Annotated in this window: 114 protein-coding genes and 2 tRNA genes (1 of these 116 running past the window's edge); 58 read left to right on the top strand and 58 right to left on the bottom strand. The window is 36.0% G+C overall.

Annotation, left to right across the window (positions count from 1 at the left end; genetic code table 11):
* The 9 genes from H560_RS0102970 to H560_RS0102925 form a co-directional block, all read right to left on the bottom strand.
* Positions 1 to 184, bottom strand: the beginning of a protein-coding gene (locus tag H560_RS0102970) for an ADP-ribosylglycohydrolase family protein (RefSeq protein WP_027378664.1). The gene continues 758 nt to the left of window position 1, outside the view; only the first 184 of its 942 coding nucleotides appear in the window; its start codon is at positions 182 to 184; its stop codon lies beyond the left edge, outside the window.
* Positions 184 to 870 carry an SIR2 family NAD-dependent protein deacylase gene (locus H560_RS0102965; protein WP_027378663.1) on the bottom strand — a complete coding sequence of 229 codons (687 nt, stop codon included), beginning with the start codon at positions 868 to 870 and terminating at the stop codon, positions 184 to 186. Before H560_RS0102965 ends, H560_RS0102970 begins: the two co-directional genes overlap by 1 nt.
* 120 nt (positions 871 to 990) lie before the next feature.
* Positions 991 to 1503, bottom strand: coding sequence for an O-acetyl-ADP-ribose deacetylase (locus H560_RS0102960; RefSeq protein WP_027378662.1), 513 nt, complete (start codon positions 1501 to 1503; stop codon positions 991 to 993).
* Positions 1493 to 2404, bottom strand: coding sequence for an ADP-ribosylglycohydrolase family protein (locus tag H560_RS21000; RefSeq protein ID WP_051289123.1), 912 nt, complete (start codon positions 2402 to 2404; stop codon positions 1493 to 1495). The genes H560_RS0102960 and H560_RS21000 overlap by 11 nt, the downstream gene beginning before the upstream one ends.
* Positions 2404 to 3636 carry a TIGR02452 family protein gene (locus H560_RS0102950; protein WP_228372407.1) on the bottom strand — a complete coding sequence of 411 codons (1233 nt, stop codon included), beginning with the start codon at positions 3634 to 3636 and terminating at the stop codon, positions 2404 to 2406. The genes H560_RS21000 and H560_RS0102950 overlap by 1 nt, the downstream gene beginning before the upstream one ends.
* A gap of 216 nt (positions 3637 to 3852) precedes the next feature.
* On the bottom strand, positions 3853 to 4923 hold the full coding sequence (locus H560_RS0102940; RefSeq protein WP_027378661.1) for an adenylosuccinate synthetase: 1071 nt from the start codon (positions 4921 to 4923) through the stop codon (positions 3853 to 3855).
* Positions 4924 to 4925: 2 nt separating this feature from the next.
* Complete coding sequence (locus tag H560_RS0102935) at positions 4926 to 5792, bottom strand: hypothetical protein (RefSeq protein WP_027378660.1); 867 nt, start codon at positions 5790 to 5792, stop codon at positions 4926 to 4928.
* A gap of 3 nt (positions 5793 to 5795) precedes the next feature.
* Positions 5796 to 6131 (bottom strand): hypothetical protein, encoded by a 336-nt coding sequence (locus H560_RS0102930; RefSeq protein WP_027378659.1) that lies wholly within the window; start codon positions 6129 to 6131, stop codon positions 5796 to 5798.
* 343 nt (positions 6132 to 6474) lie between these two features.
* Complete coding sequence (locus H560_RS0102925; protein WP_027378658.1) at positions 6475 to 7170, bottom strand: NUDIX hydrolase; 696 nt, start codon at positions 7168 to 7170, stop codon at positions 6475 to 6477.
* A 122-nt stretch (positions 7171 to 7292) separates the two neighbouring features.
* Here H560_RS0102925 and H560_RS0102920 point away from each other — a divergent pair, with 122 nt between their 5' ends.
* Complete coding sequence (locus H560_RS0102920) at positions 7293 to 7922, top strand: DUF1579 domain-containing protein (RefSeq protein ID WP_027378657.1); 630 nt, start codon at positions 7293 to 7295, stop codon at positions 7920 to 7922.
* A gap of 85 nt (positions 7923 to 8007) precedes the next feature.
* Here the strand turns inward: H560_RS0102920 and lepA are convergent, their stop codons facing one another.
* Complete coding sequence (lepA, locus tag H560_RS0102915) at positions 8008 to 9804, bottom strand: translation elongation factor 4 (protein WP_027378656.1); 1797 nt, start codon at positions 9802 to 9804, stop codon at positions 8008 to 8010.
* A 263-nt stretch (positions 9805 to 10067) separates the two neighbouring features.
* Here lepA and H560_RS0102910 point away from each other — a divergent pair, with 263 nt between their 5' ends.
* Positions 10068 to 12371 carry a GH92 family glycosyl hydrolase gene (locus H560_RS0102910; protein ID WP_027378655.1) on the top strand — a complete coding sequence of 768 codons (2304 nt, stop codon included), beginning with the start codon at positions 10068 to 10070 and terminating at the stop codon, positions 12369 to 12371.
* On the opposite strand, the gene H560_RS0102905 is transcribed toward H560_RS0102910, so the two are convergent.
* The 4 genes from H560_RS0102905 to H560_RS0102890 all read right to left on the bottom strand — a co-directional run bounded on the left by H560_RS0102905 (position 12335) and on the right by H560_RS0102890 (position 15052).
* Complete coding sequence (locus H560_RS0102905; protein WP_027378654.1) at positions 12335 to 13324, bottom strand: hypothetical protein; 990 nt, start codon at positions 13322 to 13324, stop codon at positions 12335 to 12337. The genes H560_RS0102910 and H560_RS0102905 overlap by 37 nt on opposite strands.
* A 103-nt stretch (positions 13325 to 13427) precedes the next feature.
* The gene (locus H560_RS0102900) at positions 13428 to 13937 is read right to left on the bottom strand and encodes a hypothetical protein (protein ID WP_027378653.1); all 510 of its coding nucleotides are present in this window, start codon (positions 13935 to 13937) and stop codon (positions 13428 to 13430) included.
* 9 nt (positions 13938 to 13946) lie between these two features.
* Positions 13947 to 14483, bottom strand: a complete 537-nt coding sequence (locus H560_RS0102895; RefSeq protein ID WP_027378652.1) for a hypothetical protein — start codon at positions 14481 to 14483, stop codon at positions 13947 to 13949.
* A gap of 17 nt (positions 14484 to 14500) precedes the next feature.
* Positions 14501 to 15052, bottom strand: coding sequence for an RNA polymerase sigma factor (locus H560_RS0102890; protein WP_027378651.1), 552 nt, complete (start codon positions 15050 to 15052; stop codon positions 14501 to 14503).
* A 457-nt stretch (positions 15053 to 15509) separates the two neighbouring features.
* On the opposite strand from H560_RS0102890, the gene H560_RS0102885 reads away from it, so the two are divergent.
* From H560_RS0102885 to porW, 4 genes are all read left to right on the top strand, one after another.
* Entirely contained in the window at positions 15510 to 16259 is a 750-nt protein-coding gene (locus H560_RS0102885) for a Rossmann-like and DUF2520 domain-containing protein (RefSeq protein WP_027378650.1), read from the top strand.
* Complete coding sequence (locus H560_RS0102880) at positions 16249 to 16767, top strand: KdsC family phosphatase (RefSeq protein ID WP_027378649.1); 519 nt, start codon at positions 16249 to 16251, stop codon at positions 16765 to 16767. The genes H560_RS0102885 and H560_RS0102880 overlap by 11 nt, the downstream gene beginning before the upstream one ends.
* A 10-nt stretch (positions 16768 to 16777) precedes the next feature.
* Entirely contained in the window at positions 16778 to 17332 is a 555-nt protein-coding gene (locus H560_RS0102875; protein ID WP_027378648.1) for a Maf family nucleotide pyrophosphatase, read from the top strand.
* 87 nt (positions 17333 to 17419) lie between these two features.
* A complete protein-coding gene (gene porW, locus H560_RS0102870; RefSeq protein ID WP_027378647.1) occupies positions 17420 to 20059 on the top strand; it encodes a type IX secretion system periplasmic lipoprotein PorW/SprE in 2640 nt (879 codons plus the stop codon).
* Between the two features lie 19 nt (positions 20060 to 20078).
* Here porW and tsaB read toward each other — a convergent pair whose 3' ends face one another.
* The 7 genes from tsaB to rpiB all read right to left on the bottom strand — a co-directional run bounded on the left by tsaB (position 20079) and on the right by rpiB (position 26640).
* On the bottom strand, positions 20079 to 20762 hold the full coding sequence (gene tsaB / locus H560_RS0102865; RefSeq protein ID WP_027378646.1) for a tRNA (adenosine(37)-N6)-threonylcarbamoyltransferase complex dimerization subunit type 1 TsaB: 684 nt from the start codon (positions 20760 to 20762) through the stop codon (positions 20079 to 20081).
* 72 nt (positions 20763 to 20834) lie between these two features.
* The gene (locus tag H560_RS0102860; protein ID WP_027378645.1) at positions 20835 to 21584 is read right to left on the bottom strand and encodes an SDR family NAD(P)-dependent oxidoreductase; all 750 of its coding nucleotides are present in this window, start codon (positions 21582 to 21584) and stop codon (positions 20835 to 20837) included.
* Positions 21585 to 21638: 54 nt separating this feature from the next.
* On the bottom strand, positions 21639 to 22010 hold the full coding sequence (locus tag H560_RS0102855) for a YraN family protein (protein ID WP_027378644.1): 372 nt from the start codon (positions 22008 to 22010) through the stop codon (positions 21639 to 21641).
* Between the two features lie 43 nt (positions 22011 to 22053).
* Positions 22054 to 22980 (bottom strand): S66 peptidase family protein, encoded by a 927-nt coding sequence (locus tag H560_RS0102850; RefSeq protein ID WP_027378643.1) that lies wholly within the window; start codon positions 22978 to 22980, stop codon positions 22054 to 22056.
* Positions 22977 to 23663 (bottom strand): LysE family translocator, encoded by a 687-nt coding sequence (locus tag H560_RS0102845; RefSeq protein WP_027378642.1) that lies wholly within the window; start codon positions 23661 to 23663, stop codon positions 22977 to 22979. Before H560_RS0102845 ends, H560_RS0102850 begins: the two co-directional genes overlap by 4 nt.
* Positions 23664 to 23728: 65 nt before the next feature.
* Complete coding sequence (rnr, locus tag H560_RS0102840) at positions 23729 to 25882, bottom strand: ribonuclease R (RefSeq protein ID WP_027378641.1); 2154 nt, start codon at positions 25880 to 25882, stop codon at positions 23729 to 23731.
* Positions 25883 to 26205: 323 nt separating this feature from the next.
* On the bottom strand, positions 26206 to 26640 hold the full coding sequence (gene rpiB, locus H560_RS0102835) for a ribose 5-phosphate isomerase B (RefSeq protein ID WP_027378640.1): 435 nt from the start codon (positions 26638 to 26640) through the stop codon (positions 26206 to 26208).
* Positions 26641 to 27282: 642 nt separating this feature from the next.
* On the opposite strand from rpiB, the gene H560_RS0102830 reads away from it, so the two are divergent.
* Positions 27283 to 28473: a phosphoglycerate kinase gene (locus tag H560_RS0102830; protein ID WP_027378639.1), complete on the top strand. Its 1191-nt coding sequence runs from the start codon at positions 27283 to 27285 to the stop codon at positions 28471 to 28473.
* 287 nt (positions 28474 to 28760) lie between these two features.
* Here the strand turns inward: H560_RS0102830 and H560_RS0102825 are convergent, their stop codons facing one another.
* From H560_RS0102825 to H560_RS0102800, 6 genes are all read right to left on the bottom strand, one after another.
* Positions 28761 to 29582, bottom strand: coding sequence for a class I SAM-dependent methyltransferase (locus H560_RS0102825; RefSeq protein WP_027378638.1), 822 nt, complete (start codon positions 29580 to 29582; stop codon positions 28761 to 28763).
* Between the two features lie 112 nt (positions 29583 to 29694).
* Entirely contained in the window at positions 29695 to 31557 is a 1863-nt protein-coding gene (gene mnmG, locus H560_RS0102820; protein ID WP_027378637.1) for a tRNA uridine-5-carboxymethylaminomethyl(34) synthesis enzyme MnmG, read from the bottom strand.
* A gap of 253 nt (positions 31558 to 31810) precedes the next feature.
* Positions 31811 to 32218, bottom strand: a complete 408-nt coding sequence (ybeY, locus tag H560_RS0102815; RefSeq protein ID WP_027378636.1) for an rRNA maturation RNase YbeY — start codon at positions 32216 to 32218, stop codon at positions 31811 to 31813.
* A gap of 4 nt (positions 32219 to 32222) precedes the next feature.
* Entirely contained in the window at positions 32223 to 34382 is a 2160-nt protein-coding gene (locus H560_RS0102810; protein WP_027378635.1) for a patatin-like phospholipase family protein, read from the bottom strand.
* A 4-nt stretch (positions 34383 to 34386) separates the two neighbouring features.
* Complete coding sequence (locus tag H560_RS0102805) at positions 34387 to 36834, bottom strand: bifunctional UDP-N-acetylmuramoyl-tripeptide:D-alanyl-D-alanine ligase/alanine racemase (RefSeq protein ID WP_027378634.1); 2448 nt, start codon at positions 36832 to 36834, stop codon at positions 34387 to 34389.
* 79 nt (positions 36835 to 36913) lie between these two features.
* Entirely contained in the window at positions 36914 to 37504 is a 591-nt protein-coding gene (locus H560_RS0102800) for a thymidine kinase (RefSeq protein ID WP_027378633.1), read from the bottom strand.
* A gap of 61 nt (positions 37505 to 37565) precedes the next feature.
* Here H560_RS0102800 and H560_RS0102795 point away from each other — a divergent pair, with 61 nt between their 5' ends.
* From H560_RS0102795 to H560_RS0102775, 5 genes are all read left to right on the top strand, one after another.
* On the top strand, positions 37566 to 39071 hold the full coding sequence (locus tag H560_RS0102795) for a ring-infected erythrocyte surface antigen domain-containing protein (protein ID WP_027378632.1): 1506 nt from the start codon (positions 37566 to 37568) through the stop codon (positions 39069 to 39071).
* Positions 39072 to 39079: 8 nt separating this feature from the next.
* Positions 39080 to 39754, top strand: coding sequence for a 16S rRNA (cytidine(1402)-2'-O)-methyltransferase (rsmI, locus tag H560_RS0102790; RefSeq protein ID WP_027378631.1), 675 nt, complete (start codon positions 39080 to 39082; stop codon positions 39752 to 39754).
* Positions 39755 to 41230: a WG repeat-containing protein gene (locus H560_RS0102785; protein WP_155844943.1), complete on the top strand. Its 1476-nt coding sequence runs from the start codon at positions 39755 to 39757 to the stop codon at positions 41228 to 41230. It begins immediately after the preceding gene.
* Positions 41231 to 41410: 180 nt separating this feature from the next.
* Entirely contained in the window at positions 41411 to 42154 is a 744-nt protein-coding gene (gene fabG, locus H560_RS0102780) for a 3-oxoacyl-[acyl-carrier-protein] reductase (protein WP_027378629.1), read from the top strand.
* Between the two features lie 5 nt (positions 42155 to 42159).
* The gene (locus tag H560_RS0102775; RefSeq protein ID WP_027378628.1) at positions 42160 to 43479 is read left to right on the top strand and encodes a DUF6056 family protein; all 1320 of its coding nucleotides are present in this window, start codon (positions 42160 to 42162) and stop codon (positions 43477 to 43479) included.
* Positions 43480 to 43495: 16 nt separating this feature from the next.
* On the opposite strand, the gene H560_RS0102770 is transcribed toward H560_RS0102775, so the two are convergent.
* Together H560_RS0102770 and H560_RS0102765 are read right to left on the bottom strand one after the other, a co-directional pair.
* Entirely contained in the window at positions 43496 to 44236 is a 741-nt protein-coding gene (locus H560_RS0102770) for a DUF1835 domain-containing protein (protein WP_228372406.1), read from the bottom strand.
* A gap of 4 nt (positions 44237 to 44240) precedes the next feature.
* Positions 44241 to 45281, bottom strand: a complete 1041-nt coding sequence (locus H560_RS0102765; RefSeq protein WP_027378626.1) for a GMP reductase — start codon at positions 45279 to 45281, stop codon at positions 44241 to 44243.
* 62 nt (positions 45282 to 45343) lie between these two features.
* Between H560_RS0102765 and H560_RS0102760 the strand changes: the two genes are divergently transcribed.
* Genes H560_RS0102760 through H560_RS0102750 form a run of 3 tightly spaced genes read left to right on the top strand, consistent with a single transcriptional unit; the run spans position 45344 to position 47749 of the window.
* Positions 45344 to 46090 carry a prolipoprotein diacylglyceryl transferase gene (locus tag H560_RS0102760; protein ID WP_027378625.1) on the top strand — a complete coding sequence of 249 codons (747 nt, stop codon included), beginning with the start codon at positions 45344 to 45346 and terminating at the stop codon, positions 46088 to 46090.
* Between the two features lie 11 nt (positions 46091 to 46101).
* The gene (locus H560_RS0102755) at positions 46102 to 46335 is read left to right on the top strand and encodes a hypothetical protein (RefSeq protein WP_027378624.1); all 234 of its coding nucleotides are present in this window, start codon (positions 46102 to 46104) and stop codon (positions 46333 to 46335) included.
* Positions 46336 to 46345: 10 nt separating this feature from the next.
* Positions 46346 to 47749, top strand: coding sequence for a radical SAM protein (locus H560_RS0102750; protein ID WP_027378623.1), 1404 nt, complete (start codon positions 46346 to 46348; stop codon positions 47747 to 47749).
* 97 nt (positions 47750 to 47846) lie between these two features.
* Here H560_RS0102750 and surE read toward each other — a convergent pair whose 3' ends face one another.
* Positions 47847 to 48617 (bottom strand): 5'/3'-nucleotidase SurE, encoded by a 771-nt coding sequence (gene surE / locus H560_RS0102745; protein ID WP_027378622.1) that lies wholly within the window; start codon positions 48615 to 48617, stop codon positions 47847 to 47849.
* 332 nt (positions 48618 to 48949) lie between these two features.
* Between surE and H560_RS0102740 the strand changes: the two genes are divergently transcribed.
* The 3 genes from H560_RS0102740 (at position 48950) to H560_RS0102720 (ending at position 54673) form a co-directional block, all read left to right on the top strand.
* Positions 48950 to 51289 (top strand): TonB-dependent receptor, encoded by a 2340-nt coding sequence (locus H560_RS0102740; RefSeq protein ID WP_027378621.1) that lies wholly within the window; start codon positions 48950 to 48952, stop codon positions 51287 to 51289.
* Positions 51290 to 51292: 3 nt separating this feature from the next.
* Positions 51293 to 52099, top strand: a complete 807-nt coding sequence (locus H560_RS0102735) for a DUF4249 domain-containing protein (RefSeq protein WP_027378620.1) — start codon at positions 51293 to 51295, stop codon at positions 52097 to 52099.
* A gap of 444 nt (positions 52100 to 52543) precedes the next feature.
* Positions 52544 to 54673 (top strand): carboxy terminal-processing peptidase, encoded by a 2130-nt coding sequence (locus H560_RS0102720; RefSeq protein ID WP_027378619.1) that lies wholly within the window; start codon positions 52544 to 52546, stop codon positions 54671 to 54673.
* A gap of 76 nt (positions 54674 to 54749) precedes the next feature.
* On the opposite strand, the gene H560_RS0102715 is transcribed toward H560_RS0102720, so the two are convergent.
* Positions 54750 to 55253: a superoxide dismutase family protein gene (locus H560_RS0102715; RefSeq protein ID WP_027378618.1), complete on the bottom strand. Its 504-nt coding sequence runs from the start codon at positions 55251 to 55253 to the stop codon at positions 54750 to 54752.
* Between the two features lie 330 nt (positions 55254 to 55583).
* Here H560_RS0102715 and H560_RS0102710 point away from each other — a divergent pair, with 330 nt between their 5' ends.
* From H560_RS0102710 to H560_RS20985, 11 genes are all read left to right on the top strand, one after another.
* Complete coding sequence (locus tag H560_RS0102710) at positions 55584 to 57824, top strand: TonB-dependent receptor (protein WP_027378617.1); 2241 nt, start codon at positions 55584 to 55586, stop codon at positions 57822 to 57824.
* Positions 57825 to 57917: 93 nt separating this feature from the next.
* Complete coding sequence (locus H560_RS0102705) at positions 57918 to 58568, top strand: hypothetical protein (RefSeq protein ID WP_027378616.1); 651 nt, start codon at positions 57918 to 57920, stop codon at positions 58566 to 58568.
* A 135-nt stretch (positions 58569 to 58703) separates the two neighbouring features.
* Entirely contained in the window at positions 58704 to 60020 is a 1317-nt protein-coding gene (locus tag H560_RS0102700; RefSeq protein ID WP_027378615.1) for a 2TM domain-containing protein, read from the top strand.
* A 12-nt stretch (positions 60021 to 60032) separates the two neighbouring features.
* Positions 60033 to 60353 (top strand): 2TM domain-containing protein, encoded by a 321-nt coding sequence (locus H560_RS0102695; RefSeq protein WP_034752139.1) that lies wholly within the window; start codon positions 60033 to 60035, stop codon positions 60351 to 60353.
* Positions 60354 to 60529: 176 nt separating this feature from the next.
* Positions 60530 to 60826, top strand: a complete 297-nt coding sequence (locus tag H560_RS0102690; protein WP_027378613.1) for a 2TM domain-containing protein — start codon at positions 60530 to 60532, stop codon at positions 60824 to 60826.
* A gap of 31 nt (positions 60827 to 60857) precedes the next feature.
* Positions 60858 to 61133 carry a 2TM domain-containing protein gene (locus tag H560_RS0102685; protein ID WP_027378612.1) on the top strand — a complete coding sequence of 92 codons (276 nt, stop codon included), beginning with the start codon at positions 60858 to 60860 and terminating at the stop codon, positions 61131 to 61133.
* A gap of 55 nt (positions 61134 to 61188) precedes the next feature.
* Entirely contained in the window at positions 61189 to 61932 is a 744-nt protein-coding gene (locus H560_RS0102680) for a LytR/AlgR family response regulator transcription factor (RefSeq protein WP_081413916.1), read from the top strand.
* Between the two features lie 311 nt (positions 61933 to 62243).
* On the top strand, positions 62244 to 64145 hold the full coding sequence (locus H560_RS20990) for a TonB-dependent receptor (RefSeq protein WP_162143845.1): 1902 nt from the start codon (positions 62244 to 62246) through the stop codon (positions 64143 to 64145).
* A 50-nt stretch (positions 64146 to 64195) separates the two neighbouring features.
* Entirely contained in the window at positions 64196 to 64486 is a 291-nt protein-coding gene (locus H560_RS22235) for a TonB-dependent receptor (RefSeq protein WP_051289117.1), read from the top strand.
* 2 nt (positions 64487 to 64488) lie between these two features.
* Positions 64489 to 65301 carry a DUF4249 domain-containing protein gene (locus H560_RS0102670; RefSeq protein ID WP_051289116.1) on the top strand — a complete coding sequence of 271 codons (813 nt, stop codon included), beginning with the start codon at positions 64489 to 64491 and terminating at the stop codon, positions 65299 to 65301.
* Positions 65302 to 65321: 20 nt separating this feature from the next.
* Positions 65322 to 66170 carry a M43 family zinc metalloprotease gene (locus H560_RS20985; RefSeq protein WP_081413914.1) on the top strand — a complete coding sequence of 283 codons (849 nt, stop codon included), beginning with the start codon at positions 65322 to 65324 and terminating at the stop codon, positions 66168 to 66170.
* A 106-nt stretch (positions 66171 to 66276) separates the two neighbouring features.
* Here H560_RS20985 and mnmA read toward each other — a convergent pair whose 3' ends face one another.
* Positions 66277 to 67464 (bottom strand): tRNA 2-thiouridine(34) synthase MnmA, encoded by a 1188-nt coding sequence (gene mnmA / locus H560_RS0102655; RefSeq protein WP_027378609.1) that lies wholly within the window; start codon positions 67462 to 67464, stop codon positions 66277 to 66279.
* Positions 67465 to 67578: 114 nt separating this feature from the next.
* On the opposite strand from mnmA, the gene H560_RS0102650 reads away from it, so the two are divergent.
* On the top strand, positions 67579 to 68106 hold the full coding sequence (locus H560_RS0102650) for a hypothetical protein (protein ID WP_027378608.1): 528 nt from the start codon (positions 67579 to 67581) through the stop codon (positions 68104 to 68106).
* 183 nt (positions 68107 to 68289) lie between these two features.
* Here H560_RS0102650 and H560_RS0102645 read toward each other — a convergent pair whose 3' ends face one another.
* Positions 68290 to 70824, bottom strand: coding sequence for an ATP-dependent Clp protease ATP-binding subunit (locus H560_RS0102645; protein WP_027378607.1), 2535 nt, complete (start codon positions 70822 to 70824; stop codon positions 68290 to 68292).
* A gap of 152 nt (positions 70825 to 70976) precedes the next feature.
* Here H560_RS0102645 and H560_RS0102640 point away from each other — a divergent pair, with 152 nt between their 5' ends.
* From H560_RS0102640 to H560_RS23160, 5 genes are all read left to right on the top strand, one after another.
* Positions 70977 to 71201: a hypothetical protein gene (locus tag H560_RS0102640; protein WP_027378606.1), complete on the top strand. Its 225-nt coding sequence runs from the start codon at positions 70977 to 70979 to the stop codon at positions 71199 to 71201.
* A complete protein-coding gene (locus H560_RS0102635; RefSeq protein ID WP_027378605.1) occupies positions 71201 to 72298 on the top strand; it encodes a glycosyltransferase in 1098 nt (365 codons plus the stop codon). Before H560_RS0102640 ends, H560_RS0102635 begins: the two co-directional genes overlap by 1 nt.
* 282 nt (positions 72299 to 72580) lie before the next feature.
* The gene (locus tag H560_RS0102630) at positions 72581 to 73000 is read left to right on the top strand and encodes a SufE family protein (RefSeq protein WP_027378604.1); all 420 of its coding nucleotides are present in this window, start codon (positions 72581 to 72583) and stop codon (positions 72998 to 73000) included.
* The gene (locus H560_RS0102625; RefSeq protein ID WP_027378603.1) at positions 73000 to 73980 is read left to right on the top strand and encodes a glycosyltransferase family 9 protein; all 981 of its coding nucleotides are present in this window, start codon (positions 73000 to 73002) and stop codon (positions 73978 to 73980) included. Before H560_RS0102630 ends, H560_RS0102625 begins: the two co-directional genes overlap by 1 nt.
* A gap of 47 nt (positions 73981 to 74027) precedes the next feature.
* Complete coding sequence (locus tag H560_RS23160; RefSeq protein ID WP_169725961.1) at positions 74028 to 74186, top strand: hypothetical protein; 159 nt, start codon at positions 74028 to 74030, stop codon at positions 74184 to 74186.
* 82 nt (positions 74187 to 74268) lie between these two features.
* Here the strand turns inward: H560_RS23160 and H560_RS0102615 are convergent.
* The 3 genes from H560_RS0102615 to H560_RS0102605 all read right to left on the bottom strand — a co-directional run bounded on the left by H560_RS0102615 (position 74269) and on the right by H560_RS0102605 (position 75740).
* Positions 74269 to 74343 (bottom strand) — tRNA-Val (locus tag H560_RS0102615).
* 33 nt (positions 74344 to 74376) lie between these two features.
* A tRNA-Val gene (locus tag H560_RS0102610) sits at positions 74377 to 74451 on the bottom strand.
* 44 nt (positions 74452 to 74495) lie between these two features.
* On the bottom strand, positions 74496 to 75740 hold the full coding sequence (locus H560_RS0102605) for a bifunctional folylpolyglutamate synthase/dihydrofolate synthase (protein WP_027378602.1): 1245 nt from the start codon (positions 75738 to 75740) through the stop codon (positions 74496 to 74498).
* A 98-nt stretch (positions 75741 to 75838) separates the two neighbouring features.
* On the opposite strand from H560_RS0102605, the gene H560_RS0102600 reads away from it, so the two are divergent.
* Genes H560_RS0102600 through H560_RS0102580 form a run of 5 tightly spaced genes read left to right on the top strand, consistent with a single transcriptional unit; the run spans position 75839 to position 80054 of the window.
* On the top strand, positions 75839 to 77173 hold the full coding sequence (locus H560_RS0102600) for a TolC family protein (protein WP_027378601.1): 1335 nt from the start codon (positions 75839 to 75841) through the stop codon (positions 77171 to 77173).
* Position 77174: 1 nt separating this feature from the next.
* Complete coding sequence (locus H560_RS0102595; protein WP_027378600.1) at positions 77175 to 77765, top strand: SprT-like domain-containing protein; 591 nt, start codon at positions 77175 to 77177, stop codon at positions 77763 to 77765.
* Positions 77766 to 77767: 2 nt separating this feature from the next.
* The gene (locus tag H560_RS0102590) at positions 77768 to 78850 is read left to right on the top strand and encodes a mannose-1-phosphate guanylyltransferase (protein ID WP_027378599.1); all 1083 of its coding nucleotides are present in this window, start codon (positions 77768 to 77770) and stop codon (positions 78848 to 78850) included.
* 33 nt (positions 78851 to 78883) lie between these two features.
* Positions 78884 to 79552: a hypothetical protein gene (locus H560_RS0102585; RefSeq protein WP_027378598.1), complete on the top strand. Its 669-nt coding sequence runs from the start codon at positions 78884 to 78886 to the stop codon at positions 79550 to 79552.
* Positions 79518 to 80054 carry a GNAT family N-acetyltransferase gene (locus H560_RS0102580; protein WP_051289112.1) on the top strand — a complete coding sequence of 179 codons (537 nt, stop codon included), beginning with the start codon at positions 79518 to 79520 and terminating at the stop codon, positions 80052 to 80054. Before H560_RS0102585 ends, H560_RS0102580 begins: the two co-directional genes overlap by 35 nt.
* An 85-nt stretch (positions 80055 to 80139) precedes the next feature.
* On the opposite strand, the gene bcp is transcribed toward H560_RS0102580, so the two are convergent.
* Positions 80140 to 80589 (bottom strand): thioredoxin-dependent thiol peroxidase, encoded by a 450-nt coding sequence (bcp, locus tag H560_RS0102575; protein ID WP_027378596.1) that lies wholly within the window; start codon positions 80587 to 80589, stop codon positions 80140 to 80142.
* A gap of 33 nt (positions 80590 to 80622) precedes the next feature.
* Here bcp and H560_RS0102570 point away from each other — a divergent pair, with 33 nt between their 5' ends.
* A complete protein-coding gene (locus H560_RS0102570) occupies positions 80623 to 81243 on the top strand; it encodes an endonuclease III domain-containing protein (protein ID WP_027378595.1) in 621 nt (206 codons plus the stop codon).
* A gap of 8 nt (positions 81244 to 81251) precedes the next feature.
* Here H560_RS0102570 and H560_RS0102565 read toward each other — a convergent pair whose 3' ends face one another.
* The 4 genes from H560_RS0102565 to H560_RS0102550 form a co-directional block, all read right to left on the bottom strand.
* On the bottom strand, positions 81252 to 81614 hold the full coding sequence (locus H560_RS0102565; RefSeq protein WP_228372405.1) for a hypothetical protein: 363 nt from the start codon (positions 81612 to 81614) through the stop codon (positions 81252 to 81254).
* 142 nt (positions 81615 to 81756) lie between these two features.
* The gene (locus tag H560_RS0102560; protein WP_027378593.1) at positions 81757 to 82203 is read right to left on the bottom strand and encodes a DinB family protein; all 447 of its coding nucleotides are present in this window, start codon (positions 82201 to 82203) and stop codon (positions 81757 to 81759) included.
* A 74-nt stretch (positions 82204 to 82277) separates the two neighbouring features.
* On the bottom strand, positions 82278 to 82667 hold the full coding sequence (locus H560_RS0102555) for a DUF1398 domain-containing protein (protein WP_027378592.1): 390 nt from the start codon (positions 82665 to 82667) through the stop codon (positions 82278 to 82280).
* 162 nt (positions 82668 to 82829) lie between these two features.
* Positions 82830 to 84626, bottom strand: a complete 1797-nt coding sequence (locus tag H560_RS0102550) for a DUF885 domain-containing protein (RefSeq protein ID WP_027378591.1) — start codon at positions 84624 to 84626, stop codon at positions 82830 to 82832.
* A 475-nt stretch (positions 84627 to 85101) separates the two neighbouring features.
* Between H560_RS0102550 and H560_RS0102545 the strand changes: the two genes are divergently transcribed.
* From H560_RS0102545 to H560_RS0102530, 4 genes are all read left to right on the top strand, one after another.
* Complete coding sequence (locus H560_RS0102545) at positions 85102 to 85563, top strand: hypothetical protein (protein WP_027378590.1); 462 nt, start codon at positions 85102 to 85104, stop codon at positions 85561 to 85563.
* 172 nt (positions 85564 to 85735) lie between these two features.
* Positions 85736 to 86440: a MotA/TolQ/ExbB proton channel family protein gene (locus H560_RS0102540; RefSeq protein ID WP_027378589.1), complete on the top strand. Its 705-nt coding sequence runs from the start codon at positions 85736 to 85738 to the stop codon at positions 86438 to 86440.
* Between the two features lie 12 nt (positions 86441 to 86452).
* Entirely contained in the window at positions 86453 to 86851 is a 399-nt protein-coding gene (locus H560_RS0102535) for an ExbD/TolR family protein (protein WP_027378588.1), read from the top strand.
* A gap of 25 nt (positions 86852 to 86876) precedes the next feature.
* Positions 86877 to 87758, top strand: a complete 882-nt coding sequence (locus H560_RS0102530; RefSeq protein WP_027378587.1) for an energy transducer TonB — start codon at positions 86877 to 86879, stop codon at positions 87756 to 87758.
* A 13-nt stretch (positions 87759 to 87771) separates the two neighbouring features.
* On the opposite strand, the gene H560_RS0102525 is transcribed toward H560_RS0102530, so the two are convergent.
* The 11 genes from H560_RS0102525 to H560_RS0102475 all read right to left on the bottom strand — a co-directional run bounded on the left by H560_RS0102525 (position 87772) and on the right by H560_RS0102475 (position 96853).
* On the bottom strand, positions 87772 to 88164 hold the full coding sequence (locus H560_RS0102525; RefSeq protein ID WP_027378586.1) for a hypothetical protein: 393 nt from the start codon (positions 88162 to 88164) through the stop codon (positions 87772 to 87774).
* Positions 88165 to 88176: 12 nt separating this feature from the next.
* Positions 88177 to 88914: an ATP-grasp domain-containing protein gene (locus H560_RS0102520; protein ID WP_027378585.1), complete on the bottom strand. Its 738-nt coding sequence runs from the start codon at positions 88912 to 88914 to the stop codon at positions 88177 to 88179.
* Positions 88915 to 88923: 9 nt separating this feature from the next.
* Positions 88924 to 90327: a nucleoside recognition domain-containing protein gene (locus H560_RS0102515; RefSeq protein ID WP_027378584.1), complete on the bottom strand. Its 1404-nt coding sequence runs from the start codon at positions 90325 to 90327 to the stop codon at positions 88924 to 88926.
* Positions 90328 to 90440: 113 nt separating this feature from the next.
* Positions 90441 to 90626 carry a hypothetical protein gene (locus tag H560_RS0102510; RefSeq protein WP_027378583.1) on the bottom strand — a complete coding sequence of 62 codons (186 nt, stop codon included), beginning with the start codon at positions 90624 to 90626 and terminating at the stop codon, positions 90441 to 90443.
* Positions 90616 to 91128: a DUF6973 domain-containing protein gene (locus H560_RS0102505; RefSeq protein ID WP_027378582.1), complete on the bottom strand. Its 513-nt coding sequence runs from the start codon at positions 91126 to 91128 to the stop codon at positions 90616 to 90618. Before H560_RS0102505 ends, H560_RS0102510 begins: the two co-directional genes overlap by 11 nt.
* 54 nt (positions 91129 to 91182) lie before the next feature.
* A complete protein-coding gene (accD, locus tag H560_RS0102500) occupies positions 91183 to 92037 on the bottom strand; it encodes an acetyl-CoA carboxylase, carboxyltransferase subunit beta (protein WP_027378581.1) in 855 nt (284 codons plus the stop codon).
* Positions 92038 to 92133: 96 nt separating this feature from the next.
* Positions 92134 to 93204 (bottom strand): class II fructose-bisphosphate aldolase, encoded by a 1071-nt coding sequence (gene fbaA / locus H560_RS0102495; RefSeq protein ID WP_027378580.1) that lies wholly within the window; start codon positions 93202 to 93204, stop codon positions 92134 to 92136.
* 70 nt (positions 93205 to 93274) lie between these two features.
* The gene (locus H560_RS0102490) at positions 93275 to 94141 is read right to left on the bottom strand and encodes an NAD kinase (protein WP_027378579.1); all 867 of its coding nucleotides are present in this window, start codon (positions 94139 to 94141) and stop codon (positions 93275 to 93277) included.
* Between the two features lie 5 nt (positions 94142 to 94146).
* Entirely contained in the window at positions 94147 to 94797 is a 651-nt protein-coding gene (locus H560_RS0102485; RefSeq protein WP_027378578.1) for a CBS domain-containing protein, read from the bottom strand.
* Between the two features lie 185 nt (positions 94798 to 94982).
* A complete protein-coding gene (locus H560_RS0102480; RefSeq protein ID WP_027378577.1) occupies positions 94983 to 95513 on the bottom strand; it encodes an RNA methyltransferase in 531 nt (176 codons plus the stop codon).
* 458 nt (positions 95514 to 95971) lie between these two features.
* The gene (locus H560_RS0102475) at positions 95972 to 96853 is read right to left on the bottom strand and encodes a bestrophin family protein (RefSeq protein WP_027378576.1); all 882 of its coding nucleotides are present in this window, start codon (positions 96851 to 96853) and stop codon (positions 95972 to 95974) included.
* Between the two features lie 110 nt (positions 96854 to 96963).
* On the opposite strand from H560_RS0102475, the gene H560_RS22885 reads away from it, so the two are divergent.
* The 3 genes from H560_RS22885 to mutS all read left to right on the top strand — a co-directional run bounded on the left by H560_RS22885 (position 96964) and on the right by mutS (position 100833).
* Positions 96964 to 97125, top strand: coding sequence for a hypothetical protein (locus H560_RS22885; RefSeq protein WP_155844941.1), 162 nt, complete (start codon positions 96964 to 96966; stop codon positions 97123 to 97125).
* Between the two features lie 100 nt (positions 97126 to 97225).
* Positions 97226 to 98098, top strand: a complete 873-nt coding sequence (locus H560_RS0102465; protein ID WP_027378575.1) for a cupin-like domain-containing protein — start codon at positions 97226 to 97228, stop codon at positions 98096 to 98098.
* A gap of 143 nt (positions 98099 to 98241) precedes the next feature.
* Positions 98242 to 100833, top strand: coding sequence for a DNA mismatch repair protein MutS (gene mutS / locus H560_RS0102460; protein ID WP_027378574.1), 2592 nt, complete (start codon positions 98242 to 98244; stop codon positions 100831 to 100833).
* A 52-nt stretch (positions 100834 to 100885) separates the two neighbouring features.
* Here mutS and H560_RS0102455 read toward each other — a convergent pair whose 3' ends face one another.
* Both H560_RS0102455 and H560_RS0102450 read right to left on the bottom strand, forming a co-directional pair.
* Positions 100886 to 101314: an energy transducer TonB gene (locus H560_RS0102455; RefSeq protein ID WP_027378573.1), complete on the bottom strand. Its 429-nt coding sequence runs from the start codon at positions 101312 to 101314 to the stop codon at positions 100886 to 100888.
* Between the two features lie 61 nt (positions 101315 to 101375).
* Positions 101376 to 101819, bottom strand: a complete 444-nt coding sequence (locus tag H560_RS0102450) for an energy transducer TonB (RefSeq protein ID WP_027378572.1) — start codon at positions 101817 to 101819, stop codon at positions 101376 to 101378.
* An 80-nt stretch (positions 101820 to 101899) separates the two neighbouring features.
* Between H560_RS0102450 and H560_RS20980 the strand changes: the two genes are divergently transcribed.
* The 3 genes from H560_RS20980 to H560_RS0102435 all read left to right on the top strand — a co-directional run bounded on the left by H560_RS20980 (position 101900) and on the right by H560_RS0102435 (position 103519).
* The gene (locus H560_RS20980) at positions 101900 to 102388 is read left to right on the top strand and encodes a TlpA family protein disulfide reductase (protein ID WP_034752134.1); all 489 of its coding nucleotides are present in this window, start codon (positions 101900 to 101902) and stop codon (positions 102386 to 102388) included.
* 12 nt (positions 102389 to 102400) lie between these two features.
* A complete protein-coding gene (locus tag H560_RS0102440; protein WP_027378571.1) occupies positions 102401 to 103057 on the top strand; it encodes a thioredoxin family protein in 657 nt (218 codons plus the stop codon).
* 84 nt (positions 103058 to 103141) lie between these two features.
* On the top strand, positions 103142 to 103519 hold the full coding sequence (locus tag H560_RS0102435; protein WP_027378570.1) for a ribosomal maturation YjgA family protein: 378 nt from the start codon (positions 103142 to 103144) through the stop codon (positions 103517 to 103519).
* A gap of 2 nt (positions 103520 to 103521) precedes the next feature.
* Here the strand turns inward: H560_RS0102435 and H560_RS0102430 are convergent, their stop codons facing one another.
* Genes H560_RS0102430 through H560_RS0102415 form a run of 4 tightly spaced genes read right to left on the bottom strand, consistent with a single transcriptional unit; the run spans position 103522 to position 107611 of the window.
* The gene (locus H560_RS0102430; RefSeq protein WP_027378569.1) at positions 103522 to 104439 is read right to left on the bottom strand and encodes a YARHG domain-containing protein; all 918 of its coding nucleotides are present in this window, start codon (positions 104437 to 104439) and stop codon (positions 103522 to 103524) included.
* Positions 104436 to 105074 (bottom strand): DUF2306 domain-containing protein, encoded by a 639-nt coding sequence (locus tag H560_RS0102425; protein WP_027378568.1) that lies wholly within the window; start codon positions 105072 to 105074, stop codon positions 104436 to 104438. The genes H560_RS0102430 and H560_RS0102425 overlap by 4 nt, the downstream gene beginning before the upstream one ends.
* Positions 105075 to 105081: 7 nt before the next feature.
* Positions 105082 to 106377: an alpha/beta fold hydrolase gene (locus tag H560_RS0102420; RefSeq protein WP_027378567.1), complete on the bottom strand. Its 1296-nt coding sequence runs from the start codon at positions 106375 to 106377 to the stop codon at positions 105082 to 105084.
* Between the two features lie 16 nt (positions 106378 to 106393).
* The gene (locus tag H560_RS0102415; RefSeq protein WP_027378566.1) at positions 106394 to 107611 is read right to left on the bottom strand and encodes a BaiN/RdsA family NAD(P)/FAD-dependent oxidoreductase; all 1218 of its coding nucleotides are present in this window, start codon (positions 107609 to 107611) and stop codon (positions 106394 to 106396) included.
* 289 nt (positions 107612 to 107900) lie between these two features.
* On the opposite strand from H560_RS0102415, the gene H560_RS0102410 reads away from it, so the two are divergent.
* The 7 genes from H560_RS0102410 (at position 107901) to H560_RS23730 (ending at position 115342) form a co-directional block, all read left to right on the top strand.
* Positions 107901 to 108392 (top strand): acyl-CoA thioesterase, encoded by a 492-nt coding sequence (locus tag H560_RS0102410; RefSeq protein ID WP_027378565.1) that lies wholly within the window; start codon positions 107901 to 107903, stop codon positions 108390 to 108392.
* Between the two features lie 80 nt (positions 108393 to 108472).
* Positions 108473 to 109525 carry a thiamine-phosphate kinase gene (thiL, locus tag H560_RS0102405; RefSeq protein ID WP_027378564.1) on the top strand — a complete coding sequence of 351 codons (1053 nt, stop codon included), beginning with the start codon at positions 108473 to 108475 and terminating at the stop codon, positions 109523 to 109525.
* 530 nt (positions 109526 to 110055) lie between these two features.
* Positions 110056 to 112296, top strand: coding sequence for a S8 family serine peptidase (locus H560_RS0102400; RefSeq protein WP_027378563.1), 2241 nt, complete (start codon positions 110056 to 110058; stop codon positions 112294 to 112296).
* 50 nt (positions 112297 to 112346) lie between these two features.
* Complete coding sequence (locus tag H560_RS23220) at positions 112347 to 113384, top strand: hypothetical protein (protein WP_027378562.1); 1038 nt, start codon at positions 112347 to 112349, stop codon at positions 113382 to 113384.
* Positions 113385 to 113437: 53 nt separating this feature from the next.
* Positions 113438 to 114271: a T9SS type A sorting domain-containing protein gene (locus tag H560_RS23215; protein ID WP_027378561.1), complete on the top strand. Its 834-nt coding sequence runs from the start codon at positions 113438 to 113440 to the stop codon at positions 114269 to 114271.
* Between the two features lie 44 nt (positions 114272 to 114315).
* On the top strand, positions 114316 to 115047 hold the full coding sequence (locus H560_RS0102385) for a hypothetical protein (protein WP_027378560.1): 732 nt from the start codon (positions 114316 to 114318) through the stop codon (positions 115045 to 115047).
* A gap of 43 nt (positions 115048 to 115090) precedes the next feature.
* Entirely contained in the window at positions 115091 to 115342 is a 252-nt protein-coding gene (locus tag H560_RS23730; protein WP_081413913.1) for a transposase, read from the top strand.
* Position 115343 lies beyond the last annotated feature (1 nt).

The following is a 115343-nucleotide window of genomic DNA, read 5'->3' as shown; positions in this document are numbered from 1 at the left end:
CAATACAAAGGGTTAACGAACTGTCATCACTCCACGTTCCTTTCGGCTGGTTCCAAGAGCCGAATTCCTGCATGGTTACAACAGGAAAACTTTTCAAAGTTTCTCTGCTTTTAAATTCCACCGGAACACCCAACGCATCACCGACACAAACTCCGAAAATTCCTGCTTTAACAATGTTTTCCATCAGGCAAGATTTACCAGTTTATCAAATAGCAATTTCATTCCATGAGTTGCCGTTTCTTTCATCACAACAGCTCTTTGTCCGTATCCGAAGTTTGTTTCGTTGGGATTGATAACAATTAAAAGACAATCATCTTTGATCTCATGAAGTAATCCTGCCGCCGGATAAACCTGTAAAGACGTTCCGATTACTAAGAAAATGTCTGCTTCTTTTGCTTTTTTTGTTGCTTCTTTCATCAATGGAACATCTTCCCCAAACCAAACAATAAATGGTCTTAGCTGAGCACCGTCTTCAGCCTTATCTCCTATATTGATATCACCTTTTTGATCGTAAATCAAATTTTTATTATTACAGGAGCATGACTTAAACAATTCTCCGTGTAAATGGATGATATGGGTAGAGCCTGCTCTTTCATGCAGGTCATCAATATTTTGGGTGATGATCTGAACTTCGAAATATTTCTCCAACTCTGCCAATAATCTATGTGCATCATTCGGTTCAACCTCATGAAGCTGGCGGCGTCTCTGGTTGTAAAATTCCAATACGAGAGCTCTGTCTTTTTGCCATCCTTCCGGACTTGCCACATCCGTTATATTATGATTTTCCCAAAGACCATCTCCGTCTCTGAAGGTTTTTATTCCGCTCTCGGCGCTGATTCCGGCGCCGGTTAATATGGTTAGTTTTTTCATTTTGTTTTTTTATAGTTTATCTTTAACGCAAAGTTCGCAAAGATTTTTTTCTACTAGCTGCTTTTTAAGTTCGCAAAGGCCTTTCACTCAGCAAAGAACATGAAGGGTTAAATTATCACATTAAAATCTTTCCAGGAGCTTTTTATAAATCTCTTCATTTTCATCATCAAAACAGACAAAAATAATTTTTTCTATAACATCTGATTGGAAATTTTTCGCTTGGTCAACAGCAATTTTCCCTGCCAGTTCTTTTGGAAATCTGTAAACGCCTGTACTTATTTTAGGAAAAGCAATGGTTTTTACCTCCCGACTTTCTGCCAATTTCAAGGAATTTTGATAACAATTTGCTAATAGTTCAGAACATTTTTCTTCATCATCATTCCAAATAGGGCCTACGGTGTGAATAACATATTTTGCGGGAAGATTTCCGGCAGAGGTTATCACCGCTTCACCTGTTTTGCATTTTCCCTGCCGGTTTCTGATTTCGATGCACTCATCTAAAATCTGTTTTCCGCCCGCCCGATGAATAGCTCCATCAACTCCGCCTCCGCCGAGTAAGGATGAATTGGCGGCGTTTACTATTGCATCTGCTTTTATTTTGGTGATGTCTGCTTTTATTAATTCAATTTTCATAAAATCTGCTTTTTTCCCATTTTTCTACATTCTTTGTCCAATCAGGAATTGTATTTTCTTCACATGATAAAATACTTATTCCTCCAGCCATTGCACAAGTTGTATCTCTATCGCCTAAGACAGAAACAGTATTCCAAAGACATTCTTCAAAATTGTTTCTGTATCTTGAAAGCATCCAGATGACGATAGGGACTGTATCCTGAGCGGTCATTTTAATTCCATTTCCTAGGGTTTTGACTAATAATTCAATACTTGGATTACCATCTAAATATAAAACTTTGTTTAGTTTACTTTTCATATCAGAATCATTCAATTCATCCTGAATTTTTTGAATAAAATCTTGTTGACCAAGTTTTATCAGTCCTAACTTTTCCTCAATCGTAAAAGCTGTAGCCAAAGCGACCGCTTTTGTTCCCTCAACAGCTTCTTTATTTGCATGAGTCACTTCACATGACCGCTCTGCATTTAATTTAAGTTTATCCAAGTCATCAAAAAAGTATGCCCCAATCACCGAAGCTCTCATTGCTCCGCCATTTCCCATCGAACCTTGTCCGTCAAATTTTGAATAAGAAACTTCTTTCCATTTTTCCCCATCTTTTATCGCCCTAAAATACTGATGCATAGACGGTCCATATCCTCTATTAACGTCTAAGTAATAATTTTTTGTAAACTCTTCTGCAAGAAAATCCTGATTGATTTCATCATACTTTTCCAAAGATTTGAAAATTGCAATTGCCATAATGGTGTCATCTGTGAAATCTAAAGAACTTTCAGGAATCATTCTCTGATGAATATAACTTTTCATCAAACTTTCTTCTCCGAAGAATCTTTCTCCAAAAGCATCACCGATAGCAACGCCCAAAAGTGATTTTGCAGCCAGTAAGAGTTTATTTATTTCCATTATATCTCTTGAAACGGTTTTATCATTTCCTCTTTTTTCGAAAGAATTGCAAAAACCACTCTTTTAAATTTATTTTTATACTTTCCGTGAAGATGTTTTTTAAATAATTCGGCAATTTCTTTCGGATCATTTTTGAAAACTCCGCATCCCCATGCTCCTAAAATCAATGTCTCATTTCCTTGGTTTAAAGCTAGAGCCAACATTTTATCCGTTCTTACATCCATAGCCCCGAAAATTTCATGTGCCCTTTCCGGTTCCTGACGTTTTACGACTCCTGCATTCACCGCCGGAGAAGTGATGAAATTGCACAAAACTGGTTTCGGTAACAGTTCACCTTTATCCTTTCTGAAAACCGGAACTTTCGGGCTGTAGATCATCATATCTGTGTAAAAACAAGATTCCATTGCACGATGGGTTTCGTAATATTCCCAACCCTGAAGCAAGCTGTCATGAAGTCCTGAAGTTCTTGCCAGACTTTCTTCCTGCGCTTCTGCTCCATTGATGAAACCTCCGCCGGGATTTTTTGCTGATGCAAAATTAAGACACATCAGTTTTTCCTGATTTTCTTCTTCGGCTAATTGTAAAATAGCTTTTAAAGAACTGCATCTCCAGACTTCAAACTGCGTTTCAAAATTGGTTTCGGGAAGTTCGTTTTTAGATATTTCCAAAAGTTCTTCTGGTGAAAACAAAATGGTTCCTTTTGTAGAAATTTCCATTTCGTTTTCTATATTGATTTTTTCGTTATGTTCGTTTATATAATATTTTCTGGCAAGAATATCTAATGTGTCTTTTGCCATTTCTTTATTTGTCATTGTTAGTTTTTTTATGTTTAATATTAAATTTTCTATATCAGCATTTGAAGGAATTTTAAAATCATTTCCTACAAACACTTTTATTACTTCAATATTTCCTATAATTGCCTGATTAAAAGTATCCATATCTTCTGATGGAACCCATAATTCATTATGGTTTTTTGCTCCGACATTTTGAGAAGGATATTTGTTCACTTCCTCTTCCAGAACTTCAAATTTGGTTACAAATCCGAGATAATTCCCTGCTTCATCTCTGGTATTCCATTTTTCTGCAATTTCGGAAGCATAATCTTCATTCAAAACAGCATAGAAAATTGGTTGCCATTCTAATCTTGGAGGAAATTTTTTATAATTACTTTCTATAATTAAAATCATTTCTTTTTCTCCGACGGGTCTGTAGAGTATTTTGGTTTTCATCATTTTACTTTTTATATTTTATTTTTAACGCAAAGTCCACAAAGGCTTTTTGTTAATAATTTATTGATTTTTAAGTTCGCAAAGGCGTTCAACTCAGCAAAGTTTTCAAAGTCATATATTTATATTAATTTGGCCAAAGCCATTGAATTCTTTTATTATAAAATGGGCTAAAGCCCATTCCTATTGATATAAATATTGCGTTTAATTATTAATTTTTCATCAATAAATTTGTTTAAAATCCTTTGAATACGGAGAATAAGATCCAAAAACTGCATCAAATTTCATCTTAAGATTTTCAATTTTAAACGCTTCATCTAATTGATCAAGACAGGTTACCACCAGATTTTTCTTCTGTGCAACAACGTAGGCTTCGTCCAACTTTAAGGCATAATTTAATACATCATAATCCAGATCTCCAAAACGCAAATCCTTTTGATATTCATTAAAAGTACAGGTTTCTTCCTGATTATTTTTCAGTTTTAGTGACTTTTCATTGCTCATCCATCCGCTTCCGTGACGGGTAGAGTAACTTCTGGTCACGTAAAACATTTCTATATCTTCAATTTTTAATAATTTACAGATTTCATACGCATTTTTTGAAGTTGTATTCGCATAGGTCACGTTCGGAAAAACGCCATGATCCATATCCAGTAAAATTCCCTGGCTTCCTTCAAAAATAAGGTGATCAAATGATTTTAAATACTCATACCCTTCTATTTTCCAGTCGATTTTATCAATTGCTTCTAAAAAATCCTGCAAGGCTGTTTCAATTTCTTCTCCTTCTTCAAATCCGTAATAATTTGCAATTCCTTTTAATTTTTCAATCAGCATCGTCCTTGGAGCGATTAAATCAACAGCAAATAATTTAAACGGACTTTCATTTCTTTTCATGGTTGCACCCACTCCTTTTCCGCATGTTCCGTGTTCCAGATTTTTGATATTTCTTCTGTTGTATTGCACATCAAAAGGCGTTGTTACTTTGGCTAACGGATGAATATGTAATTCAATATTTCCACCTTTCTGAACTAATTCTTCCCTTTCATTGAACAAAAACGGCGGATGAATCGTACAGTGTTCTGTAAAATACGAAGGCAAGCCACGCAACGCTCCACTTGCAAAGCTGGAATGAATATGCTTTTTATCATCAATCATCACCGTATGCGCCGCCTGCTGACCACCCGAAAACCGAATAACTACAGACTCAGGATGCTGCTGAGCCAGAAAATCGGTGGTGATGCCCTTTCCTTCGTCACCAAATCCTAAGCCTATAACTATTTGTGCTGTTTTCATTTTTAATACATTTGAATATGATCTAAATCTCCTAAATCTGTCCGTCCATCTGTTGTTTTTGTAAAACGATCTTTAAATCTGCTGCAAACCACATCTTTGATCACCTTCGGAACATCTCTGTAATCTTCGATTGACAAACAGTTTTGTCCCAAAAGATCTTTCCATCCTTTACCGGCATTTACAGCCTGTCCGGAATGCAAAACACTGATGTGAAAAACTTCATATTTCTTTTGTGCTTCTGCCAGTAATTCGGTATGCTTAAAAGTCTGCTGACCTGTTCCCATAATTTCCCTGATCGCGGAAGCCGGAAGTGTTTTCAGACAAGGTTCGTCGCCAACAGTGAATAACAATCCTTTCTGATTCCTTTTCTCAAAGGCATCTGTTCTTGTATGAAAAGCGGCAAAATACCAAGCCAGTAAATAGCTTTCTCCGGCATTTCCTCCGCCTCCGGATTCAATATAAGTTCTTGTTAACCACATATCAAGCTCTTCATCTCCAGATTCGAACTGACCGACCTGCAAAGGATAGCCGTCACATTCATGATCACCTATTCCTAAAAATAGGAGTGCTGCATCGGGAACACCGCCCTGGATAATTCCACCCATCAGTTTTGGTAATCCTTCCTGAATCAAATCATAAGGAATATGTCCCATACTTCCTGTGACATCCAATCCCAAAATAATAGGAACTGAATTAGGATGAACTGAAGAATCCCTTGATTCTCTAAAAGAAATGCCGTGCGGATTCATCGATTCGTGTGCTTTTCTTTTTGCATTCTGCGTGAAAATTTCACTTGCAGATTTTGATGCATATCCTGCTTTTCTTGCTCTGTCAAAACGAGCGTCCATGTCGTATCTTGTACTTCCCATAACTTAAATTTTTTTGCCGAATAAATATTCAAATCTGTTTCTTGTCAATTCCAGCTGAATATTTAAATTTCTGATTGTTAGTGATAATTCTATGTCTCTCTGAACAAATGCTTCCGGCTGAAAATCAGCGAATGTCAAACTGTTTTTGTCTAAGGGACTGATGTCGGTTAAGCCTTCCTGCTCTCTTTCCAGCTTTTTGATTTTCAGTTCGATATCTTCCACTCGCCGCCTGTAAATCAGCGCTGCATCTTCTCCGATAATTCGGGCACGGTCTTCTCTTATCTGGTCATTATTTCTTTGTAACGACTCGATGAATCTGGGTTTTAAGTCTTCTTCCATAATTCATTTTTATTTGTGTTATTTTTACGCTAATTAAAAAGTGCACGGTTAAGCATTAATTTCTATAAGAGCAAGTTTTTATTGCGTTATTATCACACAAATGTAAAAGAATATACTTTTATAAACCAAATTTATTTGCGTTAATTTTACACTAATAAGTCCAAATAATTGATTATCAGAATAAAAAATTCTGTAACTTCTAAAATAATATAGATGTTTTTGAAAATAAAATGATTTAACTATTTTTATTTTTAACGTTTTGGCTAAAGCCAATGGTTGCTTATTGATAAAAAACGGGCTAAAGCCCGTTCCTATTGATTCGTAAAGTTCTGTTTAAGAACAGCTATTTAATTTCAAAATAAAATCCCTGCTCTTCCAGTTCTTTATATTTTTTCTGATTAAAAGTAAAAAGCTTTCCAGGTCTGCCACTGCCTTCTTTTTTTATGTTGTTGGTTTCATTAAGAAGTCCGTAGCTCATTATTTTTTTGCGGAAATTCCGGCGGTCGATTTCCTTTCCGATAATGGTTTTGTATAAATTCTCCAAGTCGGAAAAGGCAAATTCTTCATTCAAAAGATTGAAACCAATCGGCTGATACTGAATTTTGGTACGGAGTCTTTTTAATGCAGTCTCAATAATACTTTGATGGTCAAACGCCAGCTTCGGAAGCTGATTTACGCTGAACCATTGTGCATCATCTGCATCAGAATCTGCAAAAAGTTCGTGATAAGAAGGATTAACAAGCCCCAAATAAGCTATCGAAACAACACGATTTCTCGGATCGCGGCCTACATTCCCAAAAGTGTAAAGCTGTTCCAGAAAATCGGGCTTTATGCCCGCTTCTTCATAAAGTTCTCGTCTCACTGCGTCATCCAGATTTTCATCGTCAAGAACGAGTCCGCCCGGCAGCGCCCAACCTCCTTTAAAAGGTTCAATATTTCTTTTAATCAACAATAGCTGAAGATCTTTTTTATCAAAATATCCGAAAATAACGGCATCTACGGCAACTTTTATATCCTGTAATTTTTTTGGAGACTCCATTGTATTGATTTGCGTTGTGAATACACAAAGTTAAGCTTAGAATAATCATTATCAAACTTAAAATAAAAAAATTTGCTTTATAATTTTCATTAAATTTATAAACAACTTAAAACTAAACGATTATGAAAAATTTATTATGTACTGTTTGTGCTGTTTTCCTATTGGCAGCTTGTGAAAAAGGAAAAGTTCCTGCCAACTCAGATTCTAAAAAAACAGACTCGGCAGAATGGAAACCTGTAGATTCTGCAACGGCTACCAAAGCATGGATGGATTTTGCAACTCCGGGAGATATGCACAAAATGCTTGCGAAATCTGACGGAAACTGGACCGGACAAACCACCATGTGGATGGAAAACGGCGGGCAACCCATGACAAGCACTACAGAAGCCGTGAACAAAATGGTTCTGGGCGGGCGTTACCAAATGAGTGAGCATAAAGGGAATTTTATGGGAATGCCTTTCGAAGGAATCAGTATGCTGGGATATGACAATGCAAAAAAGAAATTTGTAAGCTCCTGGATCGACAATATGGGAACAGGAATCATGCACATGGAGGGTGAATGGAATGCCTCAAAAAAATCTATAGAATTCAAAGGAAAAATGACAGATCCGGCAAGACCTGAAAAAGATTGTGATGTAAGGGAAGTCTTTACCTTTGTGGATGATAATCACCAGACCATGGAAATGTACGGCCCGGATTCCAAGACCGGAAAAGAGTTCAAAACTATGGAAATAAAATATACAAGGAAATAAAGATATACTAAACCCTAATAAAAAATCCGCAGAAATTTCTGCGGATTTTGCTTTTATCTTTCGCCTTTTTTACTTGGCTCTTAACTTAATCATTTAGTTTCAAAACAGCCATGAATGCTGATTGCGGTACTTCCACTCTACCAATCTGCTTCATTTTTTTCTTACCTTCTTTCTGTTTTTCAAGAAGTTTTCTCTTTCTGGAAATATCCCCTCCATAACATTTTGCAGTAACGTCTTTTCTTAATGCTTTAATCGTTTCTCTGGCAATAACTTTTGTTCCCAATGCTGCCTGAACTGCAATATCAAACTGCTGTCTGGGAATCAATTCACGAAGCTTTTCACACATTTTTTTACCAATGTGATAGGCATTAGAATCGTGAATCAATGAAGAAAGTGCATCCACCATGTCCCCGTTGATCAAAATATCCATTTTTACGAGTTTAGAAGCCCTGAATCCTATCGGATGATAATCGAACGAAGCATAACCCTTGGAAATAGATTTCAGCCTGTCATAGAAGTCAAAAACAACCTCAGCCAAAGGCATATTGAAAATTAATTCAACTCTTTCTGATGTTAAATAACTCTGGTTAACAATCTCACCTCTTTTCTCAATACAAAGCGTCATGACAGCACCTACGAAATCAGATTTCGTAATGATCGAAGCCTTGATGAAAGGCTCTTCTACTCTATCCATGGTGGAAGGATCCATCATTTCAGACGGGTTGTTGATCAGGATCGGAACTTCCGGTTCTTTTTTAGTATAACCAAAATAAGAAACGTTCGGAACCGTAGTAATCACGTTCATATTGAACTCTCTGTCCAGTCTTTCCTGAACAATTTCCATGTGAAGCATTCCCAGGAAACCGCAACGGAAACCAAAACCAAGAGCTGCAGAACTTTCCGGCTCGAAAACCAGGGAAGCATCATTTAATCTTAATTTTTCCAGAGAGAATCTTAATTCTTCAAAATCTTCAGAATCAATAGGATAAATACCTGCGAAAACCATTGGCTTTACTTCCTCAAAACCCTCAATGGGAGCGGGTGCCGGATTTTCAAAAGAAGTGATGGTATCCCCTACTTTTACTTCCCTTGCATCTTTAATCCCTGAAATCAAATATCCTACATCTCCACATTGGATCGTTTTCTTTGGAACCTGCTTCAGCTTTAATGTACCTACTTCATCAGCTCCATATTCCTTTCCTGTTGCGAAGAATTTAATTTTTTCGTTTTTAGAAATACTTCCGTTTACGACTTTGAAATAGGCTTCAATCCCTCTAAAAGGATTATAAACAGAATCAAAGATCAAAGCCTGAAGCGGAGCATCCGGATCTCCAACCGGAGCCGGAATTCTTTCCACAATCTGCTCTAATAAGTGATGAACACCTTCACCTGTTTTTCCTGAAACCCTTAAAACATCTTCATATTCGCAACCTATTAAATTCATAATTTCATCTGTTACTTCTTCAGGATTTGCAGAAGGAAGGTCAATTTTATTCAAAATCGGAATGATTGTTAAGTCATTTTCCAACGCTAAGTATAAATTACTAATTGTCTGTGCCTGAATACTTTGCGCTGCATCTACAATAAGAAGCGCACCTTCACAGGCAGCAATAGAACGGGAAACTTCGTAAGAAAAGTCAACGTGTCCCGGTGTATCAATCAGATTTAAAATATATTTTTCTCCTTTATATTCATAATCCATCTGGATGGCGTGAGACTTAATCGTAATCCCGCGTTCTTTCTCCAAATCCATATCATCCAGCGTCTGAGACTGTAGTTCTCTCTGGGTCACCGTATTGGTATACTCCAGAAGACGATCCGCCAAAGTACTTTTACCGTGGTCGATATGGGCGATTATGCAAAAATTTCGTATGTTTTTCATTTAAGAACCTTGTAATTTGCAAAGATAATAAAATGCGGGATAATTCCTGTTCTTAATTTTAAATCTCATTTAAACATAAATAGCACAATTTTTATCCCGTAAAAACATTAATACTTTTGTAAAATGGAATATCATACTGTTAAGAATTTTTATGGGTTTTAAAACCTATAAGCTACCGGAATCTTTTTATGATTCTACATTTAAATAAAATCTTTAACTTTTCCCATTGAAAATCTTTAAAAATTTCAAACGTATTTTTAAAAATGAAAAAAATTCTTTTACTCCTTTTAATTATACCTTTCTCCCATTTAAAATCTCAATGGGTTGAAAACTCGCCTCAAAATCCGGAAGAATTTGTAAATCCGTTAATCGGCTCACTTTCAAAACCTTCCTTTTCCAATGGAAACACCTATCCTGCTGTTGCTGTTCCTCACGGAATGAACCTTTGGACGCCCCAAACCGGAAAAAACGGAAACGGATGGCAATACACTTACGATGCTGATAAAATCCGCGGAATTAAGCAAACGCATCAGCCTTCTCCCTGGATGAATGATTACGGAATGTTTTCCATCATGCCTGTAACCGGTAAAATGCGTTTTAATGAAGACGAAAGAGCGAGTTGGTTTTCCAATAAATCAGAGGTTTCAAAACCTTATTATTACAGTGTCTATCTGGCAGATCATAATGTAACAGCAGAACTTACCCCGACAGAAAGAGCTGCCCAACTGCGTTTAACCTACCCGGATTCTGAAAATTCATGGTTTGTGGTGGATGCCTTTGATAAAGGTTCCAGCATTACGATTATTCCATCTCAAAATAAAATTACAGGGTATTCAACAAGATATTCGAGAGGAAAACTGGTTGGTTTTAAAAATTATTTTGTGATTTATGCTGATAAACCATTCACGAAATATTCAGCCTGGAAGGATAAAGATTTTGTAAAAGATGCGCTGGAAATCACAGGAGATCATTGTGGTGCAATTGTTGGTTTTGCGACCAAAAAAGGCGAAAAAGTGAATTTAAAGGTTGCTTCTTCCTTCATCAGTTTGGAACAGGCAGAATTAAATTTACAAAGGGAATTAAGCAAAGATTCATTCGATGAAACTTTACATAAAGCCAAAACGGCGTGGAACGAAAAACTAAAACGAGTTGAAGTCGCAGGCGGAACTATTGATCAAATGAGAACTTTTTATTCTTCATTATACAGAATGCTCTGCTTTCCTCACAAAATGTATGAAATAAACAAAGCTGGAGAAGTTGTTCATTACAGTCCGTATTCAGGGAAAACGGAAGCTGGATATCGTTTTGCAGGAACCGGCTTCTGGGACACCTTCAGGGCGCTCTACCCTTTTCTGAACTTAGTGTATCCAAGCATCAATATTGAAATGCAGAAAGGGTTAATTAATGATTACAAAGAAGGCGGCTGGCTTCCGGAATGGTCGAGTCCCTCGTATTCTGATATTATGATTGGAAATAATTCTGCTTCGGTGGTTGCAGATGCCTACATGAAAGGGCTGCGAGGCTATGATATTGAAACTTTATATCAGGCTTTGCTTCACGGAGCCAATAATGAAGGTCCACAAGCCACGGGCAGATTGGGAATTGAATATTATAAAAAATTGGGCTATGTCCCTTATGACGTAAAAATCAATGAAAACGCGGCGAGAACTTTGGAATACGCTTATGATGATTTTGCGATTGCTCAATTAGGAAAAGCTTTAGGAAAACCCGAATCTGAATGGAAAGAATATTACAGACGCTCTCAAAATTTCCAGAAAGTCATTGATCCTGAAACAAAATTAGCCCGCGGAAGAAATCAGGACGGAAGTTTTCAGACACCATTCAATCCATTCAAATGGGGCGATGCGTTTACGGAAGGAAATTCATGGCATTATACCTGGTCGGTTTTTCAGGATATTGACGGACTGGCAAAACTGATGGGCGGAAGAAAAGAATTTTCAAAAAAATTAGATCAAATATTTGAATTACCTCCTGTTTTTGATGATTCTTATTATGGTTCAACCATTCATGAAATTCAGGAAATGGTAAATACGAATATGGGACAGTATGCTCACGGAAATCAACCTGCTCAGCATATTATCTACTTGTACAATTACTCCGGAGAGCCGTGGAAGACACAATATTGGGTTCGTGAGACAATGAATCGTCTTTACCAGCCAACTCCGGATGGATATTGCGGTGATGAGGATAACGGCCAGACTTCGGCCTGGTATATTTTCTCGGCGCTTGGTTTTTATCCGGTAACTCCGGCAACGGATCAGTATGTTTTAGGCGCTCCATTGTTTAAAAATGCCAAAATTCATTTAGAAAACGGAAAAACCATTGAAATTAAAGCTGATAACAACAGCAATGAAAACCTTTACGTCAATTCTTTACAATTTAAAGGAAAAAAATATTCTAAAAACTGGCTGAGCCACCAGGAATTATTGAAAGGAGCAACATTGAAATTTGATATGACTTCTAAACCGAATAAAGAAAGAGGAACTAATGAACAGGATTTCCCTTATTCTTATTCTCCTGTAAGTTTATCAATTCCTACTCTGTAATACTTCGCATTTTGCCGGCGTATTTTTGCAGCTGCAATATCTATTATGCCGGCGACTAAGCCTCCAATTGCACCGCCCATTGCCGCACCAGTTGTAATTAACGAATCTGGAGGAAAAAGTTCATCTTCAGATGTCATTATAAAAATTCCTTCATCATCTTTTTCAATCTCAATGAAACTTACAGGCGTTTTTTTATAAGCAATCCCATTATCGATAATTGCGAAAGCATCTTTGTCCAGATTATCATAACCATCTACTCTTTTTATACCTTTAATGACTCCGTCTTTGTTCTTTTTTACCATAAATTCTTTATCAGGTTTTTGTTCTGCAAACGATTTATAGTCTTTATAAACGCCATCTGTAAAAGTCTCTGATTGATAAACCGGCAGTTGCTCGGTAATTACTTTTTCATAATTTTCAAGATCGCCTTCGGAAACAGGAATATTTAAACCTTTTTCAATGTATGAATCTTTAACAATATTGGCTAATTCGGAAGATATTTTTGCCGCTATTACTCTTGTAATATAAGCATGATCTTTCTGTGGGTAATCTTTTGAAACACTAGATTTTTTCAAAAAATAAAATTTTTCATTTCTTTTTAAAAAGGTAGATATTTTCATCTCCAAATGTCCATTAACTGATCTTTCGGTAGGAATATCATTGACTTTCAAATGTTCCAACATAAGAAAATATTCTGTGTTTCCTCTTTCTTTATTATTTTCTAAAAACCAGTCTGAAAATAATTTTTCCAGATCATCTTTTTCAAATTTTAGCTCATAAGGTTCTTTTCTATGAGGAACTATACCTATAGATTTATCATTTCTTCTATCTAGCAAGGTAAGAGATTTTGCAACATGATTTTTATCTTTAATACTCTTTCCGAGCTCTACAAATTGGATTTTTTGTGCAGAAAGAAATGCCGAAAATAAACAGAACAAAATAATTTTCTTCATAATTTATGCTTCATAATTCCCCCCAAAAATATAAATTAATTTAAAATTAAACGCCTCTCACAAGTAAATTGCAAGAGTCGTCCAACATTAAAAAAATAAACTATTATGGGTTTTGTCTCGGTCTTGAGCTTCTCTCGTTCCCGCGAGGTTTTCTTTCATTCATCTTATCTCTCATCATACCCTCAGACTGAAACAGCTTCAAGACTTTCTGGCAAGGAATTACCTGCTGCATTTTATCAGCATATTTTTTTCTATTATCCAGTAATTTTTGTCCCACTTCAAAGCTTTGCTGAAGTTTGGCCTTGGCTTCATCATCCGATAAAATTTCAGGATTAAAATTAGAATTAAACTGGCTTTTGATCTGCTTCTGACTGTCCAGATATTCATTATAAATCTCTGTAAATTCAGTTTTATCGCTTGGATCTATATCCAGATTATCCATCACCATATTGTTTCTGAACTTAGTGAGAAGTGATTTTCTTTCTTCCGGAGAAAGATTGTTTATTACCTCTTTTCTTTGTTTAGGGTCCATCTTTTTCCAGTCGTAATCTGTCCTTTGGGCATTTAAGCCAAAACCATAAATAATAAAAAGTGTAAATAATATCTTTTTCATCTTTCTTTATTAATTATACAAATCCAAATAAACATCCTGTGTAGAATTACTTGCCAATTCTGAAATTTCAGAGTTTGTAAAGGAATCCAGATACTCGTTCATCTGAGTTTCTTCTTGTTTTGAAACAGGTTTTACTGTTTGAGATTTCATATTTGTAGTTTTAGCTCCTGCATCAGATTCAGCATACGTTTTGCTAGTATTCTGAACTTCAACTGTTTGATTTTTATTTTCAACAGAAGTTAAATCCGCCTTTAAAGTTTCATAAGCTATTTCGCTTTCTGTTTTTGCTTCTTTGCCGTTTGAAGCATAAGCCGTCTTTGCTTTCTGTGCATCTTGTGAATTATCCCCTGAGTTATAAACAAAAGTTGCTCCAAAAATCAAAGCTAATGACGCAGCCGCAGCATACCCCCAATTCAATTTGAAAATAGGAGCTTTTTTCTTTGGCATAATGTCATTCATTACCCTTTCCTGAATATTTTCAAACAAGTTATCAGGTACTGTGTAAATATTTTTACGTTCAAGTTTTTCTATATCAAACTCTTTCATTTCTGTTTTCTCAAAAATTATCTCTCGTAATTTTCTTTAATATGTTCTTCTATCTTTTGCTTGGCATAATGATAATTCGTTTTCAAAGTCCCTACCGACATATCTACAATTTTTGATATCTCTTCGTAAGGCAGATCATCATAATACCGCATCATAAATACCAGTTTCTGCTTTTCGGGCAGGCTTTGTATAGCATTCTGTAGCAATATTTGTATTTCTTCTGCGTCTCCTTCCGTATTATCTGCGACAAGGTTCTGCATGTGATATTCCGGGTCTTCATCAGTTTTCTGCATTTTCTTCAGTTTATTTACCTGCTGCAGCGCTTCATTGGTAGCGATTCTGTACAGCCAGGTATACAGCTGGCTATCATTTTTAAACTGGTGAAAATTCTGATAAGCTTTAATAAAAGTCTCCTGCAAAGTGTCCTGAGCAAGATCTCCGTCCACAATAATTCTTCTTATGTGCCAATACAATCTACTTTGATAAGCATCCATCAAGGCACGAACTCCTTTTTCCTGAGTCCGTGGATTTTGCATCAACGAAATAATTTCCGCGTCCTTAATCTTCATAAGATGCTTTCATTGTTTTGGATTACAAAAATAACTGAAAGTTAAATTACTTGTTCAATTTTTAGTCCAATAAATTAATTATTTAAAATTTGCTGTTATTAAAAATATAGAATATTTTGGTATGAACTCCAATTTCCTTTATAATTCGATATTATGTTAAATTTATCTAGTGGTATCAATATAATTTTTATTTGAAACTTTCTTTATTTTTGATTATGACTAAATTTAAAATCCGCGGAATATCCAAAATCTACGTGACATTTTAACGCAATAACCACAAAGATTGTTTTTACTATTTATGTGAATTTTTTCCTTTCGCGAAGGCGTTTAACTCAGCAAGTGATAACAGTTTTTGATTGCAGCGATAAAATAAGCTAAATAATCAATCAAAATCCGAATTGCAAAACTTCCATCTTCCCGCTCCCATCTTCCTGCTTAAAAACACTATCTTTGTTATATGCAAATTATAATTATCGGTTCCGGAAATGTAGCCTATCATCTGGCAAAAGCTTTTGTTTTGAATAACATCCCTTTAGCACAGATTTTTGGCCGAAACAAAACAGAATTAGAGAAAATTTCCGAAGAATTAAATGTTCCCTTTTCAACAGAAAAACTAGACAAAGCAGACCTTTACATTATTTGCGTAAGTGATAATTCTGTAGAAAATATTTCTAAAATTATTCCTAAAAAAGATGCTTTGGTGGCCCATACTTCAGGCTCGCTTCCTAAAGAAATTTTAGCAGGGACGTACAGAAAATCAAGTTTTTATCCTTTACAGACTTTTTCAAAATCTAAAAACCTGGATTATTCAAAAATTCCTTTTTTCATTGAAGCCGAAAATGAAGAGGATCAAAAAATATTATTTGATATTGCGTCCGGAATTTCTAAAAACGTAATGAGAAGTACTTACGAAAAGAGAAAATACATTCATCTGACAGCCGTTTTTGCCTGCAATTTTGTAAATCATCTTTTTTCAAGGGCTAAAGAAATTTCTGATTCTCAGGATATTCCGTTTGATTATTTTTTACCGCTCATTGATGAAACGGTTCACAAAATTCATGAAATTGACCCAAAATCTGCACAAACCGGTCCGGCCGTAAGAAATGACAAACGAATTCTGGAATTACATGAGCAGCTATTAAAAGACGAAAGTCTTGAGATTTATAAAACAATGAATCATTCTATACAGAAAATGTATGAGTTATAAAGAAAAATTAAAAAGCATAAAAGCATTTGTGTTTGATGTGGACGGAGTTTTTACTGATGGAAGCGTTTATCTTCTTCCCGGAGGAAATATGTGTCGTGTAATGAATGTTTTGGATGGTTATGCTGTTGTTAAAGCTTTGAAAAACAATTATTTAATCGGAGTTATCACTGGAGGAAATGACGAAATGGTGAAACACAGGATCAATTATCTGGGAATTGAGGATTATTACCCGAAATCTCCTGATAAAATGATTGATTTTGAAGATTTTAAAGCAAAATATAATCTTAAAAATGAAGAAATTCTCACGATGGGAGATGATATTCCTGATCTTCATATCATGAAGCATTCTGCCATCGCTGCCTGCCCTGAAAATGCCGTTCCGGAAATCAAGGAAATTGCCACTTATATCTCTCCAAAAACCGGTGGAAGCGGGGCAGTACGTGATGTGATAGAGCAGGTAATGAAAGTTCAGGGAAAATGGCATGATGATAATACACAATCTGTTTAATTAATTGAAAATGAAATTATTATTAGCCTCACAATCTCCCAGACGAAAAGAATTGTTATCCAGTTTAGGATTTTATTTTGAAGTAGTGAAAATAGACTGTGAAGAAATTGTTCCCCAGCATATCAAAGTAGGAGAGGCCGCAGCTTATTTATCAGAATTAAAAGCAGATGCCTTCAGAAAATTAGAAAATGATGAAGTTTTATTAACAGCAGATACTGTTGTAGCCATTGATAATCAATTTCTTGGAAAACCGAAAGACAAAGATGATGCAAAAAAAATGCTGGAGATTCTTTCAGGAAAAACGCATCAGGTCTATACCGGGATTACCATTAAAACTTTAGATAGAACCATCACGCAAACCGATGTTGCAGATGTAGAATTTGATGAATTGACAAATGATGAAATAGAATATTATATCCAGAATTACAAACCTTTCGACAAAGCAGGAAGCTACGGCATCCAGGAATGGCTCGGGATGACCAGAATCAAGCGTATAACAGGCAGTTTCTATTCCATCATGGGACTTCCTACTCATTTGGTTTACAAAATTTTGAATGAAATATAAATAATTTCAATATAAAATTTTATTATTTTTACAAAATCATCAAACCTACTTATAATAAAAAGTAGATTAGCGAGTTATATTGAATAAATGAAAAAGAATATTTTATTCCTTTTAACACTTTGCATCGTTGCATCCTGTGCTACAAAAACAAAAAAGCCGGAACAGCGATCCAAGTTTATGAAAGGATTTTCGACATACTATAATACCCTTTTTAATGCAAAAGACGCATTAAACAGCGAATTTGAGGGTAGAGACAAAGCACATAAAGATAATTTTTATGCGCCTTATATTCCTATCCTTACTTATGAAGATCAGCCTTTGGGAAGTGATCTCGGGCAGTCAGCGGCCTTCGCTGAAAACTCCATGAAAATGGGCGAGCTAAACAAGCCATCCACCCAGCAACAAAACAATGCCGGAAGAAACGGCCCTCCGGGAATGCCGCCAGGAATGCCTGGAGGTAACGGAAACAATATGCTTTCCGGGAACTTAGGCGGCGGTAATGGAGTAGGAGCTGATCCCAATCAGCCTGACCAAAAAGGAGCTACTGTATTGGAAATTGCAGAAGCAAAAGCTTTAAAAGCTATTAATAAATATTCCGTCATCAAAAACGGTGAAGAAAAAAATAAGCAGATCTTTGAAGCATATATGATCCTTGCACAGGCAAGAATCTATGGTGGAAAACCTTTGGAAGCTCTGGATGCCCTAAACTACGTTTTCACCCACATGAAGGATGATAAAAGGCTTCCTTTAGCTAAAGTTTATCAGGGTCTTGCTTATGCTCAGATTAAAGATTATCATAAAGCTCAGGATGTTTTTAACAAGGTAAAAAGTGAAAAAATAGACAAAGATTATGACAAGCTTTTAAGCATTTATCAGGCTGAAGCTTACCTGGATGCCGGCAAAAAAGAAGAAGCCGTAAAAGAGCTTGACCGCGCTTTTGAGCTTAACAGCAATAGAAAATTAAAGAGCAGAATCGCCTATCTGAGAGGTCAGGTTTTAACCAACCTTAATCAGAATGACAGAGCCAGAGAAAGCTTCATGGCAGCTTATAAGTATGCCAATGATTTTGAATTTGAAGTGAAATCCCAGATTGAAATTGCAAAAACTTTCAATGGAAAAGGGGATTACAGTGGTGCAAGAAAATACCTTGAAGACATCAGTAAAAAGGGCACATACGGCTCGAGAAAGAATGAATTTTATTATGCTTTAGGGTTAATGGCCAACAAAGCAGGAAAAAAAGAAGAAGCTCAGGAATTTTTCAGAAAATCATTGTTGGAAAAAGTTTCAGATCCACAGATCCGTGGTCTGGCTTACTATGAAATTGGTAAGGGCTATTTAGATAAAAACGACTACATCGGTGCGGGAGCTTATTATGATTCTGCTTTGGCTGTGATGACTTATGAACCGTCAAAAGTTTTATTGACGGATCAATCTGTTTATATTAAAAAAATCTCGAAGAACTATTATTTAATCAAAAAAAATGATAGTATCCTGAGTTTAGCCAGAATGAGCACTGAGCAAAAAACCGACTTTTTCTCAAAATATATTGCAAAATTAAAAGCAAAAGAAGAGAAAGAAGAACTGGAGAGAAGACGTGCGGAAAGAAGCAAAGGCTTTGACAATGGAGATTACAGTTCAACATCAATATTTGCCAACAGCTCTAATTCTTTTGAAGATTTTGGGGTTGCCACAAAAGGCTTTTACTTTTCCAATACAGGAACGGTAAGCAAAGGAGCATCTACTTTTAAGCAAACGTGGGGAGAAAGGGCATTGGTTGATAACTGGCGTTTTTCCAAGAAAATGGCGACCATTGAGGATATGAAAAATGAAGCCTTGGGAACAACGGCAGCACCGAACCCGAGACGTTTTGAGCCTTCATTCTATATCGAGCAGATTCCTACAGATGCAGGAAAGCTTTCTCAGCTGAAAAAGGACAGGGATACGGCCTCATTAGGACTGGGTGTTATGTATCAGAATTACTTTACCAATACTCCTCTGGCTACAAAAACATTATATGATCTTGTAGATGTAAAACCAGAAGAAAAGGTAATGCTGCAGGCTCTTTACGAGATTTTTGCAATGAATTATGAGAAAACTCCACAAGCAGCAGAACGTGCAAAACAGATTCTTCTTACAGACTATCCATACTCATCATACGCAGAATTTGCCAGAAATCCTAAAAGCAATTCCTTTGTAAAATCTTCTCCGGATGTAGAAAGTGATTACAAACGTGCTTTTGCTTTATATGAATCCGAAAAATTCGGGGAAAGTAAAGATATTCTGGATCAGGCCATACAGAAATTTCCTAAGGACGCCCTGGTTCCGAAATTATATCTTTTAAATGCATTTAATGCCGGAAAATCGAGTGGAAAAGAGGTGATGATCCTTCAGCTGGAGCAAATTGCTTTAAATTACGGAAAAACACCGGAAGGAGAGAAGGCCAAAGAAATGCTCAACTATCTGAAAAGTGACCTGAGCTTCCAGGCAACGGATAATAAAGGAAATTCAGTACCGCAAAATCCGGGCAATCTGGGAATTAACAATAATATTGCTCCGCAGCAGCAAATGAACAATGGTGTTCCACAAAATCCTGCGGATGCCCAGATGAAAAATATTCAGCAAACGCAGCCTTCAAGCGGAAACAGCAACCTCCCCTCAAAAAAGCAGGGCAGCAATAATGTTCCAAAGCAGCTGCAGAACGGTTCAATGCCTGCAAAACCACAATAAAATAAAAAAGCGAAGATTATTATTCTTCGCTTTTGTTTTTTTTCTTTACTCCATGAAAATCTTTGAGGTAAAATGGCTCAAAATAGGCGACATCTTCAAAGTCTTTTTTATTTATCTTTTCTAAAGTTTTCTTTATCAGATATTGTGCAGAAGGGTAAACATCTTCATTAAAATCAGCATTGGGAAGCTGTAAAATTTCTTTTGCTTTTTTAGCCCCGTCTCCCACAAATACTATTTTTTTATCCTTAAACTCTTCAAAAGAAGTTTCATCTAAAATCTTAGCTTCCGTCGGAGAAATTTCTTCCCCTGAATTCCCGTCATAAACAGCTGTATAAACCTCCATTCTCCTTGCATCGATCAAAGGTACTACAAAATCATAGTTCTTGCCCAAAAAGGGCTCCATCATACTTTCAAGGGAATTGACAGCGATCAGAGGAATCTTTAAGCCATAGCAAAACCCTTTTGCCGAAGAAGCGCCGATTCTTAACCCCGTATATGATCCGGGGCCTTTTCCCAAAGAAACAGCTTCTATATCCTTCAGGGAAATTCCTGCGCCCTCCAAAGCCCATTCTACAAAGGTATGAAGGCTTTCAGATTGTTTATAGTTTTCAGATACTTCCTCTGTAAGACACAGCAGCTTTTCATTGTCTGAAATAGCTACCGAGCAGTTTTTTGAAGAAGTTTCCAAGTATAAAATTTTCATTATTATTTAAGCTAAAATTACCTACAAGCGAATTGCTTTAATTTAATGCAAATTTAAAGTATTATTTCCAGATTATTTCCTGTAAATCGTTCTTGGTTCTGCCTGTGCAGTAGGATAGATGGTCATATCTGAAACACAGACATGTTTGGGAGCATTGATGCAATAGGCGATAGAATCTGCAATATCTTCAGCTTTCAATGCATCATAGCCGGCATAAACGGTTGCTGCTCTTTCATTATCGCCTTTAAATCTTACCAAAGAAAAATCAGTTTCTACGGCGCCCGGTTGAATATTGGTAACTTTAATTCCGAATTCCGTTAATTCTATTCTCATTCCTTCTGAAATGACATCTACCGCTTTCTTGGTTGCACAATACACAACTCCGTTAGCATACGTCTGTCTTGCCGCCACAGAGCTGATGTTCACAATATGTCCTGAATTTCTTTCTTTCATCCCCGGAATGATCATTTTTGAAACATATAAAAGTCCTTTTACATTCCCATCGATCATAGAATCCCAATCGTCAGTTTTTCCTTCAGAAAGAGGATCCAAACCATGTGCATTGCCAGCGTTATTGATCAGAACATCAATAGTCTTCCAATCATCAGGAAGAGAATTGAACGCTGCTTCCACTTCTTTCAGATTCCTTACATCAAACTTTAAACTAAATATTTCGGTAAAGGCGGAAAGCTCTGCTTTTAATGATTCCAGCACTTCGGATCTTCTGCCACAAATGATGATTCTGTTTCCTTGTTTAGCAAGCATTTCTGCCGTTGCCTTTCCTATTCCGGAAGTAGCTCCGGTTACTACTATTGTTTTCATTTTTTTAAGATTTAGTTTTGGGTTAATAGCAAATAGCCAGAAGCCAGCAACAAATTAATTAGCGTCAAATGCTTCAAAAGCATCAACAATATGTTCAATAATTAAGTTTCCTTTTTCATCAGGAAGTACGGAAATAATATCAAATCTCACCTCTTGGTTTTTATTAAATTCTTCCAAATAATGGTTGGCTGCGGTAATTATTAATTTGATTTTTCGTTTATTCACAGCTTCCTGCGGCAGAAGAAAGGCATCTGTAGATCTCGCTTTAACCTCAATAACAATAATAAAATTATCTTTTTCGGCGATGATATCAATTTCGGCTTTCTGAAAACGGAAATTTCTCGAAAGAATTTTGTAGCCGCTTTTTTGAAGAAATTCTGCTGCTAAGTCTTCTGCCTTTTTTCCGAGATCGTTGTGTTCTGCCATGATTGAGTAGGAGGGTTTGAGAGTGTTTTGGGCTTGTTGGGTTCTAAAACTCAATCTTAACCTTATCCTTAACCTTCATTTTCACGTTTCCTCCGATAATCAACGGCCAGTTATCTTTAATGTGACCGTTCGGAAAACCGAAAACCACCGGGAAATTATATTTTGTAATCCTGTCTGCAATTAATTTATAGGCAAATTCATCGAAGCTTTCTTCGTATTGTTTATTTTCTTTTTCATCACCCATATTGGTCATTCCTCCGATGATTAATCCTTTTATTTTTCTGAAAACTCCTGCTAACTCCAGGCTCATGATCATTCGGTCAAGCGCATAAAAATTTTCGCCGATGTCTTCAATAAAAAGAATTTTATCTTTAAAGTCAAAGGAATATTTAGTTCCCAGAAGGGCATAAATAAGGGCTAAATTGCCTCCAACCAACTCACCTTCAATATTCCCAGTTTTATTAAATTGATGCGAATTTAGACTGTATTTTGGAGCTTTTCCTTTTAAAATATCAAATGTGAGTGCGTAGCTTTCCTCTGTAACACCAAAACTTGAAGTTTTCACGGTCTGCCCATGAATGGAAGCAAAGCCTTTTTTCAGCAAATAACTCTGGATAACCGTGTTATCAGAATAGCCGATATACCATTTCGGGTTTTTTGTGAAATTTTTTAAACTTAAGCTTTCGATAAGATGCTGACAGCCGTAACCGCCTCTTGAAGCCCAGATTGCAGAGATTTCACTATCATTCAGTGCCCAGTTGATATCTTTTATTCTTTCCTGTTCTTTTCCTGCGTAATTGTAACCATTGGAGAATTTTGTATAAAGATGTTCACCTAAAACAGGTTCATAGCCTTTATTTTTAATCATTTCAATACCCTTTTCCAGTTGGGATTGATCTACGGCTCCGGCGGGGGAAATTACAGCTATTTTATCACCTTTTTTCAGTGATTGAGGAAAGATTTTTTTCATTTGCTTTTCTGATATATTACTTCTTTTTTCTCCGCTTCTTCTAATCTTTTATCAAATTGATTAAACTTTTTAAAGCTTTGAAGGAAAATAAAGAAACTAAAAATTATAAGAATACCGCCAACAACTCTTCTGATCTGGTTGGCCAGCTTTTGTGTCAGTTTATCGTGAAATTGTTTTGCAAGGAAGATTTTGGCAAGATCTATACAGAGATAGGTGGCAATTACTACCCCGATGTATAAAATAAAACTGCCGGTATCCGGATATTGATTTCTCACCGAAATCACCGTTACCAGCCAGAAAAGGATGACTCCTACATTTAAAAGATTAAAGAAAAAACCATTAATGAATGTTTTAAAATAATTCTGATTAATGATTCTTTCTTCACCGGGCATGTGCATTTTGGTTTTCGTGACCATCATAACGATGCCGTATACAAAAATAAGTATTGCCGTAATTCTGTAAAAACCGGGATGCTTATCAATAAGCGTTACAATATCTGCACTCGCATAATATGCAGCGAGAATACAGAGCAGATCTGCAGAGATTACTCCGATATCCAATGCCAATGCGTGCTTCGGGCCCCGTGAGAAGCTGGTTTCTATGAGCAGGAAAAAAATGGGTCCTATAAAAACCAGACTCAACATGAATCCTAATACAATGGCAGATAATATAAGTTCAAACATTCAATAGCTTTTTAATGAAACAATTATTTCATCCCTTTTATACAAAGTTAGCCTTTATGTTTTAATTATTCAACAATCTTGAAATCCAATTGCTTTTGAATCAGGTTTGCCTTCACTACTTTTATCTGAACCTGATCGCCCAGCTGATACCTTTTACCGTGTCTCATTCCATAGACAGCATGCGTTTTTGCATCATACATATAAGAATCATCCACCAAATCTCTCAATTTAATAAGGCCTTCTGCACCGTTTTCAGGAATTTCAACCCAGAAGCCAAACTCGGCAACACCGGAAATAACTCCATTGAAAGTTTCTCCCAAATGTTTTTCCATGAATTTTACCTGCATATACTTAATGGAATCCCTTTCTGCATCGGCAGCCAGTCTTTCCATGGAACTGCAGTGTTTTGCTTTTTCTTCAAGCTCAGCTTTATTCGGGGATTTTCCTCCGTCCAGGTAATGCTGCAGCAATCTGTGGGCAATTAAATCCGGGTAACGACGAATAGGAGAGGTGAAGTGGCTGTAATACTCAAAACCCAGACCGTAGTGACCGATTGGCTCCGTAGAATAAACTGCTTTACTCATACTTCGCATTGCCAGGGTCTCAATCATATTTTCTTCGCCTTTTCCTTTTACATCATGTAATAATTTATTTAAGGATTCCGCCACTTTTTTGGTATTGGCAAGATCCATTTTATATCCGAAAGTGGAAACAAAATCTCTTAAAGATTCTAATTTCGCCGGATCCGGATCATCGTGAACCCTGTAAATAAAGGTATTCTGAGTGATATCTCCTTTTTTATTCAATGAAACAAATTCAGATACTTTTTTATTGGCCAGCAACATGAATTCTTCGATCAAATGGTTGGAATCTTTACTTATTTTAAAGTAAACCCCGATTGGTTCATTATTTTCATCTAAATTAAATCGAACCTCACTTCTGTCAAAGGTAATTGCACCTTTTCTGATACGTTCCGCACGCATGATTTTGGCTAATCTGTCCAAAACATTGATTTCTTCCTGCAGATCTCCCTGTTTTGTTTCAATTCTTTCCTGGGCTTCTTCATAAGTAAACCTTCTGTCTGAGTGAATAACCGTTCTGCCAAACCATTGCTTATGGATTTTAGCATTATCATCCAGCTCAAATACGGCGGAGAAGGTAAATTTATCCTCATTTGGACGAAGCGAACAAACATCATTACTCAAAACTTCCGGAAGCATCGGTACCACACGGTCTACCAAATACACCGAAGTTGCTCTCTGGTACGCTTCATCATCGAGCATAGTTCCTGGAACCACATAATGTGAGACATCGGCAATATGAACACCGATTTCCCAGTTTCCGTTTTCCAATTTCCTGATTGATAAGGCATCATCAAAATCTTTTGCATCTTTCGGGTCAATGGTAAAAGTGGTAATTCCACGCATATCCCAACGCTTTGCCACTTCTTCTTCATTGATGCTTCTGTCTATTTTATCGGCATCTCTTTCCACTTCCTCTGGGAATTGGTACGGTAAGCCGTATTCAGCAAGAATGGAGTGGATCTCGGTTTCATGCTCTCCCGGAGCTCCCAAAACCTGGATAATTTCACCTTCCGGATTTTTATCTCCCGGTTTCCATTCTGTCATCTTTACAATTACTTTATCGCCATCCTGAGCACCTCCGAAGTTTCCTTTTGGTATAAAAATATCAGTATTAATGGTCTTTTTATCACAAACCACAAACCCAAAATCTTTATGTGTAACTACCTGTAAAGTTCCTACAAATTCCGTTCTGGTTCTTTCCAATACTTCCAAAACAGAACCTTCCAGTTTTTTTCCTTTATAAGTATACGTTACAATAAGAACTTTATCTCCCTGCAGCGCATCTTTCACATTTTTGGAATGGATGAAAATATCATCTTCCAAACCTTCAACATTTACGTATGCATTTCCGGACTGGTTGAAATCTATAATTCCGGTGAGTGTCCCTTTTATATTAAGGTTAACGATATATTTTCCTTTTTCAGTTTCTTTAATTCTTTCCGAAGCCTGAAGCTTATGCAGAGCCTGGATTACAAGCTCTCTCTGTCTTGGATTTTTATAATCTATTCCATCCGAAATCTGTTTGTAATTATAGATTTTAGTGGAATTTTCGTTCATAAAACGCAGGATAAGTTTTCCGATTTCCTGAAGCTTATGATCATTTTTATGACTTATATATTTTCTTTTTTTTGGCATATTAATTTATTTTATTAACTATGGTTTTAAGGCACCATCCAACCTTTTAAAATTATCTTAAATTAAGAGATAATTTCATTATTACTTTAATTTGATTAATTGAACATCATCAATTTTCCTTCCAAATTTTTTAATGGAAGCTAGTTTGTATAAAAATACTATAAATATGGAGAAGAGAGGGGAAAAACCTTCTATTAAATATCTTTTAAATATTTCTATGGGTTTAAATGGGAATAATAGACTGGTAAATTCTATTGAACGTTGCAAATATACGAATTAAAAAATAAATAAGGCTTGCAATCTGAATTACAAGCCTTTATAGTTTAGCAAAATGCTATTTTATCAACTCTGTTCTGGTGTCTGCCACCTTCAAAATCTGTGGAAAGAAATTTATCTGCAATTTCTATCGCTAATTCCTTAGATATAAATCTTGCAGGAATTGAAATCATATTTGCATCATTATGCTGTCTTGCCAATACCGCAATCTCGGGCATCCAGCAAAGTGCGCAACGAATTTTCTGGTGTTTGTTTGCTGTGATCTGAACTCCGTTTCCGCTTCCGCAAAATAAAATTCCCAACTCATTCTCACCATTCTCAACCGAAGTTGCAGCAGGATGCACAAAGTCCGGATAATCCACACTGTCTGTGGAGAACGTTCCAAAATCCTGAACCTCAAAGTTTTCTGATAAATATTTCTTAACAATCTCCTTATACTCAAACCCTGCATGGTCCGCAGCAATAGCGATTTTTCTTTTCATAACTGTTTTATTATAGTCTTACTTGATTTATTTCATTACAAAGGTAAGAATAATAACAAAGCCTGTTAGTCTTTCGGGAGTAAATTGTGAAAAGCATTGTGAATAACTGTGGATAACTATGGTAAAATAAATGTTTCGTAACAATAGAAAAATTTGTAATGGAAAATGGCACCTAAAATTTTAACACTTTTTTTCAAAAACTTTCAGGGGAGAATTCTGTGTCTTTTCCATAAACCAGTTATTAATAAAGGATCTCGTGGAAAAGTTATCCATAATTGTTAGTAACAGCAAGAAAATTCACATTTTCAGGAAATTATAGTGTGAATTAAATATGAATTAAATTAAAACTTCATGTTATGAAATATTTCTGAAAAACTTATCCCCTAAACTCACATCACTCAACAACAAAGACATATTCTTTTTTTTATAAAGAGAAGAAATTGTTGATTAGTGAATGTTGGGTTTGCGGGAAACTTTTTTGAAAACTTTTGTCGGGTTGCGCCTTTTCGAAAATTTTAAAATCTTACATTTGTGAAAAAGAAAATTCAACGATATGAGTGAAATCTGCCGGTCCGCAGTTTATCCTAAAATCTCGACGGAAAGTAGATTACACAAAACCGAAGAAATAATATAAATGAATATATGAAAACAATCAATGATTTCAATTTTAATGACAAGAAGGCTCTCGTAAGGGTGGATTTTAACGTTCCGCAGGACGACCAGCTGAAAGTTACTGATAATACAAGAATTGTAGCTGTAAAACCTACAGTTGATAAAATTCTTAAGGACGGAGGTTCTGTAATTCTTATGGCTCACCTGGGAAGACCTAAAGGAGAGGTAAAGGATGAATTTTCTCTTAAGCATATTGTAGAAGAAGTTTCTAGTGTATTGGGTCAGGAAGTGAAATTTGTTGAAGAATGTGTAGGGGAGAAGGCTGAAAAAGCTGCTTCTGAGCTTAAGCCCGGAGAAGTACTTTTGCTGGAAAACCTACGTTTTCATAATGAGGAAGAAAAAGGAGATGAAGCATTTGCAGAAAAGCTTTCCAAACTGGCTGATGCTTATGTAAATGATGCTTTCGGTACAGCTCACAGAGCACATGCTTCAACGGCTGTAATCGCGAAGTTCTTTCCTTCAACTAAATTTTTCGGTTTACTAATGGCAAAAGAGCTTCAGGCGATCGATAAAGTTTTAAAATCCGGGGAACGTCCTGTAACTGCGATACTTGGAGGTTCAAAAGTTTCAACTAAAATTACCATTATAGAAAATATTTTACCTGCTGTTGATAATTTAATTATCGGTGGTGGTATGGCTTTTACATTCATTAAAGCATTAGGTGGAAAAATTGGAAACTCATTAGTTGAGGAAGATAAATTACCTCTTGCTATTGAAATTTTAGGTAAAGCTAAGGAACATAATGTAAAAGTATATCTTCCTTCTGATGCTATTATTGCAGAAAGTTTCAGCAATGATGCAGACAGAAAAGAAGTAGATATCTATACAATTCCTGAAGGATGGATGGGACTGGATGCGGGTTCTAAATCAAGAGATCAGTTTAATGATGTTCTTTTAAATTCCAGAACTATTCTTTGGAACGGGCCGATAGGAGTTTTTGAAATGTCAAATTTTGCAGCAGGAACAATTGCTTTGGGTGACAGTATTGCGGAAGCAACAAGACAAGGAGCTTTTTCTCTAGTTGGAGGAGGGGATAGTGTTGCCTTTGTGAAGCAATTCGGGTATGGTGAAAAAGTAAGCTATGTTTCCACCGGAGGAGGAGCGATGCTTGAGAGTCTGGAAGGATTGGAACTTCCCGGAGTTGCAGCCATCAATAACTAAGATATTTTATTTTTAAATAATTTTAAGTCCACTGAGTTTTCGGTGGACTTTATTTTTATATATTATGATTTGCTTTTGAAGATTTAGCGAGATAATTTTATTATTTAATTTGAAATTTTAAGTTGCTGTAAATTTTTTAAGATCGAAACTGGGAAATAAAAAGATGTTGATATTCCAATTTAAATTTCAAGATAAAAATAAAAACTCAAGAAATTTTCTCGAGTTTTTAAAATTTTGAAGAAAAATGCTGAAAATTGACCTTCAGAAATAGAGTAAAAATCGATTTTCTACTTTTTTTCGATAATGTATATCAAACTTGAAAATTCGTTTGAAAAAAGTGCTTTTACGTTAGAAATCGTTCCGTAGATCGTAGCTTTTAGCCAAAAAAGAGGAGATTTCTTATATTTTTCGCTCAACATAGAGATGTAAAAAGCATCCAACACTAAAGGTTTAATTTTTCTCATTTTCCAGTTAGGCTTCTTTGCAATAAGATTTTCCATTCCGTTTTTTGAGAAATGATAGATATGTCTTGGTACGTCATAAGCTGCCCAATATTCTTTGTAATGTTTTGCATCATAAGAAGTAGGGTTGGGAACAGCAATTATCAATAAGCCTTTTTCTTTTAATTTCTTATTAAAAATTTCAAGTATTTCATCCTGATTTTCCACGTGCTCGAAAACATGCCATAAAGTAATAGCATTAAGGCTGTGATCTTCAATAGCATCAATATTATCTAAAATGGTTGCTTTTGAGATTTTACTTTGAGCTGCATTTCTTGCATCCTGATCCGGCTCAAATCCAAAAGTTTCAAAATCATTTTCTATAAATTTCACAAATTCTCCTGCACCACAACCGTAATCTAATATTTTTGAACCTTTGCTAATTCTGTCTAAAAGAATTGTTTTTTTATACTGTAAATTGAAAGACTGTAAAAACTTATACAGCTTTTCTTTTATGCTTCCGGAATCCTGATGATGAGAAATGTAATCTTCACTTTCATAATATTTTGAAATATTTGATGGGATAGGGGAGGTTTTAAAAACTCCTTTTGTTTCCGTTTCTTTAATTTCAAAAATTTCCTGTGAAAGAAAATGATCTTTTATTTTCATTGAATTATTAACTTTTACATTTAAAAATTAAGATATTTAAGAGTTAAGAGGCTCATAAATACCTTAATTTTCGCTTTTATTTTATCTATGTTTCACGTGAAACATTTTATAATTAACGTCCTAAATATACCAATAAAACGTTTATATCGGCGGGAGAAACGCCACTGATTCTACCAGCCTGAGCTATAGTTTTTGGTCTTACATTAGACATTTTCTGCTTAGCTTCTGCAGAAAGACTTGATATTTTCAAGTAATCAAAATCTTCCGGGATTTTAATATTTTCCAGGCGGTTAAGTTTTGCTACATTTTCCTTTTCTTTTTCAATATAGCCTTTATACTTAATGTTTATTTCAGCTTGTTCTCTTATTTCATTGTCATATTGTGAAGCTGCTTCTTTAATAGCATCAATATTTTCAAGTTTTTCAAGCGTCATATTGGGTCTTGTAAGGATTTGAGCCGCTCTGTAAGCCTGATCTACCGGGCTGCTTTCAATACTTTCAAGGATAGGGTTTATCATTCCCGGTTTTAAAGAAGTTTCTCGAAGAAAGTTCTCAAGTTCCTCACTTTTAGCTACTTTCTCTTCAACTCTTTTTAATCTGTCTTCTTTTGCCAAACCTAATTCAAATGCTTTTTGTGTAAGCCTGATATCAGCATTATCCTGTCTTAATAATAGTCTGTATTCTGCTCTGGAAGTGAACATTCTGTAAGGTTCTTCAGTTCCTTTTGTAATTAAGTCATCTACCAAAACACCAATATAAGCTTCATCCCTGTTAAGGATAAATTCATCTTTTTCATGTACTTTATTGTGAGCATTAATACCTGCAATTAAGCCCTGTCCAGCTGCTTCCTCATAACCTGTTGTACCGTTTATCTGGCCTGCAAAGTATAAATTATCAATTAATTTTGTTTCTAAAGTATGCTTTAATTGAGTAGGAGGGAAGTAGTCATATTCAATAGCATAGCCGGGACGGAAAACTTTTACATTTTCAAATCCGGGAATATGTTTCATTGCTTTAATCTGTACATCTTCCGGCAGAGAAGAACTGAACCCATTTACGTATATTTCTACAGTTTTCCAGCCTTCAGGTTCTACGAATAACTGGTGTCTGTTTCGTTCTGCAAAACGATTAATTTTATCTTCAATACTTGGGCAGTATCTAGGTCCTAAACTTTGAATTGTACCATTAAACATAGGACTTCTGTCGAATCCTTCACGTAAAATATCATGAACGGTTTCGTTTGTATATACTATGTGACAGCTTAATTGTTTAGTTAATTTAGGAGTATCTAAATAGCTGAATTTCTGAGGATTTTCGTCACCTTTTTGTTCTTCCATTTTGGAATAATCCAGGCTTCTTCCATCTACTCTTGGTGGAGTACCTGTTTTCATCCTTCCAGCTTCGAATCCTAATGAAACCAACTGTTCTGTAATCCCGAAAGCTCTGGGTTCACCCATTCTTCCGCCTCCCAATTGCTTATCTCCAACGTGGATTAAACCATTCAGGAAAGTTCCGTTTGTAAGGACCACAGATTTAGCTTTTATTTCAATTCCTAATGAGGTTACAACACCTGCAACTTTATTATTCTCTATAATCAGCTGTTTTACCATATCCTGAAAAAAATCAAGATTTGGGGTATTTTCTAATGCTAAACGCCATTCTTCCGCGAAAAGCATTCTGTCGTTTTGAGTTCTTGGGGACCACATAGCCGGACCTTTTGATAGATTCAGCATTTTGAACTGAATAGCAGATTTATCCGCTACAATTCCTGAATAGCCTCCCATTGCATCAATTTCTCTTACAATTTGTCCTTTTGCGATACCTCCCATCGCGGGGTTGCAGCTCATCTGTCCGATGGTCTGCATATTCATTGTAACCAAAAGGGTTTTTGAACCCAGATTGGCAGCAGCAGCAGCAGCTTCACAACCTGCGTGGCCTGCACCTACTACAATTACATCATATATTTCTGAAATCATCTTTATTGCTTGTTTTAAGCCTTAAATTTTAATATTTTTATAAATGTTTCACGTGAAACATTGTTTCTATATACTGGCTGAAATGGCCTTTATTGCGGGTTATTTAGCCCCGATCGCAGCATTTGTCTGAGCTCTTTTTTCTTTAAAAAAGAAAAAAAGCGAGTGCGGAGAGCGGGAATAAGCTCCTAAAAAATTAAAAGATTTAGGAATTATGAAATTGAGAAATTTCTGAATATCTAAATTTCTGAATCTTTTAATTATACTTAGCTAAATAAAAATCTTCTTTACTTCGCATCAGCTGTTCTTCTTCCTCGGTTTTATCCTTGTATCCGGAAAGATGAAGAATACCGTGAGCCAAAACTCTTCTTAATTCTTCTTCATAATCTCTGGAGAGGGTAGAAGCATTGTCTGAAATGCGCTGCAAAGATACGAAAATCTCTCCGCTTATTGTCTTGCCTTTCACATAGTCGAAAGTGATGATGTCTGTATAGTAATCATGCTGAAGATAATCCTGGTTTACTTTCAGTAAATATTCGTCGTCACAGAAGATATAATTGATTTCACCCAGCTTTTTTCCTTCTGAAAGGATGATATCTTCCAGCCATGCTGTATAATTAGTATTTACTGTTTCTGGTAAGTTTTCGTAAAAAAATTGTATCATTGTTTTAAAACCAGTGCCCTAAAATAACACTGAATATGCCTTTTTGATCGTTTTTAAGTGAATGGCTAAAATTAACCTTGATTTGTCCGAACGGAGACTTGTAGCCCGCAGTAATCCCCAGTGAGCTGTAATTAAGCTTTACAGTATCTTCAAAGCTGATATCATCAGAAAGATTAGCAAAAGAAAAATTTCCGCCGATGAAATAGTTTTTATTAAACTTAAACTGAAGATCATTTGAAATTAAAATGACATTATTTGTATTAAGCTGTCCGAAATAAAACCCGGAGAAGCTCTTGAAATTGGCTACATTCTGCTCAAAAATTCCTCCCAGCCTGTACTGGTAAAATTGCGGGAGATCATTTCCTATGGTAATACCTCCATACAGATTGAGACGGTAAGTGAAATGTTTGGTCAAAGGGATATTTATTCTGATATCCGCTTTTACCTGAACCAGCCTTTTTTCAACTTCAGATTTCATAAGGTCTATTACCTTTCCTTCCGCATTGATAAAGATGCCACGGCTGGGAAAGTCCTTGTCATCCTGAGTATCGCTTTTTAAGAACACATAAGGGTTCAAAAAACGGCTGAAACGCTTATTATTACCATTGGCTTCGGCTTCGAAGTAATCGTGGCTTATTCCTCCTCCTATGGCGAATTTGTCTTTCCAGATGGATTGGATATAAGCTTCGTTCCTGAACCATTCCCAGCTGTCTATATCGTAATTATTTTCGTCTTTGATATTAAAGCTCATTCCGGAAGAATATATTCCAAAACCGGGAATATAGCCATTGTCTATAAAATAATTCAAATAGTATCGTGGCTTATCACCTACCACTACATCTAAAGAAAGATTGGTATTTTTGAAAAGAAGACGCTTGGCGGAATAGTTAACAAGGAGCCCTGTTTTAAAAATCTCATCATAATGCAATCCGAATTTTACAAAATGGCGTGTATCGTCTTCCGTAACATATAGCTTTAAATAATTTGATTCATTTTCAGAAATAATATCATAATTGATGAATTTATAATTATTGGTTGCTACAAGCTTGTCAATTTTTTTGTTAATGCTTCCGTAAGTCTGCATGGATGGAAGCCTGAGCCCCATTTTCCCCAAGACATAGTTTTTCCCGTAAATCCTGCTGCCTTCAATTTCTATGCTGTCTATTTTGTAAACATTGGAATAAATAGGATTCATTCTCTGCCGTAATCTGTCGAAAGAACGTTTGGGGAGCTGATTAAGTATAGCAGAATATTTTTGACCCTCTGCATAGCCGCTGTCGAGAATCTTTTTCTTTTCATCGTAGCTTGTGGCGGTCATGCCTTTCAGATCAGGTTTAATATTAATATCGGTATATTTATACTGTTTCCGGGTATCTTTTTTAATTCCCATATCAATAATCTGATTGAGAATGGCTATAATACTGCCTAAATCTTCTCTTTTTGCTAAATCCTGGTTAAGGTCCACACCAATTACGATATCGATTCCTTTGTCCTTTAATGGCTTCGAGGGATAGTTTACCGTCATTGCCCCGTCAATATAAATACTGTCACCGATTTTTACAGGGTCCATTAGTGATGGAAATGCAGAGCTCGCCATAATTGACTGGACGAGGTCTCCCTTCTCGAAAATCTCCGTATTTCCGCTTTCCAGATTGGTGGCTACACACATGAAAGGGATGGGAAGCTTTGAGAAATCATTAATATTGGAAACATTTTTGAAAAGTTCTTTAAGCAGATATACATTTTTCTGTCCGGTGCTTATTGAAGAGGGGAGTGTAATTTTTCCGTTTTTAAGAGGAATGGATAAAAGATATTTATCGACAGATTTGTTAAAAAAAGTAGTTTCCTGTCTTGTGGATTTGGGATCGAGAATTAAAGAATAAAAATCCGTATCCATCACAATTTTTTCTATTTCCTTTCCGGAATATCCTGAAGCGTAGAGACCTCCTACAATGGCACCCATACTGGTCCCTGCAATGTAATCCACCTTTACTCCTAAAGAATCCAGCACTTTAAGCACTCCGACGTGAGAAAATCCTTTGGCGCCGCCACCGGCTAATGACAGCCCGATTTTTGGATTTTTGGGGATCACCAAATCTATCTTTACCTGTGATGGAATCAAAAGTAATTGAAACGTGAATAAAAGGAACAGGAATTTTCTCATTGTGTCAGTCTTTTACATAAATCCGTTTCACCCGGGGCGAAATGGAGGTTAATACTTCGTAAGTTATGGTTTTGCAGTATTCCGCAAATTCTTTGAGGGTTGGTTTAGCATTAAAAACAGTAACGATGTCACCTTCTTTTACATTCGGAATATGATCTATATTAATCATCATCATATCCATGCAAATGCTGCCTACAATAGGAGCCAGGGTCTTATTGATTCCCACATTTCCTACCTGATTTCCTATGAGTCTTGGGATTCCGTCTGCATATCCTACAGGTATGGTTGCAATTTTAGTATTGTGATCGGCCTTAAATCTTCTGCTGTAACCTACAGATTCTCCGTTTTCTAGCATAGAAATCTGGGATATAACAGTTTTAAAGCTTACTACAGAACGCAATTGTTTTTGTATTTCACTATTTGGTGATTCTCCTAACATTCCTATTCCGATACGTACCATATCGTATTGATGGTCAGTATAATTTGTAATTCCGGAAGAATTCAAAATGTGCCGGATAGGAGAGTAGCCTAATTTTTCAATTAAATAATCTGAGTTTTTTTCAAAGGTATTTAATTGGTTTAATGTAAAATCTTTCTCAGCAGGCATATCAGAAGATGATAAATGACTGAAAATACTCTGTACTTTTACATTGATAGAATTTAAAGTTTCGCTTAATTCATCCAGCTCAAAACCTTTAAAACCAAGCCGGTGCATTCCGGTTTCCAGCTTGATATGAATTGGATATTTTTTATCATATCCGGATTTCTGAACGGCTTCATAAAATAATTCGAGCACCCTGAAGCTATAGATTTCGGGCTCCAGATTATATTCAATCAGCGTCTCATAGCTGTGCTGCTCCGGATTCATAACAACAATTGGTACAGTAATTCCTTTTTTTCTAAGCTCTACACCTTCATCTACAAAGGCAACACCAAGATAATCGATATGATGATGCTGCAGAAATTCAGAAATTTCATAACTTCCCAAGCCATAAGAATTTGCCTTCACCATTGCCATCATTTTCGTGGCTGGCTTCAATAAAGATTTATGATAATTGATGTTATGAAGAATAGCGTTTAAATTAATTTCTAATACCGTATCGTGTTTTCTGAGCTCAAGAATATCCTTCAGCCTTTCGATTTCAAATTTTCTGGCTCCTTTTAATAATATTATTTGATTTTCAATCTCTGTAAGATGTTTATTATCAATTAATTCCTGAGTATTAATAAAAGTGAATGTTTTAGCTTTGAATAAATCACTGAATCTTGAGATTTTTTCCCCGATTAAGAAAACATTATCAAATTTCTGTTCATTTACCAGCTCGGAAACTTCTTCATACAGCTCCTGAGAATTGGAATTTACTCCCACAATATCTGTAAGAACAAGAGATTTTTTAGGTTTTTTATATTCGTTTAGAAACTGAAGTGCAGTTTTTAAGGAATCCAGATCCAGATTGAAGGAATCATTAATGATGATATTATTTTTAATACCTTCAATAGCTTCCAGACGCATTTCTACAGCTTTCAGAGAATTTATTTTTTCAATTATCTTCTGATTTTCAATTCCGAGTTCCTTTAAAACAGTTATTAGGGCCAGAGCATTTGTTAGGGTAGCTTCATCCTTCTGATGAACAGGGAAGGAAATTTCTTCATCAAAATAAAGAACAGTTACAAGCTCTTCCTTTGAAATATGAGTTTTTAAATAAACTTCGTTAGTATCTTTAAAACCGTAAGAAATTAATTTTTTACTTGAATATAATTGTTTTATCTTTTTATCAACCAATGAATTATCACCATTGTAAATAACAACCTCAGAATTTTTGAAAAGCTTGATTTTCTCATCAATCAGCTCTTCCTCAGATGAAAAATTTGCAAGATGGGCCGTCCCGATGTGGGTCAGTAAGCCGATCTGTGGATGGAAAATAGCCTCCAGCTTTTCCATTTCATCTGGTTTGGAAATCCCGACTTCAAATATTCCCAATTCATGAGATTCGTTGATCTGAAGCAAGGAAAGTGGCAGCCCGATCTGAGAATTAAAGCTTTTTGGGCTTTTTACCGTTGGAAATTCATTCCAGAGGCATTGGTAGAGCCACTCTTTAAGAATAGTTTTTCCGTTGCTTCCTGTAATTCCTACGGATTTTAAATGGGAATTTTCAAAATGAAATTTGGCTAATTTTTGAAGGAATTCTACAGAATTTTCAACAATAATCCAGGTTATGTCCTCGAAATGAGGAAGATAATGTTCGGATATAATCACACTGATACCTCTGTCAACAGCAGATTCAATGAACTTTTCACCGGAATTTTTATGGGTATTAATGGCAATAAATGCAGTGTTTTTTGTAGAGTAAATAATCCTGCTATCAAAAGCTATATTTTTGATAATTAATTCTTTATCTCCAATAACTTTAGCATTGGTGATCTCTGCAATCTGATGTACTGTATAGTTCATTGATACCCCTTTCTTCTTACTATTTGGGCAAAAAGGCTAATAAGCTTTATCCGCTTTCTCTGCCTTTCAGCTAATTTAATTATTTTTTCTTCTTTAAAAGCACTTCATCAATAAATACACGGCGGCTTACCGCTTCATAACTTTCCGTCTCGCCCAGTTCTACAAGATTGTCACCCGGGGAAATTCTCATAGAATAATTTGCCAGATTACCTGTTCTCCTGCAGATTGCATGTACTTTGGTTACATATTCTGCGGTGGCCATGAGGTTGGGCATCGGCCCGAAGGGTCTTCCCAGGAAGTCCATATCCAAACCGGCGATAACTACTCTTATCCCGCTATTGGCCAGCTGATTAGCTACATCTACAATGCCCTGATCGAAAAACTGTGCTTCATCTATCCCTACAACGTCACAATTGGAAGCCAGCAGAAGGATTTCATTGGGGTTTTCCACCGGTGTACTGCGTATTTTATTCTGATTATGAGAAATTACTTCCTCCTCAGAATATCTGGTATCCAGTTTTGGTTTGAAAATCTCCACATTCTGCCCCGCCATTTCAGCTCTTCTCAGCCTTCTGATCAACTCTTCGGTTTTTCCGGAAAACATTGAGCCACAAATAACTTCCATCCAACCGCTTTGTTTGGAATGATTAATTGTATTTTCTAAAAACATTTGTTAAATTAGCCGTATATTTTTAAGATCAAAAGTAAGCAATTTTAACAAGATTCTTAATATGCAGAACATCCAAGATTTAAAGGAAAAGATTTTTTTTGAATCCAAGAATATTATAGCGATTCTGGATAAAATAAATAATGTGGACGAATTACTTTCCAGGCAGGATCTTGTGGATGAGCTTGCGAACAGGATTTCGTTTTTGCGGTTGCTGGAAAAGAATTTAGAATACTTTGGAAATGAAGATTCTATGTTGTTTTCGGATAAAGATGAAAAGCTTTCTTCAGTGGTTATTGTTACGGAAACTCAGGAAATAAACCATGAGATTACAGAAGAGGAAGCTATATTTAATAATGAATTCAATGAAATAGGTGATAACAAAATAGAATCTTTTTCTAATCAGGTTACAGAAGAAGAAGCCATTTTCAATAATCAGCTGAACGAAATTGTAGAAGAGGAATTCCATGAAAATCTTGTGGCTCTTGCAGAAGAAAATGCAGAAGAACTTCAAAATAACAAGGTAACAGCAGAAGAATCGGTTTTCAACAGCCAGCTAAATGATATTGATGAAAATGAATCTTCCGAATATGGTGAAAATTCATTGAATTTTGTAGATGAAGAAAGAATTCTGGCAGATTCCGAACCGGAAAATGATGATGATATTGATGAAGAAATGTTTAATGAGAAAACAACGGAAGAAGAGGCTATTTTTAATAATCAGCTAAATGAAATTGATGAATTTGAAAATGAAATTTCAGATGATCAGGGAGATGATCTTAATGACTTTGATGAAGAGGAAAAAATTCAGGATAGTTTTGAATCTAATGTAAAAAATACAGAGGAAACTCCGGAAGTTATCCCAAGTATTTTTGATACGGAACCTCTTGAAGAAGATATGCTGATTGAAGAGAATGAGGAACAGTTTTTTGCATCAAATACTCTGATCGAGCAAGGCGAAATGGCCACAGAAACATCTAATGTAGAGCATATTGTAAACGAAATCAAGAATGAATCTACTGCAGAAGAAAAGCAGGAACAGTCTATTTTGGCAGAAATTAATGACAGAAGGAAAATTGTTGATATTAACAGGCCTGTTTCCGAAGTGGAAAAAGAAAAATATCCATCTGACGAAAGCTTCGAAAATCTTGAAGCCTATCAGCAGGAAAAAAAGATAAAGCTGGCCAATATTAAAGGGCTTAAAGCAGTACAAACCCTTTTCGATGATGATCATCTCGAAAGAGAGATTCCTGTAGAAAAGCCAGCTGCTACTGAGAAAAAAGAAGATGCAGGAAGCATTTTAAAAACCAATATTCCGACCGATTTTATGGAGGCGGAAAAACCAAAGCCACAGTTTAAGCTTGATCTTAATGACAGAATAGCGTTTACAAAAACATTATTCGGAGGCAGCCAGACCGAGCTTAATGAAGTGGTATCTAATCTCAACAGCTTCAGAACATTAGAAGAGGCAAAAGAGTACCTGAGCGATCTTTATTATCAGAAAAAATGGAATAAAGTGGACGAGTATGCACAGAGACTTTGGATATTGGTGGAAAATAAATTTTTATAAACTGAATTTTGAGCGGAATCCTTTATTTTGTTCCCACGCCGGTGGGGAACTTGGAAGATATGACTTTCAGAGCGGTCAATGTTTTGAAAGAGGTTGATTACATTTTATGCGAAGACACAAGAACTTCCGGAATTCTTTTAAAGCATTTCGAAATTTCCAAGCCATTAAAATCTTATCATCTGCATAATGAGCATCAGGCAACGGAAAAAGTGATTACAGACCTTAAAAACGGCCAGAATATCGCGATTATTACCGATGCAGGAACTCCCGGTATTTCGGACCCCGGATATCTGCTGAGCAAAGCCGGTGCTGATAATGATATTGAAATGATTTGCCTTCCCGGAGCCACGGCTTTTGTGCCGGCTTTGGTAGTTTCCGGCCTTCCGAATAACGAATTTCTTTTCGCTGGATTTTTGCCCCAGAAAAAAGGGAGGCAAACAAAGCTGAAACAGCTTGCAGAAGAGAAAAAGACCATCGTTTTATACGAAAGTCCACATAAGATCAACACGACCTTGGAACAGATAAAAGAATTCTTTGGAGAAGAAACCAAGGTAAGCCTGAGCAGGGAAATTTCGAAAAAATTTGAAGAAACAAAACGCGGAACAATCAGCGAGTTAATTGATTTTTCAAAAAGCAAAACTTTAAAAGGTGAGATTGTTCTCATTGTAAATAATTCTATTTAATTGAAAAAATTAATTTTCGTACTGATCTCATCGGTTTGCATGGGCCAGACGGATCAGTATAAACAGATACTTTTAACTAAAAAGCTGGGCAAAGAAGTTCATTCCTACGCAAAAGGCTACGGAATGCTCACAGACGCCAAAACCGGGAAATCCGGCATTGTAGATTCTTTAGGCACTATTACTTTTGATTATCCTTTTAAAAGTGACATTTCACGTTTATGGAAAAACCGTTTTATTTTAAAGGTAAAATCGGGAAATTCCAATGGAAAAACGGCTTTAATTGATGAAAAAGGAAATGAGCTGATTCCTCTGGATAATTTTAAATTCAGAACATGGGAGAAAAGGGATCGCCTTATCTATTCAAAACAGGGTAAGGAATGTGTTTATGATTTTAATGGAAAACAAATAATTCCTTTTTCTGATAAAATAGAATTTGCAAGCGACAGTAGATTTTTCGTTAAAAACAACAATACGTGGCTTATCTATGACTTTGACGGGAAACAGGTTTCCGACCGGGAATTTACCGATGATCTTCGTTTTTATAAAGGACGAACCTATATCACAAAAAATGAAAAATCTGGTGAAGTTATAGACAATAACGGTAAAACACTGAGCACGATTTCCAATCATAATGTGGACAATATCAATGCTTTCCCGTATCTGGTTACCCTGGATGTTTCAAAAAACAAATATGGAATCATAGATGAAAAAGAAAATCTGATAGCCGACGAAATTTACGAACAGGCTTTTGTAGGCCGTGAATATATTTATCTCACAAAAGATGACAAAGTAAGCGTTTTTTCTAAGAACGAAGGAAAGCTCTATAATCTTGATTTTCATTATGTAAACAGAATTTTTGATGATTTGTTTAAAACCTCTCAGGATTATAAAAACCCGAAAGCAGCAGTTATAAGACTTACAGGAGAAACTGTTTTCCCGAAAGAATATGACAGGGTGGAAGGATTAAACATTGGCGGGGAAAAATATCTTTACTTAAGAAAAGGAGAGGAAGAAAATCTTTTGGATAAAGATTTAAAAGATGTCTTAGATAATGAATATGAAATTGAGAAAATTTTTCCCAATACTTTAATCCTCAGAAAAGAAAATACTTATTACAGATTTTCACCTAAAGACAAGAAATATACTGAGCTGAAAGGTTTTAAGGACATGAGGCTTTCAGATACCTACCCGGCATTAATCGGTAAAAACAGCGAAAACCTGTATGGAATACTGAACGAAAATGGTAATGAAATGGTTCCTTTTGTGTATGAAGACATCCTTACATTTTCCGGAGCCAATGAATTTGTGGTTAAAAAAGGCGGTAAATTCGGGGTTAGCAATCATATGCATGAACCATTAACAGAGATTATTTTTGATAGATACATCACCGATAAGAAGGGAATAAAGCTGTTAAAGGGTAAAACTTCTGAATACATTAATTTCACGGAACAGGAGGAAAGAAATTTCATCAATTAGTGACTTTTTTATTAAAAAAGCCCCAAAATTGTTATAAAATTTTACTAAAAAAATGATTTAAAATGCATTGAATAACATTTTGTAATATCTTTGCGCACCAATTATTTGATAAATTTAAATAATAGTATATTAGCCAACTTTCAAAAGGCTAGGAAGTTCAAGAATATAATTGTCATAAATATGAAACTATTAGAAGGAAAAGTAGCGCTAATAACGGGAGCTACAAGAGGAATCGGGAAGGGAATTGCTGAAATGTATGCTCAGCATGGCGCGAAAATAGCATTCACTTATGCCGGATCTGTAGACAAAGCGAAAGAATTAGAAGCGACTTTAAGTTCTGTAACTCAAATTAAAGGTTACCAATCAGATGCATCGGATTTTGATGCGGCTCAAACATTAGTGGACGAGGTGATGGCAGAATTCGGGCAGGTAGATATTCTGATCAACAATGCAGGAATTACTAAAGACAATCTTTTATTGAGAATGTCCAAAGACGATTGGGACAAAGTAATTAATGTAAATCTTGATTCCGTATTCAACCTTACAAAAGCGGTGATTAAGCCAATGATGAAGGCAAAATCAGGATCTATTATCAATATGACTTCAGTAGTGGGAATCAGCGGAAATGCAGGACAGGCAAACTATGCCGCTTCTAAGGCAGGAGTTATCGGGTTTACAAAATCTGTAGCGTTGGAGCTGGGTTCAAGAAACATCCGCTGCAATGCAATTGCTCCGGGATTCATTGAAACAGAAATGACGGCAGCTTTAGACGAAAAAGCAACTCAGAAATGGGCAGAAGCAATTCCTATGAAAAAGCTTGGAAAAACAACAGATGTTGCCAATGCATGCGTATTTCTAGGAAGTGATATGGCTTCTTATATCAATGGTCAGACATTGAACGTAGACGGAGGTTTGTTGACATAAAATATATGAAATTAGCACAGAATATTACTTTATTCTTGTCGATTTTATTATTTATCGGTCTGGTTTACATTGCTTTTTTTAATGTTTATCAGACCGATGATTATATCTATTTCTGGGGAACAAAAAAATTGGGCTTCATAGGAAATGCAATAGATTTTTATACCCATTGGGGCGGCAGGTATTTCGGTTATACTATCAATATGCTTAATCCTGTATCAAAGGATCCGCAAAATATTTTACCGAAAATATATCCAGCTGTTTTATTTATAAGCTTTATTGTTGTTTCAGCTTTCAATTTTAAACAATACTTTAACGATACATTTTCCCAATCCATAAAGAAGGCATTTCTTCTTTTTTTCTTTTATACGGTTCTATTGATCAGTATTTCAGAACATTATTTCTGGATTAGCGGGTCTAATATTTACTTTCTGCCAGCTATTTTATCAGGTATTCTATTATTTTCCTACAAAAAGTTCCAAAAAAAAGGAGGCAAATTCTGGTTGTTTTTAAACTGTTCTTTAGTAATAATTTTACCAGGTTCTAACGAAATCTTAGCATTACTTTTATTAGGAGTCTTATCAGCTTTATATTTTCAGAAAAAAAGCCTAGAAACAAGAATATTATTAACCATAGCAATAATTGGTGTTTTGGTTAGTTTTCTTGCACCAGGAAATTTTAAAAGAATGGCAGATTCTACCGATATTTTTTACATTAAATGGGTAAAAAGAATCGGCGCTTTCGGACTTAATACTTTCTATATTTTAATTAAAATCATTTTTATCCTTCCGCTTTTTATTAAAATTTTTGAAAATGAGTTAAGGGAAATCGCTGAAAAAATCGGCTTTAAAAAATCGGTTTTAGTTTGGGGTATTTCTTTTCTGCCACTTGTGTTTACGGGATATATTATCAATACAATCGGGCGGCAGTTTGAAAATGTAATGTTCTTTTTCCTGCTTACTTTTGCATTATTGGTGATGTTTAAATTTAATAAAATCAAAAAGTTCTGGTGGCTGAGCTTAATTGTTGTTTTTTTACCGGAAACAGATATTTTACCGCAAAAATATTCCAATTTTAATATTGATTATAACTTAAAGAATATTATTCAGGAAGTTTTTTTCTCAGATTTAAAAGAATATGATAGAGAAATAGAAAACCGTATTTCTCTCATTCAAAATTCAAAGAAGGACTCATTAGTGGTTGAAAAAATAAAAACTATTCCAAAAGTTCTATATTTTGACGAAATGTCTTCAGTGAATGAAGATAAAAGCTATGTGGATGACCAGCTGGAAAAATATTTTAATAAAAAATATATAAGAACAAAATAGGACATCTTGCGATATTCTATTTTTCTTTTTCCTTCAAAACTTTATTAAAAATATTCTTAATCTGAAGATCCCCGAATCCGAAAATTCCCAACTCATCCCGAAATTTTTCAAAGACCAAATCAAAATCGCTAATGCCGTTTTCCATTAAGTTTGCAATGAAAACTTCTGGATTTATACTGACATAAGAATTTATAACTTCCTGTAAATAGCGGTAGCAATCTGACTGTTTTTCAGATAATTGTTTTAATGTCTCTTTATCATTATTCTGATAAGCTTTCCAAAGATTAATACCAAGTTCTATATCTGCTTCATCAAATAAAACCCGTGACTGTAAAGATTTCTCAAGATCAGAAATTTCTGAGTCGGAAAAACCACGCCAGTTATTTTCTTTCATTGTATTTGGAAATACCCTGTAAATTTTTAAGTTTTGATTTTTAGGGATTAAATAAAGGCAAAACCACATATTGACCTGGCAGAATAAGTCATCCTCAAACCAAAGATTCACCTCAGAATTCTCTGGAATAGCCAAAATTTTATCAAATTCAGAAACTACTTTTTTAAAATAATCATCCTTTTCAGCTGGATATTCTTTTGAAATGAAATCTGCTCTCATATCGAAAAAATCTACCAGATTATCAGCCTGCAAAGGCCCTGAAACTAAAGCTTCTCTACAGATAATTGTCTCGCCGCCAACTGAAGCTTCCTTCAGTTGTCCGGCGAGACAGTCACCATTTACTATGTTCAATATTGTATTCAAAATCCTAATCTTTAAAAACCTGGTTTTCTTGTTCCTGAACCCGTATGAAAGTTGTTCTTTTGGACAACTCTTTTAATTTCGAAGCACCGACATAGGTACACGTAGAACGGACACCGCCCAAAATATCTTTCACCGTCTCAGAAACCGGACCTTTGTATGGAACCTTTACTGTTTTTCCTTCTGATGCCCGATATTCTGCAACACCCCCGGAATGCTTATCCATCGCAGTTTTTGAGCTCATTCCGTAAAATAAGCGGTATTTTTTGCCATTCTCTTCAATGATTTCGCCGCCACTTTCATCATGACCGGCAAACATTCCGCCCAGCATTACAAAATCTGCACCGCCGCCAAATGCCTTCGCAACATCTCCGGGAACTTTACAACCGCCGTCAGCAATAATATGACCACCTAAACCGTGCGCGGCGTCAGAACATTCAATAATCGCAGAAAGCTGAGGATAGCCAACACCGGTTTTTACTCGTGTGGTGCAGACCGAACCCGGCCCAATCCCGACTTTTATAATATCCGCACCTACCAAAAGCAGCTCTTCAACCATTTCTCCGGTTACTACATTGCCGGCGATGATGATTTTATCTGGAAAATTAGCCCTTGCCTTCTTCACAAAATCCACGAAATGCTCAGAATAACCATTGGCCACATCAATGCAGAGAAACTCGATTTTTGGATGCTTTTCGAGGATAGTTCTTATTTTTTCCTCGTCTGCTTTTCCGGTTCCGGTGCTTAATGCAATATATTGATGGATTTCTTTGGGCTGGCTATTCAGAAATTCAGACCATTCTTCAGGAGTATAATGCTTATGAACTGCCGTAATAATTTTATCTTTTGCTAGCTCCACTGCCATTTCAAAGGTTCCCACCGTATCCATATTTGCTGCAATGATGGGAGTTCCCTTCCATTTTTTTTGAGTATGTCTGAAGGTGAATTCTCTTTCAAGATCTACTTCGGAACGGGACTTTAGAGTGGAACGTTTCGGACGGAACATTACATCTTTAAATCCCAGTTTAATATCATATTCTATACGCATTTTGTAATTTATTTTGAATAATAAAGTTAGCAAATAATATTAAATACAGTATTTTTAAAACCATGGATTTTCCTGTTACTTTTCACATTTTCGGTAAAACGGTTCTTGCGCATCCGGTTTTTGAAACATTAGGGATTTTTCTCGGGATGCGGTATTATTTTTATTTAAAAAGAAAATCTAAAGAAAAACTTTCTTTTAATACCTCTGCAGCAGTTTTAATTGGAGCTACGGCAGGTGCTTTGATCGGATCCAAATTGATTGGAAATCTTGAAAATCCATTTAAACTTTTTAATCAATTTGATTTTGCAATCTTCTGGACCAATAATACGATTGTCGGGGGGCTGGCTTTTGGCTTAATAGGCGTTGAGCTGGCAAAAAAAGTGGTTGGTCACAAAGAGAGTACAGGAGATTTAATTGTTTTTCCTTTGATTTTAGCAATGATTATCGGCCGGATCGGTTGTTTTCTGACGGGTGTTCATGAGGAAACTTACGGTATTCCTACTGATTTTATTTTCGGGATGCATCTTGGAGATCAATACCTTAGACATCCGGTTGCGTTATATGAAATTGCCTTTTTGATCATCCTTTGGATTGTTTTAAAAATAATTCAAAAGAAAAATAAGTATCCTTCAGGGTTTATTTTTCAATTATTTATGATGAGTTACTTCACTTTCCGGTTTTTACTGGATTTTATTAAGCCGCGGGTAGAGCTTCTGGGAAATTTAGGAACGATTCAGCTGGTTTGTATTGGCGTAATTATTTATTATATTTTTAAAATCAAGAACAAAAAAACTGTAAATTCACATTAAATTCATCAATTATGAAAGCATTGACACTTTTAGAGGTCGGAAATCTTGGCGGTCTTGTTGCGATGATTATTTTGATCATTGTGGGTGTGGCAGTTTTTGTATCCTTGGTTATTACAGTTTTTGTGAAGCTTATTTATGAAAGCAAAGACGGACGCAAGTTTTCAAAAAAACAATTTTGGCAGACGATGCTGATCTCATTATTGATCTGCGGGCTAATCAGTGGATTTGTCTGCGGAGGAATGTAAAAATAAATCTATGCCTGTAAGAAATTATACTTATTACGATTATACCATCAGTCTTTGTCCGGAATGCCTGAAAAGGGTCGGAGCAAAGATCATCATTGAGGATGAAGCTGTTTTCATGACGAAAAGATGCCCGGATCATGGCTTTTTTAAGACAAAAATTGCCTCTGATGTTCATTATTACAAAAACATAAGAAACTATAACAAAGCCTCGGAAATGCCCGTTCATTTCGGTACCGATGTAGAATACGGATGTCCGTACGACTGCGGCTTATGTGTTGATCATGAGCAGCATAGCTGTCTTTCTATTGTGGAAGTTACGGATCGCTGCAACCTTACCTGTCCTACATGTTACGCCATGTCTTCACCGCATTACGGAAGCCACAGGAGTCTGGAGGAAATAGAAGCGATGTTTGATATTATTGTTAAAAACGAAGGAGAGCCGGATGTCGTGCAGATCAGCGGGGGAGAACCCACGATTCATCCCCGGTTTTTTGAAATAATGGATATTGCTAAATCGAAACCGATAAAGCATTTAATGTTGAATACCAACGGTGTAAGGATAGCCAATGATCCGGGTTTTGCAGAAAAGCTGGCAACTTATGCACCGGAATTTGAAATTTACCTGCAGTTTGACTCATTTAAGCCGGAAGTTTTACAGGATTTCAGGGGAAAAGATCTTACGGATGTTCGTATGAAGGCTTTGGAAAAATTAAATGCTTTAAGCCTTTCCACAACATTGGTCATTGTTCTTCAAAAAGGAAAAAATATTGATGAGATCGGAAAGATTATTGATTTTGCTTTAAAACAAAAATGTGTCCGTGGAATTACTTTTCAGCCAGTGGAAATTGCAGGAAGAAACCGTGAAGATTCTGCTTATGAAAAAATTACGCTCACGGAGGTAAGACAGGAAATCCTTAACCAGTTTCCCCTACTGAATTCGGATGATATTATTCCGGTTCCGTGTAATCCGGATGCGCTTGCAATGGGATATATTTTAAAGCTTGAAGGTGAAACCATTCCTTTAACACGATATATCAATCCGGCTGATTTACTGAACAATGAGACTAGAAACACCATTGTTTATGAGCAGGATACAGGCTTGCAGATGCAGCTTCTGGATATTTTCAGCACCGGAATTTCCGTGGATAAAGTACAGCCTAAAGTGAACCAGCTATTATGTTGTCTTCCAGAAGTTTCAGCTCCAAATTTAGATTATGATAATCTTTTCAGAATTATTATCATGAATTTTATGGATGCGCATGATTTTGATGTTCGTGCAGTGAAGAAATCGTGTGTTCATATCGTTAATAAAGATTTGAAATTAATTCCTTTTGAAACCATGAACCTTTTTTACCGTGATGATAAGAGTAAATATTTGCAGGAATTGAGGAGAGAGGATAAGGTTTTGTTTTAATTTAAATTTAACCACAGATTTCACAAATTTTCACAGATGATTGCATATAAAATCTGTGTTAATCCGTGAAATCTGTGGTTAAATTATATAGATTGATTTAATCAAAATTCATTACCTCTTCCAGCGTTTTCATATACTCATACGCCGTCATATCAAATTTCACAGGAACAATCGAAATATACCCGTTGGCCAGGGCCGTTTCATCCGCATCAGGAGACTCATCCATATTGTTGAAATATCCTGTAAGCCAGTAATATTTTTTACCGTGAGGATTCACCCTTTCATCAAAGCTTTCTTCCCATTTTGCATGAGCCTGCTTGCAGACTTTTACGCCTTTTATTTCTTCTTTGCTCAGCTTGGGGATGTTTACATTTAAAACAATTCCTTTCGGCATCGGCTTTTCCAGTGTTCTTCTTACGATATTCTGAATATGTTCTTTAGCTTGTGTAAAATCTGCCTCCCAGCTGAAATCCAATAATGAAAACCCAATCGCCGGAAGATTTTCTACTCCCGCTTCTACAGCGGCAGACATGGTACCGGAATAGATTACGTTGATGGAAGAATTCGCACCGTGATTGATTCCTGATACTACAATATCCGGTCTTCTTGGAAGGATTTTATCAAGAGCCATTTTTACACAGTCAACGGGGGTACCGCTGCATGAAAAATCTCTTTGAGGCCCTTCAAGATGCACTTCTTCGTAGCTTAGGGTAGAATTAATGGTAATAGCGTGACCTTTACCGCTTTGTGGAGAATTGGGAGCAACGACTACTACTTCTCCTATTTCGTTCATAAAACTGACTAGATTTCTGATACCCGGTGCTGTAATTCCGTCATCATTGGTAACCAGAATAAGTGGTCTTTCCATAAAAAAATTTAATTTTCACAAATATACGATGTAATTTGATGATTATTGATTCATTTGTACTTATATAAATTATTTAAGAATTATTTTAAATGAAACAGGGTAAATCTTCTTTTTTTAAGTCTAAGATTAAAAATAATATTTAAAAAAGTAATATAAAATGATTTATCTATGGAAATTATTATTGTAATAGGATGAATATTATGTTTTGTTTTTATTTGCTCTAAAAGAAAATATTTTGAAAACTAAAGCGTTTTGAATACCAAATAATAACTATAAAATTGGTATTATGGGACATTATTCGCCCAAAGTAATACTACAATAAAAATAAACTAATGCAAACATCCTTTTTTAAGATTGCCACTTCCGCAGCAGCAATTTGTTTCAGTACTGTTGTTTTTGCCCAGCAAAAATACTCGGTAAGCGGCACGGTAAAAGATAAAAAGAACGGAGAGCTGCTCATTGGGGTTATGGTAAAGGTGGCAGAAGACCCTTCAATATCTGTTGCCGCCAATGAATATGGCTTTTACTCGCTCTCTCTTCCGAGGGGTGTGTACACTTTAATAATTTCAAATCCAGGATATCAGGATTTTCAGCAAAATATTGTTGTTGAAGAAAATGTTAAGCAGGATCTTCAGCTAAGCTCCGAATCTGAAATTCAGGAAAATACAACAAAAATTGACGAAGTCGTGCTTTCCGGGATCAAAAAAGACAAAAATCTCAGTACCGCTCAGATGGGTACGGAAACCCTGAGCATTAAAAGCATAGAAAAACTTCCTGTTTTATTCGGCGAGAGGGATGTTATGAAAACCATTCAGCTTTTGCCTGGAATTAAAAGCAACGGAGAAGGCAGCAGCGGATTCAGCGTAAGGGGAGGCGCAGCAGATCAAAACCTGATATTGCTGGATGAAGCCCCTGTATACAATGCTTCGCATTTGCTGGGATTTTTCAGCACATTCAACAGTGACGCATTGAAGGACGCGAGTATAATCAAAGGAAACAGTCCGGCACAGTATGGAGGAAGACTGTCATCTGTTCTGGATGTAAAAATGAAAGACGGGAACAATAAAGATTACAATGTAAACGGTGGAATAGGATTAATCAGCAGCAGGCTGAGTGTGGAAGGGCCTATTCAAAAAGAAAAATCTTCATTTATTGTTTCCGGGAGAAGAACTTATGCCGATCTTTTTTTGAAAGCAACAGATGATTTTAAAGACAGCAAACTGTATTTTTATGATCTTAATTTAAAAGCCAATTACCAGATCAATGAAAATAACAGGCTTTATTTATCAGGGTATTTCGGAAGGGACGTTCTGGGACTGGGAGACACTTTTTCAACGGATTGGGGGAATACCACGGCAACACTTCGCTGGAACAGCATTATCAGCAGTAAATTATTTTCCAATACATCCCTTATTTACAGCAATTACAATTACAATGTAAGCCTTTCAAGCAACAATAATACCTTCGGATTGGATTCCCAGATAGAAGACTGGAATCTTAAGCAGGATTTTAGCTGGTTTGCAGGAAATAAGCATTCTGTAAAATTTGGTTTACAGTCTATTTATCACACTATTACACCAAGCAGCGCATCGGGAACAAGCGTCAGCAGCTTTCCGAGAAATCCAAGATCTTCCTGGGAAAACGCCTTGTATATCAATGATGATTTTAAAGCAACAGAAAAGCTTACCATTAATTATGGTGTAAGACTTTCAGCATTCAGTGTTCTGGGAGGGGATACTTTTAATATTTATGAAAACGGAAATCTTACCGAATCTAAAATGCTGGAAAAAGGCAAATTTGGGAAAACATATGTAAACCTTGAGCCCAGAATTACCGCCAATTACAGAATTAATGAAGTAAGCAGCATCAAAGGAGGTTATTCCAGGAATACACAAAATCTTCACCTTTTAAGTAACAGCGGCAGCGGAAATCCCACCGACCAGTGGATCGGGAGTAGCTATACTGTAAAGCCGGAAATTGCAGACCAGCTGAGCATGGGCTACAGCAGGAACTTTAACAATAATAATTATGAGCTGAATGCCGAGATTTATTATAAATCAATGCAAAATCAGATTGATTATAAAAACGGAGCACAGATTACATTCGATACCGCGGCAGATGTGGAAAGTGAATTACTTTTTGGAAAAGGAAGGGCTTATGGTTTAGAATTAATCGCTAAAAAGAAAAGCGGAAAGCTTACCGGATGGATTTCTTATACCTTATCAAAAACAGAAAGAAAGATAAACGGAATTAATGATAATGATTGGTACAACGCCAGAATGGACAAAACACATGATCTTTCGGTAGTGGCCACTTATCAGCTGAATCCGAAATGGTCTTTTTCAGGATTATTCCTTTACAGCACCGGTAATGCGGTTACTTTCCCTACGGGTAAATATGAGCTGAACGGGCAGACTATTTTCCAGTACAGCAGCAGAAACGCAGACAGAATGCCTGCTTATCACAGGATGGACCTGAGTGCAACATATGAGCCTGTTTCCAATAAACGTTTTAAAGGTTCATGGTCTTTCGGGATTTATAATGTGTACGGAAGAGAAAATGCCTACATCATCACTTTTGAAGACAATCCGGATAAACCGGGAACTACGCGGGCAATACAGACCTCATTATTCAGATGGGTACCTAATATCACCTATAATTTCAAATTTTAGATCATGAAAAATATATTTTTAATCATTATATCGATTTTTTTGGTAACGTCGTGTGAAAAGGAAATCGACCTTAATCTTGAAGATCAAAGCGGGAAAATCATTATTGAAGGTAATGTTACAGATCAGGCAGGGCCTTATTATGTAAGAATTACGAAATCCGTAGCTTTTACAGAAATCAATCAATATCCTGCTGTTGAAAACGCCGTTGTAGTATTAAGCGACAATGCCGGGCAGACCGAAACATTACAATATGCAGGCAACGGAAATTACAAAACTTCTGCTTTTACAGGCGTATCGGGAAGAGTTTATACCTTAAAAATCCAGGCAGAAGGTAAAGAATATACAGCTCAAAGTACTATGCCTTCAGCTGTTTCATTTGAAGGGTTAGAGCAGGATTCTTTCATGGTTGGCGGCGAAACTAGCTATACGCTTTTACCTGTTTTTACAGATCCTCAGGCGTTAGGAAACCGTTATCTTTTTAGTTTTACGGTAAACAACAATCCGAAGAGGTTTTTTTCAGAATTTTCTGATAATGTGAATAACGGGCTTCCCAACCAAAGACCGCTACTTCTTCCCAACGATGATGAGGAAGCAGATGATATCAAAGTCGTTGTGGGAGATACGATTCATGTGGAAATGCAGTGTATTGATCAAAGCGTTTACACTTATTACTCGGCCTTGTTGCAGCTGTCAGATGGTGGTCCCGGTGGAGGTGTTACTCCGGCCAATCCTCCAAGCAACATTAATAATGGAGCTCTGGGATATTTTTCTGCTCATACAGTAAGGACGAAAAGTATTGTTATTGAGTAAATTAGATTTTAGATTAAAAATTTTCGGGAATATAAATAACGTCACTAAAAAAAGTGGCGTTATTTTTTAGTGGTGAAAGCCGGAAGAAGGAAGCTGGAAGTTGCTATCAGGCCTACAATTTCTGACATTGCTGTAAAATTTGAAGAAGCAATTTAAAGGAATAATAAATTACAGGACTTAACATTTTTTACCCCCAACTAACTTCCTTCTCCCAGCAGCCAGCTTCCTTATCAACCGAAAAGCCTTAATTAAAATTATTGACTTATTGAAAATTTGTGCTGATGACTGAAAATAATTACTTTGCGTTTTCATTTTAACAAAAATTCTTAAAAGTAACCGATATTTACAAAGAAGGTATTAAATTTGATATTTTGTAACAGTAAATGAAAATTTGCTACTTATTGAGATACTTTTTAGAAATTAATAAAAATACATGACAGATTTATGTGGAAAAATTTTAAACTAAATAAATTTTTACTCCTAATTCCATTAACAAGTCTAATGTTTTGTTTCAACTCGCCAAAGAACGATGATGAAAAGATGCAGACAATAATGGTGAGCGTAAAGAACACACTTTCTTACTTACATTACAGCCCAAAGCCTATTAACGATGCCTATTCGAAAGATGTTTACAAACATTACTTCGAGCTGGTAGATCCGGCAAAAAGATACTTCCTGCAGTCTGATATGGATGAGTTCGGAAAGCATGAAACAAAGCTTGATGATTATATTAATCAGGGGGACCTTACTTTCTATAAACTTACAATCGACAGGCTGTATCAGAGGGTAGATGAGATCGATAAGATCACTCAGGATATTTTCAGCAAGCCTATTAACCTTGAAGAAGATGAAACGCTTACACTTGAGCCAAAGTTAAAAAAAGTTCCTGCCAATAAGCAGGAGCAATACAACGAGTGGAAAAAATTCATCAAATACAATATCCTTCAGGAAATTGAATCTATGAACAGCAAGGAAGAAGCTCAGAAAGAGAAGAAAGATTCCGTTCAAAAGTATAACCTGAAAGATACCATAAAATATCAGCCTCTTGCACCGGATCAGAAGCTTAAAAAAGCGACTAATGAAGTGAAAGATCTTGTAAAAGAAACATTTACAAGGTTTAAAAAGAGAAAGAAAATGGATTGGTTCACCGTTTACATGAACGCTTATACGGAAGTTTTCGATCCTCACACCAATTATTACTCTCCAAAGGATAAAGAAGATTTTGATACCAACTTCACAGGGAAAGTAATCGGTATCGGAGCAATCATTCAGGAGAAAAAAGGAAATCTTTATCTGGGAGCATTGACGATCGGGGCACCTGCATGGAAATCTAAACAGCTTTCCGAAGGGGATAAAATTTTAAAAGTAAAATCCAAACCGAAAGAAGATGCCGTAAATGTCGTGGGAATGCTTTCTGACGAAGCTGTGCGCTTAATCAGAGGTGAAAAAGGAACACCGGTAACATTAACCGTCCAGAAAAAAGACGGGACAATAAAAGACGTAACCATGATCCGTGAAGAGGTGGCTATTGAAGATACTTTCGCAAGAAGTATTGTTGTAAACTCTCCAAACGGTAAAAAATACGGGTTTATCAATTTACCAAGCTTCAACGCAGATTTCGAAGATGCTAAAGGAAGAAACGCATCTGATGATATTAAAAATGAGATCATTAAATTAAAAGCCCAAAACATCGAAGGAATTGTTCTGGATTTAAGAAATAACGGCGGTGGTTCATTGACGGAAGTGGGTGATATTATGGGGCTTTTCATGGATGCAGGACCTTACGTTCAGGTAAAAGACGGAAACGGAAAAATCCAGACTTTAAAAAATAAAAATGAAACCCCAATCTGGACAGGGCCTCTTGTCATCATGCAGAATGAGCTTTCAGCTTCGGCTTCTGAGATTTTAGCTGGGGTAATGCAGGATTACGGAAGAGCAATGATCATTGGTTCGCCGCAATCTTTTGGAAAAGGAACAGTTCAGACATTTGTTGATTTAAACAGATTCCTGAATACGGAAGATGATTTTGGGTCATTGAAGCTTACTATTCAGAAGTTTTACAGAATTACCGGGGAATCTACCCAGAGAAAAGGAATTGTTTCTGACCTTCAGATGAAAGATTTCTTCACGTATGCAGAAATCGGGGAAAGATATGATGACTTTGCTTTAGCATGGGATAAAATTCCTGCTACAAGCTTCCAGAAGCTTAATTACTTTGACATTAAGGCTTTAGAAGCTAAAAGCGCATCAAGAATGGCTAAAAACAACAATTATCAGCTGTTATTGGAGTCAGCACAATGGAGAGAGCAACTGGATAAAGAAGAAAATATTACGCTTAATATTAATAAGTTTAATGAATTGATGAAGCAGAGAAAAGCTCAGATCGAGAAGTTCAAAGTATTGACAAAATTCGATAACGGACTGAAATTCATGATGTATCCTGCCGAGATTGAAAGAGAGAAAAAAGATGAAGCATTCAAGAAAAAATCTGAAATGTGGGTAAAAAATCTTAGAAAAGACACTTACCTTCAGGAAGCAATGAACATTATTGCAGATATGAGTGTAAAGTCTTAAGATATAGATTATAAACACAAAAAAACCGTTGGCTGAGGTTCAAAGCCAACGGTTTTTTTATTTAAATAAAATTGAATTACTTAATCTCCACACATCCTACTCTTCCTCCCGCATTTCCGGTCGGCTGAGTATGGAAATCGTCCGCAGCAGCATGTACAATAAGACCTTTTCCTATGATGTTTTTAGATTCGTCTGCGCATCCCAGACACCATTTATCGGTCTTGAAAGTCAGCACTGCATTTCCATTCTGGTCAGCTACTAAATTACCGATATCTCCCATGTGGAAGTGCTCGGCACCCCATTTTCCGTGATCGTCTTTTGCCGGATTCCAGTGTCCGCCGGTTGAGGTTCCGTCTGCCGCGGAGCAGTCGCCTTTTTCATGAATGTGTACCGCATGAATTCCCGGAGTAAGGTTGGTAACATCAAGTTTCATGATAACCTCATTTCCTTTTTGGGTAAATTTCGCGGTTCCTCCTGTTTGGGTGTTGCTTTTAGACATGACCTGGTATGTATTCGTTGTTCCGCAAGAAACAGCAAATAATGCACATCCGGCCATTAAAGCCAATGTTTTTACTTTCATTTTTAAATGATTTAAAGTGATTTTAGGATAAATTTAAAAAACATTTCCCGAAACCTTCAAGGAATTAGCCTTTTTTTATGTTAAATAATAATTCCCTGTATTATATTACAGCTTGTCTTTTGCTCATATAATTTAAGTTTTTTAAACTAATCTTTGCTGAGCGAAACGCCTTTGCGAAGGAAAGATATACATGATATTTTTAAAAAACGTTGTGAACTTAGTTTAGTGTTGAAACAAAAAAGACGATTCAGAATTAAAAAACGACAATTCAGCAACAAAAATTAAATTCAGGCAAAAAATCCTCCTATTTTTGAATCGAAATTAACAGCTATGAAAACAAAATTATTATTTCTCATTTCTTTATTCTTATTTACGTTAAATTTTGCCCAGGTAAAAATCACCGGGAAAGTTACCTACAGAAACAAAGGAGTAGGAGAGGTAAATGTTACATTAAAAGACACTTACGACGGCGCAACCACCGATGCCGAAGGTAATTTCTCTTTTGAAACCTCAGAAAAAGGAAATCGTGTTTTAACCTTCACCCATCCGAAATATATCGATGTTGAAAAACCGATTACCATTGAAAATCAGGAAGTTTCTGTAAATGCAGAATTAAAAGAACAGATCAATGAAATTGATGCGGTAGTAGTTTCCGCAGGTTCTATCGAAGCAAGTGACAAAAAAAGAGCAACAGCACTTTTAACCCCGATTGATATCTACACCACAGCAGGAGCGGACGGCCAGATTTCATCTGCATTGACTTATCTTCCCGGCGTTCAGAAAGTTGGAGAAACAGAAGGTCTTTTTATCCGTGGCGGAACGGGAACAGAATCTAAAATTTTCATGGACGGAAGCCTTATTAATAACTATTTTTCAAATTCAGTTCCGGGAATTGCGGGCAGGGACCGTTTTAATACTTCTCTTTTTAAAGGAAATGTTTTTTCCAGTGGCGGATATTCTGCGCTGTACGGGCAGGCGCTTTCCGGAGCGCTGATGCTCGAAAGTGTTGATCTTCCGGATCAAAGCTCATACGATTTCGGAGTTTCTCCTATTTTTTTGAATGCGGGGTTTCAGAGATTAAGTGAAAGTAAAAATTCTTCTTTTGGGGCTACTTTAGGTTATTCAAATCTAAAGCTGATGCAGGAAGTTTTTAATTTTAACACCAATTTTTCAGAGGCGCCTCAAGGCCTGAACGCGGATTTTAATTTCAGAATCAAAACAAAATCTGGCGGCTTCTTCAAATATTACGGAATGTACGACTCCAACAGGATGGGTGTTACCATGGAAAGCCTTGAGCCCCAAGAATATGATCAGTCGCTGGTCAATTTAAAAGGCAAAAACACTTATCATAATTTATCTTTCAAACAAAAATTCGGGAAATATCTTTTCAATGCGGGTGCTTCTTATTCTTATAATAAGTCCGATCTTGATTTTTCAACTCAAAAAGATAACATTGAATCCGGAAATACAAAACTTTTGAATGACGGAAATTATATCAATTTCAAAGCAGTTTTAGAAAGGAAAATTAATAAAATCAGTGCCTTACGCGGAGGGTTTGAACTGAACAGTACGAATGAAAAACTTAATTTTAACGATTTTGTAGAAAAAAACTATAAAGATTTCATTTCTTCTGTTTTTGTGGAAACAGATTTGGGTTTCAGCAATCAGCTGTCCGCGAAAATAGGAGTGAGAGCAGAGAATTCTTCTTATCTTAAAAAGAGCAATATTGCACCAAGATTTGCTTTAGCTTACCGTTTTGCAGCCAACTGGACCACCTCTTTTGCCTATGGACTTTTCTATCAGAATCCTGAAAGCAGGTACATCAACGGCCCTGCAAATCTGGATTTCCAGAAGTCTCAGCATTATATTTTACAGGTTCAGAGGGCTACCGAAGGCAGAAGTTTACGATTTGAAGCGTTTTACAAAAAGTATGATGATTTGCTGAAGGTTAAAAATTTACCTTTTAAAGACGGTCAGAATCAGTATGTCCAGACTGCGGATAACAACAGTGGTTATGGCTATGCAAAAGGGCTTGAGCTTTTCTGGAGAGACAAAAAAACGTTCGAAAATATAGATTACTGGATCAGTTATTCGTTTTTGGATTCGAAGAGGGATTTTATTAATTATCCTTTTAGCTTGAAACCCAATTTCGCATCAGAGCATACTATTTCTGCAGTAGCGAAAAGATTCATTACTAAATGGAAAACAGGAGTTAATTTTTCTTATACTTACACAAAAGGACGTCCATATTATGATATTGCCACCAAAAAAGTGAATAATGATGAAGTATACTATGTAAGAAATGAGGGAAAATTAAAGGATTATAATGCATTGAACTTCAGCATCAATTATCTACCCAATTTAGGTAAAAAAGATGCAAAAGCATTTACGGTGCTGGTTTTAAGTGTATCCAATATTTTAGGCTCAAAAAATATTTACGGATATAATTTTTCTTCTGACGGATCAAGAAATTCAGCCGTTGTGCCACCTGTAAACACCTTTGTTTTTATCGGCGCATTCATCAGTTTTGGAGTAGATAAGACACAGGATGCTATTAATAATAATCTGTAAAAATAGTAATAAACAGAATTTTCAATAATTTAATTATTAAATAAATACATATCTTTGAATAAATATAAGTTAATCTTAAAAAAAATTAAAAAAATGAAGAAATATCTATTAAGTTTTGCTTTAGCTTTTATGAGCATAACGGCATTTGCTCAGGCTGATTACGAAAAAGCAATGAAAGAAAATATCGCAAAAATAGAAACAGCCAAAACACCTGAAGAATTTACAACTTTAGCAAATAATTTTCACAGAATCTCCGGAAAAGATGAAAATAACTGGCTTCCTTTTTACTACGCTGCACTGGCAAACATCCAAAAAGGAAGGGCATTAATGAGAGATGGTAAAACTCAGGATCTGGATTTTATTGCAGGACAGGCAGAAAAATACATCGGTGCTGCTTCCCACGTGGCTCCTACGGATAACGCAGAAATTCATTTATTGAGCAAAATGGCGTATTCCCTGAAAATGATGGTAAATCCTCAGCAGAGATATATGACAGACGGTGTAAAAGCAGCAGAAGAAATGAAAAAAGCTGAAAAGCTTGATCCTAACAACCCAAGAGTTGCGCTGATTAAGGCGGAAGATACATACTTCACTCCGGAGCAATACGGTGGAAGCAAAACTAAAGGAATAGAGCAGTTTAAGGAAGCTTTGGCAAAATTCAACTCTTATACTCCGAAGTCTGAATTCGAACCAAACTGGGGTAAGGCGGAAGCTGAATATTTCGTAAGTACTGCAAAAAAATAATATTTTAATTATCTCATCTTAACCTTCCTTTACGGAAGGTTTTTTTGTGCCATTCAGCAATGAAAAATGACGACTCGGCAAAAAATAATTTTTAATACTTTTAGTATCGGCTAATTTTGAACCAAGAAAACTTCTATGAAACGTAAAAGCATTATCGTATTACTTTGGGTAACGTTGGGAACCACGCTGTTTTTCTTTTTGTTTTTTAACAATGAAAAGACGATTCAGAATTTTGGGATTACTTTCCTGATCTGCGCCATGTATTCTTTTATCCTCGGCTTCGGGAATATGGTAATCAATGATTTTCTCAATAAAAAGTTCCCGTGGTCTGAAACCACCAGAATTAGAGCGATATTGAGTGTTATTTCAATTATTATCGGGAATTTCATTTTGGTTTACCTGTGCAATTATCTTAACTATGTTGTGATCCAGAAAACGGCAACCCTGGATGAGTTTTTCTCTTCAAAATATGGCTTTACCAATTGGTTTACAATTAATATTGCATTATTGATATCAGCCTTCCTCCACGCAAAAAGCTTTATGGAAGAGCTTAAAAAAACTTCCAAAAAAGAAGTAGTGGAGCAGAAGCTTATTGCAAAATCTGCCAACGCGCAGTTTGAAAGTTTAAAAAACCAGTTAGACCCGCATTTTTTATTTAATTCATTGAATGTTTTAAGCTCATTAATTGATGAAAACCCGAGGCAGGCACAGAAATTTACCGCTTCAATGTCAAAGATTTACCGCTATGTACTTGAACAAAAAGATAAAGAGCTGGTAACCGTAGAAGACGAGCTGGAATTCGCGAAAACATATTGTGAATTATTAAAAACAAGATTTGAAGACAGTGTAGATTTTGTTTTTGATGTGAAAAAAGAAGATTACCGCAGATTCGTTGTTCCGCTTTCATTGCAGCTGCTGCTGGAGAATTGTATCAAGCATAATTTTGCGACTTCTTCAAAACCATTAATCATCAGAATTTTTTCCGAAAACGATATACTTTGCATAGAGAATAATCTACAGGTGAGAGAGCAGATAAAAGAGAGCTCCGGCATCGGCCTGGCAAATATTGTGCAGCGATATTCTTTATTGACGAAGCGAAATGTTTTTATAGAAAAATCTGAAGATTATTTTAAAGTAAAGCTTCCGATACTGTCGGTTAAGCCAAACGTTGTCAGTGAAAAGGTTGAAGATAAAGATAAAGCCTACGAAAGGGCTCAGAAAAGGGTAAAGGAAATCAAAAGTTTCTACGGAAATCTTATTTCATACTGTATTGTCATTCCTTTTTTAATTATCATTAATCTTACCACAAATCCTAAAAACATCTGGTTCTTTTTTCCAATGCTGGGTTGGGGAATAGGCTTGGCTGCCCATGGAATGAGTGTTTTCGCGATTGGCAAAAAATGGGAAGAAAAGAAAATCAGGGAAATTTTAGAAAAACAAAACAAACGATAAAAAACGATCACTATGGAAAATATAAGCAAAGATGACATCAGATACAAGGAAGCAGAAAGAAGAGTAAAAAAAATTAAGAACTTTTACACCTTTACCTTTATTTATTTCGCGGTAAATATTTTTATTCTTTTTCTAAATTATAGAGAATTAAAACCCAATGAAACTATCTGGCAGCTAAAATATTTCTCACTACCTCTTTTCTGGGGAATTGGAGTTATTGCCTATGGAATGAGTGTGTTTTTACCAGGTTTTGTGCTTGGAAACAGATGGGAAGAGAAAAAAATTAAAGAGCTGATGGAAAAAGAAAATAGGCAAAAGGCAGATAGCAACTAAGCCTTCTGCGCATATTGAAACACTAAGAGTAATATATTATCTCGATTAAAGTAATCCCAATTCCATTGAGTTGGGATTTTACAATTCAGTAAGCAAATTCTACGGTTCAGTGATATTAAATTGATTTGAGGGTATTTTCCAACCTACATTTGTATAACAAAAACAAACAAAAAAATATGGAAACTACATCATTCAGCAAAGAAAATTTGGCTTACGAAAAAGCAACAAAAAGAGTAAAAAAATTGAAAGGATTTTATGGAAATCTTACTTCATACTGTCTTGTGATCCCGTTTTTAATTGCATTGAACCTTCTTACTGATTCACGCCACTTATGGTTTTTCTGGCCAATGTTGGGGTGGGGAGTTGGTCTTGCAGCACACGCAATCAATACTTTTGGGATCGGAAAAGACTGGGAAGAAAGAAAAATTAAAGAATTAATGGAAGAGGAAAGAAAAAACACAAAATCACTTTAAAAATTAATCATTAACCTTAAAGCTTACTAAAATGAACTATAATCAGGCACAGCAAAGAGTAAACGATTTAAAAAAATTCTATAAAAACTTAGTTTGGTTTGGAATTGTTTCGTTAATTGTCTTTTTTAATGATATTTTCGAGAAAGGAAAATTTGATATATCTTTATTTCATGGGTCTATAATTTTAACAATTTGGGCTATTGTATTGACAGTAAAAGCTGTAAAATTATTCATCTTAAATTCTGATTGGGAGAATAAAATCCTACAGCAGGAAATGAAAAAAACAAAAGAATCTATTAAGTTTTAATACCTGGCAACTTTTAAGTATTTTTATTTCAAATTAAAAAATAAATTCGGATTTCATGATCAAAACAGTCATTATCGAAGATGAAAAGCCCGCTTCTAGGAAACTAGAAAGAATGTTGAGTGAATTCCCTAAAATAGAATTGGTTGCAAAAATAGAGTCTGTAGAAGAAGGCGTGCAGTGGTTTTCCGAAAATGAACATCCGCAGCTGATCTTTTCAGATATTGTACTGGGAGACGGCCTGTCGTTCGATATTTTTGAAAAAGTTCCTACAAAAGCGTTCATTATTTATACGACCGCATTTGATCAGTATACTTTAAAAGCCTTCAAACTGAATAGTATTGATTATCTTTTAAAGCCTATTTTGGATGAAGATCTGGCTGGAGCAATAGAAAAATTCAAATCATTTATTCCTTCAGATAGTTCTGTTAATTCGCAGGAAATTAAGCAGTTAATTAAAAAAGAAAAAACTACCCTTTCCAGGATTTTAGTTAAAATTGGATATAACCTTAAAATTGTTCAGACAAGCGAGATAAGCTGTTTCTTCAGTGAAAACAAAATTGTTTATCTGCAGACACAAGAACGCTCATATCCGTCAGATTTTACTCTGGATGAGCTCGAAGATGTTCTGGATGAAAAGAAGTTTTTCCGGGCGAACAGGCAGTTTATTATTAATTCAGATTATATTAAAAATATCCATACTTCGCCCCATTATAAGGTTGAATTACAATTTCAGCCACAAGAAGAAATTACCGTAAGCCGTGATCGGGTAAAAGATTTTAAAGATTGGCTGGTGGGCTGATTTTGAACTATTTCATTGTATATTTCGAATTTTATCATTTCTTAAATTTATATTAAAAAAAGTTTATTCTTTTTTATTTAAAATTGAATTTTGGTTAAAATTTGATAAAGTTTATAGCGTTTTCACGCGGGTAATGTTCTTTAATTATTCTAAAAACAGGAATAAAATAATCATTTATTAATTTTTTTTATTTAGAATATAAATCAAAATCTATTTTTTAACTAATGGTTTGCTGTTTTCGTATAAATTGTTGTATAAATAAGCTTGTGTAATTTATTCTTCTAAGAGTCTATATTTGCAGAAAAATGCAAATGATGAAAACAACAATGCTGGCAGTCTTTTTGTCAGCTTTTTCGTACGCACAGCAAAGCTATTCCATCAATGGGCTGGTAAAGGATGAAAGCAGTGGTGAGCCTATTACAGGAGCCATAATCACTGTAAAAGAAAACCCCGGTGTGAAAATTGAAACCAATGAATATGGTTTTTATACACTCTCTCTTCCGGAAAATGACTACACTTTGGTCATTACTCATCCCAAGCACAAAGCTTCAAGTAAAAACATCCATCTTGCCGGAACCCTTAAAATGGATTGGGTACTCGAAAAAGAAAACGAAATCGAAATGGTGGAAATTAAAGGTAAAAAATCTCCTGTTGTCACCAAATCCAAACTGGGAGGAGATGTTTTAGACGTTATGGCAACATCGAAGCTGCCGGTACTTTTCGGGGAAAGGGATATTCTTAAAACAATACAGTTCCTGCCAGGAATATCCTCCAATGAAGGCAGCGCCGGGTTAAGTGTAAGAGGAGGAAATACAGATCAGAATCTTGTTTTGTTTGATGGAGCTCCGGTTTTCAATAATTCTCACTTTTTAGGATTTTTCAGTACATTCAACAGTGATGCATTAAGGAATGTTACGCTTTATAAAGCCAATATTCCGTCACAATTCGGGGGAAGGCTTTCATCAGTTCTTGATATTAAAGGAAAGGAAGGGAACAACCAGAAATATGCCATTAATGGAGGAATCGGGCTTATCAGCAGCAGGCTGAGTGTAGAAGGGCCTATCCAGAAGGGGAAATCATCATTCATTATATCCGGAAGGAGAACCTATGCGGATCTTTTATATAATTTGCTCTCAAAAGAAGAAGTAGATAAAAAAGCAAAACTGTATTTCTACGATTTGAATGCAAAGATGAACTTTCAGATCAATGCCAATAACAGCATTCATTTATCCGGCTATTTTGGGAAAGATGTCTTTGATTATGATGATTTTCATAATAATTGGGGCAATATAGCTTCATCATTGCGCTGGAACAGCATTATCAGCAGCAAGGTGTTTTCAAACACTTCAGTTTCATACAGTAACTACAACTATAATATCGGTGCGGAGGGCGAAACTGGTGAAACATTTGATATAAAACCAAAAATTAATAACTGGATTTTCAAGCAGGATTTTTCACATTATCTTAATGAAAAGCATTCCCTAAATTACGGACTTCAGGCCTCGTATTATAATTTTTCCCTTCCGAAGATTTCCGGATCGCAGACTGAGCTTTTTCACGATGAAAAAAGATCCATGTGGGAAAATGCCCTGTATGTAAATGATGATTTTAAAGTTACAGATAAATTAAACTTAAACTACGGAATCCGCGCTACTCTTTACTCTGCAGGAAAAGAAAAACTGGCCTATGGAGAACCATTGCAAAAAACAACCAATATTATTTTTGAGCCAAGGATTCTGATGAATTATGAATTGAATAAAAGCAATCTCATAACTGCATCTTACAACAGGACTTCACAAGGCCTGCAGGCACTTACAGCCAATGACGGAAGCTTTACCAATGATATCTGGATCAATCTTAAAAAGCCTATGATATCAGATCATTTTAGCTTAGGCTACACGAAAAAATTTGAAGGAGGATATGAGATAGGCACCGATATTTTCTATAAAAAGATGTCGAATATATCAGATTATAAGGAAGGTGTCAAGATTTCTCAGGTTGATGATATGCAGAATAATCTTTTATTCAATGGCAGCGGCAGGGCATACGGTCTTGAATTGCTTGCTAAAAAACAAGCGGTAGCCTTACCGGATGGGTTTCCTATACCTTATCTAAATCTGAAAGAAAAATTGAAGGAATCAGTCAGGGAAACTGGTACAATGCTCCACAGGATAAAACACACAATTTATCCATTGTTGCTAATTACTCGGTAAGCCCAAAATGGACCTTCTCAGGAGCATTTGTCTTCTCTACCGGAAATGCGGTGACGTTCCCTGTCGGAAGATATACATTGGATGGGCAAACCTATTTACAGTATGGCGCAAGAAATGCCAACAGAATGCCTTCTTATCACAGGCTTGATCTTAACGCGACTTATGAGCCGCAGAACAATAATCGTTTCAAAAGCTCATGGTCTTTCGGGCTCTATAATATTTACGGGAGAAAAAATCCGTACAGCATAGAATTTTCTTCAACAGATAACGAGACCATCAAAATCACGAAGTTTTCATTGTTCTCCATTGTACCCAACATAACTTATAACTTTAAATTTTAATCATGATAAAAAATATAATTAAATCCCTGTTCGTATGTTCGGTTTTCTTAGCCTTTATCGGCTGTGAAGAAGAAATACAGCTTCCGCTCGCTGACGAAAGCGGAAAAATTGTAATCGAAGGTGCAGTAGACGATGCCCCAGGGCCATATTACGTCAGAATTACAAAATCAACAAAAATCACGCAGATAGGCAGTGGGGATTTGTCAACAGGTTATCCTGTTGTAAAAAACGCACAGGTGATTTTGAAAGATAACAACGGGCAGACTGAAAATCTTATCTATTACCAAGATGGATATTACATTACCCAACATTTCACAACAAAGCCAGGAGATATTTATACCCTATCTGTAAAAGTAGATGGAAAAGAATATATGGCTACATCACAAATGCCTAAAAAAGTAAACCTGGATGATCTCAGCTATAAAAAAGTGTCTGACCAATATTTAGATCGTTACTTGATATTACCTGTTTATACCGATCCGGCAGAAAAAGGGAACTATTATAAATTCAAATTAACCACCAGAAGAATCTCTTGGGTAGATGTCATTTTGGATAATGATGATATTGGAAATGGGCAGGTAAATACAAGATATATTTCCCCAGTTATTAATTATTCAAAAAATGATACAATAAATGTAGAAATGCAATGTATTGATAAACCGGTGTTTAATTATTTTAGAGCACTTCCAAATGTTCAATTAAACGGAGATCCAACCGGAGTGCCGCCTGCAAACCCTGTAAGCAATATTAGTAATGGTGCCCTGGGATACTTTTCGGCGTACACTTCTGATGAAAAGCAAATTATTATTCAATAATAAAAATACAATTCAAACTCATGAGAAAAATATTTTTAATTTCGGTTATTACCCTATTTTCCTGCAGTGACGATTCCATGCACACGAATATTGCTCAAGAAGAGGGTCCTAGGCTTAAAATTCCTGTTGTTGTTAATGTTTTATATGAAACAACAAAAGGAAATATATCAGAAGAACAAATAAAATCACAGATTGCTGTTCTGAATGAAGATTATAATGGAAAAAACAAAGATTTTCAGTCGGTTCCTGAAATTTTCTCAAAAAATAAAGCCAGTGTGGGAATAGAGTTTGTCCTTGTAGGAATTAACAGGGCTAAAATGGATGTAGACAAATGGGATGATTCTTCAGCTTATGGAGGCATGAAGGAAACGGCAAGAGGAGGCCTGGATCCTACTGACCCTACAAGAAAATTAAACATCTATGCCGTAGAGCGTTACAAAGATAATTCGGGAGCAGAAGGAATAGGTTTTGCAGATGCTCCGGAAAACATGATGAATCCGAACTTCAACGGAGTGGTGGTGTTATCCAGTGCTTTTGGGCGCACCGGAACTGCTGTGGCACCTTACAATAAAGGAAGGGTAACCGTGCACGAAATTGGGCATTGGCTGGGACTTACCCACCTTTTTAACGGTGATAACGAAGGAGACTGCGTAGATGACGGTATTGATGATACTCCTATACATTCGTCTGATATTCAGGGGAATCCTGCTTTTCCTCATGCCGGAACGTGTGCTTCTGTAGAAATGACGATGAACTATATGTGCATTACAGATGATGTGGCAAGATATATGTTTACCAACGGGCAGAAAAAAGCCATTCTTTCTAAATTTACTCCAGGAAGCGTATGGTCTAAATTTTTGATAAATTAATGAAAAAGAAATCGTTATAGCTCTTTATTATCATCTGAAAAGATCAGTTAATAAAATACCCGAAACTTTTTTGTTTCGGGTATTTTTATATAAAAAATTCAATTATTTAAGAAATAACACCACTTCCTAAAAGCTCTTCGCCAAGATACCATGAAGCAAACTGACCTTCTGCAATGGCAGACTGAGGTTCTTCAAATTCCATATAAAAAGCATCCTCAAACTGATGCAAAGTTGCTTTCTGTAAAGATTGTCTGTATCTTATTCTGCCCATTATTTCCATTGATTCTCCATTTTTTAGGGCTAAATCTTCACGTACCCAGTGCACTTCAGAATTGTCAATTTTCAAAGCTTTTCTGTGCAATCCCGGAAAACTATGGCCTTCTCCTACAAAAAGAATATTGTTTTCCATATCTCTGGAGATAATAAAACAGCTTTCCTTATGCCCGCCGATACCAAGCCCTTTGCTTTGCCCGATGGTGTAAAATTGGGCGCCCTGATGCTTTCCAATCACTTTACCGTCTGCTTTTTTATAATTGATTTTTTGACTTAAATATTCCAATTCTTCTTGTTTTGAAGAAAACTCAGGCTTTTCTTGGGTAAAAAGAGGAGAATCTTTAAAAATTTCCACAATTTCACCTTCTTTCGGAACCAATTGCTGTTGTAAAAACTGAGGAAGACTCACTTTCCCGATAAAGCATAATCCCTGAGAATCCTTTTTATCAGCCGTTACCAAACCTATTTCTTTTGCAATTTCTCTTACCTGAGGTTTTGTAAGTTCGCCAATCGGGAATAGTGCTTTAGATAATTGATCCTGATTGAGTTGGCATAAGAAATATGACTGATCCTTATTGTTATCTTTTCCTGCTAACAGGTGGAAAATTTCCTTGCCATTTTTATTGAAAGTTGAGGTTACTCTTGCATAATGCCCTGTTGCCACTTTATCTGCGCCCAAGGACATTGCCGTCTTCATAAAAACATCGAATTTTACCTCCCTGTTACACAAAACATCAGGGTTCGGAGTTCTTCCTTTTTCATATTCCTCAAACATATAATCTACGATTCTTTCTTTATAAAGATCGCTCATATCGATTACCTGAAAAGGAATTCCCAGCTTTTGCGCGACCATAAGGGCGTCATTACTGTCTTCGATCCACGGGCATTCGTCTTCCAACGTTACCGAGGCATCATTCCAGTTTCTCATAAACAAAGCCACCACTTCATGGCCTTGCTGTTGCAGCAAATATGCTGTAACACTGGAGTCTACACCTCCTGAGAGGCCTACTACTATTTTCATTTTATTCAATTTTACGAAACTCTTAACGGGAGCTCTTAGTTTGACGCGGCAAAAATACAATTAATAAATTCGTAAAAAAACCATAATTTTAAACATTGATAAAAACAATTTATAATGAAAAAATGTATTATTCCGCTGATGCTGCTGATTTCGGCATCAGTATTTTCCCAGGTTTCAATAGGAACAACACCGCAAAACAATAACCGTTGGACTTTTGGAGGAGGTATTGGTTTGGGTTTTGGAAGCAATAGCTCTTTTAGCTTATCTGCTTCTCCAAGAGTTGGTTACAGGCTTACTAATGACCTTGAAGGAGGCGTTGCGGGAAGCATTTCCTGGCAGACGTCTGATTATTACCGTTCTACAATGTTTGGTATAGGGCCTTTTCTTAATTATTATATTGCAAGAACCTTTTATTTAAGTGCTAACTATCAGCATTATTTTATTAATTATAAAGACAAGTTTTATGATTATAAAATGAACACCAACGAAGATGCATTATATCTTGGAGGAGGCTATATGCAGAGAATCGGGAATAATTCTTATATGCAGCTGGGGATTATGTATAATGTTTTGTGGAAAGAAAATTCCAGTATATTTTCCAGCGGCTTGGTTCCTAGTATTGGTTTTGTGGTGGGGCTTTAGAATTTATTTACCACAGATTTCACGGATTTTCACAGATGTTTATGTTTTTGATTTTTTAAAAATATGTGCAATCATCTGTGAAAATCCATGAAATCTGTGGGAAAATTAAAATATTTAAAACGATAAAAATAAAAAAGCATCGAGAAACTCCCGATGCTTTTATTATATTATATTTTTTACTAACTAATTCGAAGACTTTTCAGCTGCCGATTTTTTTGTTTTTGAAGCTTTTCCTACCAAGGCATCTTTCGCCTCATTAAGGTCAAGAACTACGGTTTCTCCTTCATTCAATTGCTTATTTACCAGCATTTCAGCTAATAAATCTTCAATATATTTCTGGATAGCACGTTTTAACGGTCTCGCTCCAAAGTCTTTATCCCAGCCTTTTTCAGAAATAAAGTCTTTCGCTTCTTCAGTTAATTCTACTTTATAACCTAATTTTTCTAGTCTTGTATAAAGTTTATTCAATTCAAGATCAATGATTCTCTTAATATCATCTTTCTCAAGAGAGTTGAAGATCACAATATCATCAATTCTATTTAAGAATTCTGGTGAGAATGCTTTTTTAAGTGCATTTTCAATAGTACTTCTTGCTCTGGAATCTGTACTTGTTTTCTTCGCAGAAGTTCCGAATCCTACACCGTCCCCGAAATCCTTAAGATCTCTTGTACCGATGTTTGAAGTAAGGATAATGATGGTATTTCTAAAGTCAATCTTTCTTCCTAAGCTGTCTGTAACGTGGCCTTCATCAAGGATCTGCAACAGAATATTGAATACATCCGGGTGAGCTTTTTCAATCTCATCCAAAAGAACCACAGCATAAGGTTTTCTTCTTACAGCTTCTGTTAATTGTCCGCCTTCTTCGTATCCTACGTATCCCGGAGGAGCTCCAACTAATCTTGAAACCGCAAATTTTTCCATGTATTCACTCATATCGATTCTGATCAGTGATTCATCAGATTCGAAAAGTTCTCTTGCCATTACCTTCGCCAGCTCAGTTTTACCAACACCGGTTGTTCCTAAGAAAATGAAAGTACCAATCGGACGGTTCGGATCTTTAAGACCAGCTCTGTTTCTTTGAATTGCTTTCACAACTTTTTTCACAGCGTCTTCCTGGCCGATTACTTTTCCGTTCAGGTTGCCATCCATTCCGGCTAACTTATCAAGCTCATTTTTACCAACTTTGGTTACCGGAACACCACTCATCATAGAAACTACTTCCGCTACATTTTCTTCTGTTACGGTTTCTTTCTTCTCTTTTACATCTTTGTCCCACTTATCCTGAGCAGAATTTAACTCCATCTGAAGTCTTTCTTCTTCGTCCTTAAGTTTTCTTGCTTCAAGATAATCCTGAGCTTTTACAGCTTTTTGCTTTAATTCCTTAATATCTTCGATTTTCTTTTCAAAATCAATGATTTCTGTAGGAACTTTCATGTTTTTAATGTAAACACGGGAACCTGCTTCGTCCATTGCATCAATCGCTTTGTCCGGTAAGAAACGGTCTGTGATGTATCTTGATGTCAAATTGACACAGGCTAAGATTGCTTCCGGAGTATAGATTACATTGTGATGCTCTTCATACTTATCTTTAATCTGATTCAAAATCTGAACAGTTTCGTCAATAGAAGTTGGCTCCACCATTACCTTCTGGAATCTTCTTTCCAAAGCTCCGTCCTTCTCGATATACTGACGGTATTCATCCAAAGTAGTAGCTCCGATGCATTGAATCTCACCTCTTGCCAAAGCAGGTTTAAACATATTGGATGCATCTAAGCTTCCGGTAGAACTTCCTGCACCTACAATGGTGTGAAGCTCATCAATGAATAAAATGACATCTCTGTTTTTCTCCAGCTCGGTCATAATCGCCTTCATTCTTTCTTCGAACTGACCACGGTATTTTGTTCCGGCAACTAAACTCGCCAGATCCAAAGTAATCACTCGTTTTCCATAAAGAACTCTGGAAACTTTTTTCTGCTGAATTCTTAATGCTAAACCTTCAGCGATGGCAGATTTACCAACACCCGGCTCACCAATAAGAAGCGGATTGTTTTTCTTTCTTCTTGATAAAATCTGAGAAACCCTCTCAATTTCTTTTTCACGCCCGATTACAGGGTCCAGTTTTCCGTCTCTTGCCAAAGAAGTAAGGTCTCTACCAAAGTTATCCAAAGTAGGAGTTTTACTTTTTGCAGAACCCAGATTTCCTGTAGGCTTTCTCATTTGCTCAAATTCCTCTCTTTCATCATCATCGTCATAAGCGCTCATCTGAGGTGCCTGTCCGGAATTTTTAAGCATAGTCTGATACTCTTTTGAAACTCCTTCATAATCAATATCGTAAGCTCCTAAAATGTTAGAAGTAGGGTCCTCATATTTGTAAAGAATGCCTAAAAGCAGATGAACGGTATTAATCTCATTGCTTTTATATTGTCTGCATTCAAGTTCCGCACGTTTAACGGCGTGATCCGCCATCTTGGTGAAGGAAATATTGGTAACCTCTTCAGAAATAGGATTTAGACTTGCTGTATTTAGAGTTTCAATTTTTCTTCTGATTTGTGTTAAATCCGCATTAAGGTTTTGAAGGATTTCTTTTGCAGAGTTTTCCGTTTTTATAATACCTAAAAGTAGATGTTCTGTATTAAGAAATTCACTTTTCAGCCTTTTAGCTTCGCTTTTGCTTTGTTTGAACACTTGGCTCAAACCTTGTGAAAACTTATAATCCATAATATATCTCATTAGAATAAAGGCAGAGTTGCCATTTATTCATTATCTAAATTACAAATATTTTACCAAAAACCAATTAATGACTTTATGGCAGAAAAAATTTTATTATCTTATTGAAAATGATTAAGTTTGTTAGCCTCAAAATTTTTCTTATGATTCCCGAAATTGCTACTTATATCGGATATTCTGCCTCACTTTTTATTGTGTTGAGCTTCATATTGAAAGATATAAGAAAAATCAGAATTGTAAACATGATAGGATGTATCTGTTTTGTTATTTATGGCATCTTCAGCGGAATGCTCTGGCCTGTAATCATTCCGAACGGACTCATTTGCTTTATACAAATTTACCATCTTCTGGCGGATAAAAAGAAATAATGCACAGGAAAAAGATCATTACATCCGCTTTCAGCAATCTTTATACAGACCAGCGTATAGAAAAGGTTTGCAGAACTTTACATGAAAACGGCTATGATATTGAACTGATAGGAAATGACTGGAACGGCGCAGAAAAAATGTCGCGTCCTTATCCATTTTCGAGAATAAAATTAATTTCTAAAAGTTTAAAAACAGCTTATTTTGAGTTCAACTGGAAGTTATACCAGGAATTAAAGAAAAAAACGGATAAAAATACAATACTTCACGCCAATGACCTGGACGCGCTGCTTCCTAATTATTTAATAGCAAAAAAACTGAATATTCCTTTGGTTTTTGACAGTCATGAAATTTTTTCCGAAATGCCTGCAATTCAGGGCAAAATGTCACAAAAATTGTGGAGATATCTTGAAAAGAAAATTATTCCCAATATCAAATACATGATTACGGCAAGCTCCGGCTATGCCAATTGGTTTAAAAATCGATACGGAATCAATGCTGCTGTTGTACAAAATGCACCCAGAAAATCAGATTTTAATCCAAAGATTCTTAATAATAATCCAAAGATACTTTTATATCAGGGGGTAATTAATCCTTTTAGGGGAATTGACAAGGCTATTCTGGCAATGCACCACTTGGATAATGTTATTTTTAAAATTGCCGGCGATGGTCCCAAAAAGAAAGAATATAAAGCATTTGTTGTCAAAGAAAATCTTCAACAAAAAGTTCAGTTTTTAGGGAAATTATTACCTGAGGAGTTAAGGAAAATCACCATTACGGCAGACTGCGGAATGAGTATTGAAGAAAATGGAGGGGAAAGTTATTTTTACTCTTTGCCAAATAAAGTCTTAGATTGTATCCAGGCACGCGTTCCTTTGATTTTGTCAAATCTTCCTGAAATGCAGAATATTAAATCAAAATTTGATATTGGGGAGATTATCAGCGATCATCAGCCTGAAAATATTGCTGCCGCTATTCAGTCAGTTTTAAATAAGGGAAGAGAAAATTATCAACCGGAATTAGAAAAAGCCGCGAATATTCTTTGTTGGGAAAATGAAGAGGTCAAATTGTTGGAAGTTTTTAAGAGTGCTTCTCGTTGATGAGTTTTTTATCGCAAAGTCACACAATGGATTATATAAAAAGTTACGCTTTTAACGTAAAGGGCGTTTCACCTGACAATGTAAAAACAAATAGATATTCAATCTTGTATTTCGGAAATAAGCGAAGCGCCTTTGTTTATCCTAAAATATTTTCAAACCTAACTATAGGCCTTTGTATATCCTTGCGATTATTCAAAAGATCATTAAATCTCTTTCATATTAAATGAGTATTAAATTATCTTTTTTAAATTGGCTATCTTTGCAGAAAGAAATTAGTTAAAAATGACCATTAAAGAAAAACAGCAGGAAATAATCGACGAGTTTGCGTTTCTTGAAGATTGGGAGCAGAAGTATGAATATATTATTGATCTTGGAAAGGAATTAAAAGGACTTTCTGATGATAAAAAAACTGACGAAAATCTTATCAAGGGCTGCCAAAGCAAAGTGTGGATTGATGCTGAGTTCAAAGATGGAAAACTCTTCTTCAATGCAGATTCCGACGGTATTTTGCCGAAAGGAATCGTTTCTCTTCTGGTAAGCATATACAGTGGTCATTCTACCCAGGAAATTTTGGATTCTGATTTTGATTTTATCTCTGAAATCGGGCTTCAGGAGTTTCTCTCTCCTTCAAGAGCCAATGGTCTGATGGCCATGACTAAGCAAATTAAATTTTACGCAGTTGCTTATCAGTTGAAATCATAGTGACAAGAATTTTAGCATATCGTTTTTCCGCTTTTGGTGATGTTGCAATGACGGCACCGGTTTTCCGTGAATTTCTGGAACAGAATCCTGATGTGGAAATTGTAATGGTTTCAAGGAAAAATTTTGAAAGCTTATTTGCTGATATCCCGAATGTTATATTTAAAGGAATAAACCTTGACGATTACAAGGGCTTTTTTGGATTAAACAGATTAGCAAATGAATTGATAAAAGAATTTAAGCCGGATTTAATTGCAAACCTTCACGATGTTATCCGTACAAAAGTTTTGGATAAAATTTACAGAAGCAAAGGGCTTAAAGTATTTAAAATCAATAAAGGAAAAGAAGAAAAAGAGCATTTGACGGATATTTGGAACCTGAATAAATCTCAATTAAGAAGAACAGTAGAGCGGTATGCCGATGTTTTTCGTGAAATGGGCTTTAAGGTTCAGTTGTCACATCAGTTAAGGCCAGCTTCTAAAGAGCGTTCAGGAATTGGTTTTGCGCCTTTTGCCCAGCATAAAGGGAAAATGCTTCCTTTGGAAAAATCCTATGAATTGGTGAGAATTCTGGCTCAAAAACATACAATTTACTTTTTTGGAGGCGGAAAGCAGGAGGTGGAAACACTGGAAAAATGGCAGCATGAAATTCCAAATACAATAAGTCTGGCAGGGAAGTTAAACCTTTCAGAAGAGTTGAACAAAATTTCTGAGCTGGAACTGATGATATCAATGGATTCTGCCAATATGCATTTAGCGAGCCTTATGGGTACAAGATGTGTTTCTATTTGGGGACAGACGCATCCGTACGCCGGATTTTTAGGCTTCGGGCAAAGTGAAGATGATGTGGTTCAGGTAAAAGACCTGAGCTGCAGACCCTGTTCTGTTTTCGGGGACAAAGAATGCTTCCGCGGAGACTGGGCTTGCCTGGAAGAGCTTAATATTCAGAAAATTGTAGATAAAGTTCATCGTATTAAATTATAAATTTTAGTTCGCTGCACAATATTTTAAGACATTTAAAAAAAGGAATTATGAAAACACTTAAAAAAATAGGAGCGGTTTTAATCGTAAGTTTATTTCTGGCTTCTTGTGTTGGACTTAAGCCTAACGGTAACAAAGGTCTTCCTTCGGGACAGGTGAAAAAGGTTACCGGGTCAAAATCAGCCCAACCTTATGCTCCCGGTCAGTAGAAATAAGACATATAAAAAACCGTAACAGTGTTGCGGTTTCTTTTTGCATAAAAAAATCTCCCTTAAAAAAGAGAGATTTTTGTGGGTCCTGAGGGATTCGAACCCCCGACCCTCTGGGTGTAAACCAGATGCTCTGAACCAACTGAGCTAAGAACCCGAATTTTTTTGAAAGGTTTCGTTTCCTTTTCTGTGGGTCCTGAGGGATTCGAACCCCCGACCCTCTGGGTGTAAACCAGATGCTCTGAACCAACTGAGCTAAGAACCCTCTTTATCGTTGTTTTCTCGATTAGAGTGGTGCAAATATACGACTTATTCGGAAACTTGCAAATTTTTTTCTAAAAATTCTCCCACTACGAAATTGCTTCCGCCGATAAAAATCATTTCGTCATTTGTACATTCCTCTTTTGCAGAAAGATAGGCTTCCTGAACGGAATTAAAAATTTTATAAGAAATTTTTGCCTCAATCAGTAAGTTTTCATAATCTTCCGGATGTCTGCCACGATGGATAGACGGTTTTGCAAAATAAAACTCAGAATTTTCCGGCAGAATTTTCATCACTTCATCGATCTTTTTATCATTCACAAATCCCAGAATGATGTGCTTGTGCTTATCAATTGAGTTCAGCTGTGAGAAAACCTGTTCTAATCCGGCCTGATTATGCCCCGTATCACAAATCGTCAGCGGGGTTTTTGAAAATTCGAACCACCGGCCGATGAAGCCGGTATTTTGATGAACATTCAACAGGCCTTTTTCAATGTTTTGATCGGAAATTGTATAGTTTAGTTTTCTTAATTCTTCAATTAAGCCTAAAACAACTTTAATATTTTTCTTTTGATAATTCCCTTTTAAATCAGATTTTAAATCAGTTTCAATTAAAGTGGCATCAATAAACGGAGCTTTTTCCTTCTCTGCTTTCTTTTTGATGATATTTGTAACCAAATCATTGTCATCTCCTGAAATGATGGGGATGTTATTTTTAATGATTCCTGCTTTTTCGCCGGCAATTTCCTCAAGGGTATCTCCTAAAATATTCTGATGATCCAGCTGAACATTAGTAATTGCCGAAACCAGAGGCTTAATGATATTGGTAGAATCCAGCCTTCCTCCCAAACCGACTTCGATAATGGCAAAATCCACTTTCTGCTGATAAAAATATTCAAACGCCATAATGGTTGTAAATTCAAAAAAAGAAGGACGGATATCTTCAGGAAGATTTTTTAATTTTTGAATAAACTGATAGACAAATTCTTTATCACAGTTTTTGCCATTTACTTTTATGCGTTCCGTAAAATCAATAAGATGCGGTGAGTTATATAAACCGGTTTTAAAGCCTGATTCTTGTAAAACAGACGCCAGCATATTGCTTGAAGAACCCTTTCCGTTGGTACCTCCAATGTGGATGCATTTTATTTTATCCTGCGGGTTTCCGAAGAACTCACAAAGCCTTGTGATGTTTTCCAGTCCCGGTTTGTATGCCTTCTGACCATCTATCTGGTAATTCGGAGCCTGTACGAAAAGCCATTCTACGGCCTCCTGATATTGTTGGTTTGTCATGATGCAAAATTCTCAAAAGTTTAATTAAAATGAAACAATAATTTTTGGAAACTGTAACTTTTTTATATTTGGCTCGTCTAATTGGATAAAATCATTATATGAAAAAAGTTTTGACTATTATTTTGGGATTATCTTGCCTGGCTGTCAATGCCCAGAAAAAGTGGTCTTTGAGAGAATGTGTAGACTATGCCACGAAGCATAATCTTCAGGTGATCCAAAATGAATATTCGAAACAAATGCAGGATCTGAACCTTAAGATCGCGAAGAAAAATTATCTCCCGTCTGTATCTGCAAGCGTAGGAAACACGGTAAGCTTCGGGCAGGCTTCTTTGGGGACGGGGAGTATCAGAAATGACCGTTTTGGAAATAGTGCCAACCTTGGTGCTGATATTTTGGTTTATAATAATGGCAGGCTTGAAAAAACCATCAGAAAAACAGAATTTGATGTAGAAGCCAGCCAGTATGATATTGAAACCATTAAAAATGATATTTCGCTTCAGATTGCACAGCAATATTTAACGACTTTATTGAATAAGGAAATTGTAAAAATTTCCCAGGCTGCTGTTGAAAATGCCCAAAAGCAATATGACAGGTCAAAAATCACAACCGAAGTAGGAACAACAGCACAAACGGTTTTAGCAGAGGCAGAAGCGGGTCTTGCAAGAGAGAAGCAAAACCTTAAAACTGCTGAAATTAATGTGGGAAGAAGTTTATTTGCTTTGGCTCAACTTTTACAATTACAGGAATACAAAGATTTTGATGTAGAAGATGTAGATGTTCCGGATCAGCTTGCGCCACAGCTGAAATCTGTTGATGAGGTTTTAACAACAGCTTATGAAACCCAGCCACAGGTAAAAGCAGCCGAAAGCAGGATCCGATCTGCAGAAGCCCAGACTGAGGTTACAAAAACGGCTTTTTGGCCTACGGTTACGGCAAATGCGGGAATCGGAAGTTTTTACAATAATATTTTAACGAGATATGATCAATTCGGTAACCCGATTATTGATCCTACATTTTTTAGCCAGTACAATGATAATTTTGGACAAAATTTAGGAATTTCCATTAATATTCCTATTTTTAATAAAGGAATCACGAAGCTTCAGGTAGAGCAGGCTAAACTGAGTGAAAATATTGCAAAAACAACTTTACTGCAGCAGAAACAAGCCGTAAGAGAGAACGTTCAGAAAGCGCAGTTTGACGTTGATGCCAATTATGAGATTTATTTATCTGCAGTTCAGGCGGAAAAAAGTACAAAGCTGGCTCTGGATTTTGCGGATAAAAGCTATGCAGCAGGGAGATCCACAATCTATGATGTAAATATTGCAAGAAACAACTACGCAAACGCACAGGGTTCTGTGGCTCAGGCTAAATATAATTATCTTTTCAGTTTAAAATTATTGAATTTCTATTCGGGAGTTCCGTTAAGTTTGTAAAATGTCTATTCAATCCTTAGAAAAATATTTACCTCAAAATACATTACAATACTTAAAAATCTGGTTTGCAGATTATTATATCCATATAAAGATCACAAGAAACAGGGATTCCAAATTGGGGGATTACCGTAAACTTCCGGATAATTCTCACGAAATCACCATTAATTCTACGTTGGTTCCGGAGCTTTTTTTCTTTGTGCTTACTCATGAGCTGGCTCATCTTATCGCCTTTGAAAAATATGGCAGAAGAATCTCTCCTCACGGTAACGAGTGGAAAGAAACCTTCCGCCGGATGCTCTTACAAAGCCTTGATATTTATGAAGAAAAACTAAGGCCCATTATTGTAAAATTTTCAAAATCTCCGAAAGCAAATTTCATGGCAAGCCCGGATTTGGTTAAATATTTTCACATTGAAAAACAAGATGATACCCTTCAGTTTATTGAAAAGCTACAAAAAGGTGATTTCTTTATTTATCGAAATGAGAAGTATTTATTAGAAGGTCTGATTAAAAAAAACTATCTTTGTAAGAACCTGGCTACGGGAAGGAAGTATTCTTTCAAGCCTTTGGCGAGGGTAGAAAAATGCACTTAAAAATGTCAAAATCAGATAGATATTGCGTGATTATGGCAGGAGGAATCGGCAGTAGATTCTGGCCTATGAGTACGCAAAAATTTCCGAAACAGTTTCAGGATATTTTAGGAGTTGGGCGCACAATGATTCAGCAGACCTATGACAGGATCAGCAAAATCATTCCCAATGAAAATATATTTGTTATTACTAACAAAGAATATGTTGATCTATCTCATCAGCAGCTGCCGGAAATCCCTCAGGATAATATTGTGGGAGAGCCTCTTCTGAAAAATACGGCGCCCTGCAATCTTTATATGGCCAATAAAATAGCCGAAATAGATCCGAATGCAACGATGATTGTATTACCTGCAGATCATTTGATTTTAAAAGAACAGACCTTCCTTGAAAAAGTAGAGCTTGCTTTTGACCTTGCTTCAAAAAATGATTATTTGGTAACATTAGGTATTACGCCTACCAGACCGGATACGGGCTATGGATATATTCAGTTTGTTGATAAACATGATTCTGATCATTATAAAGTAAAAACTTTTACGGAAAAACCAATGCTGGAGCTTGCAAAAAGCTTTCTGGAAAGCGGAGATTTCCTTTGGAATGCAGGGATTTTTATCTGGAATGTAAAAAGTATCCATCATGCTTTTGAAATGTATCTCCCGGAGATGACACAGCATTTTATGGCTTGTGAATACAATGCAGGTAGTGAAAAAAGCTGTATAGAGCTTATTTATCCAAAGGTTCAGAAAATTTCTATCGATAACGGAATTTTGGAAAAGGCAAAAAATGTTTACGTAATTCCTGCAGATTTAGGCTGGAGCGATCTCGGAACATGGACTTCTGTTTATGAAAACACCGAAAAAGATGAGAATGGAAATGCAGTAAAGCTGAAACATATTCTCACCTATAATTCCAAAGGAAATGTTATCAGATTGAAAAACAGCAATAAAGCGGTGATTATCGATGGTCTGGAAAATTATATCATTGTAGATACAGAAAAAGCACTGCTCATCTGCCCAAGAGATCATGATCAGCTTATCAAGGATTATGTTCTGGATTTGAAGAGCCTGAAGAAGGGGGATAAATTCATGTAAAATAATTGGTACACTTTCTGCGTTCTCTAAGGTATGATGAAATTTAAATTTAAGATCAGTGTAAGCATTTTCATGCTGTTGGGAATACTTTCATATTCTCAGGAAAAAAAGCAGTTTTCGAGTGTTTCCAATATATTACAGAATATTATTCCGAATATAAAAACAACTTCCTGGATGCTGATTCACAGCAGTTACGGAAAGGATCAGATCGTAAAGCAGTCGGGACCGAAAATAGATTATACTTCACAGCCATCGGGTTTTAATGTGGGGGTAACTGAGCCAGACGAGTTTTATTATATCGTTTACGCTTCAGGAGGAAAAACAGAGCATGTTACAACCCTTGAAGGCCTGAAAACGTTTATCGGGAAAATAGATGATGTTGAAGAAGCAGCAATTGCAGCGGCTGTGGATGGCTATATGGTGGATGAAGAATTCAAAGATCTGGCAGGAAATTATTATGATGATAAAACCAATTATTACCTTGGTCTGGGAAAGCTGACATCTAAAGAATGCCCTTATCAGAAGAAACACTTCACACTGACGGTCAATAAAGCTTCAGGAAATATCACGGATATCAAAGATAATGGGTCTTATATTGAGCTTTACAATAAAAAATGCACCAATAACCCGAGACTTCTGAAAATAGAAAAAAAGGAAGAACCGAAAGATGAACCTAAAAAACCAACAAGAAAACGAAGATAATTTCTACGAAACAGAACGTTTATTCCTGCGTCCCATGTCTCTGGAAGACGGAGCCTTTATCCTTGATCTGTACAACAGGCCAAAATTTATACAATTTATAGGAGATCGTTATATAAAAACAGTTCCTGATGCGGAAAATTATATCAAAAATAAATTCCTGCCGCAGTTTGAAAGGCTGGGCTACGGGAATTATTTAATGATAACCAAAGAAGGAAACCACAAAATAGGAGGGGTGGGAATTTTTGAAAGAGAAGGGCTGGATGTAGTGGATATAGGATTTTCTTTACTGGATGAATTTGAAGGGAAAGGCTATGCCTATGAAGCTGCTTTAAAGGTAAAATCAATCGGGATGGATGATTTTGGGTTAAAAAAACTCTCCGCCATTACCACAAAAGATAATCATTCTTCACAAAAATTAATTGAAAAGCTAGGTTTAAAATTCCAGAAATTTGTTACGATTCCCGGCGATACCGAGGAATTGATGTATTTCGAAACGGAATAAATTGAAACAATAATTTCACAAATATTTTCACGAATATCACTAATAATAGTGCATTTAGTGAAAATATCTGTGCTTTTCGTGTTAATTATCCTTCCAAAATCTGCCCTGCTGCAGTTTTTGAGGTTACTTTTTCTATAACCCTTGTACAAACGCCCTGTTCATCAAAGATAAAAGTAGTTCGTACAATTCCCATATACGTTTTCCCAAAGGTCGTTTTTTCCTGCCAAACCCCGAATTTTTCAATAATATCTCGGTTTTCATCAGCAATAAGATCATAGGGAAAAGCAAATTTACTGTGGAAATTCTTTTGTTTTTTTACAGAATCACCACTGATTCCCAACAGCTGAAATCCGGCTTTCTTTAGTTTAGAATAATTATCGCTCAAATTACATGCTTCCACCGTACAGGTTGGAGTATTGGCTTGCGGATAAAAGAAGATCACAAGCTTTTTTCCGATTAATTTTTCCGATTTTACCGTTTCTCCATCCTGATTTATTCCTTCAAATTCCGGTAATTGGTCTCCAACTTTCAACATAATAAATTATTTTTGCTCAAATTTAAGGGTTACATGACAAAAAAGCAAAGAGCAGCGCTTGTTCAGGAAGAATTAGAAAAATTATATCCGGAAGTTCCCATTCCGTTGGATCATACGGACGCCTATACTTTGATGGTTGCGGTGGCATTATCTGCACAGACAACGGATAAGAAAGTGAATCAGGTGACTCCCAGACTCTTTGAAGTCGCGGGAACACCTGAAAAAATGGGCAGGCTTGAAGTGGAAGAAATTAGGGAACTGATCAAAGAAATCGGGCTTTCCAATACCAAAGCAAAAAATTTAAAAAGAATGGCAGAGCTGCTTTTGGAAAGGCATAATGGGGTAGTTCCTCAGACTTATGAAGAACTGGAAGCTCTTCCCGGAGTGGGGCATAAAACCGCTTCCGTGGTGATGAGCCAGGGCTTCGGCTTTCCTGCTTTTCCGGTTGATACGCACATTCACCGGTTAATGACACAATGGAAGCTCACGTCCGGAAAAAACGTCGTAGAAACCGAAAAAGACGCCAAAGCAATCTGGCCGGAAAGTGTATGGAATAAGCTTCATCTTCAGATCATTTTCTACGGAAGGGAATATTCTCCCGCCAGAGGAAAAGGTGAGAAAGATTTTATTACTAAAAAGATGTTTGAGAAATAGAGAGCCGATTATTTTGTTTCCAAAAACAAGTATAAAGACTCTATTTTTCCGTTTTTAATAAGCGCAATGTCTGTACCCGCGGCTACTGGAGCACTTCCTTTGCTTCCGAGATGCCAACTTATTTTCTGTAGGTTATGGTTTATTTTCGGATCTTCTTTAATGGTAAATTCAAAATCTGAAGGCCAGTCTTTTTGCAAATTTTGAATAAGATTGTTAATAGATTCATGTCCTGTAATAGGTTCGCTATTATTGTCTTCGTAAAATTTGATGTCAGATGAGTAGATTTTATCCATCAGAATAAGTCTTTCAGCTGCATTACGATTGTTCCAGATCAGCAATAAGCTGTCTTTTAAAAGAATTGATGTGCTCATAATAATTAATTTAAGATTGTTTTTGAATAATGATTATTAAAATTTATAAGGACAAAATTATCATTAGTTGTAAGCTCAGCCAATGACATTTATTAAGAAATAGCATTGATATTTGTCAATGAAATACTGAAACTTATTTGAATTAAATATCCAGCAATCTCCTGTGATAATTAATCTGTCCCAAATGGTATTCCAGATGGCCAATAAGATGAATAAGAAAATAGTCCGTAGTCATAGGATAACCTAAAGCCTGCACCGGAAATTCTTTCCCCAAATCATCAGGAGACAAATTATCAAGAGAAGAATTTACCACTTCAATTGTCTTTTCGATTTGCCCGATTAATTCTGCTCTTGGAATGTTTTTTAATGAAAATTCAAGGTCACGATTTCTGATATATCCGGAATTTCCCAAAATGGCTCCCAAAAAATGGTTGAGGTTACCAACCAAATGAAGGCAGAGATTTCCTGCGGAATTTAAGATGTTCTTATCAACTTTCCAGATGATATCTTCATTCTTATAGGCTTCAATTTCTGTTTTTAGTTTATTTAAATCTCTTGTGAAAAGGGATTTCAGGCTTTCTGCTAACATTTTTCTATAAATTATTGATGTTAATAATTATGAACTAATAAAACCACAAAAAATAATTGTGTGACTTTAATAGCTTAATGCGGAATTTCCTCAACCAGAATTTCATTTCCAGCTTTGTCGTAATACGTACAGGTAAATTGATCAAGGTTTACAAACCACCTTTCAATTCCTGTTTCTGCACAGTCCCGGCAAAATTTCATATAATCTGTTTCCCCTCTTTGATGCCTTTTCAACGATTGAATAAACTTTTCTTTATCAGAACTCCCGGAAATTATCAAATCATCGTACTGAGCATCAGAGGTCGTTTTGAAGTCATTATCTCCAAAGTATTCTGTATGGCTGTCTTTCACCCAGGTTTCGAAAGCTTTTACTCCCAATTTTTTAATCTCCCTAATATAATTTGGAAAATCCGCACCCGTTTTTACTTTACTGTGGGCGTTTTCGATTTGTTCTACTGTAAACATTTTTTCGATGTATTTTGTGTTTAATTTAAAATTAATTTGAAAGATTCTTCGACTTCACTAAGGATGGCAACGCTAATATTAACTGTGCAGTATGCGGAATAATTTGCCGATGTCATCCTGAGCAAAGTCGAAGGATCCAATAAAACTTCTAATATTTAAAAATTATTTCTGTTTCTTTGCCCAAAGCTCCATTTTCCTGTTCAGAACATCCAAAGGCAGGCATCTCTGGCTCAGAATTTCATCATGGAATTTTGCCAGATTGAACTTATTTCCAAGCTGTTTCTGATATTTCTCTCTCAGTTCACGAATTCTCAATGAACCGATTTTATAACCTAAAGCCTGGCCCGGCACAGCCATATATCTTTCCACTTCGGCAGTTGCGCTGGCTTCATCATAAGAAATATTGCTCAGGAAATATTTGATGGCGTCTTCACGAGTCATTTTCCCTGTATGCAAGCCCGTATCCACCACTAATCTTACTGCCCTCAGCATCTGATCGCTCAGATACCCCATTTTCTGATAAGGATCTGTATACAGCCCTAATTCTGGCCCTAGTGTCTCACAATAATGCGCCCAGCCTTCACCATACGCTCCAAACCATCCGAATCTCATGAATTTCGGGAGCTTTGTATTTTCCTGCTGAAGAGAAAACTGATAATGATGTCCCGGAATGGCTTCATGCAGGAAAAGAGATTCCATGCCTGAAGTAACATTGAAATTCGAAGGATCAGGAAGCGGAATGTAGAAAATCCCCGGTCTTTTGCCGTCCGGAGTTCCAGGGGTGTATTCTGCGCTTGCGCTTGCCTCCCGGAATTTTTCAGTCTGCCTGATCTCAAATTTTGTTTTTGGGGTTACGGAAAACATGGTTTTCAGCTTAGGAGTAATTTTCGCCAAAATACCATTAAATCCGTCCAAAACTTCTTTTGAAGTCTTGTAAGGCATTGCTTTTGGGTCAGTTTTTACAAAATTGATAAACTCTTCCAGTGTTCCGGTAAAGCCAACCTGCTGTTTTACTTTTTCCATTTCTGCACGAAGCATAGCTACCTGCTGCTGCCCGATTTTATTGATTTCCTCAGGCGATTTGTTGGTTGTTGTCCAGCTTTTTGCATAAAACTGATAAATTTCCTTGCCATTTGGTAAGCTGTTGTATCCGTCTGTTTCTCTGGCTTTTGGAAGATATTCTTTCTCTAAGAAATCACCCATTTTTGTATATGCAGGGATTATTTTTTTGATAATAGCGTCTTTATAAAGTGCTGAGAATTTATCTTTTTGCTCTTTTGTAAAATCTTTCGGGAAATTTTTTATAGGTCCGTAGAAAATATTTTTATCTAAATCTGTGGAGGTAATTTCCTCTGCACGCATTTGGGGAATCATTTTGATTACCAGTTTTTTAGGCAGAACCATTTTGTTGTTGATCCCTTCTTTGAAATTTTCTGCAGCGGCATTCATCCATTCCGGAAACTTCTCCATTCTTTTCAGCCAGTCGCTGTAATCTTTTTCTGTTTTAAAAGGCTGGCTTCCCTGTCCGCTCCCATACAATGGAAATGTAAGCGGAAGTCCTCCAAACTGCGTAAAAGGGATATATTCCGGGTGATAGGCATAGCCTCTGATTCTGTCTTTTAAAGAATAATCCAACACATCATAGACCACTTTGTCTTCATCAGAAAGGGCTTTGTAATCTACATTTTGAAGCTGTTTCTGCACAGAATTATAAAATGCAACTTCTCCAAGAATAAAATCTTTATCAATATTGATGGGAAGCTGGTCATTATATCTGAGGTCTCCCTGTGAAGTGGCTTCCAGAGGGTATAATTTTAAATATTGCTCATAATAATTAGAAGCAATGGAATCTATATTGGAAGGGGTAACTTTCGTTAAGGGTGAATCTGTTTTTTTACAGGAAATAAGACTTATCATTATGCCGAATCCCAGAATACTTTTAGATAAAATGTTTTTCATTTCAGAATGCTTTTATAAAAAACAAATGTAAATAATTAAAGTAGAAAACGACAAAGATTATTTTCCAACGCTAATTGGATGAATAGTTTCCTCTTCAATTCGTAAGATTTTTTGACGGGAGATCTTTAAAGTGAATTGTCAAGAATCAATGGGCAGTTTCTACCGGGAATATCAACAATTCATGTACAAGTAAAATTCTGGCCTGCCTTCCTAGCCCCGATAGTAACGGTTACCCCACAGCAAGCGAAGAAAAGCGGCTGCGCGAGGAGTATGAGTGGATAGCTGGATAAAGCTCTTCGTAAAAGGCAACCTGTTCGGTTTTGATATTTAAAATTTACTTTTTAAAATGTTTTATTATTAATTATTACTCATTTTTTAAAAATAATTTTCAAAAAATTCTTCACATTCAATCTATTTTTTATCTTTGTTGAAAACATTTAACAATCATAGTATTACAGCTCTTTTTTAAGAAATAATGAAAGGGATTTTAAAAATTTACCATCCGGAGGAAACGCTAAAGTACAATATCAGAAACACTTATTGTAAGGCGGTGTACAGCAACCAGCAACATTTCCTAGAGGTTGAGATTATCACGGATGACAGCTTGGATCATGTAGAAGATGATTCATTACAGTACAATTTTCCGCAACTCTCTCTTGAAGTTTTCGATTTCCCTATCGAATCTGCGGAAATAGAAGGAAAAACAATTACCATTAACGATACGGACGAGGAAACCTACACGGAAGTAGACCTTTTCGACGATGAAGATGCTTTCATTTATGATAATGAGCTGTGTTTTGATAAGACAGAGGACGGCGAGCTTCAGGTAGTCTGGAAGGGCACCATTGATGATTTCTATACAGGGTCAGACACTCCGATTCCTTTCAGGCTGAAATGCGAATTCAGGCAGGATGATATTGTGGTAGACGAAGATTAATTATCTTATCAAAAAAATTATATCCGGATTTCTTTTCAAATATTTTTTGGAAAGAAATTTGCTGTTTTATGAAAATAACAAATTTTTAAGTTGTTTTTAAGCAATTTTTAAGATATCAATTAATAATATTCCACTACATTTGTCGTTAAAACTTTTATAAAAATTCACTTTAATGCTGTTAACGGAACTTACTCAGATTTTATTTGCACAGGTGGCTGCACCTGCAGTAGCTGCAGACGATTTAGAATTTTCATTTTGGAAGATCATGTTCCACGGAGGGGCATTCGCTAAGATAGTGATGGTAACCGTGCTCTTGCTCGGTATATTTTCCGTGTATCTTTTCTTTGAGCGTTTTTTCTTTATTAAAAGACTGACATCAAAAACAGATGCTAATTTCATGGATAATATCGAGGATTTTATCAAGGAAGGAAAAATAGAATCTGCGGCAGATTATTGCAAGAGACAAAATTCTCCGGAAGGCAGGATTTTAGAAAAGGGAATTTCCAGATTAGGACGTCCTGTTTCAGATATTGTAAGTGCAATGGAGTCTCAGGCGCAGGTAGAAGTTGCCAATATGGAAAAAAACCTGAACCTTTTGGCGGTTGTACCTAGTATTGCTCCCATGTTGGGACTTTTAGGAACAGTAATCGGGATGATTATTGCTTTCTTTAACCTGTCTCATGCCAGCGGATCTTTCTCCCCGAAAACTTTGTCAGAAGGTATTTATACGGCGCTGGGCCAAACGGCGGTAGGACTTGCAGTGGCAATTCCGGCAAACTTTTTCTACAATATTTTATTAACGAGAATTGATAAATTTGTATTAAAGGCACAGAATATGTCCGGAGAATTTTTAGATCTTATCAATAAACCTTTATAATCTTCGAAACAAATGAAAATTCAAAGAAGAAATAAAGCAAATCCGGAATTCAGTTTAGCAGCGATGACAGACGTTATCCTTCTGATGCTGATCTTCTTTATGGTAACATCCTCGGCTGCCAACCAAAGCGCAATCGATGTGAAGCTGCCTAAAACCGGAGCGGTAGATGACAATATTCCGAATCCGTTAACGGTAAGCATAAAGCCGGACGGATCTTATTTTGTAGATGATAACCCGGTAAACAGAGCAGAGCTGGAACCAACGATTGTCAATAAACTTGCCGGACAGACCAATAAATCATTCACCATCAGGGCAGATGAAAATACCATGCACAAAGATGTAGTTTTCGTAATGGAAATTGCAGAAAAACATAAATTTAACATCGCAATTGCCACCGTTAAGGATAAATAAAACTCCGAAAATCGGAAAAATTAAAATGAAAAGTTATATTATAAACAAAGACGAGCAAAACAGAGACAGGATAAAAAGCGCAGTGCTTTCTATTCTCATTTGGTCTGCGATCCTGTTATTTGTTTTTTTATATAAATTAAAACCGGAGCTGGATCAGCAGCCTGAAGAAATTACCACGATGCTGGTTAATTTCGGAGACAACAGAAACGGGAATGGGGCAGAAGAACCTGCAGATCAGCCCGGGAGTTTAGCTGCCGCAACCGAAGAAGTTACAACCGAGCCTGTAGAAACAGCCGTTCCTGAAACAAAAACGGTTATCAAGCCGGAACCTCAGCCGGAAACAAAGAAATCTGAAGCTAAGGAGAAAATTATCACAGGAAATAACTCTAAAGTAACAGTTCCTAAAAAAGAGGAGTCTAAAAAATCAAATAAAACCTCGGCAAGCACTTCTGCTACAAAAAACACTAAAAAATCCGGTGCAACAACGGCCAATTCCAAAACCGGAAACGGTGACGGAAAAGGAACTGCTGCCATTGGAAATTTAATCCGCGGAAGAGGAACAAAGGCAGGTAGCCAGGGAGACGGAACAGGAATAGGAAATGCGGGAGATCCTCTAGGTGGTGATGGAAATGGAGACAGCAAAGTCGGAATCGACAGAAAATTAGTCGGGTTTATTCCCGGAACAATGGGGCGTGGTGGAGCTCAGCCGGCCAACAGCTGTACCGCAAGCGGAACGATCACCATTGCTTACACCGTGGATAAAGCAGGAAATGTGGTGTCAGCAAGAAGATCAGGCGGAACTTCTGATCCATGCATTACTTCAAATGCCGTTTCCTGGGTTAAAAAATATGTAAAAGCTGAAAAAGCCAGTACTTCATCCACAGGAACATATAAAATTACATTTTAAAATGCAAAAGCACTTATTCGAGTGCTTTTTTTATTTCATTGATTCTGTTAATGATAGGAAGCGCAAAGATTCCGCTGGTTTGTAAATACAATTCATAAAATGTTTTTGCTTTATCTAAAAAGTCATTGTTCTTTTCTCCTCTGCCGGTAAAATAGAAAAGATTTCCCAGCATTTCGTAGTAATCTTTGTGGTCTCTTTCCTGTCTTTCATTAACGATCTTAATGATTTCCTCTTTTGATTTAGAAGATAGGGTAGTGAAATCAAATTTGAAAATATCTTTCATTAAAGAGTCAAAATCTAATTCTTTCTGCATTAAGCTTTCTTCTGGTTTGTCTAGAATAAGCTTTTCCAACGCCTGAGTCAGCTGGCGAATGAGCCTTAATGTGAATTCTTTATCTGTTATCATGATTTGTTTAAATTAAAAGTTTAAATGATCTTCCGTTGCAGTTAGTTCGCTCCATCTTGCGGAAAGAAATTTAGCATAGTGTGCCGATGAAAGTCCATAAGTTCCTAAAGAATGGCCGTCATTGACTTCTACCAATATAGTTTCCCCAACCTCATTAACTCCAAAATCTAATGCGAATGAGTTTGGCTGAGTAGTAAATGATTCAATGGCTGCCTGCACTGTTTTTAAGTCTATTCTTGTATCCCAATCCCCTTTATATCTTCTGATATCTAAAATTTCTTTATACCGAATAAAACAGCGCCATTCCGTTCTAAAATCAATAAGCTCAGAGCAAAGAACTTCAATATCTCTTTCTTCATTGATGAGCCCAAGGAAATCCATTTCATTTTTAATGACTTTCCCCGCAAACAATTTAGTTTCAGTTTTGGGCTTAATAAAAATATTCCAATTGTTTTTATCCGAAAAAATTTTTTTAATGCTTGATTCCCAGATTTTTCTTTTTAAAAAGGGTTTTAATTCTTCAGGATAATCTATTTCCTTTTCAGGGCGAACGATATTTAAATTTTGTAGTCTTTTTCTTACATTTCCAATTCCGCCAACGACTATATTTTCCGGATTATGATCTGATATCTCATCTGCATCAAAAAACTTCTTTATCTCAAAACCAAAATTTCTGAAACCTTCAAAAGCAATAAAAGCGTTTACATTATAAAAATCACCGTTTTTATCTGTCTGAATATAAGCTTTCATGAGTATAATTTATGCAAAAAACAAATAAGCCAAACCAATAGCGGTAATAACCCCTACTAAATCTGCCAGAAGCATAGCAATTACGGTGTATCTTGTATTCTTAACAGCCACAGCACCGAAATAAACTGCAATCACGTAAAACGTAGTATCTGAGCTTCCCTGAAGAACTGCTGCCAGTTTACCCTGAAAACTGTCTGCCCCGAAGGTCGCCATTGTATCCACCATCATTCCCCTTGCACCGGAGCCGGAAAGAGGCTTGATAAGGGCAGTCGGAAGACCGTCTACAAAACGGGGATCCAAGTTTGCGGCATTGGCCACCCATTTCATTCCGTCTATAATTACATCAAAAACTCCGGAAGTTCTTAATAATGAGATAGCAATCAGCATCCCGACTAAATAAGGAATAATTTTCACGCAGGTCCAGAAACCCTCTTTTGCACCTTCAATAAAGGCATCAAAAACATTGATTTTTTTATATACAGCTCCAAGGACAATAGCAAGAAAAATAAACAGAATCAATCCGTTACTTAAAACTTTGCTGAAATCATCCAGCTCGTCTTTGCTTAATTTGGTAAGATACAAAACCAATAAAGCAATAATTGCCGAAATCCCGCCAATATATGCGATAACAACAGGTTTTAACAAGTTGATTTTCTGATACAGGGAAACAATGATCATAGCGGCCAGCGTTGCCGCAAAAGTTGCGATCATACACGGAAGAAAAATATCTGTCGGCGTTTTTGATCCCATCGAAGCCCGGATTGCGATGATTGAAACAGGAATCAGGGTCATTCCTCCTGCATGAAGGCACAAAAACATGATCTGCGAATTGCTGGCCGTATCTTTATTTGGATTTAGGGTCTGGAGGCTTTCCATTGCTTTTAATCCGAAAGGAGTTGCAGCATTATCCAACCCCAAAAGATTGGCGCTGAAATTCATCAGCATGTGCCCGAAAGCCGGATGATTTTTAGGAATCTCCGGGAATAATCTCGAAAAAAATGGTTGAATGAAGCGGCTTAAAAGATTAATTCCGCCTGCTTTTTCAGCAATACTCATGAATCCCATAAAAAGGGTCATAATTCCTATCAGCCCGATACAAATTTTCACTGCGGTTTCTGAAGTTCCGATTACGCCGTCTGCCTCCTGAACACGGTAAACTTTCACGTTCTGTTGTAAGGAATCTGTTTTATAATGAATTCTGCTGTCCGCAAAATCTGGTTTTTTCATCAAACTGTCCCGCACAACGGGAGAAAGCGAGTTGATTTTTTGAGTTGCGATCTGCACCGTATCACCGCCTTTGCCCACCACCATATCATTGAAAATGGTTTTGTAATGGCTTGACGAAATGTATTTTATACTTGCAACGGCAATGGCAATAATAATGAAAGCCGACCAAATTCTGCTGAGAACCATTTGATTGAATTAAGATTGCTTAAACTTATCAAAAAAACTTCAGATTACAAAAAAAGGGAAGGCTTTTGCGTCATTGCGAGGAATGAAATGACGAAGCGATCTCATGAAAGGACTCAGTAAATTATTTGAAGCTTAATCCCGCTATCCACTTTTACTCCTCGCGCAGCTGCTTTTGCCAGCTCTTGCTGTGGGGTAACCGTTTCTATCGGGGCTAGGGAAATGAAGCTGCTGAAAAAGCATCCGTCAAAAATTCTTACGAATTTTCTCCGCCCTCCATAGTAGGGTAATTTACTTCTCATCAAGATAAACTAAAAATCCTTCAAAATCATCATCTAAATTCTTCAAAACCTTTGCATCTTTCATCTTCTTTTCTAAAGCATCAATAAAAAAACTTTTCTCGAAAAACTGGCGGTGAATACCGGGAAGAAGTTCCATAAAATAATCCATCCCTATTTTGTTATTATGAAGATCCATTTTTGTTTCCAAAGGTTTGTTTGGGAACAGCTCTTCGTGCATATCTGTGATTCTTTTACAGAAATCCAGTGCTTTTTTCGGGGACGAAACCTTGCAGCAGTACATCATGATGAAAGCGCACCACAATGCATGTCTGAATGCATTCCCGACTCCGTTTTTAGATGCTGTCTTAGGAAATTTTTTCTGTGCAATGGCAAATGCCTGTACCGTTGCATGAAAACTTAATAAAGAAAAAATAGGATGGGGTAGAATAAGCGACAAAAGGCGCATGATCTTTTTAAAGCTTAATGTCCGGATCGTATTAAAAAATATCTTAAAAGTTCTCATAAAAAAAAATCTCTCCCTAATTAGAGAGAGATTGTAGTATTTTGTTACAAATTGTTATGCTTTTACTGCTAATAATTTTACCGTCTTTGCAACAGTGTCCTGAATTTCAGTTCTTTTCACGATAAAATCCACAAAGCCTTTCTCCTGAAGGAATTCCGATGTCTGGAAACCTTCCGGCAAATCTCGTCCTATTGTTTCACGGATTACTCTTGGCCCTGCAAAACCGATCAGTGCACCGGGTTCTGCCATGATAATATCCGCTGTCATTGCGAAAGAAGCTGTAATACCACCAAAAGTAGGGTCACAAAGATAAGCGATGTATAAAAGCCCTGCTTCTGAAAGCTGAGCCAGTTTTGCTTGAACTTTAGCAAGCTGCATCAAAGAATACGTTGCTTCCTGCATTCTTGCTCCTCCTGACTGGCAGATGATCATATAAGGAAGCTTGTGCTTAATACAATAATCTACTGCCCTTCTTATCTTTTCACCCATTACAGAACCCAAAGAACCTCCAATGAAAGCGAAATCCATACAGGAAACTACCATTTCAGTTCCTTTTACAGTTCCTACTGCGTTTCTGATGGAATCCGTAAGCTTTGTTTTTGCTTTTACTTCCTTTAAACGGTCTGTATAAGATTTTGTATCTTTAAAGTTCAGCATATCAATGCTTTCAACATTGGCATCCAGCTCAGTGAATTTACCATCGTCAAAAAGGATATCAAAAAATTCTGCACTTCCTATTCTTACATGAAATCCGTCTTCCGGAGAAACATAGTTATTTCTCTTCAGCTCATCATGTTCCACTACTTTTCCTGACGGAGTCTGATGCCAAAGGCCTTTCGGAACATCCTTTTTTTCATCAGTAGAGGTCGTAATGTTTTTTGTTTTTCTTTTAAACCAGTCGAATGCCATTTATGAAATTTTAATTAAATTTTGCATTTTGATTCTTGAATTTTAGATTTTGAACACTAAAATGATAATTCAAAATCCAAAATTAATAATTCAAAATTATTTAAGCGTATTTACGTTATTTAAATCTTCAAATGCTTTTACCAATCTCGCAGAGAAAGTTTCCTCACCTTTTCTTACCCAAACTCTTGGATCATAGAATTTTTTGTTTGGTTTTTCTTCTCCTTCAGGATTACCGATCTGAGTTCTTAAATAGTCAATATTATTAACCATGTAATCTCTCACGCCTTCTGTATAAGCGAATTGAAGGTCTGTGTCGATATTCATTTTAATAACACCATACTCAATTGCCTCTCTGATTTCTTCCAGGGTAGAGCCTGATCCTCCGTGGAATACAAAGTTGATAGGCTTCGCAGCAGTTCCGAATTTCTCCTGAACAAATTTCTGTGAATTGTCAAGGATTTTAGGTGTAAGAACCACGTTTCCAGGTTTATAAACACCGTGTACATTTCCAAACGCAGCAGCGATTGTAAAGTTATCGGAAATAGCTTTTAATTTTTCGTATGTGTAAGCTACATCTTCCGGCTGAGTATATAGTTTTGAATTATCAACATCAGAATTGTCAACACCATCTTCTTCACCACCTGTAACTCCGATCTCAACTTCAAGAGTCATCTGCATTTTAGCCATTCTTTCGAAATATTTAGCAGAAATTTCTAAGTTTTCTTCTAAAGACTCTTCAGAAAGGTCCAGCATGTGAGAAGAGTAAAGAGATTTCCCTGTCTGCTTGAAGAATTCTTCATTAGCATCCATTAATCCGTCTATCCAAGGCAATAATTTCTTTGCACAGTGGTCTGTGTGAAGAATTACCGTAGCCCCGTAAGCTTCTGCAAGGGTATGGATATGCTTTGCACCGGCGATTCCTCCCAAAATAGCTGATTTCTGGCCGTCATTGCTTAATCCTTTTCCTGCATTGTAAGCAGCTCCACCATTAGAGAACTGAATAATAACAGGTGAGTTTAATTTTGCTGCAGTTTCCATTACCGCATTTACGTTGCTAGAACCAATTACGTTTACTGCAGGTAATGCAAATTTGTTTTCTTTAGCATGCTGAAAAATATCAGTAACTAACTGACCTGTGGCAACTCCTGCCGGGAAAATTCTGCTCATGTTTTACTTTTTAATATAAATTATTAGGGTTTGTAAAATTCCTGTAAAGGTAATAATTTTTAAAATATTTTTAATTTCTTTTGTCCCTTCCCCAAAGTAGCTTCTGGCGGATGGTTTCATAGAAGCTCAGATTGTTCGGCTGTACCAGCAAAATCTGGAAACCGGCCTTTCTGATGACAATTTCTTTATCTGTTTCTATATGTATCAATCGTGAATCCAGCGAAAGTGAGTATTGTGGGACACGGCTTTCCACTTTAAATTTAATTTCCACCCTGTCGTTCACCACCAAAGGCCTTACATTGAGGTTGTGAGGAGCGATGGGAGTAATGACGAAGTTTTCGTTATTCGGAGAAATGATAGGCCCGCCGCAGCTTAATGAATAAGCAGTGGAACCTGTAGGAGTGGAAACAATCACGCCGTCTCCCCAGAAAACATTTAAAAATTCGTTATTAATATAAGAATCAACCGTCACCATGGATGTTGTTTCTTTTCTGGAAACCGTAACATCATTCAGAGCATACGGGAAAAAACCTTCCAATTCTGGTGAAACAACCTCTATCACGGAGCGGCGGCTGGTTTTTACATCGCCTTTTAAGATAGAATCAAGCTCGTTAAAAGCTTCCTCCTTCGTAAAGCTTGCAAGGAAACCCAATCTTCCTGTATTTACCCCTACAATAGGGATTTCAAGGTCCTCGATAAAGGTTAAAGAGTTTACAATCGTTCCGTCTCCGCCAAAGGTGAAGAAAAGATCTACTTCTTTATCCAGAAGATCCTGCTTGGAATTAAAAGTTTCGAAAATTTTTGAAAACTGAAGGGCCTCAGCCATTTCATCATATAAAACAGATTTTACGCCTCTGTTTTCCAGCTCCGAAATAAATTTGCTTAAATATAAAAAAGTATCAAGATCTTTTTTCTGGGAATATATGGCTGCCTTCATTAGTTTTATATTTCTATGAATTTTTGGAAAAACCCAAATCTGTCTTTAAATAAATCAGATTTTTCATCAGAATAGTATTTTTCAACAATTCTATAATCATAACGGTCGAAAGTTTCATCAATAGAGCTCAGGTTTTCATTGCTGATCTTGATGGTTACATGAATGGCTTCATCTGACATGAAACTGATAAATGCACCATAAAATTTAGAGTTATTACTTTCTACAATATTGGCGATTTCCGTCATGGAATATTTTCTGGAAGGAACCTCTACCGTAAGTATTGCTCCGGATTCCGAAAATAAAGGATATTTTGACAGGTCCTGGAAAATATCATCACAGGTGATGTAGCCTAAATACTTTTCGTTTTTATTGATAATGGGAACTACATTGGCATTGAAGGTATAGAATAGCCGTATACTGTCCATGACATTATTGTCTTCAAGTATTGCAAAACGCTCAATCTGATGTTCAAGGTCTTTCAGAGTGCCTTCTTCCTCGTAAAGAAAATCCTCTGCAAGTGCTCCGTAAAACTGATTTGATTTTTTAATGAATACATGAGAATATCCAAATGCTTCTAAAGTATCTCTTGCTGATTCTATCGAGTCAGTCAAACTAAAACACGGGTAGTCTTTTGAGATATAGTCCTTGATAAACATTGTGCTAATTTATAAAAAATTAAACGAAACTTTTTCTGAAAGCTGATTTTTTTTTCTGGGATTTTTAAAAAATGAAATTTAAAATTTGTTCGTGTAGAAAAAAAAGTTACCTTTGTAGCCTTTCATTTTTACTTTTTATTAGATTTATTTCAAACTGCACTGTCTTTGAGACTTCTGCAGTTTTTTTATTTCAGGGCTTTTGCAAACTCCCACATAACGATGCCTCCGCATACACTTACGTTTAAAGAATGCTTGGTTCCCAGCTGTGGAATTTCAATGAAAGAATCTATATTTTCAAGAGCTTCATCACTAATTCCTTCTACTTCATTTCCTAAAATAACGGCGTATTTTTTAGATTTATCAATTTCAAAATCGGTGATCATTTTGCTGTTGGTGGTCTGTTCTATGCCCACAACCTCAAAACCATGGGATTTTAAGTCATTTATGGTAGTATTAATGTCGCTTTCATGGCTCCAGTCTACGCTTTCCGTAGCACCTAATGCTGCTTTATGAATTTCGCGGTGTGGAGGCTGCGGGGTAATTCCGCAAAGAATAATTTTTTGAACTAAAAAAGCATCAGCGGTCCTGAAAGTTGCTCCCACATTATGCATGCTTCTAATGTTGTCCAGTACCACCACCAACGGAACTTTCTCTACATTTTTAAATGTTTCAACATCTATTCTGTTAAGCTCTTCCAGTTTTAATTTCTGTACCAATGTTTTTTAATTTGTTGAGATTAATCTTTATTTATAAGCTTTTTTATAAGCCAGAATTTGAAGTGCAATTTACCAAAATTTAAGCTTTATTCATGTATTAAATAAAAAAACCGCCTCAAAAAGAGACGGTTTAACCTTAACTAATTAATGATTATGATTTCGGCTCACAGCCCGTGACCGTGTTTTGTTTCTGACGTAGCTTTAATTTTTATGTTAATATTGTGTTTTGGTGTTTGTTATTCATAAAAAATAAGCAATTAGAGATTTGTTTAGCTTAAAAACAAAAATTTGATTAAAAAAGTTTAGTAAAAATAATATTAATATTTCACAAAGCAAGAGTTTTATGACGAATTACACATTTGTTTATGTTGATTGTCAAACACTTATACAGAACTTTTTGTTTTAAAAAAAGTCTAAAAAATTAGTAAAATAATAAAAGAAAAAGGATTGTTTTTTTTTTACTTTTTCAGGCCCATAATCTGGTGCACACTTCGTTCAATATTTTGTGCAATGGTTTCCATCGGGATATCATTTTCGTCATTACCGAACGGATCTTCAATTTCCTCAGCAATGATTTCAAGGCTCATCAGAACATAATACACAAAAACCGTAAGCGGAATCATAAAAAATCCAATAGAAACTACATACGCCACAGGCAGCGCCAACACATAAAGAATAATAAACTTTTTCACGAAAGAAGAATAAGAATAAGGAATAGGGGTATTTTTGATCCTTTCACAGCCACCGCAAACTTCCAGAAAGCCGGAAAGCTGACTGTCAAGATACAGCATTTCAATATCTGAAACTTTTCCTTCTTTTTTTAACTGGTTTAATTTATGGGTTAAAAGGATAACAATTTCGCTTGGGCCATGATGCTTTATATATTCTTCGATTTCAGAATAATCTTCGTCCAGAGCCAGTCTGGTGGATTCTTTCGATAGATGCTTCGCTAAAAAATGTGGAAAATACTTGAGGTAACGGGCGATCTGTTCCGCATCCTGTCTGTCATTTTCAAGAATAGAATTTATTTTAATGGCAAAATTCCGGGTGTCATTTACTAATTTTCCCCAAAGCTTTCTGCCTTCCCACCAACGGTCGTACGCTGTATTCGTTCTGAAAACCAAGAGTAAAGAAAGCACAAACCCCAGCAAAGAATGGATAAGACTTACATTACTGATGGGAGATTTTGAAGAAAGGTGAAGATATTCCACCTCCAGAAATTCTATTCCCCAAGAGTATAATCCTACCACGATCATGGAAGGAAAAAGGATTTTCAGGGTGTCACTTGTATGCAGGCTGAAAAGAATTTTCAGGAAATGTTTTGTATTGTAGGCTTTCATAAACTCGTTAGTAGTACAAATATAAATTTTTCATTTTATCCCTGCTTTACGAGAAACCATAAATTTAATTATCTCGATCACACTTTCTTTGTTAAAAAATTAATACAAAAATGGGATATTACAGAAAAGGACACTTCAGAAGAGACGGAAAATGGGTAAGCGGACATTTTGTAAGTACATTCGGGAGAAAAAGAAGATCGAAAAATCCGCAGGGCTGTGCAGTGCTTATTTTCGGAGGGATCATTTCGGTTTTACTGTATTTTTTGAGTTAAGGATAATTTACTTAATGGAAACCTATACCGAATATTAACGTTTAAATTTTTCTGAATTTCAAAAAAGCATTACTTTTATTTCGCATTAAATACAAAACACATGATTCTCGAAAACGTAGATGTTGTACAAGATATTAGTAAAGAAGATTTTCAGAAAAACTATTTTAAGAAGCATAAGCCTCTTTTAATAAAGAATTTTGCGAGCCGTTGGGAAGCTTTTGACAAATGGAATTTTGATTTTATCCGAGAAAAAGCGGGTGAACAGGAAGTGCCTTTATATGATAACAAGCCTGCCGATGCCTCAAAAAGTTCTGATGCGCCGGTCACCAAAATGAAGATGAAGGATTATATCGATACCATAAAAAGCAGGCCTTCGGATTTAAGAATCTTCTTTTATATCATTCCAGACAGGCTTCCGGAGTTGTTGAAAAATTTCACTTATCCGGATTTGGGAATGAAATTTTTTAAGCGGCTTCCCACTTTATTTTTCGGGGGGAGTGAGGCCCATGTTTTAATGCATTATGATGTGGATCTGGGAGATTTTCTTCACATTCATTTTGAGGGTAAAAAAAGGATTTTGTTATTTGATCAAAAACAATCTGCGTTTTTATATAAAGTTCCTCTTTCTGTGCACACAATTTATGATGTAGATTACGAGAACCCGGATTATGAACAATTTCCGGCTTTAAAACATGCCAGAGGTTTCGAGATTTTCATGGAACACGGGGATGCATTGTTTATTCCAGGAGCTTTCTGGCATTTCAACAGGTATCTGGAGCCCGGATTTTCGCTGTCTCTCCGTGCACTCCCGAATAAACCCGGTGTTTTTGCCAGCATGCTGTATCATGTTTTCATTATGAGATATACGGATAAATTAATGAGGAAGATTTTTAAAGCTAAATGGGTGGATTACAAACAGAAATGGGCTTATAAAAAGAGTTCAAAAGCTTTGGCTGACAGTTTAAATAAATAAAATCTATATTTTACTGTATCCAAACCTAACGGGTTTTTAAAACCCGTTAGGTTTAAATAAAGCATTGAGACAAATATTTCAAAAACTTTACTCCTACTATTTTATTTCATACTTTTACCGACCTAATTTTAAGAACGATTTTAATGGCAAAGGCTACGAAGAAAGAAACCCCGTTAATGACGCAGTATAATACCATCAAGGCGAAATATCCTGATGCACTTTTACTATTCAGAGTCGGAGATTTTTACGAAACCTTTGGGCAGGATGCTGTTAGAACATCACAGATTTTAGGAATTGTTCTTACGAAAAGAGCAAACGGGGAAGGACATATTGAATTGGCCGGATTTCCACACCATTCCGTAGATTCTTATTTACCGAAACTGGTAAGGGCCGGAATGAGGGTTGCCATCTGTGATCAGCTGGAAGATCCGAAAACAGTGAAAGGAATTGTAAAAAGAGGGGTTACTGAGCTGGTGACACCCGGTGTTACATTCAACGACCAGGTTCTAAATTCTAAAAAAAATAATTTCCTGCTTTCCCTGCATAAGGAAAAAGAAAAATTCGGGATTGCTCTAGTGGATATTTCTACCGGAGAATTTTTGGTGAGTGAGGGAAATCTGGAAAAATTAATTCATATCGTCAATACTTTTGATCCGAGTGAAATTATTTACCAGCGAAGCGTTCAGATTCCGGAGCAGATTAAAAATAAAAATGCCTTTAAGCTCGAAGACTGGGCTTTCCAGTACAATTTCGCTTACGAAAAACTGACCAATCATTTTAAAACCAATTCATTAAAAGGTTTTGGTGTGGAAAACCAACCGTTGGCCATCACCGCAGCGGGTGCCATTTTTGCTTACCTGGTTGAAGATACCCATCACAATTTATTGTCTCATATCACTAAAATCCAAATCATTCCGCAGGAAGATTTCCTGATGATGGATAATTTTACCCTGAGAAACCTTGAGATTGTATATCCAAGCAATCCGCAGGGAAAATCTTTACTGGATATTATCGATAAAACTTCAACTCCGATGGGAGGAAGGTTGTTGAGACGAAGAATTATTTTACCCTTAAAATCAGTAAACGAAATCAACAGAAGGCTTTCTCTAATTGATTTTTTAAACGAAAAAGATCAGCTTAAATATGAAATTTCCCAGCTGTTAAAGTCGATCTCAGATTTGGACAGGTTAATGGGGAAGCTGGCGGCAGAAAAAATTTCACCTAAAGAATTAGGGTATCTTCGCCAGAGCTTGATTAATATTCATAAAATTAAAGCACTGCTTCATCCTCATGCCGATGTTTTAGCGTGGCTGGATCCGCTGTACGACCAGGATGAATTAATAAAATGTCTCCAAAATCACCTGAACGACGAGCTTCCGGTAAATTTAGCAAAAGGAAACGTCATTAAAGAAGGCATTTCAGAAGAGCTGGACAGATTAAGGGGGCTTCAATCCAAAGGACGTGGATTTTTGGATGAAATGTGCCAGAGAGAAATTGAAAGAACAGGAATTACCAGCCTTAAAATTGATTTTAATAATGTTTTCGGATACTATATTGAAGTTCGAAATACGCATAAAGACAAAGTTCCAAGCGACTGGGTGAGAAAACAGACCCTGGTGAATGCCGAAAGATACATCACCGAAGAGCTGAAAGAATATGAAAATCAGATTCTGGGAGCAGAAGAGAAAATAGGGGTTCTGGAAAATGAGCTGTACAGGAATGTCTGTTCGGAAACGATGATTTATATTGACCAGATTCAGGAAAATTCAAATATTATTGCCCAATTGGATGTGGCCGTCGGGCTATCGGAACTGGCTGTTTCTGAAAGCTATACAAAGCCTGTTTTAACGGAGACTTTTGCCATTGACCTGAAAGAAGCAAGACACCCGATTATTGAAAACGCACTTCCGCTGGGAGAAAAATATATCCCGAATGACATTTTCCTGGATAAAGATTCTCAGCAGATCATCATGGTAACCGGACCGAACATGGCGGGTAAATCTGCCATTCTTCGCCAGACTGCGATTGTTTGTTTATTGGCCCAGATCGGAAGTTTTGTTCCTGCAAAGCATGCTGAAATCGGGATTTTAGATAAAATTTTTACAAGAGTAGGAGCCACAGATAATATTTCTGCGGGAGAATCCACATTCATGGTGGAGATGAACGAAGCTGCGAATATTTTAAATAATATTTCCGAAAGAAGTTTAATTCTTTTAGATGAAATCGGACGGGGAACTTCTACGTATGACGGGGTTTCCATTGCATGGGCTATCGCGGAATACCTTCATCAGCATCCTACGCAGGCAAAGACATTATTTGCCACCCATTATCATGAATTAAATGAAATGACCGTAAATTTTGAGCGGGTAAAAAACTTCCACGTTTCCATCAAGGAGAATAAAGGAAATATTATCTTTTTAAGAAAATTAATTCCCGGAGGAAGTGAACACAGCTTCGGGATCCATGTGGCGAAACTGGCCGGAATGCCTTCTAAAGTGGTCAACCGGGCCAATGAGATCCTGAAAACACTGGAAGCAAGCCGTGGACAGGGTACAGGAGCAACCGACACTATAAAAAGGGTAACAGAGGAGAACATGCAGTTATCTTTCTTTCAGCTGGATGACCCTGTTTTGGAAAATATACGTGAAGAGCTTACAAAAATAGACATCAATACTTTAACCCCGATTGAAGCTTTAATGAAGCTGAATGCTATTAAAAAGATGATTGGGGGATAAAAATATAAGTCTCGGAAAACCTGAGACTTATATTTTATATTCTAAATGAAAATTAATCATATTTCTTCAAAGCTAAAGGAAAAGTATAAAGATAACGTACCGGTTCGCCGTTAATGGTAGCGGGTTTCCACTTTACAAATAATCTCCTTATGGCCACTTCTGCAGCCTGAGAATGTTTTTTATCACTTCCTGTGGCCGTCACATAGCGTACATATCCGGTCTTTTCGATAATAAAATAAACTCTTGTATCAATTTTATTGGATTTTACATCAATCACATCCATGCTTTCTGCAAACTTTCGTTTAAAAACATCCATTCCGCCAGGGAATTCCGGGGCAGTATCGGCTCTGGTTACTGCATCCTCAAGCTTCATTTTTGTTTTTAATACAGCGTAGTCCGGAAGTTGTGATACGTTGCTAAATTCCTGGGCAAAAGTAAAAAGACTTAAAAAAATTCCTAAAAAAAGTATTATTTTCTTCATAATGACAAAAATGATTTACTTTTTTGAAGCAAAAAGAGCGCCGAAATTTTTCTTTAAAACTCTAATTAAAACTCATAGCAAGTGGAAGTGTATAAATATATCTGATTGGCTTTCCATCAGCTTTGGCAGGGATCCAGATGCTTTTAATACTTTTTAAGGCCCGTTCCGCCTCATTATTGAAATCGCCATTTGATCCATTTGCCGTGACTTTTGAAATAGATCCGTCTTTTTCAACAACAAAATATAAAGTCGTGGTAAGCCTTCCGTTGCTTTCTTTTATTGCGGAAGCATCAAACTTGTCAGAAATTGCTGCTCTGAAAAGATGAATTCCACCTTGAAATAATGGTACTGTTTCTGCAATACCAGGTTGATAATCAGAAAATTCCAGCCTTTCCAATATTGCGGGGTGAATTTTTTGTGCAGGCTTATAATTATACTCAGGTAAATTTTGAGAGAATGTCCAGCTACAGAAAATAAAAAATAACAATAAGAGAATTTTGTTCATATTATTTTTTTCAAAGATAAAAGATTGAAATTTAAATATTTAAAAAATTAAAAGGAAATATATTTTCATTAATTTTGAGTATGAAGAATTTAATCAAAATACTATTGCTGTTTTTCTGTTTTGGCTTTGCTAATGCTCAACAGACATCGGTTTCTTCCGTAAAATATGAAGAGCTTGAAAAAAGAATCAGTCAGGAAAAAGATAAGCTTCTTGTTGTGAATTTCTGGTCTACAACCTGTGCTCCGTGTGTGAAAGAACTTCCACACTTCATGGAAATCAATAAAAAATACAGTGATAATCCGAAGTTTAAAATGATTTTGGTTTCGCTGGACAGGCTGGTGGATAAGGAAAGGGTTATTAAATTCATTAAAAATAAAAACCTTACCGCCGAAGTGATTTTGTTGGATGATATCAAAAGGATGAACACCTGGATTCCGCGCTTTGAAAATAACTGGGACGGGAATATCCCGGTAACAATCTTCTATAAAAATGGAGAAAAAGTGCATTTCAATGACGGTGAAATGAGCAAAGATGATCTTGATAATACAATTGTAAAAAATTTACCTTAAAACTCATATTCTATGAAAAATTTTAAAATTTTAATAACAGCTTTTATCTTCGGAATTGGTTTGCTAAGCTTTACAACAGGCAATCATGATAAAAATGAACCGAAAAAAGAAAGCAAGGCAGCCGCTAAAGGCTACGAAATAGGTGATGCAGCGACAGATTTTAAATTAAAAAATGTTGATGGAAAGATGGTTTCTTTAAGTGATTTCAAATCTGCAAAAGGATTCATCGTGATTTTTACCTGCAATCACTGTCCGTATGCAAAAAAATATGAAGACAGAATCATTGAACTGGACAAAAAATATAAGTCTCAGGGATATCCGGTTATTGCAATCAACCCGAACGATCCTTCAGTACAGCCCGAAGACAGCTACCAGAAAATGATCGAAAGGGCAAAGCAAAAAGGCTTTACATTTCCTTATCTGATGGATGAAGGCCAGAAAATTTATCCTCAATACGGTGCTACAAAAACGCCACATGTTTTCCTTCTTCAAAAAGAGGGCGGTAAAAACATCGTAAAATACATCGGTGCAATTGATAATAATTACGAAAACCCAAATGATGTTTCAGAATATTACGTTCAGGATGCCGTAAACGCCCTTATTAAAAATGAACCTGTAAAAATGACAAAAACTGTTGCCATAGGATGTACAGTTAAGGTTAAGAAATAATATCTTTGTCAAAATATATGATAGGAACGGGCTTTAGCCCGTTTTTTTAATACAAAACAGTTCGGTTTTAGCCAAAATACATCTATGAAGTTCAGATTCAGTTTAAAATATTTTATTGCAACAATACTCATTTTCCTGGTTGAAGTTCTCATTGCCACTACATTAAAAGACGTTTTCTTTGTAAGAGCCTATCTCGGAGACGTTATTGTGGTGATGCTTTTGTACACTTTTATTAAAAGTTTTTTGGAAGTTAATGATCAAAAGCTAATTGTCGGAATTTTCATTTTCTCCTGTATTGTTGAATTTGCACAATATTTTAAAATTGCAGACAAATTAGGCTTCCAGCCTGGAAGCCTGATGTATATCGTTGTTGGAAATTCATTCTCGTGGGTTGATATTCTATGCTATGGAGTGGGATGCCTGCTGCTTTTTATTTTGGTTAAAACTACAAAAAGCGCATAAAACTATCTTCCAAAGCTGTCATACTTATCTTCAGCATACTTTATAAAACGGTTTAGAAGGGCAACATTTTCTTTTTCCAATGGTGAAAGATCATTGTCAACATTGTTGGAAACCGGGATGTACCAGTCGGTTTGCTCGAAAAAGTTCCTGTAAGTTGCTTTTTTAAAAGAATATCCATGTCTCGCAAAAACTGAATTTTTAATGATTTCCATGTCCAGTTTTCTCAGATTTTTAAGATCTTTTTCTGTTAATTTCTGTTTGGAAGCATTTAAATTAAATACAGCATCGGAAGCCACCCTGTTTTTTGAGGCGGTGAAAGTTTCGGTTTTCCCCGTTTCTTCATCAGTGTATTTTTCAACAAAGTCTTTTGGATTTTCCCAATCGATGAGGTCATTGTCTTTGCTGAGCATGAAATTGGGATTGTAAACAAAGTCTTTTTTGATCAGCTTTAGTGTTTTTTGAGGAGCTTTTACCGCGGATTTATTAAAGGCGGTCCAACTTCCTTTCAGGCTGTCACTTGCCAGTTTTACCTCAAATCTGCCGTCCGTTTTATCACTTCCCGGCTCATCCAGAACAAATGTTTTTGACTCTTCATTAAAAATCCCGCGGAAAGGTCGCTGGTTACCTTCCACAATGCTTTGTCCATAAACACTGTCTTTGGTAATCCTGTTGATTTTTAAAGATATTCTTTTGTAGACATCACCTTCATATTGCTCACCAATTTCCGGGGTAATTATCTCTTTTCCTGCAAAATCTCCGGTATAGATTCCATAATATTCCTTATAAATCTCAGGAACAACAACAGAATCTTTTTTTGCGGTAAGGCTGTCTTTTGATGAACCGCCAGTCTTTGCCTCTTTTTTACAGGCAGCTAAAGTGATGGTAAATAAGGAGATGAATGTTAGTTTTAAAATTTTCATATAAGTTTTTTTGTGATTAAAAATTCAATTAAAATAATATTCGGAATCCAGCCCAGCCATGCGATGATCTGGTAAACATCCATTGGGTTTGGGTGAAATAAATAGACGATAATTACCTTCCACATCCTTAAAGTAACTGCGGATAAGGTAAATGCAAAGCTCCGCCACATCCACTTTTTATGGTCAATAAACTGTTTCTGTCTTGCCTGTTGATAAGCTTTAAAAGTTGAAAACCACCAAAAGCATCCTAAAATTACAAACGATATTTTAGAAATGAAACCTCCATTCGCGAAAATTCCCATATAAATTCCTGACGGTGCTGCAAAAAGTAAAATCAGAAAAATATAAACCTTTCCCGAATTTTTATGGAAATTTTTCAATCCAAAATCTTTTCTTACAATTGCTAAAAATCCTGCTAATAAAACAAAAATACTCGTGTAAACATGAGTATAGAAAAAGTAGAGATATTCTGTTCTTTCATCGACTTCTGTCTGCTTAATCATTAAAAAGCTGACATCCGTTTTTAAAGGAATATATTCTAAAGTAATTTTCAGCATCAGCCAAAAGAAATATCCGAATCCTGCGATTAAAAGGATTTTTATTAAAGATGGAATATTTCTTTTGACGGAAAGCATTTAGAGATTATTTATTTTCGAAAAATTCAAGGACAAGTTTATTGAAAATTTCTGGCTTTAGCTCAGGTACATAATGCGTTGAATTTGGAATAATGGCAAGCTGTCCTTTAGGTAAAGATTCTGCCGTTTTCACAGTATGTTCCGTTTTTATTTCATCCTTATCACCTGCAATGATTAGAGCCGGGCAATGAATTTTCTTTAAATCATCATACTTAAGGTTGGGATATTTCAGGTCAAGATTATACAGATCAATAAGGATGTCATTTTTATGATCTTTGTTATCTTTCATAAGGTTTGTAACGGCATCTTTTAATGATTTAAGACCATCATCATTTATTCCTTCTGGGAAGATATTTGCTCCCGAGCATGCGATCCTGTCTATAAGTTCGGGATATTTTAAAGCTAATGTAATAGCAAGAATTCCACCGTCACTCCACCCAAGAATTTTTACTTTTTTAATATTTAGTTTATCTAAAAATTGCTTTAAATCTTCTGTTTGCAAATCAAAAGTTAGCTCTTTAGTTTTGTCATATCCGGATTGTCCTCTTCCTCTGCAATCAACAATTATCACTTTATATTTTTTAGAGAATTCTTCTACCTGGTTCATGAAAGCACTTATAGATTGCCCGTTACCGTGAAGCATTAAGACCGGTTCTCCTTCTCCATATGTTTCATAGTATAGCTTTACACCATTAGCTTCCACAAATTTTCCGTTAGGCATATTTCCGATGATATTCTGTCCTTTAATAAGGAGCGACTTTTTTCCGCTAAATGGCTTAACATCAGAAGTAGAAATGGTAAAATTGGTTACATGAGTAGGCTTTTTTAATGAAACACCTTCAATCCATCCGTTATTAGAGCTTAAGTCGCTTTCAAATCCACTGTTTTTTAGAGGGACTTCTTCCCATTTAGATTTCCCATTCTTCATTTCCAGCTTAAAATCATCAAAGTAATAATCTCCGTTACCTTGAGCAAAGGCTCCAATATTCATAGTTTGAGCTTTAGGATCTACTGTGCCTTTTATTTCATAGGTTTTCCATTCGGTTGTTACTTTTGTATCATAAAACTTATTCTCAAAAAAACCATAAGTATCATCCTTATTATCAATTCTGCACCATATTGCACAGTTCAGATCGTTAACATTTCCTTTTCTGATTTTTACTGTCACTCGGAAATCCCAGTTTTTTTTATCTTCAATATTGACAGGATAGACGTAAGAGGTCCAGTCAGAAATAATAGTTCGGGTTTGAGCATTTCCTAAAAAATAAAATGCTAAAAAGAAAAGAGGGATAAATTTTTTCATTGTGTTGTTTTTTATGTTAATAATTTTTATTCAAATCCTGCGCAATCAGCCATGCTTCACTCCAGCATGCCTGAAAGTTAAAGCCGCCAGTTACGGCATCGATATTTAAAACTTCTCCGGCAATGTAAAAGTTAGGCAAAATTTTCGAAGACATATTTTTAAAATTAATTTCTTTTAAATCTACGCCGCCAGCCGTCACAAATTCATCTTTAAAAGTTGATTTTCCGGTCACCTGAAACTTTTTTTTGCATAAATTTCCAATAATCGCCTGCATTTCTTTTCCCGAAATATTGGCAACCTGCTTATTTAAGTCCACATTTGAAACTTCCAGAATTCTCTGCCAGAAGCGGTTTGTTATATCAAAAATCTTCGATTGCCCAATTGTCTTTTTGGGATTTGAGTGTTTGAAATTTTGAAATAATTCTTCGGCCTCATCCGGATCTTTTGAAATAAAATTAACCTCTATTTCAAAGTTATATTTCACTTTAGCCAGATTGATTGCTTCCCAAGCCGAAATTTTTAGTATAGCCGGGCCTGAAAGTCCCCAATGTGTAATCAAAAGCGGACCGCTTTCTTCCGTTTTCAGTTTGGGAATAGCTGTTTCTGCCATTTCAAAACTGGTTCCGGCCAGATCCTTCAGTAAATCATCTTTAATATTAAAAGTAAAAAGTGAAGGGACAAGATCAATAATTTTATGACCCAGACTTTCAATCATTTTCAATGATTTCGGGGAGCTTCCGGTAGTATAAATCACAAAATCTGCTTCGAAGTCACCTAAACTTGTCTTAACAAGATATTTTTCATCAAATTTTTGAATTTCTTTAACGGAACATTTGGTTTTAACCTCTACATTTTTATTCTGGATTTCCTGTAAGAAAGTATTGATAATGGTCTGGGAAGAATTGCTTTCAGGAAAGACCCTGTTGTCATTTTCTATCTTCAACGAAACTTTTCGTTGATCAAACCAGTCCATTGTATCTCCGGGCTGAAATTTTGTGAAAACGCTCAGAAGTTCTTTGTTTCCGCGGGGATAAAACTGTACTAATTCTCTGGCATCAAAGCACGCATGGGTTACATTGCATCTTCCGCCTCCGGAAATTTTCACTTTCTGAAGAACGTCTGAATTCTGTTCAAGAATGGTAATTTTATATTTCTTTTCGTCAAGATTCGCAGCACAGAAAAATCCTGCCGCTCCGCCTCCGATAATGATTATTTGTTTCATAGTTTTATTAATCTTATGCGCAAGATTATTTTTACAAAACTACAATTTTTATAAACCATCTTATTTGAGTAATTTTGAAGAATATAATTTTTTGAACTTTAAAGTGAAATCTTATAATTTGTTAACCACAAAAGAAGCAAAAGATTTAAACATTTAAGTTAATTTAAGTTGCCTTTCGACAATAAAAATTAGGAGCACATTAGTTTTTGAAAATCTTTGTTGTAATGTATTTAAATCTTTTGCTTCTTTTGTGGTTGAACTTATCAGAAACTTTATTATTTATATTTAAAACAAAATTTAAATGATTTTTTACCATAAATTCGAAGTACGCTGGAGTGATCTTGATGCCAACAAACATTTAGCAAATTCATCTTACGTACAATATTGTGCACAAACCAGAATGGCTTTTATGAAGCAGGAAAAAATGGGAGTTACCCAGATGAGCCGGTGGGGAATAGGACCTGTAATTATGCATGAAAGGTTTTCTTTTTTCAAGGAAATATTTGCTGATCAGACCGTGATTGTAAGCCTGGAAATTGATGCCTGCGCGGAAGATTGTTCGATTTACCGTTTTGTGCACAAATTTTACACTCCGGATGGTGATCATTGTGCAACTGCTGAAGCTACGGGCGTTTGGATTGATACAATGCTGAGAAAAATGACGACTCCGCCGGATGATGTTGTGGAAGCAATCAACAAATATAAATCGCCTGAAACGGTTGTTTTAATAAGAGAAGATTTTAAAAAACTTCCTTTCCGTCCGGAGAATATTAATCCTGCGGAATTCTCTTAAAGAGTTTAAAATTAATGTTTTAAGTTTAATGTTCAGGCATTACTTATTACCAATTACTCATTTACTTATAATAAAAAGATATGTTTGAAGATAAAGAACCAGAATTAACACCAATTTCCAAACTGGGAGAATTTGGATTAATTAAGCATCTTACACAATTTTTTCCTTTGTTCAATGAATCATCGGAACTTGGGGTGGGAGATGATGCAGCAGTCATTAATCCTGAAAACAAGAAGGTTGTCCTTACAACGGATGTGTTGGCGGAAGGTATTCATTTTAATTTAGGATATGTTCCTTTGAAGCATTTGGGATATAAGGCTGTTGTGGCCAATCTTAGCGATATTGCAGCAATGAATGCCACTCCTACACAGATTCTGGTTTCACTGGCGGTTTCCAACCGTTTTCCTGTGGAAGCTTTGGAAGAAATCTATGCCGGAATTCAGGCTGCCTGCAAGAGATATAAAGTTGATTTAATTGGCGGTGATACCACCAGTTCCAATGCAGGTCTTGTGATGAGCATCACTGCAATTGGCCTTGAAAATGAAGAAAATTTAGTCAGGAGAAGCGGTGCAAAGCCTAATGATCTTCTTGTTGTTACCGGAGATTTGGGGGGAGCTTACATGGGATTACAGATTTTGGAAAGAGAGCACGCTGTATTTCTGGCTGATCCAAATATGCAGCCGGAAATGGAAGGGTATGACTATATTCTTGAAAGACAGCTGAAACCTGAAGCAAGAACAGATGTAAAAGGAATTTTAGAACAATTGGATATTAAACCAACGTCTATGATTGATGTTTCTGATGGTCTGGCATCTGAAATCCTGCATCTCTCAGATCAGTCGAAAGCAGGTTTCAGATTATATGAGGAAAAGGTTCCTATGGATAATTTAACCATTACTACTGCCGATGAATTTAATCTGAATCCTGTAATGGCGGCATTAAGCGGCGGTGAGGATTATGAATTGCTATTCACCATTTCTCCCAATGATTTTGATAAAATTAAAAATCATCCTGATTTTACCATCATCGGACATGCGGTTGAAAAGGAGGAAGGCAATTTTATGGTGGCAAGAGGCTCAAATCAATTGGTGGCACTAACGGCACAGGGCTGGGATGCCTTTTTGGGAAGTTAGCAGGGATAATTTTTAATCTAAATATTGAGCCAGCTTTAAATAAGCTGGCTTTTTTTAAAAGAAGTATAAACAGTTTTTATTCGGCATCAAAAATTTTGTTTAGCAATTTGAATTACTATTTTCCGCATAGTAAAAAATTTAAAAAAATTATTCTTATTAAAAATTAAATGTATTTTTGCACGAATTAATACAAACACACGATGAATAAAAATACTCTTTTCTTAGCATTAGAATTCTTTACTGTTTCCAGTTTTCAATTTTCCGCTTTTATTAAATAGTTTCCAGACAGATAAACTCGTTAATCAGCTACTAACAATACAAAAGTTTAAAATAATTAAATTCACGCGACTAGGTAGGGATTAATCATGACTTTATATATGATGAATTAATGATTAGGGGAACTTTATATCATTACATCTTATGTTCAACAAAATGTCTTCAAAACAATAATAATTGATTAAAAACTTGCAAAATGGTAACACCTGAAACGACTTACAACTTATTATATAACAATATTTAACCATACACATATGCACAAAATTTATCTCAGATCATTAATCGGAGTTTCAGTTTTGTTCTTTATATCATCATATAGCCAGACAAAAGATACATTAAGAACGAAAGAAAAAGCAATATTGACATTTAGCAATAAAATGGCTCAATATAGTAATCTTCAGAAAAATGAGGTCCAAAGACTTAAAAGTTTAGGTCATAAAGAATTCATCCATGAAAATGGGAATGATAAGCAATTAATAGGAGCTGATGAAACAGGCAGACCTTTGTATTATACAACCTTAAATGCAGGAGCTGCAAAAATGACAAAAGCAGATAATCTTTATTCCGGCGGAGGTTTGGGACTTAATATTGACGGGACAAATATGCTCATAGGACAATGGGATTTCTCAAAACCCAGAACAACACATAAGTTACTGACAGGAAAGATTAACGGCTATGATAATTTGCAAAATCAAACGATTTCTCGGCATAGTACAAACATCGCGGGAACCTTAGTTGGAAACAATGGCGAAGCTGATGCAAGAGGAATTGCGCATGGAGCAAAAATTAATGCTTACGACTGGACAAATGACGTAAGTGAAATGTTATCCGAAGCCTATTTTCCAGGAAACAACGGAATATTGGTTGCCAATAACAGCTATGGTTTTGATCCTCTTTACCTGCAGACCTATCAATTCGGGAAATATAACATAACTGCTCAGTCCTGGGATAATCTTATGTACCTGAGACCCTATCTTCAGATTGTAAAAGCGGCAGGAAATGCCAGAGAGACAGATCCGGCTATAGTGCCTCAGGTTGCAGCAAAGGGAGGCTATGATTTATTGGAAGGTGCAGGTGTCGCAAAAAATGTTTTAGTAGTTGCCTCTGCAAAAAAGAATGTTAATATGAATTCTGACGAAGCATTCGATATTTCGGCCTTTAGCAGCTATGGACCGTCTGATGACGGAAGAATAAAACCGGATATCTGTGCTCCTGGAGAAAATATTTATTCTTCGATAGAAACGTATGATTCTGCCTATGGAACTTACAGAGGAACATCATCAGCTGCTGCAGTAGTTTCCGGGATAATTACACTGCTCCAGCAATATTATAAATCTGTAAATCCTTCACAAAATTATATGCTCTCATCTACCGTGCGGGCACTACTTGCTCATACAGCAAATGATAAAGGGACGGAAGGACCGGATTATATTTATGGATGGGGACTGGCTGATGCCAAAAGAGCTTCGGCCGCAATTTATAATAATATTGAAGGGACCATAAACGGGGAGAAAAAATCTACTTTAATAAAAGAAGTAACATTAGAGCAGGGAAAAAAATATACTCTTTATGTAGTTCCTTTTGATACCACCCAGCCATTATCAGCAACTATTTCATGGACAGACCCGCAAGGGAATTTAGTAAATAATGTTGTAGATCTCAATAATCCCAATGTCATTAACGATCTGGACCTAAAGATTATTAAAATTAATGCAAACGGAACGGAAAGGACTTATTATCCCTGGAAACTGGGAGGCATGAGTAATTTAACAGGAGCCGCTACAAATAATTCTACCAATGATGTAGATACAATTGAGAGGGTTGATATAAAAAATCCTGAAAAAACAACATATAAAATTATTATCTCTCCTAAGACAAATACAACTCCTCTGCTACCAAATGGAACCCAGGCTTTTTCTCTGGTGGTTTCAAATGTAGATTTTTGCTATAAGGATGATTTAAAAACTCTGGTAAGTCCTACAGATGACATTTCAACCAGCCAGACAATATTGGCAAAACGAATTGTTGCAAGTAATAAAATTGTAGCGCCAGTACAAAATGTGGAATACATTGCATCAAGAGATATCACATTATTAACGGGGTTTCATGCTGAACATGGTTCTGGTTTCCATGCTTTTATCACACCGTGCTTCGATATCATTTCAGCCTTAAAATATATTGCACAGCAAAGAGTAGATTCAGGAGCTCTTGCTACCAATGAAAACAGCATTACTAGTTCCGAGAATTTTATCTTGTTTCCAAACCCGGCGAAAGAAGAGGTAAATGTAAGATTTGATCTGCAAAAAGAATCTTCTGTGAAAATTTCAATCTATGATGCTTCGGGTAAACTATTGAACACAGAGCAGAGCTCAGGTAAGTTTCCTAAAGGAAATTTTGCCAAAACAATAAATACAAGAACTTTGAAACAAGGTATTTATATGATATCAATAGAAACTGAGGAATTCAAGGAGACAAAAAAACTAATAATCAAATAAAACAAAACATGAAAAAAATTTTAGCAAGCTTTTGGGTCTTCTTTATATGTGTGCTGAACGCCCAATCTCCGGGAGGAGTAAGAGGGATGAGTGTATGGTACAAAACAAACTCTCTTCAGACACCTGCTCTTGTATACCAGGATTATAGTGGTAATCAGCATCAAATCCAGGCGTTAGCCGCTTCCAACAAACCAAATTATTCTTTATTGAATTATAATGAAAGTCTGGAATTTGATGGAACTGATGATTATCTTAAATTCCCTTTTGTGATAGAAACTGCAGATAAATTGAATTTCTTTACTGCATATCAAAATAAGAATGAAAATTCAGAAACAGCTTTATTCACTACCGATAATACTGATGAAAAAGAGCTTTATTATGGAACCAAAACATTATTCAGATATAACAATGATCAGATTAATTATATAAATACAAGTATCATTGATACTTTAGCTTCCTTTAGTTTATATTCCAAATTTGGAAGTCCTTCCAGCCAGGTGACAAAAGTAATTGGAAACACCGGCCTATCTGCATTATATGTAGGTAAAGACGCAGGAAACCATCAGTGGAAAAATTTTAAAGGAAAGATTCCTGAGTTTTTTGCGTATAAAAAAATACTTACTCTTAACGAGAGAAACAGGGTAAATTCCTATTTAGCTGTAAAGTACGCTATTACAATGCCATACACAGAGTATTTAAGCTCGAAAAATAAAAAGATCTGGAAGCAGGAGGATTACAATGATTATCCGGCAAATATCGCAGGAATAGCTAGGGATGAGCACTCCGCGCTTTACCAAAAACAGGCAACAAGCTCTTCTGAGCAAAAGCGCCTTGTGATAGCGGCGAAAAGCCTGACAGCTGATAACAGATCAAACAATGCTCAGTTTTCTGACCAAAGCTTTTTGATTTGGGGGGATAATAAAAGCCATTGGAGCTGGGATCAGAAACCTTCGGATACAAGCTTCTTAAAAGAAAATGGAAAGCAAGATTTACATCAGAAAATTCTCAGACAATTCCTACGGAAGTTGTTTTTTCAACGAAAGATATTATATCACAAATTCCTTCAGATAAGAAACTTTGGCTTCTAATTGACAGATCTGGTCTGGGAAGTTTTAATACAAATGATGTTGAAGCTTATCCAATGGATCATGTGGATATAAATCAAAATGTATATTTTAAAGATGTAATTTTTGACAAAGATTTATCGGGTACCGATGTTTTTTCATTTGCGTTAGGAGATAAAATTTTATCCCTTTATAACCTTTTACAGCCAACTTGTACAGTAACTAAAGGAACTCTTAATCTTGATATTAAAGGAGGGAAAGCTCCTTTCACTATTGCGCTTACAGGCAATGGAAACGTACAAAACATTACCAGCCAGACATCACAAATGTCGTTTCCCAATTTAGCAATAGGGAATTATCATCTTACTATTACTGATGCTAATAACAATGTGACCTCTTATGATTTTGTGATCAATGACTTTAGCTCCATCAATTTAGATCTTGGTGCCGATGTAGTAATTGCTTCAGGAATTCCTGCCCAGTTTGATGCTTCTACACAGATTACGGACTCTCACGCATCTTATTCTTGGACATCGGATAATGGTTTCACAAGCAGTGCTCCAAATATTTCAGTTTACGAGCCTGGTGAGTATACAGTAAAGGTTACTACATCAGACGGATGTACCAAAACTGATACAGTAAAAGTTACAAGAAAAAGAGAAAACGGAATAGTCATTTATCCTAATCCTGTTCCAAAAGGACAGACGTTTACGATTCGAATATCTTCTGACAAAAAAGAAAATGTAGAAGTAAAAATTCACGATGCTTCAGGAAGGCTTATAAAAACCATCCAGGAAAAAGGAAAAGAATATTACGAAATTCAGGATACTCTTGGAACAGAAGGTGTTTACTTAATTATTGTAAAAACTACGTCTGAAATCAAAGTATTTAAACTTATTGTTAAAAACTAATAACTATCTGCCCTCCCTCGGGTAATTAAACAAAAACACATCGAATGAAAGGATCTTTATTAAGTGTTTTCAGAAAACACACAAAACTGCTGAATTCAATAGTATTTTTAACTTGTTGGTCTCAGATTCACGCACATGCTAATTTCAACTATTTGAATAAGCGTGACAATTTAGATTTGATAAAAACTAAAAACTTAAAAGAAACTTCACCTATAACATCAGACAACTTTGATTTTGGAAATAAAACAGCCGGATCAAATGAGGCCAGCCAACCTGATGTTGCACCTAAGGCTCAGAGTAAGGTTATAAACGCATTAGAAAAACCGAAAAAATACATTGAGCCAATAAATAATGTAAGATATTATATTTCAGACATTAAAGAAGGAATAATCGGTACAGATGCAGATCATCCTATTGATCAGGTATTTGATAATATTTTTAATATTGATATCAAAGAAGATACAAATCCGGATTATCAGTATACCTTAGAGTATGAGCTGTATGGATTTGGAAGTTATAATGATATTAGTAAAGTCATCAATGATAAGCCGGCAAAAGGAGGCAATAATACTTCCTCAAATAAAATTTGGACGCATCAGTCTGAGCCAATTTCAAATAGCTCATTAAACAAAGGAATAAATAATGTAATATTTACAACACCTTATTTATCAAAACAAAGCTATAGAATAAAAAACCTGCGAATAGGAATTTCTAACAAGAAAAATTTGGAGTTGCTAACTTTGTTAGGACACAATTCTTATACTCTTTATCTTTAAGAGTATGAAAAAGATCAGAAAAAATTACAGTCTATAGTTTAAGATCCAAGCAGTATCTTTAAGTGAGCAGCGAGGCAATGTATCCTCGGTAGCTGAAGAATTTGGGATCTGTAAAGAAAGTCTCGTTAATTGGCGAAAACTTCACAAAGAAGGTAAACTTAGCAAGGAAAAACAAATATCCTCTGATCCAATAAGGGAAGAGTTATTGAGACTTCGCAAAGAACTGGAAGAAACAAAGCTTGAACGTGATATCTTAAAAAAGGCGGTAGGCATCTTCTCCAAGAGAGAGGGGTAAG

The organism is Chryseobacterium daeguense DSM 19388 (genome assembly GCF_000430825.1).
GTDB classification, from domain to species: Bacteria; Bacteroidota; Bacteroidia; order Flavobacteriales; family Weeksellaceae; genus Chryseobacterium; species Chryseobacterium daeguense.
The sequence above is the reverse complement of the archived record's forward strand: the minus strand, read 5'-3'. Positions and strand labels throughout refer to the sequence as shown.

Bases quoted from the DNA above. Each gene is read 5' to 3' on its own strand.
- H560_RS0102965 (WP_027378663.1), bottom strand. From the start codon at position 870: ATGAAAAAACTAACCATATTAACCGGCGCCGGAATCAGCGCCGAGAGC.
- H560_RS0102960 (WP_027378662.1), bottom strand. From the start codon at position 1,503: ATGAAAATTGAATTAATAAAAGCAGACATCACCAAAATAAAAGCAGAT.
- H560_RS21000 (WP_051289123.1), bottom strand. From the start codon at position 2,404: ATGGAAATAAATAAACTCTTACTGGCTGCAAAATCACTTTTGGGCGTT.
- H560_RS0102950 (WP_228372407.1), bottom strand. From the start codon at position 3,636: ATGATGAAAACCAAAATACTCTACAGACCCGTCGGAGAAAAAGAAATG.
- H560_RS0102940 (WP_027378661.1), bottom strand. From the start codon at position 4,923: ATGAAAACAGCACAAATAGTTATAGGCTTAGGATTTGGTGACGAAGGA.
- H560_RS0102935 (WP_027378660.1), bottom strand. From the start codon at position 5,792: ATGGGAAGTACAAGATACGACATGGACGCTCGTTTTGACAGAGCAAGA.
- H560_RS0102930 (WP_027378659.1), bottom strand. From the start codon at position 6,131: ATGGAAGAAGACTTAAAACCCAGATTCATCGAGTCGTTACAAAGAAAT.
- H560_RS0102925 (WP_027378658.1), bottom strand. From the start codon at position 7,170: ATGGAGTCTCCAAAAAAATTACAGGATATAAAAGTTGCCGTAGATGCC.
- H560_RS0102920 (WP_027378657.1), top strand. From the start codon at position 7,293: ATGAAAAATTTATTATGTACTGTTTGTGCTGTTTTCCTATTGGCAGCT.
- lepA (WP_027378656.1), bottom strand. From the start codon at position 9,804: ATGAAAAACATACGAAATTTTTGCATAATCGCCCATATCGACCACGGT.
- H560_RS0102910 (WP_027378655.1), top strand. From the start codon at position 10,068: ATGAAAAAAATTCTTTTACTCCTTTTAATTATACCTTTCTCCCATTTA.
- H560_RS0102905 (WP_027378654.1), bottom strand. From the start codon at position 13,324: ATGAAGAAAATTATTTTGTTCTGTTTATTTTCGGCATTTCTTTCTGCA.
- H560_RS0102900 (WP_027378653.1), bottom strand. From the start codon at position 13,937: ATGAAAAAGATATTATTTACACTTTTTATTATTTATGGTTTTGGCTTA.
- H560_RS0102895 (WP_027378652.1), bottom strand. From the start codon at position 14,483: ATGAAAGAGTTTGATATAGAAAAACTTGAACGTAAAAATATTTACACA.
- H560_RS0102890 (WP_027378651.1), bottom strand. From the start codon at position 15,052: ATGAAGATTAAGGACGCGGAAATTATTTCGTTGATGCAAAATCCACGG.
- H560_RS0102885 (WP_027378650.1), top strand. From the start codon at position 15,510: ATGCAAATTATAATTATCGGTTCCGGAAATGTAGCCTATCATCTGGCA.
- H560_RS0102880 (WP_027378649.1), top strand. From the start codon at position 16,249: ATGAGTTATAAAGAAAAATTAAAAAGCATAAAAGCATTTGTGTTTGAT.
- H560_RS0102875 (WP_027378648.1), top strand. From the start codon at position 16,778: ATGAAATTATTATTAGCCTCACAATCTCCCAGACGAAAAGAATTGTTA.
- porW (WP_027378647.1), top strand. From the start codon at position 17,420: ATGAAAAAGAATATTTTATTCCTTTTAACACTTTGCATCGTTGCATCC.
- tsaB (WP_027378646.1), bottom strand. From the start codon at position 20,762: ATGAAAATTTTATACTTGGAAACTTCTTCAAAAAACTGCTCGGTAGCT.
- H560_RS0102860 (WP_027378645.1), bottom strand. From the start codon at position 21,584: ATGAAAACAATAGTAGTAACCGGAGCTACTTCCGGAATAGGAAAGGCA.
- H560_RS0102855 (WP_027378644.1), bottom strand. From the start codon at position 22,010: ATGGCAGAACACAACGATCTCGGAAAAAAGGCAGAAGACTTAGCAGCA.
- H560_RS0102850 (WP_027378643.1), bottom strand. From the start codon at position 22,980: ATGAAAAAAATCTTTCCTCAATCACTGAAAAAAGGTGATAAAATAGCT.
- H560_RS0102845 (WP_027378642.1), bottom strand. From the start codon at position 23,663: ATGTTTGAACTTATATTATCTGCCATTGTATTAGGATTCATGTTGAGT.
- rnr (WP_027378641.1), bottom strand. From the start codon at position 25,882: ATGCCAAAAAAAAGAAAATATATAAGTCATAAAAATGATCATAAGCTT.
- rpiB (WP_027378640.1), bottom strand. From the start codon at position 26,640: ATGAAAAGAAAAATCGCTATTGCTGCGGACCATGCAGGGTTTGAGTAT.
- H560_RS0102830 (WP_027378639.1), top strand. From the start codon at position 27,283: ATGAAAACAATCAATGATTTCAATTTTAATGACAAGAAGGCTCTCGTA.
- H560_RS0102825 (WP_027378638.1), bottom strand. From the start codon at position 29,582: ATGAAAATAAAAGATCATTTTCTTTCACAGGAAATTTTTGAAATTAAA.
- mnmG (WP_027378637.1), bottom strand. From the start codon at position 31,557: ATGATTTCAGAAATATATGATGTAATTGTAGTAGGTGCAGGCCACGCA.
- ybeY (WP_027378636.1), bottom strand. From the start codon at position 32,218: ATGATACAATTTTTTTACGAAAACTTACCAGAAACAGTAAATACTAAT.
- H560_RS0102810 (WP_027378635.1), bottom strand. From the start codon at position 34,382: ATGAGAAAATTCCTGTTCCTTTTATTCACGTTTCAATTACTTTTGATT.
- H560_RS0102805 (WP_027378634.1), bottom strand. From the start codon at position 36,834: ATGAACTATACAGTACATCAGATTGCAGAGATCACCAATGCTAAAGTT.
- H560_RS0102800 (WP_027378633.1), bottom strand. From the start codon at position 37,504: ATGTTTTTAGAAAATACAATTAATCATTCCAAACAAAGCGGTTGGATG.
- H560_RS0102795 (WP_027378632.1), top strand. From the start codon at position 37,566: ATGCAGAACATCCAAGATTTAAAGGAAAAGATTTTTTTTGAATCCAAG.
- fabG (WP_027378629.1), top strand. From the start codon at position 41,411: ATGAAACTATTAGAAGGAAAAGTAGCGCTAATAACGGGAGCTACAAGA.
- H560_RS0102775 (WP_027378628.1), top strand. From the start codon at position 42,160: ATGAAATTAGCACAGAATATTACTTTATTCTTGTCGATTTTATTATTT.
- H560_RS0102765 (WP_027378626.1), bottom strand. From the start codon at position 45,281: ATGCGTATAGAATATGATATTAAACTGGGATTTAAAGATGTAATGTTC.
- H560_RS0102760 (WP_027378625.1), top strand. From the start codon at position 45,344: ATGGATTTTCCTGTTACTTTTCACATTTTCGGTAAAACGGTTCTTGCG.
- H560_RS0102755 (WP_027378624.1), top strand. From the start codon at position 46,102: ATGAAAGCATTGACACTTTTAGAGGTCGGAAATCTTGGCGGTCTTGTT.
- H560_RS0102750 (WP_027378623.1), top strand. From the start codon at position 46,346: ATGCCTGTAAGAAATTATACTTATTACGATTATACCATCAGTCTTTGT.
- surE (WP_027378622.1), bottom strand. From the start codon at position 48,617: ATGGAAAGACCACTTATTCTGGTTACCAATGATGACGGAATTACAGCA.
- H560_RS0102740 (WP_027378621.1), top strand. From the start codon at position 48,950: ATGCAAACATCCTTTTTTAAGATTGCCACTTCCGCAGCAGCAATTTGT.
- H560_RS0102735 (WP_027378620.1), top strand. From the start codon at position 51,293: ATGAAAAATATATTTTTAATCATTATATCGATTTTTTTGGTAACGTCG.
- H560_RS0102720 (WP_027378619.1), top strand. From the start codon at position 52,544: ATGTGGAAAAATTTTAAACTAAATAAATTTTTACTCCTAATTCCATTA.
- H560_RS0102715 (WP_027378618.1), bottom strand. From the start codon at position 55,253: ATGAAAGTAAAAACATTGGCTTTAATGGCCGGATGTGCATTATTTGCT.
- H560_RS0102710 (WP_027378617.1), top strand. From the start codon at position 55,584: ATGAAAACAAAATTATTATTTCTCATTTCTTTATTCTTATTTACGTTA.
- H560_RS0102705 (WP_027378616.1), top strand. From the start codon at position 57,918: ATGAAGAAATATCTATTAAGTTTTGCTTTAGCTTTTATGAGCATAACG.
- H560_RS0102700 (WP_027378615.1), top strand. From the start codon at position 58,704: ATGAAACGTAAAAGCATTATCGTATTACTTTGGGTAACGTTGGGAACC.
- H560_RS0102695 (WP_034752139.1), top strand. From the start codon at position 60,033: ATGGAAAATATAAGCAAAGATGACATCAGATACAAGGAAGCAGAAAGA.
- H560_RS0102690 (WP_027378613.1), top strand. From the start codon at position 60,530: ATGGAAACTACATCATTCAGCAAAGAAAATTTGGCTTACGAAAAAGCA.
- H560_RS0102685 (WP_027378612.1), top strand. From the start codon at position 60,858: ATGAACTATAATCAGGCACAGCAAAGAGTAAACGATTTAAAAAAATTC.
- H560_RS0102680 (WP_081413916.1), top strand. From the start codon at position 61,189: ATGATCAAAACAGTCATTATCGAAGATGAAAAGCCCGCTTCTAGGAAA.
- H560_RS20990 (WP_162143845.1), top strand. From the start codon at position 62,244: ATGATGAAAACAACAATGCTGGCAGTCTTTTTGTCAGCTTTTTCGTAC.
- H560_RS0102670 (WP_051289116.1), top strand. From the start codon at position 64,489: ATGATAAAAAATATAATTAAATCCCTGTTCGTATGTTCGGTTTTCTTA.
- H560_RS20985 (WP_081413914.1), top strand. From the start codon at position 65,322: ATGAGAAAAATATTTTTAATTTCGGTTATTACCCTATTTTCCTGCAGT.
- mnmA (WP_027378609.1), bottom strand. From the start codon at position 67,464: ATGAAAATAGTAGTAGGCCTCTCAGGAGGTGTAGACTCCAGTGTTACA.
- H560_RS0102650 (WP_027378608.1), top strand. From the start codon at position 67,579: ATGAAAAAATGTATTATTCCGCTGATGCTGCTGATTTCGGCATCAGTA.
- H560_RS0102645 (WP_027378607.1), bottom strand. From the start codon at position 70,824: ATGGATTATAAGTTTTCACAAGGTTTGAGCCAAGTGTTCAAACAAAGC.
- H560_RS0102640 (WP_027378606.1), top strand. From the start codon at position 70,977: ATGATTCCCGAAATTGCTACTTATATCGGATATTCTGCCTCACTTTTT.
- H560_RS0102635 (WP_027378605.1), top strand. From the start codon at position 71,201: ATGCACAGGAAAAAGATCATTACATCCGCTTTCAGCAATCTTTATACA.
- H560_RS0102630 (WP_027378604.1), top strand. From the start codon at position 72,581: ATGACCATTAAAGAAAAACAGCAGGAAATAATCGACGAGTTTGCGTTT.
- H560_RS23160 (WP_169725961.1), top strand. From the start codon at position 74,028: ATGAAAACACTTAAAAAAATAGGAGCGGTTTTAATCGTAAGTTTATTT.
- H560_RS0102605 (WP_027378602.1), bottom strand. From the start codon at position 75,740: ATGACAAACCAACAATATCAGGAGGCCGTAGAATGGCTTTTCGTACAG.
- H560_RS0102600 (WP_027378601.1), top strand. From the start codon at position 75,839: ATGAAAAAAGTTTTGACTATTATTTTGGGATTATCTTGCCTGGCTGTC.
- H560_RS0102595 (WP_027378600.1), top strand. From the start codon at position 77,175: ATGTCTATTCAATCCTTAGAAAAATATTTACCTCAAAATACATTACAA.
- H560_RS0102590 (WP_027378599.1), top strand. From the start codon at position 77,768: ATGTCAAAATCAGATAGATATTGCGTGATTATGGCAGGAGGAATCGGC.
- H560_RS0102585 (WP_027378598.1), top strand. From the start codon at position 78,884: ATGATGAAATTTAAATTTAAGATCAGTGTAAGCATTTTCATGCTGTTG.
- H560_RS0102580 (WP_051289112.1), top strand. From the start codon at position 79,518: ATGAACCTAAAAAACCAACAAGAAAACGAAGATAATTTCTACGAAACA.
- bcp (WP_027378596.1), bottom strand. From the start codon at position 80,589: ATGTTGAAAGTTGGAGACCAATTACCGGAATTTGAAGGAATAAATCAG.
- H560_RS0102570 (WP_027378595.1), top strand. From the start codon at position 80,623: ATGACAAAAAAGCAAAGAGCAGCGCTTGTTCAGGAAGAATTAGAAAAA.
- H560_RS0102565 (WP_228372405.1), bottom strand. From the start codon at position 81,614: ATGAGCACATCAATTCTTTTAAAAGACAGCTTATTGCTGATCTGGAAC.
- H560_RS0102560 (WP_027378593.1), bottom strand. From the start codon at position 82,203: ATGTTAGCAGAAAGCCTGAAATCCCTTTTCACAAGAGATTTAAATAAA.
- H560_RS0102555 (WP_027378592.1), bottom strand. From the start codon at position 82,667: ATGTTTACAGTAGAACAAATCGAAAACGCCCACAGTAAAGTAAAAACG.
- H560_RS0102550 (WP_027378591.1), bottom strand. From the start codon at position 84,626: ATGAAAAACATTTTATCTAAAAGTATTCTGGGATTCGGCATAATGATA.
- H560_RS0102545 (WP_027378590.1), top strand. From the start codon at position 85,102: ATGAAAGGGATTTTAAAAATTTACCATCCGGAGGAAACGCTAAAGTAC.
- H560_RS0102540 (WP_027378589.1), top strand. From the start codon at position 85,736: ATGCTGTTAACGGAACTTACTCAGATTTTATTTGCACAGGTGGCTGCA.
- H560_RS0102535 (WP_027378588.1), top strand. From the start codon at position 86,453: ATGAAAATTCAAAGAAGAAATAAAGCAAATCCGGAATTCAGTTTAGCA.
- H560_RS0102530 (WP_027378587.1), top strand. From the start codon at position 86,877: ATGAAAAGTTATATTATAAACAAAGACGAGCAAAACAGAGACAGGATA.
- H560_RS0102525 (WP_027378586.1), bottom strand. From the start codon at position 88,164: ATGATAACAGATAAAGAATTCACATTAAGGCTCATTCGCCAGCTGACT.
- H560_RS0102520 (WP_027378585.1), bottom strand. From the start codon at position 88,914: ATGAAAGCTTATATTCAGACAGATAAAAACGGTGATTTTTATAATGTA.
- H560_RS0102515 (WP_027378584.1), bottom strand. From the start codon at position 90,327: ATGGTTCTCAGCAGAATTTGGTCGGCTTTCATTATTATTGCCATTGCC.
- H560_RS0102510 (WP_027378583.1), bottom strand. From the start codon at position 90,626: ATGAGAAGTAAATTACCCTACTATGGAGGGCGGAGAAAATTCGTAAGA.
- H560_RS0102505 (WP_027378582.1), bottom strand. From the start codon at position 91,128: ATGAGAACTTTTAAGATATTTTTTAATACGATCCGGACATTAAGCTTT.
- accD (WP_027378581.1), bottom strand. From the start codon at position 92,037: ATGGCATTCGACTGGTTTAAAAGAAAAACAAAAAACATTACGACCTCT.
- fbaA (WP_027378580.1), bottom strand. From the start codon at position 93,204: ATGAGCAGAATTTTCCCGGCAGGAGTTGCCACAGGTCAGTTAGTTACT.
- H560_RS0102490 (WP_027378579.1), bottom strand. From the start codon at position 94,141: ATGAAGGCAGCCATATATTCCCAGAAAAAAGATCTTGATACTTTTTTA.
- H560_RS0102485 (WP_027378578.1), bottom strand. From the start codon at position 94,797: ATGTTTATCAAGGACTATATCTCAAAAGACTACCCGTGTTTTAGTTTG.
- H560_RS0102475 (WP_027378576.1), bottom strand. From the start codon at position 96,853: ATGAAAGCCTACAATACAAAACATTTCCTGAAAATTCTTTTCAGCCTG.
- H560_RS22885 (WP_155844941.1), top strand. From the start codon at position 96,964: ATGGGATATTACAGAAAAGGACACTTCAGAAGAGACGGAAAATGGGTA.
- H560_RS0102465 (WP_027378575.1), top strand. From the start codon at position 97,226: ATGATTCTCGAAAACGTAGATGTTGTACAAGATATTAGTAAAGAAGAT.
- mutS (WP_027378574.1), top strand. From the start codon at position 98,242: ATGGCAAAGGCTACGAAGAAAGAAACCCCGTTAATGACGCAGTATAAT.
- H560_RS0102455 (WP_027378573.1), bottom strand. From the start codon at position 101,314: ATGAAGAAAATAATACTTTTTTTAGGAATTTTTTTAAGTCTTTTTACT.
- H560_RS0102450 (WP_027378572.1), bottom strand. From the start codon at position 101,819: ATGAACAAAATTCTCTTATTGTTATTTTTTATTTTCTGTAGCTGGACA.
- H560_RS20980 (WP_034752134.1), top strand. From the start codon at position 101,900: ATGAAGAATTTAATCAAAATACTATTGCTGTTTTTCTGTTTTGGCTTT.
- H560_RS0102440 (WP_027378571.1), top strand. From the start codon at position 102,401: ATGAAAAATTTTAAAATTTTAATAACAGCTTTTATCTTCGGAATTGGT.
- H560_RS0102435 (WP_027378570.1), top strand. From the start codon at position 103,142: ATGAAGTTCAGATTCAGTTTAAAATATTTTATTGCAACAATACTCATT.
- H560_RS0102430 (WP_027378569.1), bottom strand. From the start codon at position 104,439: ATGAAAATTTTAAAACTAACATTCATCTCCTTATTTACCATCACTTTA.
- H560_RS0102425 (WP_027378568.1), bottom strand. From the start codon at position 105,074: ATGCTTTCCGTCAAAAGAAATATTCCATCTTTAATAAAAATCCTTTTA.
- H560_RS0102420 (WP_027378567.1), bottom strand. From the start codon at position 106,377: ATGAAAAAATTTATCCCTCTTTTCTTTTTAGCATTTTATTTTTTAGGA.
- H560_RS0102410 (WP_027378565.1), top strand. From the start codon at position 107,901: ATGATTTTTTACCATAAATTCGAAGTACGCTGGAGTGATCTTGATGCC.
- thiL (WP_027378564.1), top strand. From the start codon at position 108,473: ATGTTTGAAGATAAAGAACCAGAATTAACACCAATTTCCAAACTGGGA.
- H560_RS0102400 (WP_027378563.1), top strand. From the start codon at position 110,056: ATGCACAAAATTTATCTCAGATCATTAATCGGAGTTTCAGTTTTGTTC.
- H560_RS23215 (WP_027378561.1), top strand. From the start codon at position 113,438: ATGGATCATGTGGATATAAATCAAAATGTATATTTTAAAGATGTAATT.
- H560_RS0102385 (WP_027378560.1), top strand. From the start codon at position 114,316: ATGAAAGGATCTTTATTAAGTGTTTTCAGAAAACACACAAAACTGCTG.